Below are 115,343 nucleotides of genomic sequence, written 5' to 3' on the forward strand. Positions count from 1 at the left end.
TCGACCACCGCATATTGCGGCACCCCGTCCGCCAGCAGCACCACCAGGTCCTCATGGCTCGCCGCCAGCCGGACCGCATAGCCGCGCCGCTCGAACGAGCGTTTGAGCGTGCGCGCGAACGTCTCGTCATCCTCGACGATCACCAGATGCTTCACCGGGGGAGGCCGTCGTCGTTCATTCGTCACGCTCCAGTGCGATCGCCGCGAGCGGCAGCGTCAGCGTCACTTCCGCCCCACCCGAATCCCGATTGGCGACCGCGACGCTGCCGCCCAGCTTGCGCATCGCGTTGACCGCGAGGAACAGCCCGAGCCCGTGCCCCGGATCGCGCTTGCTCGACTGATAGGGCTTGCCGAAGCTCGCCAGCTTGTCGCGCGTGAACCCCGGCCCGTGATCGCGCACGATCAGCGCGAGGTGATCGCCCGTCCGCTCGCCCGAAAATCCGACCCAGTGCGGCGACGCCTCCGCCGCATTGTCGAGCACGTTCGCGATCACCTGTTTCAGCGCGGGGTCCGACACGATCAGCGGATCGTCGCCCAGCCGGCTGGTATAGTCGAACTCGACCCCGGCATGCAGCGCGCGCCAGTCCTCGACGATCGCGTCGAGAAACGCGTGCAGCGGCACGACCTCGGGCGCCTCGCCGCGCGCTTCGCCCGCCGCGAGCAGGATGTTGGTGACGATCGTCTTGCACCGCTGCACCTCGGCCTGCATCTCGCCGATCTCCTCGAGCATGCCGGCATCGGTGACGAGCGCGGGCATCCGCTTCCAGTCGTTGAGGATCACCGCGAGCGAGGCGAGCGGCGTGCCGAGCTCGTGCGCGGCGCCCGATGCGAGCAGGCCCATGCGGACGATATGGTCCTCCTCCGCCGCCTGTTGCCGCAGGTCGGCGAGATGCTCGTCGCGTGCGCGCAGGTTCCCCGTGATCCGCGTCATGAACAGCACGAGCAGCGTCGCGATCAGCAGGAAGTTGAGCAGCGACCCGACCGTATAGAGCGCGAAATACTCGCCCGTGTAATCGGTCGGCAGCGCGAGCGGGCGATAGCGGATCGTCAGCAGCGCGAAGCACCCGCCCGTCACCCCGACGATCGCCCAGCTCGACCAGCGATCGAGCAGCACCGCGCCCAGCACGACCTGCAACAGATACAGCGCGATGAACGGGTTGGTCGCGCCGCCGCTCAGGTACAGCTGCACCGTCAGCAACGCGACGTCGAGCAGCATCGCCAGCAGCAGCTGCGCGTTCGCCCCGCGCTGCCACCCGTAGAGCCGCATGCTCGCGAGGTTGAGCGCGACCGACGCCGCCATCGCCATCAGCATGGGGACGAGCGGCAGGTCGATCCCGAACAGGAACCGCACCGTCAGCACCGTGACCAGCTGCCCCGCCACCGCGATCCAGCGCAGCGTCACCAGCTGCCGCATGTTCGCGTTGCCCGCCGCATCGGTATCGGCGCGCGCGCGGCTCAGCCATGTCTGCCACCGCGACGTGTCGAGCGTCATTCGTGTCGTGTCGGGCGGCGTCACGCGGTCGATCCCTCCTGCGACGGCATCAACGCGCGAGCGCGCGTCTCAGCGCCCGTCACGGCGGCGCTCGTTGCGCACGACGATCACGAAGCCGAGCGCCGTCATCGCGGCAAGGCCGAACCAGGTCAGCATATAGACGAGATGGTTGTTCGGAAACGCGATGATCGTCAGCCCGCCGACGGGTGCGCCGGTCCCGACCCTGTCGGCATCGATGAAATAGGGCGCGGTGCGCCCCAGCTCGCGCTTCGCCGCGATCGCCGCGACGTCGCGCGAATACCAGCTGTCGGCAGCGGCATCGTTGCTGCGCAGGAACCCGCCCTTTGGCTCGGTGATGCGCAGATACCCCGTCACCGTGACGGACCCCGCGGGCCGCGCATGCGTGCGACGCTGCTCGGGCGAGACATAGCCGCGATTGACGAGGACGCTGAACCCTCGCGCGGTCCGCAGCGGCGTCATCACCCAATAGCCGCTGCCGAGCGCGGTGGCCGCGCGGACCAAAGTCTCGCGGTCATGGACGAATGTGCCGCTCACGCGGATCCGGCGATAGGCGTCGCTCGCGGAAGTGATCGCCGGCCAGCGGTCGGGCCCCGGCGGTGCGACCGGCGCGGCGGTCGCGCGCGCGTCGACCTGCCGGATCAGGTCGAGCTTCCACGCGCGGCGCTCGACCTGCCACACACCCAGCGCGACGAACCCGGCGAACAGCAGCAACGCGATGAAGCCTGCCACCCATATCGCCGGCCGCGGCCGGGCATGCGCGGTCATCACATGTCTACCGCGGCCTGCATCGGCATCATGTTCGTGTTCATGTGATACATGACCCAGATCGACCCGCTGAGCGTGATCACGACGAGGATGATCGTGAAGATCAGCGCCATCATCGTCCAGCCATTCTCGGACTTGGTGTTCATGTGCAGGAAGTAGATCATGTGGACGATGATCTGGAGCACCGCGAACAGCATGATGACCAGCGCGGCGGTCGACGGGTCCTTGAACGCCCCCGTCATCACCGCCCAGAACGGCACCGCAGTCAGCAGGACCGAGAGGAAGAACCCCTTGAGATAGCTCCCCCGCGTCCCGTGCGACGCGTGGTCGTTCCCGTGATCGTCGTGCCCGTGCGCGTGCCCATGCGCGTGATCATCGTGCGCGTGCTCGGCATGCGCATCGTGCGGCGTGGCGTGGCGGTCGGTCATCGCAGCGAACCCATCAGATAGACGAAGGTGAAGACGCCGATCCAGATGACGTCGAGAAAGTGCCAGAACATGCTGAGGCACATCAGGCGGCGCTTGTTCGCGGCGATCAGGCCATGCTTTTGCACCTGCACCATCAGCGTGACGAGCCAGATGAAGCCCATCGTGACGTGCAGGCCGTGCGTGCCGACCAGCGTGAAGAACGACGACAGGAACGCGCTGCGCGTCGGGCCCGCACCCTCGTGGATGAGGGTCGCGAACTCGTACATCTCGATCGACAGGAAGCACAGGCCGAACAGACCGGTGAACGCGAGCCACATCTGCATGATGCGCTGGCGGCCCTCTTCCATCGACAGCATCGCAAAGCCGTAGGTGATCGACGAGAACAGCAGCATCGCGGTGTTCACCGCGACGAGCGGCAGCTCGAAGATCTCCTTGGGCGTCGGCCCGCCGGCATAGCTGCTGCCGAGCACGCCGTACGCCGCGAACAACACCGCGAAGATGAGGCAATCGCTCATCAGGTACATCCAGAAGCCCAGCATCGTGCTGCTGCCCTCGGGATGGTGATGTTCCTCGAGCTGGTAGAACGAGAGGGGCTCACCCTTCTCGTCCAGACCATCCTTCTTCAATGATACCGAAGACATCGCGTCAGGCTCCCTGGGTCGCGAGCAGGCGGGTGCGCGCGTCCTCGCTGGCGATCACGTCCTCGACCGGGATGTAGAAGTCGCGCTTGTAGTTGAAGGTGTGGAAGATCGTCGTGGCGAAGATCCCGACCAGCGCCAGACCCGCCAGCCACCACATGTACCAGATCATCGCGAAGCCGAACGCCACGCTCAGTCCGGCAAGGACGACACCGGTGCCGGTGCCGCTCGGCATGTGGATCTTGCGGAAGCCGCTGAGCGGCCGCTCGTGCTTGCGGTCCTTCATGTCGTACCAGGCGTCCAGGTCATGGACGACGGGCGTGAACGCGAAGTTGTACTCCGGCGGCGGCGACGAGGTCGCCCACTCCAGCGTACGACCGTTCCACGGATCGCCGGTATGGTCGGCAAGCGCCTCGCGGTTCCGGATGCTGACGAAGATCTGCATCAGGAAGGCACCGATGCCCGCTGCGATCAGCGCTGCGCCGAGCGCGGCGATGACGAACCAGATCTGCAGGTTCGGATCGTCGAAATAGCGCATCCGGCGGGTCACGCCCATCAGGCCGAGCACATAGAGCGGCATGAACGCGAGGTAGAAGCCGACGACCCAGCACCAGAACGAGATCGTGCCCCACTTCGGGTCGAGCCGGAAGCCGAACGCCTTGGGGAACCAGTAGTTGATCCCCGCGAACATCCCGAACAGCGTCCCGCCGATGATCACGTTATGGAAATGCGCGACCAGGAACAGCGAGTTGTGCAGCACGAAGTCGGCTGGCGGCACTGCGAGCAGCACGCCGGTCATCCCGCCGATCGTGAACGTCACCATGAAGGCCACCGTCCACATCATCGGCAGCTCGTACCGGATCCGCCCCTTGTACATCGTGAACAGCCAGTTGAAGATCTTGGCCCCGGTCGGGATCGAGATGATCATCGTGGTGATGCCGAAGAACGAGTTGACGCTCGCGCCCGACCCCATCGTGAAGAAATGGTGCAGCCAGACGAGATACGACAGGATCGTGATGACGAGCGTCGCATAGACCATCGAGCTGTAGCCGAAGAGGCGCTTGCCCGAGAAGGTCGAGGTGACTTCCGAGAAGATGCCGAACGCCGGCAGGACCAGGATGTAGACCTCGGGGTGACCCCAGATCCAGATCAGGTTGACGTACATCATCGGGTTGCCGCCCGCGTCGTTCGTGAAGAACGCCGTGCCGATATAGCGGTCGAGCGACAGCATCGCGAGCACTGCGGTCAGCACCGGGAAGGCGGCGACGATCAGGATGTTGGTGCACAGCGCGGTCCAGGTGAAGATCGGCATCTTCATCAGGCCCATGCCGGGTGCGCGCATCTTGACGATCGTCGCGACCAGGTTGACGCCCGACAGCAACGTGCCGACGCCCGCGATCTGCAGCGCCCATATGTAATAGTCGACACCGACATCGGGCGAATAGGCGATCCCCGACAAGGGCGGCATCGCCAGCCAGCCGGTCCGCGCGAACTCGCCGATGAACAGCGACATCATGACGACGACGGCACCCGCCGCGGTCATCCAGAAGCTGAAATTGTTGAGGAACGGGAACGACACGTCGCGCGCACCGATCTGGAGCGGAACGACATAGTTCATCAGGCCCGTGACCATCGGCATCGCGACGAAGAAGATCATGATCACGCCGTGCGCGGTGAACACCTGGTCATAGTGATGCGCGTTGAGATAGCCTTCGCTACCCCCGAACGCCATCGCCTGCTGCAGGCGCATCATGATCGCGTCGGAAAATCCGCGCAGCAGCATGACGATCGCGAGCACCATGTACATGATGCCGATCTTCTTGTGGTCGACGCTGGTGAACCACTGGTTCCACAGATAGCCCCACACCTTGAAATAGGTGAGGGCCGCGACGAGTGCGGCGCCGCCGATCGCCACCATCCCGAACGTCGCGACGACGATCGGTTCGTGCAGCGGCAGCGACTCCAGCGTGAGCCGCCCGAAGATGGTCTTCAACAGGGTATCAGACATCATGGTTCTCTTGACCTAGCCGAGGGCGAGGCGTTGCGTGCCGGGTGTCGGCACTGGGATCATTTGCGTGTGGTTGCGGTTCTGCGAGGCGCCGGGGGCATTGTTGCCGCCGTCCGATTTCGTCGTCGCGGGTGCCGACCAGTGCGGGGCGTTCCCCTTTTCGTCGGCATCCTTCATCAGCGCGCCTTCGACGCGGGTGGAGCCGTCCTGCGGACCGCTCCCGCCGTTGACGCCGGGCATCGCCATGCCGCCATGCGCGTCCTTCTTCATCAGATCGGACATGCACGCCTTGCCGGGCTTGACGCATTGCTCGACGATCGCCTGGAAAAGCCCGCCGTCGACCGCACCGAAATAGCGGACCGGGACCTTCTCGCTCGGCTTTTCGAGCTGCATGTAGTTGGTGCGGTTCAGCCCGCCGCCGCCGTTCCGGACCTTGGCGACCCAGGCATCGAAGCCTGCGTCGGACACGCCGTGGAAGCGGAAGCGCATCCCCGAGAAGCCCGCGCCGCTGTAATGCGACGAGAAGCCCTCATAGTTGCCGGGCTTGTTGATCACCGCGTGCAGCGTCGTCGCCATCCCGGGCATCGTGTAGATCATGCCCGCGAGCGCCGGGATGTAGAACGCGTTCATCACCGACGACGACGTCATCTTGAAGCGCAGCGGGCGATCGACCGGCGCGGCCAGCTCGTTGACCGTCGCGATGCCGTATTCGGGATAGATGAACAGCCATTTCCAGTCGAGCGCGACCACCTGGACGTCGAGCGGCTTGCCGCCCGTGATCGTCTGCTGGTTGTCCGAAAGCTGGCCGATCGGCGCATTCTCGCCGACATCGCTGGTCTGCGCCGAGATCCGGCCGAGCGGGCGATACGGGTCGAGCAGATGCGTGCTGGTCCATGTCAGCGCGCCGAGCGCGATGATGATCAGCAGCGGCACGCCCCAGATCAGCAGCTCGAGGCCGATCGAGTGATCCCAGTTCGGCTCGTACTTCGCGGCCTTGTTCGCCTGGCGGTAGCGATAGGCGAACAGCAGCGTCAGCACGATCACCGGAATGATGATCAGCAGCATCAGCCCCGTGGAAATGAGCACCAGGTCGCGCTGCTGCACCGCAATATCGCCAGACGGCGACATCACGACCCAGTTGCACCCACTGATCAGCAGCGCGGGCAGCACGGCGGCTGCGCGTAAGAGCCAGGATCTAGGCCTGGAATTCGATAGCTCGGCGGTCATATGCTCGCCCCTACGCCGCAGTTCGGTCATACCATAGTGGACAATTTGTCCAATGGGCGCCGCACTGCAGCAAAGGCATGGCGCTCATGCTGCGACAGACATAGGCGTTACGGAGAGAGTCCGAAAGGCCCTGCCCGCAGGTGAAAAAACGGCGTATGATCAATGCGCCGTCCGAACAGGCCATGGGCGGCGTGCCGCCTCACGGAAGCGAGTTTGAGAATGAGTGCACACGCAGGATCGACGTCTTTCGAGGACGATACCCGCGATCTCCACGATCACGGCAAAAAGATCTCGCCCGGCGAGATCGCGATCGGCGTGGTCATCGGCCGGACGTCGGAATTCTTCGACTTCTTCGTCTATGCGATCGCCTCGGTGATCGTCTTCCCCGCGCTCGTCTTCCCCTATGTCGACCGGCTGCAGGGGACGATCTACTCGTTCGCGGTCTTCGCACTCGCCTTCATCGCGCGGCCGTTCGGGTCGATCATCTTCATCGCGGTCGACCGTCTCTATGGTCGCAGCGCGAAGCTGACGATGGCGCTGTTCCTGCTCGGCACCGCGACCGTCGCGATGGGCTTCCTGCCCGGCTATGAGCAGGTCGGGAACTGGTCGGTCGTGCTGCTGTCGCTGCTGCGAGATCGCGCAGGGCATCGCGCTCGCCGGCGCATGGGACGGTCTCGCCTCGCTGCTGTCGCTCAACGCGCCCGAGGGTCGCCGCGGCTGGTACGCGATGCTGCCCCAGCTCGGCGCGCCGTTCGGCCTGCTCGTCGCCAGCGGTCTGTTCGCCTTCTTCGTCGCGACGCTGCCCGCCGCCGACTTCATCGACTGGGGCTGGCGCTATCCGTTCTTCGTCGCGTTCGCGATCAACGTCGTCGCACTCTTCGCCCGTCTCCGCCTCGTCGTCACGCCCGAGTTCGAGACGCTGTTCGAATCGCGCGCGCTCCAGCCCGCGCCCGTGCTCGACACGATCCGCGCGGAGGGCCGCACGATCGTGCTCGGCGCGTTCGCGCCGCTCGCCAGCTTCGCGCTCTTTCACATGGTCACCGTGTTCCCGCTCTCGTGGATCGTGCTCTTCACCTCGGAGACGCCCGGCCGCTTCCTGACGATCGAGGTCATCGGCGCCGCGATCGGTCTCGGCGCGACGCTCGTCTCGGGGCTGCTCGCCGACCGGATCGGCCGCCGTACGCTGCTCGGCAGCACCGCGGTGCTGATCGCGCTGTTCGCGATCGGCGCACCGATGCTGCTCAGCGGCGGTCCGACCGGCGAATGGGCGTTCATGATCATCGGCTTCCTGCTGTTCGGCCTGTCGTTCGGCCAGTCGTCGGGGTCGCTCGCGACCAGCCTCGGCAAGACGCACCGCTATACCGGCTCCGCGCTCACGACCGATCTCGCCTGGCTGTTCGGCGCGGGCTTCGCCCCGCTCGCGGCGCTCGTCCTGTCGAGCGAACTGGGTCTCGCCGCCAGCGGCGCGTATCTCTTCTCGGGTGCGGTCTGCACGCTCATCGCGCTCGGCGTGAACAAGGAACTGGCGAAGCGCGCGAACGAGCGCTGACCCGCCAACGATGACATCGTGACGGGGCGCCCTGCGCGTCCCGCCGGTGTCCCTGACCCGACCCACCCCACGCGCTCTCGTCCGCCGTCGCAGCCCTGCGGCGGCGGTTGACGTTACGGCAACGGCTCGTCGCAAATCCGCCGGGCCCGTCGCGCGCGCCGATTGACGCGCGAAAGACCGTACTGTACCGGACGGTATCGAAGACGATCGGGCGATACCGCCACGCCGCGTCGGATACGACTCGGTTCGCGAACGCCCTGCGCCTCGCCGATCACCGCCTGCCCATTCCAACCGCGTCGCGCGCTGGTGCGACGTGACCATCTGCCCATCCGAAGAGACCCGATCATGGCCTATCTCGACCTCGACAACCTGTTCGCCGCCCCCGCCGGTTCGGCCAGTGGCAGCCGTGTCATCGCGGCACGCACGGGGTTTTCGGCGCTCGAGTGGAACGTCATCCTGCTCGCGCGCAACGACAGCGTCGCCAGCCTGTCGAGTCGCGGCCGGGTCGCACGCGCGCTCGGCGCGATTTTCGGGATCGCCGCGCAGGCGCCGCTCGCGGATCCGCGGCTCGAGGCGCTGCGCCGCATCGCGGTCCACGCATGGCGAAAGGGACTTGCCCTCCCCGCCGCCGAGATCGAGCGATTCGTCGCCGCCGGGTTCCACCGCGCGCAGATCGACACGCTGATCGCGCGCGTCACCGCCTGACGCGGCGCTTCGAAATGCGGCGAACCGGGGCGCACCCCGATTCGCCGTCCCGCGTCAGATCCGCGTGGTGCCCGAATAGGCGAACAGCACGTCGGCATCGTCGGCCAGCACGACCTGCTCGCTGCCCGTCACCGTGACGCACTCGCCCGCCTTGAAATTGACGCCCGCGACCGAGCCCGACCCGGTGACCGGGATCAGCCAGCCCGTCTTGCCCTCGGGCAGCGTCACCGCATGCTCGCGCCCGCTCCACCGCTCGAGCACGAATTTCGGCCCCTCGACCTGGATCGTCCGCCCGTCGGACACGCGGCCGGGCGACGTGATCGGCTGATAGGGCACGGGATCCGACACCGCGATGCCGTCGTCGAGATGGAGTTCGCGGTCGCTGCCATAATCATAGAGACGGTACGTCGTCTCCGAATTCTGCTGCACCTCGATCACCGTCAGCCCGCCGCCGATCGCATGGATCGTGTCCGACGCGCAGTACATGAAGTCGCCCGCCTTGACCGGCTTCCAGTACAGCTTGTCCTCGATCGTCCCGTCGACCGCGGAGGCGCGCAGTTCCTCGTGCGAGATCGGCGTCTTCGTGCCGACCGCGATCGTCGAATCGGGTTCGGCGGCAAGCACCGTCCAGCATTCGTCCTTGCCGCGCGGCAACCCGCGCGCATGCGCCTGGTCGTCGTCGGGATGCACCTGCACCGACAGTTTCTCGCTCGTGAACAGATATTTGATCAGCAGGTCGGGGGTCGTGTCGCCCGGCTCCTGGAACCACACCTCGCCGATCGGCGGCGAACCCGGCGCCGGATCGTCGAAACCGGGCCAGAGGGTGTGGCGCCCCCATGGCTTCTCGACACGATGCGTGTGGAGCAGGGTGGCGGGCATAGGCTATTCCTTCTGACGTCGGGCGTATCGGCTCGGACATAGCCCTCGCGACGCCCGGTGGCGAGACGCTGTTAACGCGGGGGTTAACGCGGGGGTTAACGCGGGTCGTCCGCGTCCGATCCGACCCCGCCGGTTCGCCCCGCCCCGTCTGCGCCGGGTCAGCGCGATCCCCCGTGCGATCCCCCCGTGCAATCCCCCCGCCGAAGGGGATTGTTCGTGCGGCCCCGGTTACGCTAAGGACGACGTCCATGCGTATCCCCCAGTCTCGCGCGCTCACGATCGCGCTCCTCGCCGCCATAGCGCTCCCGATGGCCGGATGCGCGAGCTCGCGCACCTCGACCGACATTCCCTATGTCGCGCGCGACGTCGGCACGCTCTACTCGCTGGCCAAGCGCCGGCTCGATCAGGGGCGGTACAAGGAGTCGGCGCAGCTCTTCGACGAGGTCGAGCGCCAGCATCCCTATTCGATCTGGGCCCGCCGCGCGCAGGTGATGAGCGCGTTCAGCTATTATCTCGACGCCGATTACACCAAGTCGATCCAGTCGGCGCAGCGCTTCATCTCGGTCCATCCCGGCAACCGCGACGCCCCTTATGCCTATTACCTGATCGCGCTCGGCTATTACGAGCAGATCACCGACGTGACGCGCGACCAGAAGATCACGCGCCAGGCGCTCGACGCGCTCGGCGAACTGATGCGCCGCTATCCCAACACGCGCTACGCGTCGGACGCGCGGCTCAAGATCGATCTCGTCAACGACCATCTCGGCGGCAAGGAGATGGAGATCGGCCGTTTCTACGAGACGCGCGGCCAGTGGCTCGCGGCAAACGGCCGCTTCCGCACCGTCGTCGACCAGTATCAGCAGACCACGCACACCCCCGAGGCGCTGATGCGGCTGACCGAGACCTATCTCGCGCTCGGCGTCCCGATCGAGGCCGAAAAGGCCGCGGCGGTGCTCGGCCGCAACTATCCCGGCACCAGCTGGTACCAGCGCGCGTACAAGCTGATGCAGGAGCACCCGGTCAAGCCGCTCGCGCCGATCGCGACCGGCGCGCAGGTCGTCCCCGCGGGCACCCCCGGCGCGCTCCCCGCCGCCGGCCTCGGCGAGGCCCCGGCGATTCCCGGCTCGGTCGGCAATGGCGGCTCGGGCTCCGCCGCCCCAAGCGGCGCCGGCCCCGTCGGCCCCGCCGGCACCACCCGCACCACCCCCGGCAACTGAGCGGGGGGCACCCGCCCCCCTCGTCCCCCATTCAACGTCATCCTTACGAAAGTCAGGACCCAGAGCCACAAACGCACCCGTCCCCCACCCGCGTCATCCTGACGAAAGTCAGGACCCAGAGCCACAGCCGCGCCCGCCCCCCCCCGCGTCATCCTGACGAAAGTCAGGACCCAGAGCCACAGACCGCAGCGCTCGTAACCCTGGATCCTGACTTTCGTCAGGATGACGTGGACTGGGTAACGACAAGAGCGCCGCAGTAACGCGAACCCCCGCCCCCACCCCCTGCAAACCAGACGGAACATTGGGGGATCATTTTCGCATCCGGATCGTCTAAGGGACGAACCGATGCTGACCGAACTCTCCATCCGCGACGTGGTATTGATCGAGGCGCTCGACCTGGGCTTCGGCCCGGGACTCGGTGTGCTGACCGGCGAGACCGGCGCGGGCAAGTCGATCCTGCTCGACGCGCTCGGGCTGGCGCTCGGCGGCCGCGGCGACAGCGGGCTCGTCCGCCACGGCGCCGCGCAGGCGGTCGTCACCGCGACCTTCGATCCCCCCGCCCCCGGCACGCCGCTCACCGCGCTGCTCGACGAGAACGGGCTGACGATCGAGGCGGGCGAGCCGCTCATCATCCGCCGCATCGTCAAGGCCGATGGCGGCAGCCGCGGCTTCGTCAACGACCAGCCCGCCTCCGCCGGGCTGCTCCGCGAAATGGCGCCGACGCTCGTCGAGATCCACGGCCAGCATGACGAACGCGGCCTGCTCAACCCGCGCGGCCACCGCGCGCTGCTCGACATCTTCGGCCGCACCGAACCCGCCGCGACGACGCGCGCCTGGACCGCGCTGCGCGACGCCGAGGACGCCCTCGCCACCGCGCGCGCGGATATCGAGAGCGCGGCGCGCGACCGCGACTGGCTCGAGCACACCGTTGCCGAACTCACCGCGCTCGGCGCCGAACCCGGCGAGGAGGAAACGCTCGCCGACACCCGCCGCTCGATGCAGCGCGCGGAGAAGATCGCGGACGACCTGTCGGCGATCGACGACTATCTCGAAGGCTCAGACGGCGGGCTCGCCAAGCTGCGCCAGGCCGCACGCGTGCTCGAACGGATCGCGGGCGACCATGTCGCGCTCGCCGACGCGCTCGCCGCGGTCGACCGCGCGGTGATCGAGGGATCGGTCGCCGAGGAGCGGATGCGCGATGCCCGCATCGATCTCGCCTACGACCCGCGCAGCCTCGAGGACGACGAGGCGCGGCTGTTCGAACTCCGCGCGATGGCACGCAAGCACCGCGTCCAGCCCGACGACCTCGCCGCGCTCACTGACGAGATGCGCGCGCGGCTCGAACGACTCGACGCGGGCGAAGGCGGTATCGCCGTGCTCGAGGCGACGCTCGCCAAGGCGCGCGCCGCCTACGACAAGGCCGCGGACGCGCTCTCGGCCCGCCGTGCCAAGGCTGCGCTGCGACTCGACACCGCGGTCGCGGGGGAACTCGCGCCGCTGAAACTCGACGCCGCGCGCTTCCGCACCGTCTGCGCCCCGCTCGGCGAGGAGGGCTGGTCGGGCGCGGGCAAGGACCGTGTCGAGTTCGAGATCTCGACCAACCCCGGCGCGCCGTTCGCCGGCCTCACCAAGATCGCCAGCGGCGGCGAATTGTCGCGCTTCATCCTCGCCTTGAAGGTCGCGCTCGCGGAAGAAGGCGGCGCGACGACGATGGTGTTCGACGAGATCGACCGCGGCGTCGGCGGCGCGGTCGCCAGCGCGATCGGCGAGCGACTCGCCCGCCTCGCGCAGAGCACGCAGCTGCTCGTCGTCACGCACAGCCCGCAGGTTGCAGCACGCGGCGCCAAGCATCTGCTGATCGCAAAGAGTAACGACGGCACCGTCACGCGCACCGGCGTCCGCGCGCTCGACGAGGCCGAGCGCCGCGAGGAGATCGCCCGGATGCTCTCGGGCGCGACGATCACCGACGAGGCGCGTGCGCAGGCCGAACGGCTGCTTGAAACCGCTTAGTAGCGGCAATTTTTGAACGATATCGCTTAGTCGCAAAACTGTTTTGTTCGACGCGCGTTGCACGGATCCAAGCCCACCTTTAACCGAGGGCTTGCTTCGCGCAGCAGTATTCAACCCGACAACAGGTAAGCTGACTTAAAATGGCGGAACGTCAAACACGGCGCAAAAAGATTGAAACGCGTCACCTCCCGCTACCGCCCGCCGAAGCGCAAGCCGCTCATTCCCGGCTCATGCATGAGATCAAAACCCATGACGATCGGTATTACGTTCACGACGATCCGACGATAACCGATGCTGAGTATGACAATCTAAAGCTGCAGTTGCGCGAGATAGAACGAAAAGATCCCGACCTTCGTGATCTTTTTGACCCCACCTCGGTCGTGGCCGGATCTCCCGCAGCGCACCTCGCCAAGGCTCCGCACGCCAAAGCTATGCTGAGCTTGGATAATGCTTTTTCGGATGAGGACGTCGCCGAGTTTTTAATTCGCGTCCGCCGCTTCCTGAAACTCGCCGACGACGCCCCCGTCGCGCTCACCGCCGAGCCCAAGATCGACGGCCTGTCCTGCTCGCTGCGCTACGAGGACGGCCGGCTGGTCCAGGCGCTCACCCGCGGCGACGGCCAGGTCGGCGAGGACGTCACCGCCAATGTCCGCACGATCGCCGACATCCCGCAGACGCTCGGCGGAAAGCCCCCTTCCCCGCGGTCTTCGAGATCCGCGGCGAGGTGTATATGGCGAAGGCCGACTTCGCCGCGCTCAACGCCCGCCTGCTCGCGGACGCCGCACAGACCGGCAAGGAGGCGCGCCAGTTCGCCAACCCGCGCAACGCCGCCGCCGGCTCGCTCCGCCAGAAGGACGCGAGCATCACCGCCGAACGCACGCTGCGCTTCCTCGCGCATGGCTGGGGCGAGGCGAGCGCCGTCCCCGCCGAGACGCAGTCCGCGATCGTCGACCAGTTCCGCGCCTGGGGCTTCGCGGTCGCCGACGCCTTCGCGCGTGTCGAGGACGAACAGGGCGCGCTCGGCATCTACCGCGCGATCGAGGCGGGCCGGGCCGAGCTCCCCTTCGACATCGACGGTGTCGTGTACAAGGTCGACCGGCTCGACTGGCAGACGCGACTCGGCCAGGTCGCGCGCGCGCCGCGCTGGGCGATCGCGCACAAATTCCCCGCCGAGCGCGCGCAGACCACGCTCAACGCGATCGACATCCAGGTCGGGCGCACCGGCGCGCTGACCCCGGTCGCGCGGCTCGACCCCGTCACCGTCGGCGGCGTCGTCGTCACCAACGCGACCTTGCACAATTTCGACGAGATCGAGCGGCTCGGCGTCCGCGTCGGCGACCGCGTCCTCGTCCAGCGCGCGGGCGACGTCATCCCGCAGATCGTCGAGAGCCTGACCGCCGCCGAGGATCGCCCCGCCTATGTCTTCGACCGGCTCTGCCCCGAGTGCGGGTCGGCCGCCGAGCGCGAGGAGGGCGAGGTCGTCTATCGCTGCACCGGCGGGCTGATCTGCCCCGCACAGCGCGTCGAGCGGCTCATCCACTTCACCTCGCGCCACGCCTTCGACATTGGCGGGCTCGGCCAGACCCTGGTCGAGGCGTTCTTCCGCGACGGGCTGATCGAATCGCCCGCCGACATCTTCCGCCTGACCGAGGAACAGCTCGTCGCGCGCAAGAAGGACGGCCGCGTCTGGGCGGCCAAGCTGATCGCCGCGATCGACGCGCGCCGCCAGATCGCGCTCGACCGCTTCCTCTTCTCGCTCGGCATCCGCCATGTCGGCGAGATCACCGCACGCGACCTCGCGCGCCGCTATCGCTCGGCCAAGGCGCTCGGCAGCATGCTGCGCCGCGCGGTATTCCTCTACCACAGCATCACGCCCGTGATCGGCGAGCCCGAGCGCAAATATGTCCTGCGCCGCGACAAGCTGCTCGTCGGCGTGATCGAGACGGCGGGCGTCGGTCCCGAGGTCGCCAACGCGCTGATCGGCTTCTGCGCCGAGCCGCACAACCGCGCGGTCGTGTTCGACCTGCTGCGCGAGGTGACCCCGCTCGACGTCGTCCACGAGGCGCGCGATTCGGACGTCACGGGCCAGACGCTCGTCTTCACCGGCAGCCTCGAGACGCTCAGCCGCGACGAGGCCAAGGCGCAGGCCGAGCTGCTCGGCGCGCGAGTCGCGGCGTCGGTCTCGGCCAAGACCGACCTCGTCATCGCCGGCCCCGGCGCGGGGTCGAAGCTCAAAAAGGCGACCGACCTCGGGATCCGCGTCATCACCGAGGCGGAATGGGCCGCGATCGTCGCCGCCGCCTGAGCGTCGCGCGTCACGCACTTGATCGAGATTGGTTCCATCCGCGCGTGATCGGCGCGCGAGCGTGGCTTTTTTGCAACGCAATATGACGGAGTGCATCGCGTGCAACTCGCGACTCGCCAATGTCATGGAACCGAAATATTTGGGGCGCAGGGGCGCGGCTGACCGAACGACACGTCGCGGATCTCGAGCAAAAGCTCAAAGGGGACATTTCTAATGCGTAACAACCTTTTCCTGGGTGCGGCGGCGATTGCGCTGATCGCACCGATGGCCGCATCGGCACAGGAGACGACCGCCACGATCCGCGGCTCCGTTCAGTCGGCGGGCGCGCCCGTCGGTGCGGCAACCGTCACGATCACCCATGTCCCGTCGGGCTCGCGCTCGACCGCCACGACCGACGCGAACGGCACGTTCACGGCAACCGGTCTCCGGTCGGGCGGCCCCTTCACCGTCGACGTCACGTCGGCGCAGGGTAACAGCAGCGTCACCGACATCTACACCGTCATCGGCCAGCCCTTCGATCTCCCCATCGAACTCGCAGCGGGCGGCAATGCGGAGAGCGAAGAGATCGTCATCACCGCGTCGTCGATCCGTGGCGCCGGCACCTCGTCGGACGGCCCCCAGACGGTGCTCAGCGCGCGCGACATCGCCAAGGTCGCCTCGGTGAACCGCGACATCCGCGACATCCAGCGTCGCGACCCGTTCGCCACGCTCGATCTGTCGAACAACCGCGCCGTCAGCTTTGCTGGCAGCAACCCGCGCTTCAACCGCTTCTCGATCAACGGCGTCTCGGTCAGCGACAATTTCGGTCTGAACCCCGATGCCAGCCCGACCGCGCGCGGCCCGATCCCGTATGATGCGATCGCGCAGGTTTCGGTCTCGATCGCACCGTATGACTTCCGCCAGGGCAATTTCCAGGGCGGCGCGATCGACGCCACGCTCGCGTCCGGCACCAACGAATTCCACGGCACGGGCTTCTATTCGCAGAACACCGACGGGCTGTACGGCGAGCGGATCGGGTCGTTCAAGCGCCCCGCGACCAGCTTCAAGTCCGAGACCTACGGCGCAACGCTGTCGGGCCCGATCATCAAGGACAAGCTGTTCTTCATGGTCTCGGCCGAGCGCAACACCGAAGCGCGCCCGCTGACCGTGTCGTCGCCGTCGCAGGTGCCGTTCGGCACCGGCTTCCTGACCGAGGCGCAGGTGACCAACGTCGCCAACATCGCGCAGTCGGTCTATGGCTATGACGCCGGCCAGATCCTGACGATCGCGCAGCAGAAGGACGAGAAGATCGTCGGCAAGCTCGACTGGAACATCACCGATGGCCAGAAGCTCGCTCTGTCCTACGTCAACGCGTTCGACTCGTTCGTCGTCAGCGGCAGCAACTCCGTCAACAACGCGACCCCCGGCTTCTCGCTGGATTCGAACGGGTACAAGCTCGGCGAATTGCTCCGTGCCGGCATCGCGCAGCTGAACTCGGACTGGAGCGACACCTTCTCGACCGAAATCCGCGGTACCTACAAGCGCTATACGCGTACGCGTGACCCGCTGCGCGGCAACGACTTCGCGCAGTTCCGCGTCTGCCTCGATCCGAACTCGGTCGGCAGCGCCGGCGGGCAGCTGACGTGCAGCACGGGCACCCCAATCATCACCTTCGGTCCCGACAGCGCCAGCCAGTCGAACACCTTCGCGACCGAGACGTTCGGCGGCTCGGCGCTGGCCAACGTCACGGCCGGTGACCACAGCATCCGCCTGCTCGGCGAATTCGCGCATGTCACGATCAACAACCTGTTCCTGCAGAACACAGCCGGTAACTATTATTTCGACTCGCTCGCCGACTTCCAGGCGCGCCGGGCGAACTCGGTCACCTATCAGGATGCGGTCTCGCTCAACACGGCCGACGCCGCCGCGGACTTCGGGTATCAGCAGTACACGTTCGGCGTGCAGGACAGCTGGCGCGTCAGCGATACGCTGAACCTGACCTATGGCGCGCGCTACGACCTGTACGACATGCAGAGCCGCGTTCCCGCCAACGCCAACTTCCAGAGCCGCGTCGGCTTCACGAACACCAAGACCTTCAAGGGTCTCGGCGCGTTCCAGCCGCGCATCAGCTTCGACTTCAAGACCCCCGTTTCGGGCCTGAAGCTGCGCGGCGGTGCAGGCGTGTTCGCGGGCGGCGCCCCTGACGTCTATCTGTCGAACAGCTTCTCGAACACCGGCGTCGTCACCAACCAGGTGAACCTGACGCGCAACGTCAGTGGCCTGTCGGGGTACAACCAGCCGCTCGCGGTTGGCGACGCCGCGCTCAACAACGTCAACGGTGCGGCCATCCCGGCGGCGCTGTCGGGCTTCCTGTCGACCAACACCGGATCGCTGTCGACCGCGCCGGTGAACGCGATCGCGCCCGGCTTCGACCTCCCGTCGACGCTCAAGGCGACGCTGTCCGCGGATTACGACCTGTTCGGCATCCAGTTCGGCGCCGACTACATCTACTCGCAGGTCATCCAGCAGGTTCAGTTCAGCGACGCACGCTCGGTCGTTATCGGGCGCCTGCCCGATGGTCGCCCACGCTATGCCGCTCGGACCAGCGCCGGCGGGATCAGCTTCACCGATACGAACACCGACATCGTGCTCGGCAACACCGACCGCGGTCGTGGCCATGTGTTCGACGTCCGCGCCGCCAAGACGTTCGACTGGGGCCTGTCGCTCGGCGGCAGCTACACCTGGCAGGACGTGAAGGACGCGACGCCCGCCACCTCGTCGACCGCGCTGTCGAACTACGGCAACGGCGCGATGGTCGATCCGAACTTCGCCGCCTATGGCCGCTCGAACGACGAGACGCGTTGGGCGTTCAAGTATAATATCGGCTTCGATCACGCGTTCTTCGGCGACTATCGTACCGCGATCCAGCTGTTCGGCGAGACGCGTGCGGGCCGCAACTACAGCTTCACGATGATCGATCAGGCGTCGAACGGCTCGTCGGCGCGCAGCCCGGTGTTCGGCACGCTGTCGAACAACAACCGCTATCTGCTCTACGTACCGACCGGCGCCAATGATCCGCTCGTGAGCTACGACAACGCGAACACGCAGACGCAGCTCGAGGGCCTCATCAGCAACACCGAGCTGAACAAGTATCGCGGCCGGATCGCGGGTCGCAACATTGCCCGCAGCCGCGCCTTCACGCGCATCGATCTCCACCTCGAGCAGGAGGTTCCGACCTTCATCGGAAAGTCGCGCGTCACGCTGTTCGGCGATATCGAGAACCTGCCGAACCTGCTCAACAGCAAGTGGGGCGGCCTGCGTCAGCTCGCCTTCCCGTCCACCGCATCGGTCGTCACGGTTCAGTGCCTTGCCGTTGCGACCCCGACGGGTGCCACGGCTGTCCCCAACGCGAACGCAGGCCAGACCTGCGCCCAGTATCGCTACTCGTCGTTCCGTGAGCCTGCGACCGCCGTGTCGCCGGTGTTCAACGGATCGCTTTACCTGATCCGTCTCGGCGCGCGCTTCACCTTCTAAGCGTCGCGATGGCCTGACCGGTCATGAGGCCGCCGTTCCCCCGGGAACGGCGGCCTTTTCGTGTCCGCCCTCCACCAGCCCCCCACCGATCCCCCCGGCGCCACACGCCGTCCGCGAAAAACACCAATACCCCCAAGCCCTTTTGCGCGCGCCGCCGCCGCCGTGTAAGACCGCGGCCAATCATGGCCAGTTCTCCCGCCCCGCCCCCCGGCACCGCCGCCGGCAAGACCCCCGCCGCGCCGCCTGCCGCGTATCCCGGCACGACGCCGCGCCTGCCCTTTTCGGCGCGGCCGTTCTTCGAGAACAAGGCGCGCGCGTTCTGGACGCTGCAGGCGGTCGGGTGGAGCGGCTATCTCATGCTGCGCGGCGTCTCGTCGGTGTCGAACGGGCTCACGCTGACCTCGATCATCCCCGTCATCATCGAGGCGATCGTCGGCTATTGCATCACATTGCTGCTCTCGACGATGTACGGCTATTATCGCCGCATCCCGCGCCTGATCGGGCTGTTCCTGACGATCGCGACGCTGGCGGCCGCGACCTTCCTTTACGCGGTGCTCGACGCCTTTTCCTTCTCGTTCATCCAGACCGCAACGCCCGGGATCACGATCACGCGGATGCTCGGCTTCGTGTTCCTCAACTTCGTCACGCTGGCGGGCTGGTCGGCCTTGTATTTCGGGATCAACTTCTACCTGATCGTCGAGCAGCAGATCGACCAGATGGAGCATCTCGAGAACCAGGCGTCGTCGGCGCAGCTCGCGATGCTGCGCTATCAGCTCAATCCGCATTTCCTGTTCAACACGCTCAACTCGATCTCGACGCTGGTGCTGCTCAAACAGACCGAGCGCGCGAACGCGATGCTGTCGCGGCTGTCGTCGTTCCTGCGCTATACGCTGGCGAACGAGCCGACCGCGCACGTCACCGTCGCGCAGGAGGTCGACCAGCTGAAGCTGTATCTGGAGATCGAGAAGATGCGCTTCGAGGACCGGATGCGCCCCAAGTTCGACATCGATCCGCGCGCCGAACGTGCGCGCCTGCCGTCGCTGCTGCTCCAGCCGCTGGTCGAGAACGCGATCAAATATGCGGTCACGCCGCAGGAAGAGGGCGCGGAAATCTGTGTTACCGTGCGGCTGGCCGGGGAACGGGTGCAGATCGCCGTATCCGATACCGGACCGGGCTTGATCGATGGCCGGATCAGTCCAAGCCTTTCCACCGGCGTGGGGCTCGCTAATATTAGAGACAGGTTGGTGCAGGCATATGGGCCCGACCATCGTTTCGAAACCCGCTCCACGCCCGCTGGGGGCTTCTCGGTCGAGATCGAGATTCCCTATCAGCTTGAAGACGTGAACAGAGAGGCCGCATGACCATCCGTACCATTCTCGTCGACGACGAGCCGTTGGCGATCCAGGGGCTCGAACTGCGCCTCCAGGCGCATGAAGACGTCGAGATCATCGAAAAATGCTCGAACGGCCGCGAGGCGATTCGTGCGATCAAGACGCACAAGCCCGATCTCGTCTTCCTCGATATCCAGATGCCGGGCTTTGACGGCTTCTCCGTCGTGCAAGGGCTGATGGAGGTCGAGCCGCCTTTGTTCGTCTTCGTCACCGCCTATTCCGACCACGCGCTGCGCGCGTTCGAGGCGCAGGCGGTCGATTACCTGATGAAGCCCGTCGAGGAATCGCGGCTCGCCGACACGATCGAGCGCGTCCGCCAGCGTCTCTCGGAAAAGCGCGGCGTCGAGGAAGTCGACCGGTTGCGCGAAGTGCTCGCCGACGTCGCCCCCGATGCCGCGGCGGACATGCCCGACGGCGACGCGGTCTCTGCCAACCGCTTTGAAAAGCTCATCAACATCAAGGATCGCGGCCAGATCTTCCGCGTCGACGTCGACACGATCGAGCGGATCGACGCGGCAGGCGACTATATGTGCATCTATACCGGCGACAACACGCTGATCCTGCGCGAGACGATGAAGGACCTCGAAAAGCGCCTCGACCCGCGCCGCTTCCAGCGCGTCCACCGCTCGACGATCGTCAACCTCGACCTCGTCAAGCAGGTCAAGCCGCACACCAACGGCGAATGCTTCCTCGTGCTGAACTCGGGCGCGAGCGTGAAGGTCTCGCGCTCCTACCGCGACGTCGTGGCACGCTTCGTCCACTGATCCATCCCCCGCCGTCATCCTGACGAAAGTCAAGATCCAGACCCGCAAGCGCCCCCGCCCGCGACCCTGGATCCTGACCTCCGTCAGGATGACGGCCAGCGTGGGACAGCCGCGGCGAACCAAGCAACCAAGCCCGCCCGTTGCGAATCCACACCCGCAGCCCGACCATCCAAACCCCCGTCATCCTGACGAAAGTCAGGATCCAGAGCCCCACCCCCACCGCCCGCAACCCTGGATCCTGACCTCCGTCAGGATGACGACAAGCGTGGGACAGCCGCCGCGGGCCAAGCAACCAAGCCGGCTCGCTGCGAATCCAAACTCGGCAACCCGACCAGCAAAACCCCCGTCATCCTGACGAAAGTCAGGACCCAGAGCCACAAGCGCCCCCGCCCGTAACCCTGGATCCTGACCTCCGTCAGGATGACGACAAGCGTGGGGCGGCCGCCGCGAACCAAGCACCCAAGCCGGCCCGTTGCAGAATCCAAACCCCGCGACCCGACCTGCAAAAACCCCCGTCATCCTGACGAAAGTCAGGATCCAGAGCCCCAACCGCCCCCGCCCGTAACTCTGGATCCTGACCTCCGTCAGGATGACGGCAAACGTGGGGCGGCGTCCGTGGGCGAAAGCAACCGGGCTGACCGGGTATGAGCCCGCCCCCCTCACCCCGCCCCCTCGTAAAACCGTGCTGCATCTGCTAACGCCCGCGGCCATGCTGAACCTGAACAATATCACGGTGCGCCTTGGCGGACGCGTTATCCTCGATGGCGCCAGTGCCGCATTGCCGCCGGGCAGCCGAGTCGGGCTGATCGGGCGCAACGGCGCGGGCAAGTCGACGATGGTGCGCGTGATCGCAGGCCAGCTCGAACCCGATGACGGCTCCGCGGACATGCCCAAGGGCGCACGCATCGGCTATCTCGCGCAGGAAGCGCCGCACGGCGTGAAGACCCCGTTCGAGACCGTGCTCGAGGCCGATCTCGAACGCGCCGCGCTGATGCTCGAGAGCGAGACGAGCGAGGATCCCGATCGGCTCGGCGACGTGTACGAGCGGCTGATCGCGATCGACGCCTACACCGCGCCCGCGCGCGCCGCGCAGATCCTGCTCGGCCTCGGCTTCGACGAGGAGATGCAGGCGCGCACGCTCGACAGCTTTTCGGGTGGCTGGAAGATGCGCGTCGCGCTCGCCGCGTTGCTCTTCTCGCAGCCCGACCTGCTGCTGCTCGACGAGCCGTCGAACCATCTCGATCTCGAAGCGGTGATGTGGCTCGAGGACTTCCTCAAGAGCTACAAGGCGACGATCGTCGTCGTCAGCCACGAGCGCGATTTCCTCAACAACGTCGTCGATCACATCCTGCATCTGCAGGGCGGCAAGATCACGCTCTATCCCGGCGGCTACGACGCGTTCGAGCGTCAGCGCGCCGAGCGCCTCGCGCAGATCGAGGCGGCACGCGCCAACCAGGCGGTGCAGCGCGAGAAGCTGCAGGAATATATCGCCAAGAATTCCGCGCGGGCTTCCACCGCGAAGCAGGCGCAGTCGCGCCAGAAGATGCTGTCGAAGATGCAGCCGATCGCCGAGAGCTATAACGATCCGACCTTGTCGTTCGGATTCCCCAACCCGACCGAGCTCCGCCCGCCGCTGATCACGCTCGACATGGCGACGGTCGGCTATGCCGACGTGCCGATCCTCAAGCGGCTCAACATGCGGCTCGATCCCGACGACCGCGTCGCGCTGCTCGGGCGCAACGGCAACGGCAAGACGACGCTCGCGCGGCTGCTCGCGGCACAGCTGACGCCGATGGACGGCGAGATGGCGTCGTCGGGCAAGATGAAGGTCGGCTATTTCACCCAGTATCAGGTCGAGGAGCTCGACCCGACCGACACGCCGATCGAGCATATGTCGCATCTGATGAAGGGCGCGACGCCCGCCGCCGTGCGCGGCCAGCTCGGCCGGTTCGGCTTTTCGGGCGACAAGGCGACGACCAAGGTCGGCAAGCTGTCGGGTGGCGAACGCGCGCGCCTCGCACTCGCGCTCATCACGCGTGACGCGCCGCATCTGCTGATCCTCGACGAGCCGACCAACCATCTCGACGTCGATGCGCGCGAGGCGCTGGTCCAGGCGCTCAACGCCTATACCGGCGCCGTCGTGCTCGTCAGCCATGACCGCCACATGCTCGAGCTGACCGCCGACCGCCTCGTGCTGGTCGACGACGGCACCGCGAAGGAATTCGACGGCAGCCTCGACGATTACATCGCGTTCGTGCTCAAGGGCGACGCGGGCAAGGGCGATGCCGCGTCGAAGGCCGACAAGAAGGCGGGCAAGAAGGCCGCCGCGGACGCCAAGAGCAACGACGCCGCGCTGCGCAAGGCGCTCCGCGAGGTCGAGGAGCAGACCGCCAAGTTCACCAAGGAACGCAACGCGATCGACCGCGCGATGATCGACCCGGCCAATGCCGAGCCGCGCTTCTCGCGCATGTCGATGGGCGACCTCAGCAAGCGCCGCGCCGAAGTGAACGCCAAGCTCGAGGCAAGCGAGGCCAAGTGGCTCGAGGCAAGCGAAGCGCTCGAATCGATCGCCGCCTGACCCCCGGGGGGGTGCGAACCCCGTCCGGTCACGCCCTCCCGCGTCATCCTGACGAAAGTCAGGATCCAGAGCCACGAACGTCCCGCTGAGTTATCCTGGATCCTGACTTTCGTCAGAATGACGGACGTGAACGAAAGCCCCGCCAAAAAAAGGCCGGCCCGCTCACCCGAGCGGACCGGCCTCCCCTTAGCCCTGTCGAACGATCAGAACCGCGTGCGCAGCGTCAGCCCGTACGTCCGCGGCTCGGCGAGGTACGAGGTGAAGATCTGGTTCCCCACGCCGCCGAACGCCTTGACCTGGTCGAGGTTGCCCGCACCCTGGAACGGCGCGTTGAATCCGACCTGCTGGTAGTCGGTGTCGAGCAGGTTCTGCGCCCAGAGCTCGATTGCCCATTTCTGCGCGGGCCCGCGGATGCCGACGCGCGCGTTCATCAGGAAGAAGCCGTCCTGCGTCTTCTCCGTGAACAGGTCCGACCCGGTGTTGTAATCGCTCGTCATGCGGCCATCGAGATAGAACAGCCCGGTGATCCCCGACGAACCCAGATCGGGCGTCCAGGTCGTCGATGCCGTCACCGTGTGCTTCGGCGCGTTCGAGACGTTGTTGCCCGACAGCAGGAACAGCGCGGGGTCGAGCGCCTCGCCCGTCTCCGATCCGACCAGGTTGTTTTTGAACTTCGTGTCGACGAATGTGTAGCCGAGGCTCACTGCGACGTTGCGGACCGGGAACAGCCCCGCCTCGAGTTCGAAGCCCTGCGACTGGACGCCGTATTTCACGTCGCCGGTGCACGCGCCCGTCGCCGCACTCGCATCGCGATCCGCACCATTGAGGCTGGTGTCGCACGAGCTGATGTTCTGGACGATGAAGTTGGTGCCGTTGAACGTGTTCAGCTGGAAGTTCTTGAACTCCTGGCGGAAGCCCGCGACGTTGAACGTGAAGTCGCTCGACGTGAACTTCAGCCCGACTTCGTACGCGTTGACCGTCTCGGGATCGAACCGCAGCCGGCTCGCGCTGGCATTGGTCGGCGCCGCGAAGACGTTCGCGGTCAGATCCGACCGGTCGAGGTTATAGCCACCCGCCTTGTAGCCGCGCGAATAGGACGCATAGAGCAGCGTGTCGGTGCGTGGCTTGTACGACACGATACCCGTGCCGCTGAACTCGCCTTCCTTGAATCCGTCGTTGAGATCGAGCGCGTTCAGCGCCGAGGTCGAGTTGCCCGTGCAGGTCAGCGTGACGATCCCGCCGACGATCTGGTTGAGCTGCGCACGCTGCGCCGCGGTCAGGCCGGGCGCGCCCGCGATCCCGGCGAACACCTGGCTGCCGGTCGCCTGCTGCGCGGGGCAGAGCGTGTTGTTGTTGTTGAAATCGGCGTGGAAATCCTTCTGCTCGTGCGTGTAGCGAAGACCACCCGTGATCGACAGCTTGTCGGTCACCTTGAAGATGTTGTGCGTGAAGAACGCGTAGTTCTTGCTGTCCTGGTAATAGGTCGAACGCTGATCGCCCAGGTTGTTGAGCGCGCTCAGCCGGTCGATCATGCCGAGGATCGGCTGCGCGAGCTGGCCGAAGTTCGCGCCGAACGCCTGCCGCCCGGTGGCCCCGCCGAACGCCGCGACGGGCGTCGTCCCGAGGCAGCCCGGCGCGTTGGGGTTGCGCAGCGCCGCGATCGGGCTGACCGTCGCGACGATCCGGCACGCCGCGAACGCGCCATACTGCGTCCCGAACTTCAGATTGTCCGCGACGACCAGGTCTTCCTTCGAGAAATAGCCGCCGATCAGCCAGTCGAGCTTGTCGTTGAACAGCGACCCGTTCAGCCGGACTTCCTGGCTGAACGTGTGGAACTGGCGATAGCTGTTGCCGTCGTCCGCGCGGTAACCGATGTCGAGATTGCCGTAATCGATGTCCGCCGCGCCGCCCGACTTGTACTCGCGATACGCGGTGATCGAGGTCAGCTGCGCAAAGCCCAGGTTCGCGTCGATCTGGCCCGAGCCGCCATAATCCTTGGTGATGTTCGAATAGGCGCGGCCCAGCGTGTTGGCGATGCGGCGGTTATACGGATCGCCCTGGCTCGGGAACACCGCACCCATGCTCTGCATCACCTGCTGGATGCGGTTGCCCGCGGGGTTGATCGCGAAGTCGCCCGCGACGCCGGGCGTCGGGTCGATCTTCTCGCGCGTGTCGATATAGACCGCACCGCAGCATTTCTCGTCGCGCCGCGTGTAATCGCCGATCAGGCGGACCGACACGTCGCTGCTCGGCTCGAACAGCAACTGGCCGCGCACGAAGTAGCGGTTGCGGTCGTTGTAATCGGTCTTGTTGATGACGTCGTAATAATAGCCGTCGCGCTTGCCGAACACGCCGTCGAGCCGGAACGCCAGCTTGTCCTTGATGATCGGCCCGGTCAGCCCGCCCGCGATGCGGATATTGTTGTAATTGCCGTAGGTCGCGTCGGCATAGCCGCCGAACTGGTAGGACGGCAGCTTGGTCAGGATGTTGATCGTGCCCGCCGACGCGTTGCGACCCGCGAGCGTCCCCTGCGGCCCGCGCAGCACCTCGATCCGATCGACTTCGCCGAGATCGTTCAGCCCCGACCCCGTGCGGCTGCGATAGACGCCGTCGATGAACACCGCGACCGAGCTTTCGAGACCGGGATTGTCACCGACCGTGCCGATGCCGCGGATACGCGCCGAGGCGTTCGCCTCCGAACCGGTCGACGAGATCAGCAGCGATGGCGCGAGCTGCGTCATCTGGCGGATATCGGTCGCGCCCGAATTCTGCAGCGCGGCCTGCCCGACGGCGGACACCGCGATCGGCACGTTCGACAGCCGCTCGGAGCGGCGGGTGGCGGTGATGACGATGTCACCCGCGTTGACCGGCTGCGGCGTGTCGTTGACCGCGACCGGCGGCTGCTGCGCGTCGACCGATCCCGCCGCCGTACCCGAGGCGTTTGAGGGTACGGTCTGCGCCTCGGGCTGCGTCGTCGGGACGTCCTGCGCATAGGCGGGCGCGGCGAGCGCGACGGTAGCAGCGGCAGACAACAGATACGCGGTCATACGCATGGGCATCTCTCCTGGCGGCTTCGAATTAGTTCGAATATCCGGTTTGGTCAGGAGGTAAGGAGAAACCTGCGTCAACGTCCATCAATTTCCGTATGCGGCAAACGCTTTCCGGCAATTGTGTCGCAGATGCGCAACACCGGGCCCCGACGGGACCCGGCGTGACACGCGCTTGACGCTACGGCTGGCTGGCGGAGGCGGGTCTGGCGCAACGCACGGACCCGACGACCCCGAAATTATTTACAGGAAGTTTTTACAAGCCGCCCCCGGCCGGCTTGAGCCTGGCCGGGGGGCTGCGAGCATCGCTTACTTGGGCGCGAGCACCATCAGCATCTGACGGCCTTCCATGCGCGGGTATGCCTCGATCTTGGCAATCTCCGCGACGTCGTCCTGCACGCGCTTCAACAGGTTCATGCCCAGCTGGCCATGGCTCAGCTCGCGGCCACGGAAGCGCAGCGTGATCTTGACCTTGTCGCCCTCGCCGATGAAGTCGTTCACCTTCTTCATCTTCGTGTCGTAATCATGGTCGTCGATGTTCGGACGCATCTTGATCTCCTTGATCTCCTGCGTCTTCTGCGACTTGCGTGCGAGGTTCGCCTTCTTCTGCGCCTCGTACTTGAACTTGCCCACGTCGAGGAACTTGGCGACGGGCGGATCGGCGTTGGGCGAAACCTCAACCAGGTCGAGGCCGAGCTCGGCCGCCTGCTCCATCGCTTCGCGCGTGAACATCACGCCCAGATTCTCGCCCTCGTGATCGATCACGCGGACCTTCTGGCTCTGGATGAATTCGTTGAATCGCGGGCCGTTCATCGCGGGAGTCTGCATGGGCCGGCGCATCGTGGGAGGACGTATGGGGGTTGCTCCTGTTGTTTCTGACGCAGTATTTGGGCCGACTCATAGCGTAAAATCGCTTGCGCGGATAGCCGGCCCGTTACGACATCACATATCGGGTGCGCGCGCCTCGACCGCAAGGCGTGCCACCGCCTCGTCGAGCGACAGCATCTCCTGCCCCTGGCTGCCGAGCCGCCGGATCGCGACCGTCGCCTCGTCCGCCTCGCGCTTGCCGACCACCAACAGCACCGGAACCTTGGCCAGCGAATGCTCGCGCACCTTGTAGTTGATCTTCTCGTTGCGAAGATCGGTCTCGACGCGGATTCCCGCCTTGCGCAGCGCCGCCACGACACTGTGCGCATACTCGTCCGCATCCGACACGATCGTCGCGACCACCACCTGCACCGGCGCCAGCCACAGCGGGAAGCGCCCGGCATGATGCTCGATCAGGATGCCGATGAACCGCTCGAACGTGCCCAGAATCGCGCGGTGGAGCATCACCGGCCGGTGCCGCTCGCCGTCCGCGCCCACGTACGACGCGTCGAGTCGCTCGGGCAGCACGCGGTCCGACTGGATCGTGCCGACCTGCCACGTCCGCCCGATCGCATCGGTCAGGTGGAATTCAAGCTTCGGCGCATAGAACGCCCCCTCGCCCGGCAGTTCCTCGAAATTCGCCTTGATCGTGTCGGACAAGGTCGACTGCATCACCGCCTCGCGCAGTTCGGCTTCCGCCTTGTCCCACATCGCGTCGTCGCCGAACCGCTTCTCGGGGCGCAGCGCGAGCTTCACCGCATACTCCTCGAAGCCCAGATGCTTGTACACGCTGTCGAGCAGCTCGCAGAATTTCCGGACCTCTTCGACCAGCTGATCCTCGCGGACGAAGATATGCGCGTCGTCCTGCGTGAACTGCCGCACGCGCATGATCCCGTGCAGCGCGCCATGCGGCTCGTTGCGGTGGCAGCAGCCGAACTCCGCCATCCGGATCGGCAGGTCGCGGTACGACTTGATCCCCTGCTTGAAGATCAGGACGTGCGCCGGGCAGTTCATCGGCTTCAGCGCCATCAGGTCGCCTTCGCCCGAAAGCACCGCGCCCTCGTCCTCGACGTTCGGAATCTCGTCGGGCACCACGAACATGTTCTCGCGATACTTGCCCCAGTGGCCCGACTGCTCCCACTGCTTGGCGTCCATCAGCTGCGGCGTCTTCACCTCGGCATAATCCGCCGCGTCGAGCCGCCGGCGCATATACGCCTCGAGCTGCCGCCACAGCACGAAGCCGTTGGGATGCCAGAACACCGACCCCTGCGCTTCGCTCTGGAGGTGGAACAGGTCCATCTCCTGCCCGATCTTGCGGTGATCGCGCTTGGCCGCCTCCTCCAGCCGGAACAGGTGCTGGTCGAGCTGCTTCTTGTTGAGCCAGCCGGTGCCGTAGATCCGGCTCAGCATCGCGTTCTTCTGGTCGCCGCGCCAATAGGCGCCCGAGACGCGCGTCAGCTTGAACGCAGCCGGGTCCAGCTTGCCGGTCGAGACCATGTGCGGCCCGCGGCACATGTCGAGCCACTCGCCCTGGCGATAGATCGTCAGTTCCTCGCCCTCGGGCAGTTCGGCGGCCCATTCGGCCTTGAACGTCTCGCCCTGCTCGGTCCACCGGTCGATCAGCTGCTGGCGGCTCCACACCTCGCGCAGGAACGGCTCGTTCCGCGCGATGATCGCCCGCATCTCGGCCTCGATCGCGGGCAGGTCCTCGTCGGTGAACGGCCGGTCCTTGGGCGCGAAGTCGTAATAGAAGCCGTCGTCGGTCGCCGGCCCGAAGGTGATCTGCGTGCCCGGAAACAGATGCTGCACCGCTTCGGCCATCACATGCGCGAGGTCATGCCGCACCAGCTCCAGCGCATCCGCCTCGTCACGCGCGGTGACGAGCGCGAGCTGCGTATCCCCTTCGAACGGCCGCCCCAGATCGCGCACCTGCCCATCGATCCGCGCCGCCAGCGCCGCCTTGGCAAGCCCCGGCCCGATCGCCGCAGCGACATCCGCGGGCGTAGTCCCGGGCGCAACCTCGCGGACGGAGCCGTCGGGAAGCGTAATGCGGAACATGGCAGACATGAGGAACTTTCTCGTGATGGAAGAACGGCGCTTATGCCGTCGCGCAGCCGATATAGGCAACCCGCCACGCACCGACACCCCTTCCGTCATCCTGACGAAAGTCAGGATCCAGTGCCAAGCAGCACCACCCCCGCAACGCTGGATCCTGGGCCAAGCCCAGGATGACGAGAAGGGAGCGCCGCCCCGCCCCCGTCATCCTGACGAAAGTCAGGACCCAGAGCCAAACAGCACCCCGCCCCGTAACCCTGACGCGTGAACAGCCCCCCTCAAGCCACCCCGAACGGCACCACATGGTTCGCCTGCGTGTGCCCCACCTCGGCCCGCCCCAGATACGGCACCCCCATATCCCGCGCCCACCGCACCATCATATAGTCGAGCGTCTCCCCCCAGGCCGGCTCGTTCGCCTGCACCGCGGTCACCGCCCCCAGCCTGAGCCCCGCAATCCCCTTCAGCTGCGTCGCGTTCGCCACCTTGAACAGCATCCGGTCGATCGCATACATCGGCTCCGACACCTCCTCGACGATCAGCACGTGATCGGTCAGGTCCGGGAGCCACGGCGTCCCGATCAGCGACGTCAGGATCGACAGGTTGAACGCCGCCGAAGGCTGCCCCCGCAAGCCCGGCTCGAGCCCCGAGCGATCCCCCCGCGCCATCCACCCGAGCGACCGCGCGACCGTCGCCTCGCCGTCATGCCGGTTGATGTCGCTCACCATCGGGCCGTGCGCCACCCGCCCGATCCGCCGCGCGTACAGCGCGCCCAGCAGAAACCCGACATCCGAATAGCCCAGATACGTCTTGTGCCGCGCCGCGCGCCCCAGCTCGGGCATCACCATCGCGAGGATCCGGTTCGCGCCATAGCCCCCGCGCAAAAACCAGACCGCGTCGAACGCCGGATCGTTCGCATATTCCAGAAACGCCGCCGCGCGCGCGAAATCCGACCCCGCGAAATGGCCGTCGGTCGCGGTGCATTGCGGATGGAACACCAGCTCGACCTCGGGAAACGCGCGCGCCACATAGGCGGTCATCACGGGGATCGCCGAGGGATTGGTCCGGCTCGACGCGGCGAGAACACCGATGCGCATGGTTCGTCCTGTCTTGCCCCGTTACGCAACCGCCGATAGCGCGGTCGCATGGATATCACCAACCCCTCCGACCAGCCCGCCGCCGGCCAGCCCGCCTATTTCTTCGTCGGCATCGGCGGGTCGGGCATGATGCCGCTCGCGATGATCCTCGCGGGCCGCGGCGCGACCGTCGCGGGGTCGGACCGCAATCTCGACCAGGGCCGCGTCCCCGCCAAGTTCGCCGACCTCGCTGCCAAGGGCGTCGCGCTCTTCCCGCAGGACGGCAGCGGCATCGTCTCGCCCGACCAGATCGTGATCGCGTCTGCCGCGATCGAGCCGACCGTCCCCGACATGATCGCCGCCGACGCGCAGGGCTGCACGCGCTCGACCCGCGCGGCGATGCTCGCCTCGCTGTTCAACGACAGCCGCCTCCCGATCGGTGTCGCGGGCACCAGCGGCAAGTCGACCGTGACGGGCATGATCGGCTGGATCCTCCACACCGCCGGCCGCGACCCGACCGTGATGAACGGCGCGGTGATGAAGAACTTCGCAGGGCCCGACGCGCCCTTCGCCAGCGCGCTCGTCGGCGAAGGCGACGCGTTCGTCAGCGAAGTCGACGAAAGCGACGGCTCGATCGCGCACTACGCGCCGAAGATCGCCGTGCTCAACAATGTCAGCCTCGACCACAAGTCGCTCGACGAACTCCGCGCGCTCTTCGGCACCTTCATCGCCAAGGCCGAGACCGCGGTCGTCAACGCCAACGACCCGGACGCCGCCGCGCTCGCGTCGCGCCTCCCCCGCGGCCAGGTCACCACCTTCGCGATCGACGCCTCCGCCGACCTCCGCGCCGAGAACCTCAAGCCCGAACCCTTCGCGATTGGCTTCGACCTCGTCTCGCGCGGCGTCCGCACGCGCGTGAAACTCGCGGTCCCCGGCCGCCACAACGTGTCGAACGCGCTCGCCGCGATCGGCGCGGCGATGGCCGCCGACGTGTCGCTCCCCGACGCGGTCAAGGCGCTCGCGAGCTTCACCGGCCTGCGCCGCCGCTTCGACCTCGTCGGCGAAGCGAACGGCGTCGCGGTGATCGACGATTTCGGCCACAACCCCGACAAGATCGCCGCGACGCTCGACACGCTCCACGCGTTTCCCGGCCGCCTGCTGATCCTCTTCCAGCCGCACGGCTATGGCCCCTTGAAGGTCATGGGCACCGAACTCGTCGCCACCTTCGTCGAGCGTATGGCGCCCGAAGACCTGCTCGTCCTGCCCGACCCGGCCTATTACGGCGGCACCGTCACCCGCGAGGTCACCAGCGCCGACATCGCCGCGCAGATCGCAGCGGGAAGCCGCGACGCGCGCCACATCGCCGACCGCGCCGACGCCGCCGCGCTGCTGGTTGCCGAGGCGCGCCCCGGCGACCGCATCGTCGTGATGGGCGCGCGCGACGACACGCTCGGGCTGCTCGCGGCGACCATGGTCGAATCCCTCGCCGGCTGATAGGATAGCCGCACCAGCCCGTCCGGAGACCCGCCGATGTTCCGCCGCCTCTTCCTCGACCATCCCGCCACCGTCGGCGAAAGCTATGCCGAGCATTTCGGCGTCGCGGGCCGGTTCGGCGTGACGATGATCGCCGGCGGCCTCGGCGCGCTCGTCCACGCGGTCGTCCCCGCACTCTGCAAGACGCGCGGCAGCGACACGGTCCGCGACCTGCACCGCCAGATGGTCGCCAAACGCGGCGCGGTGGCGGCCGACCAGACGCAGATGAAGACGGTCGAGTTCATCATCTGACCCCGTCCCCCCGCGGAAGCGGGGCCCAGGGCGACGGCGGTAAGCGCCGCCCTCCCCCACCCGTCATCCTGACGAAAGTCAGGACCCAGAGCCCAACAGCGCTGCGCCCCGTAACCCTGGATCCTGGGTCAAGCCCAGGATGACGGCGATGACGTGCCGCCCCTCCCCACCCGTCATCTCGACGGCGGGGAAGCACCCCCATCCCCCACCCGTCATCCTGACGAAAGTCAGGATCCAGAGCCAAGCAGCGCCACCCCCGCGACTCTGGATCCTGGGTCAGGCCCAGGATGACGGCGGTAAGACGCCACCCCCTGTAAAGCCCCCTTGACTCCCACACCTCCAAATGACAAGCTCCCTTTACCAAACCGCAAGGGAGCTTTCCATGTCACGCAGTCGCGCCATCCGCCGCTACAACAGCACCGTCATCATCCTCTGCCTGCTCTACGCGGCGTTCCTGATGACCGCGATCTACGCGTTCAACCACCAGCTCGTCAGCGGCCCGCTCGCGGTCGTCGTCGCGATCCTCCCCGCGCTGCCGATCATCGGCGTGTTCGCGGCGATGGGGCGGTATCTGGTCGAGGAGACCGACGAATATATCCGCATGCTCACCGCGCGGCAGAGCTTCTACGCGACCGGCTTCGCGCTCAGCGTGGCCACGATCTGGGGCTTTCTCGAATCGTTCGAGATCGTCGGCCATGTCGAATCCTTCTACATCGCGGTGCTGTGGTTCGGCGGGCTCGGCGTCGGCAGCTGCATCAACACGCTGACGATGCGCCGCGCGGTATGAAGAACCGCCTGAAAGTCCTGCGCGCCGAACGCGACTGGAGCCAAGGCGAACTCGCCGACCGCCTCGACGTCTCGCGCCAGAGCGTCAACGCGATCGAGACCGGCCGCTACGACCCCTCGCTCCCGCTCGCCTTCCGCATCGCCGAGCTGTTCGGCCTCGCGATCGAGGACATCTTCACCAGCCCGTCGGCCCCCGCCCCCTGAACCGACCCGCCTGACCTAGCCCCGTCCGCCCGGTCTGGCTAAAGCCGTGGCATGACCGAAACGCCCGCCCCAACGCCCGCTCCCGCCTCCGTCCCCGTCCCCGCCAAGGAACGCCCCCGCCTCGCCTATCACCACAGCGAGGGCACCGGCCCGACGATCGTCTTCCTCTCGGGCTATGGCTCGGACATGGCGGGCACCAAGGCGGTCACGCTCGAAGCCTGGGCGAAATCGCAGGGCCGCGCGTTCCTCCGCTTCGATTATGGCGGCTGCGGCCAGAGCGAGGGCGCGTTCGAGGATCAGACGCTGGTCGACTGGCGCGACGACGTGATCGCGATGCTCGAGGCGCTCGGCAACGGCCCCGCGGTGCTCGTCGGCTCGTCGCTCGGCGGCTGGCTGATGCTGCTGGTGGCCAAGCTGCGCCCCGATCTGGTCGCAGCACTCGTCGGCATCGCCCCCGCGCCCGACTTCACCGACTGGGGCTTCACGCCCGAGGAAAAGCTGACCTTGCTCAGCGCGGGCCGGCTCGAACGCCCCAACAGCTACGGCCCCCAGCCCACCGTCTATACGCGCGCCTTCTGGTCGTCGGGCGAGGCGAACCGGCTGATGTTCGGCTGGATCGAGGTCACCTGCCCCGTCCGCCTCCTCCAGGGCCAGCGCGACACGGAGGTGCCGTGGCTGCGCACCACCCGCCTCGCCGATCTGCTTCGTTCAGCCGATGTGCAGACGCTGCTCGTCAAGGACGGCGACCACCGCCTGTCACGCGATTCCGACATCGCGCTGATCATCCGCGCGGTCGAGGATGTGATCGCCCCGCTATGATATTGATGCTGCTCGCTCCCGCCCTGCTCGCCCCCGCCCTGCTCGCCCCCGCCCTGCTGCCCGCCGCGGCGCCCGCGCAGGCGACCAGCGCGTCCGCCCGCCCCCCGGCAAAAACCGCGCCGGCCCAGGCAAAGCCGGCCAAACCCTCGGGTCCGGTCGACAATCGCGAGGCGCGGTTTTCGCGCTGCGTCACGATGATCGCGACCGATCCCGCGGCGGCGCGCGCGGAGGCGGGTCGCTGGCGGATCGCGGGCGGCGGGTACGTCGCACGGCAGTGCGCGGGCCTCGCCCTCGCCGCGGAGAAGAACTGGGGCTCGGCCGCGGACGAATTCGAGAGCGCCGCGCGCGAGGCGCAGCTCGCCAGGGACGACCGCGCCGCGAACTACTGGGCGCAGGGCGGCAATGCCTGGCTGGCGGCGGGCGACCCCGCCAAGGGACGGCTCGCGCTCGATTCGGCGCTGACCGCGGGAACGCTCGAGGGCCTGCAGCTCGGCGAGGCGCGGCTCGACCATGCGCGCGCGCTGGTCGCCGCGGGCGATCTCGACGCCGCGCGCACCGACATCGACCTCGCGCTGACGACCGCGGGCGACGATCCGCTCGCGTGGCTGCTGTCGGCGACGCTGTCGCGCCGGATGGGCAATCTGCCGCGCGCGAAGGGCGACATCGCCGAGGCGCTCAAGCGCTCCGCCGACGACGCCTCGGTCCAGCTCGAGGCGGGCAACATCGCCGCGGCGGGCGGCGACGAGGACCGCGCCCGCACCGCCTGGGCCGAAGCCGCACGCCTCGCCCCCGACACCCCCACCGCGCGCAACGCCGTCGCCGCGCTCCGCCAGTTCGACCCGCCCAAACCCTGATCGGCGCGACAGGCGGGCCCGTACCCCCAAGGTCATTCCCGCGAAGGCGGGAACCCAGACTGGCGACCCTCACGATTCTATCGTGGACGATGCGACTCTGGATCCCCGCCGTCGCGAGGATGACGGGCCGGGATGACGTGTCGCCCCCTCTGGAACCTCACCCGGACGCCGCCTATCTAGCGGCGGTCCAACGGAAAAGGCCGTCCATGAAATATCTCCACACGATGATCCGGGTCACCGATCCGGCCAAGACGATCGCGTTCTTCGAGCTGCTCGGGCTGAAAGAAGCGCGGCGCATGGAAAACGAGGAGGGCCGCTTCACGCTCATCTTCCTCTCCGCGCCGGGCGACGAGTCCGCCGAGGTCGAGCTGACGCACAACTGGGATCCGGAAGAGTATGGCGAAGGCCGCAATTTCGGCCATCTCGCCTACCGCGTCGACAATATCTACGACACGTGCCAGCGGCTCATGGACGCGGGCGTGACGATCAACCGCCCGCCGCGCGACGGCCACATGGCGTTCGTCCGCACCCCCGACAACATCTCGATCGAGCTGCTCCAGGACGGTCATCTCGACCCCGCCGAGCCCTGGGCGTCGATGCCCAACACCGGCCACTGGTAAGCGCGGACCGGGAGCCGCCGCGGATCGCGCCGGCGGCTCCCCGCTAGACTTTCGTTGCCATCGCGTCGGTACAGGTCGTGACGTGGAACACCCCGGTCTCGTCCGCCAGCGCGAGCTGGAGCGTCAGGTCGGTACGGCCCATCCGGATGTCCTCCGCGAGGATCTCGCGCACCGAGACCAGCGCCTGGCGGATCGCCGCGGTCCGGTCGGGCAGTTCGAGCCCCTCGGGGTCCTCGATCACCGCGTCTCCGATGGAGAGATGGAAATGAAACCACGGCATTGACGATGTCCTGATCGGCGGGGTCCCGATCGGAAAGGGCGCGAGCGCCTGCGGTCCGATTGATCGCCCTACGTAGTTTCCCTTATATACGACGTCGCGAAATGCGCCTTTCCTGCGTTGTGGACTACGCCTCCTTGGCGCGGTGGTTCCATACGGGGGTTTTCCTAACCTATGTATAAGCCAGCCCGTGCCTCCTGTGATAGAGTTTTAGAAATGGGGTTCGTCTAGACATGGTCGAGGCGACTGAGAGTTTCGATGTGCTCCCGCCTCGATGCGGAGTTCATGTGGAAAGATCCACCGTTGTTACCGATCATCTGATCGCCAAGCTGTCCACGCGCGTCGCGCTGACGGACGGCGACCGTGCGACCATCGCCGACCTGCCGTTCAAGCTGCGGACGATCGCCCAGTCGACCTATATGGTGCGCGAGGGACAGCGGCCGCAGCGCTGCGCGTTCGTCATCGAGGGGTTCGCCTATCGCCAGAAGCTCACCCCCAATGGCGAGCGCGAGATCGTCTCGATCCTGATGCCCGGCGACTTCATCGACCTGCAGAACCTGTTCCTCGAGGAATCGGATCATGACGTCCAGGCGCTGACGCGGATCACCGTCGCCGAGATCGCGATTCCCGCGCTGCGCGAGGCGGTCGCGCAATGTCCGCGGATCGCGAGCGCGCTGTGGACCGAAGTGCTGATCGAGGCGTCGATCCACCGCGAGTGGCTGCTCAACATCGGCCGCCGCAACGCCAAGATGCGGCTCGCGCACCTGCTCTGCGAATATGCCGCACGGCTGCGCGCCTCGTCGATGATGACCGAGGACGACGGCTACGAACTGCCGATGACGCAGGAGCAGATCGGCGATGCGCTCGGGCTCACCCCAGTCCACGTCAACCGCGTGCTCAAGTCGCTCGAGACCGAAGGGCTGATCACCCGGCGGAAGCGCCAGATCGGCGTCGCGGACTGGCACGCGCTGCGCGACGCCGCCGAATTCAACGAACGCTATCTCCACCTCGACCAGTTCCGCCGCTGAAGCGCGGCCGGGCCAAGGGCCCCGCCGCTAGACCGGCCAGCCCCCTGCGCTTGACATTTTGGTCGTTATCGACCATCTGCACCGGATCGAGGCGTAATGCAGCGTGATTGGACCTTTACGGTCTAAGCTCCGCCTCGGTCGTTTCCAACGGGCTTCCCTTTTCACGCGGGGTGTCAAAACACCACCGCCACTCGTGCGTCCCGTTCCGTGGATTCGCGAGCCCGGCATATTTGAGAGACTCTACATGTCATTCGCAAACCTCGGCCTCGCCGAGCCGCTCGTCCGTGCGCTCGAAGCCAAGGGCTATACCGAGCCGACGCCGATCCAGGCGCAGTCGATCCCGATCCTGCTCGAGGGCGGCGATCTGCTCGGCATCGCGCAGACCGGCACCGGCAAGACTGCCGCGTTCGTGCTCCCCTCGATCCAGCGGCTGACCGAAAACCAGAAGCGCGTCCTGCCGACGCATTGCCGCATGCTCGTGCTCGCGCCGACGCGCGAACTCGCCAGCCAGATCGCCGACAGCGCACGCGCCTATGGCCAGTTCAGCAAGATGTCGGTGACCACCGTGTTCGGCGGCACCAGCATCAACAAGAACCGCCAGGACCTCAGCCGCGGCGTCGATATCCTCGTCGCGACGCCGGGCCGCCTGATCGACCTGATCGAGCAGGGCTTCTGCAACCTATCGATGATCGAGATCCTCGTGCTCGACGAAGCCGACCAGATGATGGACCTCGGCTTCATCCACGCGCTGAAGAAGATCGTCCGCATGCTGCCGAAGAAGCGCCAGACGCTCTTCTTCTCAGCGACGATGCCGGCCGCGATCCGCGACCTCGCCTCGCAGTTCCTGCTCGATCCGAAGACCGTGTCGGTCAAGCCCGCCGCGACCACCGCGGAGCGCGTCGACCAGTATGTCACCTTCTGCAACCAGTCGGAAAAGCAGGCGCTGCTGACGATCACACTCGGCGATCCGGCGATCGACCGTGCGCTCGTCTTCACGCGCACCAAGCACGGCGCCGACCGCGTCGTGAAGCTGCTCGCGGGCAACGGCATCGCCTCGAACGCGATCCACGGCAACAAGAGCCAGGGCCAGCGTGAGCGCGCACTCGGCGAGTTCAAGCAGGGCAAGGTCAAGGTCCTGATCGCGACCGACATCGCCGCACGCGGCATCGACGTCTCGGGCGTCAGCCACGTCATCAACTTCGAGCTCCCCAACGTCGCCGAGCAGTACGTCCACCGCATCGGCCGCACCGCGCGTGCGGGCGCCAGCGGCATCGCCGTCGCATTCTGCGCGGATGACGAGAAGGCGTATCTGCGCGACATCGAGCGGATCACGCGCCAGAAGGTGACTGTCCGCGCGCTGCCCGACGATTTCGTCAACCTGTCGAACCAGATCAAGCAGACTCGCGTCAAGACGATGGGCGCCGATCCCGAGGTCCGGATCGACCGTCCGCGCGATCCCGCCCGGCCGCGCGCGACGCATGCACCGCGCGCGACCGGCAGCACCGGCCGCAACTATGCGGGCGCTAGCCGTGGCGGCCAGGGCGGTGGCCAGGGCGGCGGCGGCGGTCGTCCGCAGGGCGGCGGTCGTCCCGGCGGCCAGGGCGGTGGTCGCCCGGCCGGTGGCGGCGGCGGCCGTGGCGGTCGCGGCGCCGGTCCGAGCGCCGCGCGCTAACGGACCATATCCTCCCCTCGCGGGTTTGCTGTATGCAGGGTCGCGAGGAGAAGGATCATGGACGTTTCCACTACCCCCGTCGCCGAGCGCATCGCACGCGTGCTCGCCGGCCAGCGGATCAGCGCGAATGCGGGCGGCGACGCCGAATCCGCATCGCGGCTGATCGACGATGCCTGGGCCGACTATCTGCCCGACGCGCTCGCGGTCCTGCGCACGCTGCGCGAACCCGACAAGGCGATGGCCGCTGCGGGCGACCCCGCGGTCTGGGAAGCGATGATCCTCGCGGGCATCAAGAACGCCAAACCCCAAACCGTCATCCTCTGACGCGATCCCTGATGACGGGGGCGGCCCCATCCCCACCCCCGTCATCCTGACGAAAGTCAGGACCCAGAGCCAAGAACGACCCCGCGCCTAACCCTGGATCCCGGGTCAAGCCCAGGATGACGAAAGAAGGGCCAGCACCACGCATCAGGACGAAGGCGAAACCACCCACCCCACCCCGCGTCATCCTGACGAAAGTCAGGATCCAGAGCCAAGAGCGACACTGCCCGTAACCCTGGATCCTGGGTCAAGCCCAGGATGACGGAAGAAGGGCGAGCGCCGCGCGTCAGGGCGAAGGCGAAGCCACCCACCCGTCATCCTGACGAAAGTCAGGACCCAGAGCCACGAACGACCCCGCCCGCAACCCCGGATCCCGGGTCAAGCCTAGGATAACGAAAGAAGCCCCCCGCCGCCTACAGCACGAACCGGCTAAGATCCGTATTCCGCGCGATCTCCTTCAGCTGGCTGTCGACATACGCCCCGTCGATCACCACGCTAGACCCGCCGCGATCCTCGGCATTGTAGCTGACCTCCTCAAGCAGCTTCTCCATCACCGTCTGCAACCGCCGCGCGCCGATATTCTCGACCTCGGCGTTCACCTCCGCGGCAATCCGCGCGATCGCGGCAATGCCGTCCTCGGTAAAGCTGATCTCGACGCCCTCGGTCGCGATCAACGCCTTGTACTGCAGCGGCAGCGACGCCTTGGTATCTGACAGGATCGCGACGAAATCCCCCTCGGTCAGCCCCTTCAGCTCGACGCGGATCGGCAACCGCCCCTGCAGCTCGGGCAGCAAATCGCTCGGCTTCGCCACATGGAACGCCCCGCTCGCGATGAACAGGATATGGTCCGTCTTCATCGGCCCGTATTTGGTCGCGACCGTCGTCCCCTCGATCAGCGGCAACAGGTCGCGCTGCACGCCCTCACGGCTCACCGAGCCGCCGCGGCCGTCGCTGACCGCGATCTTGTCGATCTCGTCGAGGAACACGATCCCGTTCGCCTCGGCATCCGCCAGCGCGACGCGGCTCACCTCGTCCTGGTCGAGCCGCTTGTCCGCCTCTTCCTCGACCAATTTGTCCCACGCCGCAGTGACCGTCAGCTTGCGGCGCTTCAATTGCTGCCCGCCGCCGAGCGACTTCATCATCTCGCCGATATTGATCATCTGCGGTGCGCCGCCGGGGATCTCGAACGGCGTCGTCGGCGTCTGCTCGACCTCGATCTCGACCTCGGCGGCGTTCAGATGCCCGTCGAGGAACCTTTGCTTGAAGCTCTCGCGCGTCGCGGTGCTCGAGATCCTTGCCGACCAGCGCGTCGAGCAGCCGGCCCATCGCCGCCTCCTCCGCCTTGTCCTTCACCGCGATCCGCCGGCGTTCCTTCTCGAGCCGGATCGCCTCCTCGACCAGGTCGCGCGCGATCTGCTCGACGTCGCGCCCGACATAGCCGACCTCGGTGAACTTGGTCGCCTCGACCTTCACGAACGGCGCATCGGCGAGCTTCGCCAGACGCCGGCTGATCTCGGTCTTGCCGCACCCGGTCGGCCCGATCATCAGGATGTTCTTGGGCGTCACCTCGTCGCGCAGATCCTCGTCGAGCTGCTGGCGCCGCCACCGGTTGCGCATCGCCACCGCGACCGCGCGCTTGGCGGCGGCCTGGCCGATGATATGGGCGTCGAGCGCGGCGACGATCTGCTTCGGCGACAGGGCGGCCTTGGAGGTAAGCTGGTCGTTCATGATCACTCTTCTTCGCCCCTCCCCTTCAGGGGAGGGGTTGAGGGTGGGGACTATCCGCGGGACGGGCGCCTGGTGAAGCCCGACCCGACCCCTCCCCGAACGGGAGGGGCGTCGCCTTCAGCTGGTCGAGTCCATCGACTCCACCGTCAGCCGGTCATTGGTATACACGCAGAGCTCGCCCGCGATTGCCATCGCCTTGCGGCACAGCACTTCGGCATCGCTCTCATACTCGACCAGCGCGCGCGCCGCGGCGAGCGCGTAATTGCCGCCCGACCCGATCGCCGCGACGCCGTTCTCGGGCTCGAGCACGTCGCCATTGCCCGTCAGGATCAGCGTCACGTCCTTGTCCGCGACGATCATCATCGCCTCGAGGTTGCGCAGGAACTTGTCGGTCCTCCAGTCCTTGGCGAGCTCGACCGCGGCGCGGAGCAGCTGCCCCTGATGCTGCTCCAGCTTGCGCTCGAGCCGTTCGAACAGCGTGAAGGCATCCGCGGTCGCGCCGGCGAACCCGCCGATCACCGACCCGTCGCCGAGCCGCCGCACCTTGCGCGCATTGGGTTTCATGACGGTCTGGCCCATCGAGACCTGGCCGTCGCCGATCACGACGACCTTGCCGCCGCGCCGGACCGAAAGGATGGTGGTGCCGTGCCAGACGGGCATGGCGTGGGGATCATGTGCACTCATGCCAGCGATGTAGGGTGCGCTTTCGACCACGCAACGGTTCGCTGCACCGACCCCCCGCACCACCCCCTCACCCTCCCGCTCGACTTCCCTGTCAGCCTCCCGGTTACCTTCCCCCTTTACGTCATCCTGACGAAAGTCAGGATCCAGAGCCCCGAACGCCACGCCCGCCGCTCCGATACCAGCCCCGCTCACCGCCGCTTCCCCCACTCACGCGCCGCGGTATACCCCAGATACCCCGTCCCGAAGAGCGCATAGAGCGGCTCGGGCATCGCGTTCAGATACGCCGACATTCCGCGCGCGATCGCCTGCGCCGCCCCCGGCCGCACCGCCGCGAGCAGCCCCACCGGGATCGCCCCCAGCAGCAACGCGTACATCACATACAGGAACCCCGGCCGCGCCCGCGTCACCCACGGATCGGGGGGCAGCGCCGCCCCCTCCTCAACCCCTCTCGTCATGACACCCCCCTGGAAAAGTGGCGCTTTCCGCCTCACGCCCGGTTCGCGAGCCAGCCATAGAGAAACGCCTCGTTCGCCGGCCGCCGCTCCGCCAGCGCGACATAGCGTTCGCCCTGCAATGCCTCGATCGCTTTCAGCAGCACCGCCTCGCCCCCCGCGCCGCGTCGCCTGAGGAACCCCGCCAGCGCCGCGAGCGTCCCCGGCCCGATCCGGCCATCGACGACGAGATCGGGATAATCGCTCGCCCCGCGATTGAGCGCGTTGAGCGCGCGCTGGAGGAACCCGCTCGCGACCGCCGGCCCCATATTCACCCCGGTATCGAACAATTCGCCCGCAATAGCCGGCGCGAGTCGGCCAACCCCCTCATATCCGGGGTCAATCCAGTAAGCCAGCCGATAGATCGCGACCGCCGCCGCCCGCGGAAACACCCGCATGTCCCCGGCAAAGCCCTGCGCCCGCGCCACCGCCTGCGTGATCCCGAACCGCGTCGCCCCCCGCGATCTGCCGGATGATCGCCATACCCCCCTCGCGATCGATCACGTCGTCGATCCGCTCGCCGATCTCCATCCCAATCCCCCCGATTCGCCCATCCCCTTATAACCATATAGGTTAGCGAAAAGCAAGATCAGAGCCGTCAATGGTAAAAGACAAACACCCCCCACCCCGTCATCCTGACGAAAGTCAGGACCCAGAGCCAAGCGGCGCCACCCCCGCAACGCTGGATCCTGGGTCGAGCCCAAGATGACGGAGCAGGAAACGCGCCCCCCCACCCCGTCATCCTGACGAAAGTCAGGATCCAGAGCCAAGCAGCGCCACCCCCGTAACCCTGGATCCCGGGTCAAGCCCAGGGTGACGGAGCAGGAAACGCCCCCCCACCCCGTCATCCTGACGAAAGTCAGGATCCAGAGCCAAACAGCGTCACCCCCCGTAACCCTGGATCCTGGGTCAAGCCCAGGATGACGCAGCAGGAAACGCGACTCCCCCCACAACCCCGTCATCCTGACGAAAGTCAGGATCCAGAGCCCCGCACACCGCCCCCTCGATCACGCCGCCAACCCGCAACCCGCTGCCGGAACTCAGCCTTCCTCCCCATCCCGCCGCGCCTGATCGAGCACCCGCTCGACCCGCGCCCGATCCGCAGCATCCCGCGCGCGCTCCGCCTTGGTCCGCCCGAACGCCGCGCGATTGACGTCCGCCGCCGCCGCCGCCGCGCGCGCGCCTGCGCCTTGCGCGCCAGTCGAAGATTGACGATCTCGCCCATGACAAATCTCCGTTCGCCGCTTGCCAGCATCCCGATCGCGCTACAGACTGCCCCGCCTATGCGCCAGATATCCCCGCCTTTCCTGCTGTTGCCCATCCTGCTGGCCCCCGTCCTGCTGTGCCCCGCCGCGACGTCGGCGCAGTCGCTTCCCGCGGGCAACTGGGCCATCAAATCGACCGCGGTCGACCTCGAGATTCCGGGCGCGCCCGGCTTCATGCTGCGGATGATGCGCGGCAAGTCGAAGACCGAGCATAAATGCATCGCGCCCGACCAGGCGCGGACCGGCGTCGCGACGCTGTTCGTGCCCCGCCCCGATGCGAAATGCACCGTCGAGCGCGCGCAGTTCGATGGCGGGCAGATCGATCATGTCATGCTGTGCCCGCAGAAAAAGGGCCCGCCGATGCGCGTCGTCCGCGCGGGCAGCTACGGCGCGAGCGGCTTCACCGCGCGGATGACGATGACCGGACAGACCGACAAGGGCGCGATGCGGATCGTCGCGGATCAGGTCGCGACGCGCGCCGGCCCCACCTGCAAGGGCTGACCGCCGTACGCGACGCCCAAGGCGCTGTAACCGCTGCCGATAGTGTAAGGGGAACAGGCCGGGCGGGATCCGAAGCGATCCGCCAGCGGCCTGAAATTCTCTGGTCGGGGCGACAGGATTCGAACCTGCGACCCCCACACCCCCAGTGTGATGCGCTACCAGGCTGCGCTACGCCCCGACCGAGGGGCGCGCCTTATGCCGATGCCGCACGCGATGCAAGCGAATGCCGCAAAAACCGTGTCGCGACCGTGATTTTGCCGAACCGGCCGCGCGCGCTCGTCGCCGCTGCGGCTCGCTTCACCGGCGTCATACGCGGTCGCCTGCCCCGCACATCGGTTGCACGGACCCGCAACCGGTGATAGCGGCATCGCCCATGCGAGCGCGGGCGTATGGCGCCTGCCCACCAGCCAAAACGGGACTCCATGTTCATTTCCCCAGCATACGCGCAGGCCGCCGGCGAGACGGCAGCATCGGGCGGCATCGCCTCTTTCCTGAGCATCGCGCCGCTCTTCCTCGTCTTCATCGTGTTCTATTTCTTGATGATCCGTCCGCAGCAAAAGCGGATGAAGGCGCTCCAGGCGTCGGTCGCCGCGGTCAAGAAGAACGACAGCGTCGTGACCTCGGGCGGGATCATCGGCAAGGTGACCAAGGTCGAGGATAGCATCGTCGAGATCGAGATCGCGCCGAACACGCGCGTCCGCGTCGTCAAGGCGACGCTGACCGACATCACCAGCCCGAACACGAAGCCGGCGAACGACTGATGCTGGACTTTCCCCGCTGGAAGGTCGCCTCGATCATCGGCCTGCTGGCCGTGCTCTGCGCGCTTGCGATCCCGAGCTTTTTCTCCGAATCGACGACCAGCAAGTGGGGGGCGATCCCGCATCAGCGGATCAACCTGGGTCTCGATCTCGCGGGCGGCAGCTATCTGCTGCTCGAGGCGGACACCGCCGATCTCGCGAACACGCGGATCGAGGCGATGCGCGACAGCGTCGCGGGGACGATGCGCAACGGCACGCCGCGGATCGCGATCGGCGATATTTCGGTGCGTGGCGGGCAGCTTAGCTTCCTGCTCCGCGATCCGAGCCAGGTCGATGCGGCGCGTGAGCGGCTGCTCGGGATCACCGGCGGCGGCGCCGGGATGAGCGGCCAGCGCGAGTGGGACATCACGGTCGTCGACACGAGCCGGTTCGTGCTCAAGCCGACCGAAGCCGGGCTCCAGCAGGCGATCGACCGCGCGATGACGGATGCGACCGAAGTCGTTCGCCGCCGCATCGACGAACTCGGCACTAAGGAGCCGTCGATCGTCCGCCAGGGCGCGACGCAGATCGTCGTCCAGGTCCCCGGCCTGCAGGATCCGCAGGCGCTGAAAAGCCTGCTCGGCAAGACCGCCAAGCTCGAATTCAAGCTGGTCGACGAGACCGCGAACCCCGCCGACCTCGTCAAGGGCATCGCGCCCGTCGGCAGCCAGGTCCTGCCCTATCCCGGCAACCCGCAGGGGGTTCCCTTCATCGCGGTCAAGCGGTCGGTGATCATCTCGGGCGACCAGCTCGCCGATGCGCGTCAGGAATTCGAGCCGCAGACCAACGCGCCGCAGGTGGCGATCACCTTCGATGCGGTCGGCGGCCGTCGTTTCGCCAAGGTCACGCAGGAGAACACGAACAAGCCGTTCGCGATCATCCTCGACAATTCAGTCATTTCCGCGCCCAATATCAACGAGCCGATCCTTGGCGGTCGTGCCTCGATCTCGGGCAACTTCACGACCGAATCCGCCAACTCGCTCGCCATCTCGCTGCGTTCGGGCAAGCTGCCGGTGAACCTGAAGATCATCGCCGAGAGCACCGTCAGCCCCGATCTCGGCAAGGATTCGATCCGCGCGGGCGTGCTGGCGAGCATCGTCGCCGCGGTCGCGGTGATCGTGTTCATGTTCGTTACCTATGGCCGGTTCGGGCTCTATGCGAACCTCGCGGTGGTCATCAACATCCTCGTGATCGTCGCGGTCATGTCGATGCTCGGTGCGACGCTGACGCTGCCCGGCATCGCCGGCTTCGTGCTGACGATCGGTACCGCGGTCGACGCCAACGTGCTGATCAACGAGCGGATTCGCGAGGAACGCCGCCGCGGGCGCAACGTCGTCCAGGCGGTCGAGCTCGGCTATAAGGAGGCGTCGCGCACGATCTTCGAGGCCAATGTGACGCACGCGATCACCGGCGTGATCATGCTCCTGCTGGGCTCGGGTCCGGTCAAGGGCTTCGCGGTCGTGCTGCTGATCGGCATCTGCACCAGCGTGTTCACCGCGGTGACCTTCACGCGGATGTTGGTGGCGCTGTGGCTGCGCAAGAACCGTCCCTCCACGATCAATATTTGAGGCGGGAGATCATCATGCGCCTGCTGAAACTCGTACCCGACAACACCAACCTGCAGTTCGTTGCGCTCCGCAAATGGGCGTTCGGGCTGACGCTCGTCCTCTCGCTGCTGGCGATCGGACTGGTCGCGGTCCGCGGCCTCAACATGGGCGTCGACTTTGTCGGCGGCGTGCTGATGGAGGAGAATTTCGCGACCCCGCCGTCGATCGAGGCGGTGCGGACCGAAGTCGACCGGCTCGGCGTCGGCGAAGCCTCGATCCAGTCGTTCAGCAATCCGCGGACGCTGTCGATCCGCCTCCCGCTGCCCGAGAGCAACGACGAGGGCGCGACAAACCGGCTGGTGAAGAAAGTCTCCGACCACCTCGCGGTCAAGTTCCCGGGCGCGACCTTCTCCAAATACGACACGATCACGGGCAAGGTCTCCGACGAGCTGATCACGCGCGGCCTGCTCGCGGTCGGGCTGTCGATCCTCGGCATCGCGCTGTTCGCGGTCGTCCGGTTCGAGTGGCAGTTCGGCGTCTCGACGATCGTCGCGATCGTCCACGACCTGTTGATGACGATCGGCTTTTTCGCGTTGATGCGCGATTATTTCGAGGTCGATCTCAACATCGTCGCGGCCGTGCTGACGATCATCTCCTATTCGATCAACGACAAGATCGTGATCGACGACCGCATTCGCGAGAACATGCGTCGGTACCGGAAGATGGACATGCGCGAGATCATCGACCTGTCGGTGAACGAGACGCTGCCGCGTACCGTCATGACCTCGGTGACGATCCTGCTCGCGCTCTTCGCGATGCTGATCCTCGGCGGGCACGTGCTGCGCGGCTTCACCGCCGCGATGATCCTCGGCATCGTCGTCGGCACCTATTCGTCGATCTACGTATCGTCGTCGCTGCTCATCACGCTCGGGCTTCGCGCCGAGCCAGAGGGCCGCAAGGGCGATCAGGACGGCGCGGAGCGGGTCGGCCCGAAGGCCGGACGCTGATGCGCGGCGGGGCTCGCGCATGAGGATGGACCGCGAGAAGACCGACGGGCCGATGATCGCGGCGATCGGTCGCGCCGGGTTCAAGGTCGACGACGGCTATTACACCGCGCTGCTGATCACCCCCGAACGCGCGGACGGCTGGACCCCGCCGCCGTTCGCGGCGCTCGCGGCATCGGATATCGACGCTATACTCGGCCTGTCCCCTGCACCGGAGTTCCTGTTGCTCGGCACCGGCACGCAGCTGCGGCAGCCGTCCGCGGCGTTCCGTCGCGCGGTCGAGGCGCGCGGCATCGGGATCGAGGCGATGGACAGCCGGGCGGCGGCGCGCGCCTGGGCGGTCCTGCGCGGCGAAGGCCGGTGGATCGCCGGCGTGCTCTATCCGCTTGAAGAATAAGGCCTAGGACCGGGGTCCGACCAGTCCCGCGAGATGCGCATACAGCGCCGCGGTATTCGCCTCCCACGTAAACCGCCCCGCCACCGCGCGCGTCGCGTCGACGGCGGGCGGGTCGGCCAGCACGTCGGCGATCGCCGCGGCAAAGGCGGCGGCGTCGCGCGGCACGATCCGCCCGGCATCGCGCGACGTCACCACCTCACCCGCGCCGCCCGCCTCGGTGATCACGATCGGCGTCCCGCACGCCAGTGCCTCGACCCACGCATTGGCGAGCCCCTCCGACGCCGACGCCAGCGCCATGACGTCCGCCGTCGCGACCAGCCGCGGAATATCCGCATGCGCGACGCTCCCGAGCAGCCGGACCCGGTCCGCAACGCCGTGACGGACAATCGCGGCCTCGAGCCGGGCCCGGTCGCTCCCTCCCCCGCGATCAGCAACGCCACACCGGGCAGCCGCGCGACCGCCTCGATCACCACGTCATGCCCCTTGCGCGGGATCAGCGCCCCGACCGAGAGGACGAGCGGACCATGAACGGCGAGCTTCCGCTTCTCGCGCGTCCGGTCCTCGGCATCGATCGGATGAAACCGGTCGTGATCGACGCCTGTATGGTGCACCCGGATCCTATCGCCCGGCATGCCGAGCGCGACCATGTCCGCCTTCATCGCGCCGCTGACCGCAAGCAGACCGTCCGCCGCCCGCCCCGCGCCAACGACCTGCGCGCGCGTCGCGCCGGCGCGTCCCCAATGATGAATATCCGCGCCGCGCGCCTTGATCGAGACGGGCACCCCGTACCGCCGTCCCAGCGCGACCGCGGCGACACCATCGGGAAAGAAGAACGACGCATCAATGACATCGAACGCGAAGTCGGTGCGAAGCGCATCCAGCAACGGGACCAGCGCGCGGACCAGCGCGGCGGCATGCCACCGCCCCTGCGTCGCCGGAATTGTCGTGAAGCGCGGCCGATCGACGTCGATCCCTCGCCATGTCTCGCGCGTCGGCAACCGCGTCAGCGGCGCGTATCGGGACAGCCGATCAAACGGTACCGGCGGCACGCCGACGGGCGCGACTGCACGCAGTTCGACGTCGTGATGCGCGGCGAGGCCAAGCGTCTGCCGCTCGACAAACACCCCGAAATTCGGCCGCGCCGCATCGGGGAACAGGCTGGACAGGGTCAGGACGCGCAGCATGAGCCTCCGGGTAGAGCCGGTCGGTTAAGATCGCGCGAACCCGCGCGCGCTCAACCGTCACCTGCGGCTCAGTGCAGCTCGACCGGTCCCGTGGCGATCACCCCGGTGTGCAGCGCATCATCGTACAACAGCGCGCTCTCGCGCTTCACCTGATGCGACAACCGGTCCAGCATCGCCTCTGATTCGGCACGGAATTCGGTCCAGTCGGCGGGCTCGATCATCGGCAGCCAGCGTCCGATGTACACGCGCCAGTCGCGCCGCAGCGCAGCCAGTTCGGCCGCCATCCGCTCGACCGTCTCGGGGGCATAGTCGGCCTCGGTCGCCAGCGCGCTGAGATCGACGATATCATCCTCGACGCCGAGATGATCCGCGACCAGCACGGCCAGATCCACCAGCTTGCGCGATGCCGCCGCGCAGTTCCGGTGGCGCCGCTGGAGCAATGCGACCAGGTCCACGCATCGTTCGGCGATCCGGTCGTGATCGTCGATCAGCCGGCTCCAGGACGCGCGATCCTCGCGGTCGGCGGCATATCCTTGTGACGCAACATCCATCTCTTGCTCCTCTCGTCACGTCGTACCGGGCCGCCGACTGCGCGCCGATCAGTCCCGATACGCGCTGGTAATCGCTTCGACTTCGGCCGGATCACCCATGATCAGGCCGATACGCTGGTGCAGGCTGCTGGGCTCGATCGACAGGATACGCTGTTCGCCATCGGTCGCGGCACCGCCGGCCTGCTCCATCAGCATCGCCATCGGGTTGCCCTCGTACATCAGCCGCAGCTTGCCGACCTTGCCCGGCTGGCGAACGTCGCGCGGATACAGGAAGACGCCGCCGCGCTTGAGGATCCGGTGCGCATCGGCGACCATCGATCCGGTCCAGCGCATGTTGTAATCCTTGCCGAGCGGCCCTTCGGCGCCCGCGACGCGATCGTCGATGAACTGCGTGACCTCGGCCGACCATTGCCGCGCGTTCGAGGTGTTGATGGCGAACTCGCGCTTGCCGCCGGGCATGCGGATGTTGGTATCCGTCATGACCCATGACCCGACCTCTCGATCGAGCGTGAACTCGTGGACGCCCGCGCCGACGGTCAGCACCAGGATCGTCTGCGGGCCGTACACCGCATAGCCGGCCGCGACCTGCGTCTGCCCCGCCTGGAGGAAATCATTCTCGGTCACGTCGGCACCCGACGCGGTCTCGGCCGCGCGCAGCACCGAAAAGATCGTGCCGACCGAAAGATCGACGTCGATGTTGCTCGACCCGTCGATCGGATCGAACAGCAGCAGATATTCGCCCTTGGGATAGCGGTTGGGGACGAGGTGGATCGTCTCCATCTCCTCCGACGCCATCGCCGCAAGATGGCCGCCCCACTCGTTCGCCTCGAGCAGCATCTCGTTGGCGATCACGTCGAGCTTCTTCTGCACCTCGCCCTGGACATTCTCGCTGTCCAGGCTGCCCAGCACGTTGCCAAGCGCACCCTTGCCGATCGCATGGCTGATCGCCTTGCACGACCGCGCGACGACCTCGATCAGGAGGCGCAGCTGGGGTTGCAGCGTGCCGGCTTCGCGTTGCTGTTCGATCAGAAACTGGGTCAGCGTCTTGCGCTTCATGGGGCGGGATACCTTCGACCGGAATGGAGAAAACGGGGTTAGCCAAGCCGGTCCCGCTATACCATAGGAGAGAAATACCCCATTCGGCCGAACGATCCCGATCTGACCGACGCGCACGGGTCGGCGCAACCGGGTCGCGCGGCCGGTGCATTGCCGCTAGAGGCTTGCGCGATGTCCGTGTTTGACCCGCATCGCAACGACTTGGCCGCTCTCGACGCGATCGCGCGGCGGCGTGTGCTGATCGAACGACAGGGAAAAGATTTTTCGTCCAACGACTATCTGGCGCTCGGACGGAGCCCCCGGATCGCGGCGGCCGTATCCGACGCGATCGCGCGCGGCGTGCCGATCGGCTCGGGCGGATCGCGGCTGTTGCGCGGCAACGATCCCGAGCACGAGATGCTCGAAGCCGAGGCCGCCGCCTTCTTCGGCGCGGAGACCGCGCTCTATTTTTCAACCGGTTACGCGGCCAACGCCGCGCTGTTCGCGACGCTGCCGCAGCGTGGCGACCTCGTGGTGCACGACGCGCTGATCCATGCGAGCGCGCACGAGGGGATGCGTCTTGGCCGCGGAGACAGCGTCGCGGCCGCGCACAACGACGTCACCGCGTTCGAGGATGCGATCGTCTCGTGGCGGCGCGGCGGCGGACGGGGGCGCCCCTGGATCGCGGTCGAAAGCCTCTACAGCATGGATGGCGATCGTGCGCCGCTCGACGAGCTGGTTGCCGTCGCGCAGCGGCATGACGGCGTCCTGCTGATCGACGAGGCGCATGCGACGGGCGTGTTCGGTGCCGACGGACGCGGGCTGGCGGGCGCATTCGAGGGACGCCCGGACGTCGTCACGCTGCGCACCTGCGGCAAGGCGATGGGGTGCGAGGGCGCGCTGGTATGCGGGCCGGCGGTGGTTCGCGACTTCCTGATCAACCGTGCGCGCGCCTTCATCTTCTCGACCGCACCCTCGCCGCTGATGGCGAGCGCCGCGCGCGAGAGCCTGCGCATCCTCGCCGACGAACCCGACCGTCGCACCGCCCTGCACGCCTTGGTGGCGCATGCGGAACATGTACTCGCCCCGCACGGCGTCGCGCCGACGGGGTCGCAGATCCTGCCGCTCGTCATCGGCGACGATGCGGCGACGATGCGGATCGCGGCCGCGGTGCAGGCCGCGGGGTTCGACATCCGCGGGATCCGCCCGCCGACCGTACCGCAGGGGACGTCACGGCTCCGGATCTCGCTCACGCTCAACGTGACCGAACACGACATCACCGCGCTCGCCGATGCGCTTCAAAAGGCCCGATCATGACCCGTTTCGTCGTCACCGGCACCGATACCGACATCGGCAAGACCGTGTTCGCCGCGGCACTCGCCGGCGCGCTCGGCGCGTCCTACTGGAAGCCCGTCCAGGCCGGCCTCGACGGCGGCAGCGATGCGGCGCGCGTCGCCGCGCTGTCGGGCCTCGCGCGCGGCAAGATCCTCGACGAGGCCTATCGGTTGGAGACGCCGTGCTCGCCCGATCGCGCCGCAACGCTCGACGGCGTGACGATCGACGTCGACCGGCTGGTCCCGCCGGCGGTGCCGGGTCCGCTGGTGATCGAGGGCGCGGGCGGCGTGATGGTGCCGCTGACCGAGACGGTCGTCTTTGCCGACCTGTTCGCGCTCTGGCGCCTTCCCGTCGTACTGGTCGCACGCACGACGCTCGGCACGATCAACCACAGCCTCCTGTCGATCGAGGCGCTGCGGCGCAGGGACGTGCCGATCCTGGGGGTCGCGTTCATCGGCGATCCGGTTCCGCACAGCGAAGAGGCGATCATGCGGCTTGGCGGCGTCAAGCGACTGGGGCGATTGCCCATTCTTCCAACGCTCGACGCGGCATCGCTGCGCGCGGCGTTCGCGGCGGGCTTCGCGATCGAGGATTTCGCATGACGTCGCCGATCTGGCACCCCTTCACGCAGCACGGGCTTGGCGACCCGATTCCGCAGATCGCGCGGACCGAAGGCGCAGCGCTCTACACGAGCGACGGGCGGCGGATCGTCGATGCGATCTCGTCCTGGTGGGTGACCACGCATGGCCATCGCCATCCGCGGATCATCGCTGCGATCGCCGACGAGGCGGGGCGGATGGACCAGATCATCTTCGCGGGCTGGACGCATGAACCCGCCGAGACGCTGGCGCGCGGGCTGATCGACATCATGCCGCCCGCCCTGCAGCATGTCTTCTTCTCCGATTCGGGCTCGACCGCGGTCGAGGTCGCGCTGAAGATGGCGCTCGGCTTCTGGCGCAACCGGGGCGAGCCGCGCGACCGGATCCTGGTGCTCGAGCACAGCTATCACGGCGATACGATCGGCACGATGTCGGTCGGCGAGCGCGGCGTCTACAACCGCGCCTATGCGCCGTTGCTGTTCGACGTCGACACGATCCCCTTTCCGCATCCCGGTTGCGAGCAGGCAAGTCTCGACGCGCTGGAGGCGGCGTGCCGGGCCGCCCCTGCCGCATTCATCGTCGAGCCGCTGGTGCTCGGCGCGGGCGGCATGCTGATCTATCCCCCGCACGTCCTCGCCGGGATACGCGCGATCTGCGCGCGCCACCGCGTGCTGTTCATCGCCGACGAGGTGATGACCGGCTGGGGTCGCACCGGAACCCTGCTGGCGTGCGAGCAGGCGGACATCGTCCCCGACATCCTGTGCCTGTCCAAAGGCTTGACCGGTGGCGCGGTGCCGCTTGCCGTGACGATGGCGACCGCCGAGATCTTCGACGCGCATCTGTCCGACGACCGCGCGCGGATGTTCTTCCATTCGTCGAGCTATACCGCGAACCCGATCGCGTGCGCCGCTGCCAACGCGAACCTGGCGATCTGGCGCGACGAGCCGGTGTATGACCGGATCGCCCTTCTGGGCAGACGCCAGGCGGCCCGTCTCGACCGGCTCTCGGGGGTGCGCGGCGTGACCAATCCGCGTCGCATCGGTACGATCACGGCGGTCGACCTGCAGGTCGGGGATGGTGGGTACCTCTCCGACCTCGGTCCACGACTGTCCCGGTTCTTCGTGAGCCGCGACCTGCTGCTCCGCCCGCTCGGCAACACGGTGTACGTCATGCCACCCTATTGCATCGACGAGGCCGACCTCGACGCGATCTACGGTGCGATCGAAGAGGCATGCGCGACCTTGCTCTAGCGATCGCGCCGGCATAGCGTCGATCCGCGGTCCATTTCACTCGACCGTCATCGACCATGCCGAATTAAGCGCGATTTCAGCCTGCCAAGCGGGTATCGATCGGCGATGCAGCAGCCAATAACCTTCTATGTCGGCCATCAGGGCCGGGGGCATGCCAATCGCGCGATGGCGATCATCGGTGCGTTGCCCGCGGAACGCGCCGTCACGATCCTGACGGCTCGCCCCGCGCTATTCGACGGGTTTGCGCGCGACGTCGCGATCACGGCATTGCCCGACGAGGCTGACGCGGCCTACAGTCCCCCACCCCTGCTCGCCGCCCAGCCGACGCCGGAGATCATGCACCGCGCGCCGCTCGGCGACGCAGCGATCAGGCGATCGATGCGGACGATCCTCAAGCATCTCGACACGGTCGACCCCGCGCTCTTCGTGATCGACGTCTCCGCGGAGATCGCGCTGCTCGCGCGGATCGCGAGCGTGCCTGCGATCGGTATCCGGATGCACGGAAACCGCGGCGATCCGGCACATCTGGCGGGGTATCAGGCGTGCGTCGGGCTGCTCGCTCCGTTCGACGAAGCGCTCGAGCAACGCGATACGCCAGACTGGATCCGCGCCAGGACCTGTTACACGGGTGGACTCTGCACGACGCATGACATCGTGCCGACCAAGGCCGAGGCGCGCATCCGGCTTGGCCTCGACCCCCACCGCGAGATCGTCGTGGTGCTGACCGGCGGCGGCGGCGCGGGCACGCCCTATGCGCCGTTGACGATGGCCGCACGCGCACTCCCCGACACGCAGTGGCTGGTGCTCGGCCCCGTCCAGCGCGAGGGGCACGAAACCGATTTCGGCAATCTCGACATGCGGGGATGGGTTTACGGCATCACCGACTACCTCGCCGCGGCAGACGTCGTCGTCGCCTCCGCAGGCGACACGATCGTCCACGAGATTGCGCGCGTGGGACGCCCCTATGTGTGCGCACCCGAATGGCGCTATTTCGACGAACAGGTTCGCAAGGCCGAACGACTGGCCGAACTCGGCGCGGCTATCGCGCTGTTCAACTGGCCGGGCGCATCGACGCCGTGGCGCGGGCTGCTCGACACGGCCAAGGCGCTTGCCCCCGAAGCGCTGACCATGTTGCAGGCAGACGCGGCTGCCGCCGCCGCCGCGCGCTATCTCGAGGGGATGGCCGTCGCTCTCTGGGCGCGCCCGACAACGGGATGATGCCACGGCCCGACGCGCCGCCGTCGCCGTCACAGGCGAAACGACGCTGCGCGATGGCACCGACGCGAAGCTCGATGGTTCTGTCCCTGAGCCATGTCGGCTGAAGGGTAAGCAGCATGAAACTGACCGGGAAATTCGATACGCGACGCGAAGCCGAGATGACCGTCGAGCGACTGGTCCAGCAGTTCGACATCGATCGCGGCAAGATCGTCGTTGCCGCCGATGGCGACGAGAACACGGCCGGCGTCGAGGAAGCGGGATCCGACAACGAGGCGGGACAGCCCAGCCCCGAGGCGCGTGACGATGCGGAACTGAACGGCAAGGTCGTTGTCACCGTCGAGGTCGCCGACGACGCAGCCGCCAGCGAGGTACGCGAGGCGTTCGCCGAGTTCGATGCATCCGAACGGTCGGGACAGGCATGATGGCCGACACCGCGACGCTGGCGCGTCAACGCGAGATCGCCACCGAGCATCTGCTGTTCAAGATGATGGAATTCGTCGAGGATCGTCATAGAGGACTGCTCGATTTCCTCGAGCAGAGCCTCGACCATCTCGGCGATCCGGCGATTGACGGCACGAAGGACGATGAGGCGGTCCGCACGATCGCGCGCAAGATGATCACCGGTGCGCGCAAGCAGGGCGTCAACTGATAACACGATACGCGCCGGGCCCCTCCGCGGGTGCCCGGCGCGGTCGGTGAGCGCGCCGATACCTACCAGAACCTGCTGCCAGGGACTCCCTTGAACGGGCCTGCCAGATCGCTCGTGATCCACCCGCCGTAAAATTCGCCTGCTTGCGGCACGACGTGTTCGTCGTCGACAAGACACGCATCGAACGGCGCGGCATAAAAGGCGAGATGATCGCGCAACATGGCAAAGGGCGCGGTGGGCGCGGGATAGCTCCAGGCGACATCGTGCAGGACTTCGCCATCGATCGTAACGTCATGATAGACCGCGTGCCCCTTCCACTCGCAGAATGACCCGCGTCGCGACGGTCGCACCGCATCCGCGAGAATGTCGGCTGGCGGGATATAGTAGCTGGGGGGATGGCTCGTCTCGAGCGTGCGGACCGCCGCGCGCGTGTCGACCAGGACGATCCCGAGATGGACGATCCTGATCCGACGCGGCGTGGGACATGCGATCGCGGGGCGCGGATAAGCCCAGACACTCTCCTGTCCCGGCAACGGGGCATCGGGGGTCGGACGGATCATCGCCATCGGGCCACCATCATGTCGTCCTTCGCCGTCACACCCATCGCCTGTCCTGTCTTATCGCTCCGCATCGCCCGTCTCGCGCAAGTCGGGAAAGCCATAGGCCGACGGTATGTCGTCGAAGGTTCCCCGCGCGAAGATCGCGGTATCGCCTTCCACGACCTCCATCCTCGCCCAGCTATCCCACCCGATATGCACGAAATCGGGCGGTCCGAACACGCGGACCGCCCGAAGATATTCGTCGCCGCGAAACCCGACATAATGCAGCATCGGCCGGCGGGTTCGCGCGACGGCCCGCATCATAGCATCGGCATGCCACCCGTGACCGGGATCAACGCCCCCGACATGTAGCTCCCCTCGTCGGAGGCGAGGAGGACATAGGCGGGCGCGAGTTCGCCGGGCTGGCCCGCGCGACCCAGCGGGGTGTTCTGGCCAAGCGTCTCGAGTTCGTCCGCGCCCTTGGCGATCGGCTGGATCGGCGTCCATACGGGCCCCGGCGCGACGCAGTTGACGCGGATGCCCTTGGGCGCGAGCAGGTTGGACAGGCCGATCGTCAGGCTGGCGATCGCGCCTTTCGTGGTCGCATAGACGATCATGTTCTCGGTCGCGACCTTGGCCTGCACGCTCGTGGAGTTCACGATCGCACTCCCCGGCTTCATGTGCGGTACCGCGGCCTTGCTCAACCGGATCATCGCATAGACGTTCGCGGCGAAGGCGGCCTGCATCTCGTCGTCGTCGATATCGTCGAGCCCCGTGTTCACCGTCTGTGCGGCGGCGTTGTTGACGAGGATGTCGATGCCGCCAAGTTCGGCGACGGTCCGCTCGACCAGTACCGCGCAATGCGCGCGATCACGGATGTCCCCGGGCAGTTGAAGGCACCGGCGCCCCGCCTTCTCGACCCAGGCGCGCGTTTCGTCCGCATCCGCCTGTTCCTCGGCAAGATACGAGATCGCGACGTCCGCCCCTTCGCGCGCATAGGCGATCGCGACCGCACGACCGATCCCCGAATCCCCGCCCGTGATCAGCGCGACGCGGCCCTTCAGCGCCCCCTTGCCGACATAGCTTTCCTCCCCATGATCGGGCTTCGTCCGCATCGCGGTCTCGAGCCCCGGGCTTGGCTGTTGCGGTTCGTCGGGAAACCGCGTGGGCTGGCTGGTGCGGGGATCTTCGGTCATGGCAATGTCCTGTGTTGGCTTGCGACACGAACGGTCGGACGCCTATCGAGTGCCCGGATAACAAGCGGATGCAGCAGATTTCTGCAGGCCGTTGCGGTACAGGGATAATCGGATGCGCATCGGGATCATTGGCGCCGGCATGGCCGGACTCTCCTGCGCGACGGCGCTGACGGCGTGCGGTCATGAGGTCGTGCTGTTCGACAAGGGGCGCGGCCCCGGCGGCCGTATGTCGACCCGCCGCCTCGCGACGCCGCTGGGCGAAACCGCGTTCGATCACGGCGCACAGTATTTCACGGCGCGCGATGCGCGGTTCGTCAAGGCCGTCGACGACTGGTCGAATGCGGGTCACGTGGCGCGCTGGCCTGTGGCGGGCGACGATGCGTGGGTCGGCACGCCCGCGATGAACGCGCCCGTCCGCGCCATGGCCGCGGTGCTCGATGTCCGCTGGGCCACGCGGATCGACCGGATCGCATACGCTGGCGAGGCCTGGCATTTTCACGGCGACGGCGTAACGGACACGCCGTTCGACGCGGCGGTCATCGCGATACCCGCCGAGCAGGTGCCGGCGCTGACCGAAGCCGAGGCGCCGTCGATCGCCGCGCTGGCGCGCGCGACGCCGTCCGATCCGTGCTGGACGGTGATGGTCGCCTATGACGCGCGCGTGCCGATCGGATCCGATCGCATTGTCGATCGCGGACCGCTGGCATCGGCGCTGCGCAACGGCGCGAAACCCGGACGAACCGGACCCGAAGCGTGGGTCCTGCAGGCCAGTGCGGACTGGTCGCGGTCCCATCTGGAGGACGAGCCGGCCATGGTCGAGGCAGCGATGCTCGCGGCGTTCGCCGACACCGTAGGAGCGGACATGCCCGCGGTCGTCACGACCAGCGCCCACCGCTGGCGCTACGCCAAGTCCGGCGCACAGCAGCGCGGGGCCGTGTGGCTCGCGGATCGCCGGCTGGGCGCATGCGGCGACTGGTTGCTGGCCTCGCGCGTCGAGGCGGCGTGGCTTTCGGGCCGCATGCTGGCCGACCTCATCGCCTAGGCTGGCGGGGCGAGCGTCCGGCGGATTGCATCGCGCCAGCCCGCGACGAGCGGCGCACGGGTTTCGTCGTCCATAACGGGCTCGAAACAGCGTTCGCGCGACCACAGCCCCTTCAGCATATCGAGTCCCGACCAGACATTGGTCGCGAGCCCCGCATGGAACGCCGCGCCGCGCGCGGTCGTCTCGAGATCGCCCGGGCGCTCCACCGGCGTCGCGATCATGTTGGCGAGGAACGCGCACAGCCAGTCGTTCGCGGCCATTCCGCCATCGACGCGCAGGATCGCCGGGCGCCCCCCGCCATCCGCCGACATCGCCTCGACCAGGTCCATCGTCTGATAGGCAACCGATTCGAGCGCGGCGCGGGCGAGATGCGCGCCGGTCGCCCCCAGCGTCAGCCCGAAGATCGCACCGCGCGCATCGGGCTCCCAATAGGGCGCGCCAAGGCCGACGAACGCCGGCACCATGTACACGCCGTGGCTGTCTGGCACCTGCGTCGCGAGGTCGTCGGTCTGGCTGGCATGCGTGATCACGCCGAGCCCGTCGCGCAGCCATTTCACCGCCGCGCCCGCAACGAAGATCGAACCCTCCAGCGCATAGGTGGTCCGGCCATCGAGACGATAGGCGGGCGTGGTCAGCAGGCGGTGGCGCGAGGTGATCGCCTCGCTTCCGGTATTGAGTAGCAGGAAACAGCCCGTGCCATAGGTCGACTTGGCCATGCCCGGGTCGAAACACGCCTGGCCGAACAACGCCGCCTGCTGGTCGCCCGCCATGCCCGCTATCGGGATCGGCGCGCCGAACAGCGCGGTATCGGTCGTCCCGAAGAGATGCGCATTGTCGTGGACGACGGGCAGGATCGCCATCGGCACGCGCAGCAGTTCGCACAGGTCCGCGTCCCAGCGGTGGCGGTGAATATCGAACAGCATCGTCCTGCTCGCATTGGTGACGTCGGTGGCATGCACCGCGCCACCGGTGAGCCGCCACAGCAGGAAGCTGTCGATTGTCCCGAATGCGAGTTCGCCGCGCTCGGCGCGCGCGCGTGCGCCCGGGACGGTATCGAGCAGCCAGGCGACCTTGGTCGCGGAGAAATACGGATCAAGCAGCAATCCGGTACGGTCGCGGATCAACTCCTCCACCCCGTCCGCCTTGAGCCGGCGGCACGCCTCGACACCGCGCCGGTCCTGCCAGACGATCGCGTTGTGAATCGGCGCGCCCGTCGCGCGGTCCCAGATCACCGCGGTCTCGCGCTGGTTCGTGATCCCGATCGCCGCGATCCCGCTTGCGCCGACACCGCTCGAGTCGATCGCGCTGCGCGCGGTTGCAAGGACGTCGCGCCAGATGTCCTCGGGATCATGCTCGACCCATCCGGGAGCAGGATAATGCTGCGCGAATTCGGCCTGCGCGATCGCAACGCGCCGCGCCTGATCGTCGAAGACGATGCTGCGTGTCGACGTGGTCCCCTGATCGACGACCAGAATATGCGACTTGGCCACGCGCCTCTCCTTGTTTCGTTTATACCCGTCCGTCGTTTTCGTTCGAACGTCAATGCTTTCGGTTTTATCGATACACAGCTATAGACGGTGCTACGCTGGAGATTGGGAACGCGGCAAGATGGTGGCGGACGCAGAGACGACGGTCGACCTGCTCATCGTGGGCGGCGGCATCAACGGTGCGGGGATCGCGCGGGACGCCGCGGGGCGCGGCCTGTCGGTGATGCTCGTCGAACAGGATGATCTGGCCAGCCATACCTCGTCCGCGTCGACCAAACTGATCCATGGCGGGCTGCGCTATCTCGAATATGGCGAGTTCCGGCTGGTGCGCGAGGCGTTGATCGAACGCGAGCGGCTTCTCGCCATGGCGCCGCACATCATCTGGCCGCTGGCCTTCGTGCTCCCGCAGACCCAGTCGCCGCGACCCGCCTGGATGGTCCGCCTCGGCCTTTTCCTCTACGACCATCTCGGGGGGCGCGACCGGTTGCCGGGCACGCGCACCGTCGCGCTGGACCGGTCCCCGTTCGGCGACGGGCTTGCGCAGCGCGGCGGCAAGGCGTTCGTCTATGCCGACTGCTGGGTCGAGGACAGCCGGCTTGTCGTGCTGAACGCGATCGATGCGGCAGAGCATGGCGCGATCATCGCGACCCGGACGCGGCTGGTGGACGCGCGGCGGGCGGACGGTGGCTGGATCGCGACGATCGAGCCCCGTGACGGTGCGCCCCGCACGGTCCGGGCCCGTGCGCTGGTCAATGCCGCAGGGCCCTGGGTCGCCGACGTGATCGGTCGCGTCGCAGGGGCGCGGGCGGATCGCGGCGTCCGGCTCGTGAAGGGCAGCCATATCGTCGTCCCCAAGCTGTATGAGGGCGATCACGCGTTCATGCTGCAGAATGCCGATCGGCGGATCGTCTTCGCCATCCCCTATGAAGGCCGGTTCACTTTGGTCGGAACGACCGACGAGCCATGGACCGACGCCCCCGCCAAGGCTGCGATCGGGGCGGAGGAGACACGGTATCTGCTCGACACGATCGATCGCTATTTCGCGCGCCGCACCACCGAGGCGGACATCGCATGGAGCTATGCCGGGATCCGGCCGCTCTACGACGACAAGGCCGCCAACGCCTCCGCGGTGACTCGCGATTATGTCCTCGACCTCGACACGGGCGCCGAGGGCGAGGAGCTCGCGCCGCTGCTGAGCATTTTCGGCGGCAAGATCACGACCTATCGCAAGCTCGCCGAGCACGCGATGCGCGACCTCGCTCCGCTGCTCGGTGTCGCGGAAAAGCCGTGGACGGCGGGCGCCGTGCTGCCGGGCGGCGACATCGCCGATGCCGATTTCGAGCGCTTCCTCGAGACGGTTCAGCATGCCTATCCGGCCCTACCCCAGACGATGCTGCGACGGCTGGCGCGCGCCTATGGAACGCGGGTCCGGATCCTGCTCGGCAAGGCCGCGCAGGTCGACGATCTCGGCACCGCCTTCGGTGGCGACCTGTATCAGGCTGAAATCGACTATCTCGTCGCGCACGAATGGGCGCGAACCGCGGAAGACATACTCTACCGGCGCAGCAAGCTTGGCCTGCACGTTCCCGCCGGAACCGCCGACCGGGTCGCCGCCTATCTGAAACCCGGGACGCCCGCATGATCGCTGTCGGATCCGCCGACGTGGTGGCGGAGCGGCATGCGGCAATTCTGGCGATCGCACGCCACACCGGCAGCGTCACCGTCGACAGCCTGGCCGAGACGCTGTCGGTCACGCCGCAGACGATCCGCAAGGACCTGAACCTGCTCGCGCGGCGCTCGATGCTGGCGCGCGTCCATGGGGGCGCGGTGGTGACGTCGGGCATCGACAACCTCGCCTATGACGAACGACGGACGGTGGCCGCCGCAGCGAAGGCGAGCATTGGCGCCGCCGCCGCCGCGCTCGTCCCCAACGGCGCCAGTCTGTTCATCAACATCGGTTCGACGACCGAAGCGATCGCGCGGCATCTGATCGATCACCGCGACCTGATGGTGATCACCAACAACCTCAACGTCGTCGACATCCTGCGCGGTCATCCGACGATCGAGGTCATCGTCGCGGGCGGGCGCGTCCGGGCCGGCGACCGGGCGATCGTCGGCGCGCTCGCGATGGACTGCATCCGCGCGTTCAAGGTCGACTTCGCCCTGATCGGCGCGTCGGCGATCGAGCCCGATGGCAGCTTCCTCGACTTCGACCTCGACGAGGTGCGCGTGTCGCAGACGATCATCCGGCAGGCGCGCCAGGTCTTGCTGGCGCTCGACTGCTCAAAGCTCGACCGCCCTGCCCCGGTCCGGATCGGCGGGATGGCGGACATCGACTTCCTCGTCACCGACCGCGCCGACCCCAGGCTCGCCGGCGCGTGCCGCGATGCGGGGGTGGCGCTGGTCGAGACGCTGCATGGCGGGCTGCGCTGACAATCGCTATTCCCCGATCCGCCGGCGCTGCGTAGGCAAGCGCGATGGCCGACAAGTCCTCCGCGCCGAAGCCGCAGCGCCCGACCATCCGCGACGTGTCGCGGCTGGCAGGCGTATCGTTCAAGACCGTCTCGCGCGTCATCAACAACCAGCCTTATGTCAGCGCCGACAAACGGGACCGTGTCCGCACGGTGATGGCCGAGATCGGGTTCCAGCCAAGCCAGGCGGCGCGCGCGCTGGCCGGGCACCGCTCGCACCAGATCGCGCTGATCTGCGACAATCCGAACCCATGGTACGTGTTCGAAGTCCAGGCGGGCGTCCGCGAGCGCTGCGAGCGCGAAGGCGTACGCATGATCGCCCAGCCCTATGACCGGGCGTCGCCGACGCTGTTCGACGACATCGTCGCGCTGATCGACCAGGCGCACCCCGACGGGCTGGTACTCACGCCGCCAGCCTGCGACGACCGGCAGGTCATGGACGAGCTGGCACGGCGCCGGATCCCGTTCGTCCGGTTGCAGCCCGGCGCGGCCATCGCCGGCGTGCCCGGCAGCGCGATCGACAACGAGGCGGCGGCCTATGACATGACCGCGTACCTCATCGGGCTAAGTCATGTCCGGATCGGGTTCGTCGTCGGCGAGCGCAGCTATGCGACCTCGGGCCAGCGGCTTGCCGGCTATCGGCGGGCACTGGCCGAGGCAGCTATTCCGGACGATCCCGCCTGCGTGCGGCAGGGCGCGTTCGATTTCGGCTCGGGCAAGGCGGCAGCGGACGCGTTGCTCGATCTGCCCGACCCTCCGACCGCCATTTTCGCGGCGAGTGACGACATGGCGGCAGGGGTGCTGGTCGCGGCGCATCGTCGCGGGATCGCGGTGCCGGCCAAGCTGTCGGTCGCCGGATTCGACGATGCGCCGCTCGCGCAGCTGGTCTGGCCGCCGCTGACGACGATCCACCAGCCCGTTAGGCGCCTCGCGGTGGAGGCGACGGATCTCCTGTTCGGCGAGGCCAAGGGAGTGCGCTGTCTCGCACATGCCCTCGTCGTCCGCGAGTCGACCAGTCCGCCCCCCGGCTTGACGGATTCGACCGCAACGTGACACCGCTGCCTCAAGAAAATCGGAGAGGCCAGATGCAGGACCGCGTCGACGCACGGCGATGGGCGATTGTCGTTCTCGCCTTTACGGCGATCATGCTGAACTATGTCGATCGTCAGGTGATCGCACTCCTCAAGCCGATGCTGCAAAGCGAGTTCGGCTGGAACGACCGCGACTACAGCCACATGGCATCCGCGTTCCAGTTCTGCGCGGCGGTGTCGTTCCTCGGCACCGGCTGGTTCATCGACCGGATCGGCCTGCGTCGTGGATTTGCGATCGGCGTCGCGGCGTGGAGCATCGCCGGGATGGCGCATGCGTTCGTCACCAGCGTCGCGGGCTTCGTCGGCGTGCGCGCGCTGCTGGGTGCCGCGGAATCGATCGGTACGCCCGCACAGGTCAAGACCGCCGCGACCTATTTCCCGCCCGAACAGCGATCGGTGATGCTCGGCATCGGCAACATGGCGTCCAATTTCGGCGCGGTTCTGGCCCCGCTGACGGTGCCCGCGCTGGCATTGTGGCTCGGGTGGCAGGCCGCATTCCTCATTACCGGCGGGCTTGGCCTCGTCTGGGTCGTCGTCTGGCTCGTCGTCACGCCGCGCACCGGCAGCGCGGCCGCCCCCGCCACCGACACGCCTGCGTCGCGGGTCCCCTGGGGCGAACTGTTGCGCGATCGCCGGCAATGGGCGGTAATCGCCGCCAAGGCGCTGAGCGATCAGTGCTGGTGGTTCCTGCTGTTCTTCATGCCCGACCTGTTCCACCGGATGTTCGCGCTGTCGCAGGGCGAACTGGGGCTGCCGATTGCCTTCATCTACCTGCTCGCCGCGCTGGGCTCGCTCAGCGGCGGGCTGTTGCCGACATGGCTGATGGCGCGCGGCGTCGGCATGGACCGCGCGCGCAAGGGGTCGATGCTGCTCTACGCTCTCCTGATCCTGCCCGTGCCGCTGGTCCTGTTCACCGGCGACGCCTGGGTCGCGGCGTCGCTGCTCGGCCTCGGACTGTTCGCGCATCAGGGATTCTCGACCAACGTGTTCGCGATGACAGCGGACATCTTTCCATCGCGGATGATCGGCACCGCGATCGGGATCGGCGCCTTTGCCGGCAATCTGAGCGGGATGGCGATGATCGAAGGCGCGGGCTTCTCGCTCGACGCCGGCTATGGGTATGCGCCGATGCTGGTCGGCTGCGGCGGCTCGTATCTGATCGGTCTGGCGCTGGTGCACCTGCTGGTGCCTCGGCTGGTGCTCGCCGAGCCCGGCGCAGCGCGGACAACCGCGCCGGCGCATTGACGAAACCGGCCCCGGATCATGCCGGGGCCGCTCGGATCCAGGTCCCCGTCGTCAGAAATTGATGCGCCCGGTGATCCCGTAATAGCGATCCGCATCGCGCGGGATCTGATAGCGGTACGAACCCGCTGGCCCGCCATTCTGGATCGCCGCGGCAAAGCTCTGGTCGAACAGGTTGCGGACCTGGAACGTCAGCCGGTAGCGATCGTCCGCGTCGCCTACCCCGGCCGAGAGGTTGACCAGGCCATAGCTGTCAATCGTCCCCAGGCGCCGCTGGACCGCGTCGGGCGAGAACAAGGCAAGTTGCTTCGACTGATAATTCCCCTGCGCGCCGAGGAACAGGTCGACCGCGCCGCCGGTACGCCAGCGATAATCGGCGCCGAGCGACCCCTTCCACTTGGGTGCGAACGGCAGTGCGGTGCCAGCCGGGATCACGGCCGTGACCGCTGCGCCGGGTGCCTGCAGGAACTGGTCGACGCGCGCATCGGTATACGCAATCCCGCCCGAGACCGAGAGATCGTCGACCGGGCGGAGCACGATGTCCGCCTCCGCACCGCGCGTCGAGACCTTCCCCGCATTTGTGAAGCGCGTCACGACCACGCCCGCGACCAGGTCGGGGTTGTTCGCCTGGAAATTGTCGTACTTGGCGTAGAACGCGTCGAGATTGAGGACGAGCTTGCCGCCGAACAGCGTGTTCTTGAGCCCGACCTCGTAGCTGTCCGACGTTTCGGGCGCGATCACGTTCGTGCCGGTCGCGGTCAGGTTGAAGAAGACGTTGAAAGCCGGCCCCTTATAGCCGCGCGTATACCCGCCATAGGCGGTCACGTTGCGTGTCACGTCGTACTGCAGCGACGCCTTGCCCGACAAATTGGTGTTCGTCGTCTTGCCGGTGAACGCGGTTGCAGGGTTGCCCGTCCCGGTCGGCGTGGTCGGAAAACTCGGTTGGATGCCCGGCCCCGCCAGCGTCGTCGCACGGCTGTGGAAGACATCGAGCTGGTCGGCGGTCCAGCGCAGACCGCCGATGACGCGGAACCGGTCGGTGACGTTCGCGGTCGCCTGACCGAAGGCGGAGATGTTCTTGAACACCGACCCGAAATCCGCACGCCCGAACGGCGTCGTGGAGGCCGGCGCGCCGGCGGTGTCGCACGACACCGGTTGTACCAACGTCGTCGCGCCGTTGCAGACGATATCCGATCGCGAATAGATTCGTTCGGATTCGGCGCGCGAATAATAGAGGCCGACGACATAGGCGAGGAACTGGCGCGCGGGCGAGGTCAGGCGCAGTTCCTGGCTGAACGTGTTGCCCGTCTGCGGACCGGTATCGTGCAACTGGTTGAAGCCGACATACGCGCGCGGCAGGAAATCGCCGTCGCGGATCTCGGTGTTGCGATAGTCGCGGTACGCGGTGATGCTCGTCACCGTCTGCGTTCCGAGCTCGGTATCGACCTGGACCGAGACGCCATAGCCCTCCTCCCTCGTGCGCGTGACGAGGTTCTGGTTGACGGCGCGCGTCCGGTCGCCGAGCGGCGTCGGCAGGACCGCGAAGACCGGGCTGGTGATCGGCGCGCCTGCAGCGTTGAGCGCGCCCGTGCCGATGACTTCGGCGCAGCAATTGTCGTCATTGCGGTGATAATCGCCGATCAGCGCGATCGTCGTGGCGCTGCTCGGGGTCCATTTGACCTGCGCGCGCGCGCCGTAATGCTCATAGCCGTTCACCCGGCCCCCACCCGTCGCCACGTTGCGGATGTTGCCGTCATAGCGGCCGTAAAAGCCGGTGAAGCGCGTCAGCAGATCCTCGCTGACCGGGATGTTCAGCGCGCCGCGGACGCGCCGCTCGTTGCCGTTGGTGAAATAGCCACCTTCGACATAGCCGCCCAGCTCGCGCGTCGGCTGGACCGACACGATGTTGACGACGCCCGCGGAGGCGTTCTTGCCGAACAGCGTCCCCTGCGGCCCGCGCAGCACCTCCAGCCGGTCGATGTCGACGAGATCGCCGAACGCCTCGCCCGACCGTGCGAACACGACACCGTCGACCACGGTCGATACCGAGGGCTCGCCCGCGATCGAGAAGGTGGTCGTACCCACGCCGCGCAGGAACAGCGACTGGTTGAGCGTCGTGCCCGATTTCTGGAAATTGAGCGCGGGCACCAGCGTGACCGCCCCTTCGAGGCCCGGACGGCTGAGCGCCGCCAGCGCCTGGCCGCTGATCACCGAGACCGCGATCGGAACGTCCTGCAACCGCTCGCTGCGCTTCTGCGCCGTGACGACGATCTCGCCGTTTTGTGAAGCGGGCAAATCCGCGGGGGGCGAAAGGGCGGCCGGCTGCTCGGCAGCGACGCCCGGCGCCGGTGGGGCCGCGGGTCCGGCCTGTGGCGCTGGGCTCGATGCCGGGGCCGATGGCGCGGCATCCTGCGCGTTGGCAGAAGCCGCGGTCAGCACGGGGAGCGCCGCCCCCATCAGCATCTGGACCCGCGTCGTCGTCTTCATCGTCATTCTCCCCTGAGCCGCCAGCCGAGCCGCGACCTCCGAAACGGTCTCATACGCAGCACAGGCGAAGCCCGCGCCAAAGTATGTCTTTGGCGATCGCAACGTCGCCATTTCGGCTTTTCTTTACGCCCGTTTTTTCGCATAAGACAACGGTGTCTTATATCGCTCCCCCGCTCGCACCGTCGCCCTTGGCGACACCGGATTGACCGTCAGCACGATCGCCTGGGGCATGTGGCGCTTTGGTGGAACCGATGTCGCGGCGGCGCGCGCACAGGTCGAGGCGGCGCTGGATGCCGGCGTCACGCTGCTCGATACGGCCGACATCTATGGCCCCGACAATGGCGAGTCGTTCGGTGCGGCCGAAGCCCTGCTCGGTCGCGTGATGGCGGAATCGCCCGGCTTGCGGGACCGGATGGTGCTCGCGAGCAAGGGTGGCATCAGCATGGGCGTGCCGTATGATTCGAGCGGCGAATATCTCGCGAGCGCGATCGATGCGTCGCTGACGCGGCTCGGCTGCGAGCGGATCGACCTCTATCAGATCCACCGCCCCGACCTGCTTGCACACCCGCAGGAAGTCGCGCGTGCGCTCGACGACGCGCGGTCCGCGGGCAAGATCGTCGCAATCGGCGTGTCCAACCATACGGTGACGCAAACCGAGGCACTCGCATCGTTTCTGACCGTGCCGATCGCCAGTCACCAGCCCGAATTCTCCGCGCTCGAAACCGGCCCGTTGTTCAGCGGGCTGTTCGACCAGGCGATGACGCGGGGGATGGCGGTCCTCGCCTGGTCGCCGCTTGGCGGGGGTCGGCTTGCCGCGCCGGAGGACGCGCGGGCCCGGGCCGTCGTCGCGCTGCTCGATCGCAAGGCGGAGCAAGCCGGAGTCGATCGTGCGGCGGTCGCCTATAGCTGGATCATGGCGCATCCCGCCCGGCCGATCCCGATCGTCGGGACGCAGAACCCCGCACGGATAGCCGCGATCGGCGATGCCTATACGCCGACCTGGACCCGCGCCGAATGGTATGCGGTCCTCGAAGCCAGCCTCGGAGAAAAACTGCCATGACGCAGCGCTGCGAGGTCAGCTGGTTCTCCGCGCTGTGCGATGACGATTACGAGTTTCTCGGCGTTCCCGATCCGAAGCTGATGTCGAGCTGGGAGCATTGCCGCGACATCGTGCTGCAGGCGGAAAGCGGCGGTTTCGACAATATCCTGCTGCCATCGGGCTATGCGCTCGGGATCGACACCACCGCCTTCGCCGCGGCGATCGCGACGATGGTCCGCCGCATCCGGCTGTTAATGGCGGTCCGGATCGGCGAGAGCTGGCCACCGCAATTGGCGCGCCAGATCGCGACGATCGACCGGATCCTTGGCGGGCGGCTGACGGTCAACATCATCTCCTCCGACCTGCCCGGCGAGACGCTGGCGTCGGCGCCACGCTATGCGCGCACGCTCGAGGCGATGCAGATCCTGCGGACGATGCTCGATGGCGAACCGCTCGATCACCAGGGCGAGTTCTGGAATCTGAAGCTCGATCCGCCGGCGGTCACCACGGTGTCGGGGAAATGCCCGCCACTGTATTTCGGTGGCCTGTCGCCCGATGCGCGCGAAGCGGCGGCGCAGGGCTGCGACGTCTATCTGATGTGGCCCGACAAGAAGGAGGTCGTCCGCGAGATCATGGACGACATGACCGCACGCGCCGCACGGCACGGCCGAACGCTCAAATTCGGGTATCGCGCGCACGTCGTCGTCCGCGATACCGAGGCCGAGGCACGCGCCGCCGCCGACAGGCTGCTGTCGAAACTCGACGCCGCGCAGGGCGAGGCCATTCGCAACAAGTCGCTCGATACCAACTCGGCGGGTGTGGCCGCCCAGGTCGCGCTGCGCGAAAACGCCACCGACGGCGGGTATGCCGAGGAGCATCTGTGGACCGGCGTCGGTCGGGCACGGTCCGGCTGTGGTGCCGCGATCGTCGGCGATCCCGACCAGGTGCTCGCCAAGCTGCGCATGTATCAGGACATGGGGATCGAGGCCTTCATCCTGTCCGGCTATCCGCACGCCGCCGAAGCGGACCTGTTCGCGCGGCACGTGCTGCCAAACATGCAACATGGGCCGCTGACGCTCGACTGACAGCGCCGCACGCCGCACCGGAGAGACGATGATGGACGCCACGCCCCCCGCCTCGACGATGTTGGTGCTCCGATCACGCTGCGCCGCGCGGCAGCGGGCAATGGCTTCGACCTGTCGATCGGCGACACGCTGGTGATGCGCCATCGCACCGACGCGCCGGCGCTGTTCGTCGGGAGCGGACGCGCGGACGTCGACATGTACCGCGGGAATTATTTTCTCTCGGACCGGCTCGATGCGCGCATTCCGCTGACGCATGCGACGATCGACGGCGACACCGTGACGCTGTCCGCTGCAGCCGATAGCGCGCCACGTCTGCGGATCACGATCGATGCCGCCGGTATTCGGTTCGCTGCGCTCGACCCTGCACTCAATCGCCTGTGGTTCCGCATCGTCGCCGAGCCCGGCGAGCGGCTGTGGGGCGGCGGCGAGCAGCTGTCCTATTTCGACATGGCGGGCCGGCGTTTTCCGATGTGGACGTCGGAACCCGGCGTCGGCCGGGACAAGTCGACGCTGATGACGTTCCAGTGCGACCGGGACGGCCGATCGGGGGTGATTACTGGAACACCAACTATCCGCAGCCGAGCTATGTCTCGTCGCGTCATTACGCGCTGCATTGCGATACGACCGCGTATAGCTGTTTCGATTTTCGCGATGCCGGTTTCCACGAGATCGAGGTCTGGGAGGTCCCTGAACGGATCGACCTGTTCGCCGCCGACCGGTTTGCAGGGCTGGTGTCGCAACTGTCGACGCGCTTCGGCCGCCAGCCTGTCCTGCCGGCCTGGGCATATGCAGGCGCAATCCTCGGCCTCAAGCAGGGCGAGCAGAGCTTTGCGCGGATGGAGGCGATGATCGAGGCCGGCGCCGTCGTCAGCGGATTGTGGTGCGAGGACTGGGTCGGCTTGCGCGTCACCAGCTTCGGCAAGCGGCTGTTCTGGGACTGGAAGGCCAACGAGACGCGCTATCCCGGGCTTCGCGACCGGATCGCCGCGCTTCGCGATCGCGGCATTCGGTTCCTCGGTTACGTCAATCCGTATCTCGCCATCGACGGCGCACTGTACCAGGACGCGCTGGCGGCGGGATATCTGGTCCGCCGGCTCGACATCGATGCGCCCTACAGCGTCGATTTCGGGGAATTCGATTGCGGGATCGTCGATTTTACCAACCCTGCCGCCGCGCAATGGTTCGCCGACGACGTCATCGGTCACGAGATGATCGATTACGGATTGTCGGGCTGGATGGCGGATTTCGGCGAGTATCTGCCGACCGACGTCCGGCTGCACGACGGCACCGAGGGGATGCTCGCACACAATGCCTGGCCGACGATCTGGGCCGAGGTGAACGCCCGCGCTATCGAATCGCGCGGCAAGACCGGCGACGCGCTGTTCTTCATGCGCGCGGGCTTTACCGGCGTGGGTCGCTACTGCCCCTTGCTGTGGGCGGGCGACCAGTGCGTCGACTTTTCGCGCCATGACGGGATCGGCACGGTGGTGCGCGCAGCCCTGTCGTCGGGCATGCTCGGCAACGCCTATCATCACAGCGATCTGGGGGGATATACGAGCCTGTACGGAAACGTCCGGACGCCCGAACTGCTGATGCGGTGGACCGAACTCTGCGCATTTTCGCCGGTCATGCGCAGCCATGAGGGCAATCGTCCCGACGACAATCTTCAGCTCGACGGCGACCCGGCGGTGCTTGCGCACTTCGTTGCGATGACGCGCGTGCACGCGGCACTTGCGCCCTATGTCGCGACGCTGTGCGATACCGCCGCACAGACCGGACTCCCGCTGCAGCGCCCCTTGCTGCTCGACTGGGAGGACGACCGCGACTGCTGGGGGATCGAGACGCAATATGGCTATGGCCCCGACCTGATCGTCGCGCCGGTGATCGAACCCGGCGTCGACCGCTGGACAGCCTATCTTCCGGCTGGCGCGACCTGGGTGCATCTCTGGTCGAACGCACGTTTCACCGGCGGCAGCGCGATCGAGGTCGCGGCCCCGATCGGTCAGCCCCCCGTCTTCTGGCGCGAAGGCAGCGACCATGCCGCGCTGTTTGCGGGCCTGGTCGACGCCGCGTCCCGATGAGCGAAAGGTTCGCGCAGTTCGAGGCCGCGGATCTCTACAACGATCTCGATGACGAACCCCGCAGGCATTGGCGCGACCTGTGGCCGGGACTGAGCGTGGCGGTGCTGGCGACCATGGCCGCCGGGTTCGTCGCGGATCGCTATCACGCACCGCTCACGCTGATGGCGCTGCTGATCGGGCTGGCGCTGAACTTCCTCCGCGGCGACGCGCGGATGGCGCCGGGGCTGGGGTTCGCGTCGAGGACGCTGCTGCGTTGGGGAATCGTGTTGGTCGGCGCGCGCGTCACGATCGGGCAGATCGTCGGGCTCGGGCCGATGACGCTTCTCGCCGTCGTCCTCATCCTGCTCGCGACGCTCGGCGCGGGGATCGTCGTGGCGCGGGCGCTCGGGCTCACCGGTGCCTTTGGTATGCTGGCCGGCGGATCGGTCGCGATCTGTGGTGCATCCGCCGCGCTCGCGCTGGCGACGACGCTCGGCGAGCGGCGCGTCAATCAGGGGCAGCTGGCGTTCGTGCTGGTCGGCATTTCCGCGGCGAGCGCGGCGGCGATGTTCTTCTACCCGTTGATCGCCCATCAGCTCGGGCTGTCGGAACGGCAGGCCGGGTTCATGCTCGGCGCGTCGATCCACGATGTCGCGCAGGCGATCGGCGCCGGCTATTCCTTTTCGGACGATGCGGGCCAGATCGCGACCATCGTCAAGCTCACCCGCGTCGCGTTGCTTGCACCCGTGCTCGCGCTGATCGCCACGTTCCTCCCCGCAGAGGGTGGCAAGCGGGCGCGGTTGTCGGTCCCCTGGTTCGTCACTGGGTTCTTTGTCGTCGCGGCGATCAACTCGGTCGTCCCGGTACCCGCCATCGTCGGCCGGTCCGCGCAAGGCGTCGCAGCCGCATTCCTGGCCTGTGCCGTCGCGGCGACCGGGATCCGCGCGCCGATGCAGGCGCTGCTTGGTACCGGGGCCCGACCGCTGCTCGTGATCGCGGCCGCGTCGCTGGTCGCGCTGCTGCTGTCATTGGCGGCGGCGGTGTTGCTGGTCTGAAGCGCGGGAAGAATTCTTCAAGACTTTTAGCGTATATCGCGAGGACGCGAGACGCGGGCGTCGGCGCACTACGGGTTTTTCCTTAGGGATCCGACAATAGAGCCGAAACCATTCGACCGGCAAAAGCGGGGCTCACCGCCAGTCCGGGACGTCAAGCTATGTGGTCAAAGCGCATCAACGGCAGCATCGAGACCGAGACCTTCCCGGCCGCGCCCGATCTGGTGATGGTCTTCGGCCCGACCGAACGCCTTGCCGATCAAGCCTTCATCGATCGGCTTGCGCAGCGTTACGATGGCGCGATCCTGACCGGTTGCAGTTCGGGCACCATGGTCTCCGGCGACCAGATCGACGACGACGCGGTCGTCGTTCTCGGCATGGGATTTGATCATACCAGGCTTGCGCTGGCTGTGCAGCCGCTGCCCGACTCGGACCTGTCGTTCGCCGCAGGTGCCGGTCTCGCGCGGGATCTCGCCGACGATTCGCTGGCGGGGATTTTCATCCTGTCGAACGGCCTCAACGTCAACGGCAGCGCGCTGGTCGCGGGCATCCGCAGCGCGGTCGGCGATACCGTCGTCCTGAGCGGCGGGCTTGCCGGCGATGGCGCGCGCTTCAGCGACACCCGCGTGCTCGCACGGGGCGGGAACCCCTCGGACGTCGTCGCCGCGATCGGCTTCTACGGCGACCATGTCCGCATCGCGCACGGCAGCGCTGGCGGATGGCAGCCCTTCGGACCATTGCGCACGATCAGCGATGCGGCGGGGTCTGAGTTGCGCGGCCTCGACGACGAGCCGGCACTCGCGCTTTACGAACGCTATCTGGGCGAGGAGGCGGCGGATCTGCCGGCATCGGGCCTTCTGTATCCGCTCGAGATCTGGGATCCGCAGAAACCCGACGACCGTGTCGTCCGCACGCTGCTCGCGATCGACCGCGACAAGGGCACGCTGACCTTTGCTGGCGACATGCCGCAGGGATGGAAGGCGCGACTGATGCGCGGGATGTTCGACGACCTGATCAACGGCGCATCGAGCGCCGCGCGACACGCCGCCGACCAGGCGGCAACATGGGGCGTCGCGCCATCCGCATGCCTTGCGATCAGCTGTGTCGGCCGCCGGCTGCTGATGGGGCAGCGCACCGAGGAGGAACTCGCGGCCGTCTCGACCGTGCTCGGCGCCGACATCGCGCTCGCAGGTTTCTATTCCTACGGGGAAATCGCGCCGCAGAATCTGACCGCGGTACCGTGCCTGCATAATCAGACGATGACGATCACCCTGATCGGCGAACGCACATGACCCTTTCGGCACTCCCGATACCGGTCGAACCGCCGGCGCCGCCGCGGCCGGCACTGCATCAGATCGCAGCGCGGCAGGCGGAGCGGGCGCGATTGCCCGATGGCGGCATCGATATCGATCGCCTGCTCGCGCTCGTCTCCGCGACCTATACCGAAACCGACGTCGATCGGCGCCGGTCGGATCGCGCGAACCGGTTGATGGCGGAGGAACTGGAGGTGGCGCTGGCGAAAAGCGCGCTCCAGAGACCTGCGTTTCAAGGCCGCGCTCGACAACATGAACCAGGGGCTCGCGCTGTTCGACGCCGCCGGTCATCTCGTTCTGACCAACCAGCGGTTCCTCGACATATACGGCCTCAACCAGGCCACACCCGGGTCGACGCTCGACGAGGTTCTCCGCAGCAGCCCGTATCTGTCGGTCAGCACCGCCAGCGAACATCGTCGGCTGGTCAAGGAATATGACGGCGCCGCGTCGGCCTATGGAGCGAAGCTCGAGCAGCGCTGGCCCGATGGGCGAACCATCACGATCGAACGCACGCGGCTGGTCGATGGCGGCTTCCTCGACACGGTTGCCGACGTCACCGAGGCGCGCAACGCCTCCGCGCAGATCGCGCATCTGGCGCGCCACGACGCGCTGACGGACCTGCCCAACCGGACGCTGCTGCGCGAGCGGCTCGACGAGATGATGCGCAATGCCCGCCGCGGCGATCGGTGTGCGATGCTGTGCCTCGACCTCGACCGGTTCAAGCTGGTCAACGACACGCTCGGCCACCCGATCGGCGATGCACTGCTGGTTGCGGTGGCGGAACGCCTCGTCTCATTGGTGCGCCACCACGACGTCGTCGCGCGTCTCGGTGGCGACGAATTCTCGATCCTCGTCCAGCATGTGACGTCGGATCACGCCATCGAACAACTCTGCCGCCGCATCATCGACGAGCTGACGCAGCCGTTCGAGATTGCCGGCCACCATATCCAGATCGGCGCAAGCATCGGCGTCGAGACGGTCGAGGTCGACTCGCTCGACCCCGACACGATGCTGCGCGATGCCGACTTGGCGCTCTACCGTGCCAAGAGCGGCGGGCGTGGCAATTACTGCTTCTATACGCCCGACATGCACGTGTTTGCGACCCGCCGCCGTGAGCTGGAAATCGAACTCCGGCGTGCGCTCAAGTCCGAAGAGTTCGAAGTACATTATCAGCCGCAGATCGAGATCGGGTCTCACGCCGTCGTCGGCTTCGAGGCGCTGGCGCGCTGGTATCACCCCGAGCGCGGGATCGTCCCCCCGAACGACTTCATCACGGTGTGCGAGGAGATCGGTCTGATCGGCGCCGTCGGCGAGTTCGTCCTGATGCGGTCGTGTCGTGATGCCGCGTGCTGGCCCGAAAACGTCAAGATTGCGGTCAACCTGTCCGCGCTGCAGTTCAAGTCGGGCACGCTGCCCGCGATGGTCGCCCGCGCGCTGCGCGTCAGCGGGCTCGATCCGCGCCGTCTCGAGCTCGAGATCACCGAAAGCGCGATGCTCGAGGATACCGCCGGCGTGATCAAGCAGCTCCGCGAATTGAAGCGGCTCGGCGTGCTGATCTCGCTCGACGATTTCGGCACCGGCTATTCGTCGCTCAGCCATATCCGCAATTTTCCGTTCGACCGCGTCAAGATCGACCAGTCCTTCGTCCGCGACCTTGGTACCAACAGCGACAGCCTGGCGATCGTCCGCGCGGTGACCGGCCTCTGCGGCAGCCTCGGGATCATGTCCACCGCGGAGGGCGTCGAGACGCTCGATCAGCTGAACATCCTCGTCGCGGAGAAATGCGACAGCGCGCAGGGCTATTATTTCAGCCGCCCCGTCCCACTCGCCGACACGCTGCCGTTCGTCTCCCGCATGCTCGCGCTGCAATCCAGGGCAGCGTAAACCCATGACGGCGATCGGCCCGTATCGAACGTCGCCGTCCGGGAATTGCCCGGATAGTCCTCGCCCCCCGGATCGTGCAGACGGGGGCTGATGACGACGCTTGCCCGGCCCTTTGCACTGCCCCGCCCCTCTTCACGTCTTGCCGTGATCGTGCCGACGGCGGCGGACCTGCCCTGGCTCGCCGGATATGCGGTGGCGTTCTGGGTCGCGCATTACGTCGCCGCGGAATGGGGCGGCCGTGGCTTTTATTCGCTGCTCTACCCTGCGGCGGGGTTGCGCATGGCGTTGCTCTGGCGGCGCGGGCCGCGACTGGTCTTGGGCGTTGCCGCCACCGAAGTCGCCGTCCAGTTCGTCACCGGGATCATCGATCCGCTGTCGGCGGGCTTCGCCACGCAGCTCGGCGGCGTCGTGCGGCCCGCGTTTGCCTATGCGCTGGTCGTCCTGCTCGTGCGCCGAATGACCGATCATGCAACGACCAGCCTGAGCGTCGCGCCGATGCCGCTCGGGCTCGCGTCGGTCGGTGCACCGGTTGCGGCGGCGATGGCCGCGCTGCCCTGGTCGCTGTGGCGCCCCGATCTCACCGGTGTATCCGGGATGCGCGAAGTCATCGCGTCGCTGACCGGGTTCATCGTCGGCGATCTGCTTGGCGTGCTGCTGCTGACGCCGCCGCTGCTGTGGCTCGCCGAGCTCGCGAGCGGCAGCGCGTCGCGCCCCGCCCGGCCGAACATCGCGGGCGTGGTCGAGGCGGTGCTCGTGCTGCTGTTCTCCTTTGCGAGCGAGGTCCTGCTCGCGTCGATCGGGCTGGGTACGCCACATACCCCGCTGCTCCTCGCGGTGGCGTGGATCGGGCTGCGGTTCGGACGTACCGCGAGCTGGCTCGCGATCGTCGCGGTCGCGGCGATGACGCTGCCGCAGACCGCGATGCCGATGCGCGTCGATGCGCGACTTGCACTGCACATGAGCCTCGCATCGATCATGGTCGTCGGGTACCTCGCCGGCAGCTTCTCAGATGCACAGGCGCGGACCCGCAGCGATCTGCAGCGCCGCGACCGGCTGTTGTTCCAGGCCGAGCGGCTGAAGACACTGCGCGCGATGTCGGTCGCGGTCATCCACGAGATCAGCCAGCCGCTGTCGACCCTCGCGATCGAAGCCAAGCACCTGCACGAGATCACCGTATCCGCCGATGTCGAGATCGCCAGCACCGCCGCGCTGATCGATCGCAAGGCGGCGGCGCTCTCCACGCTCGTGCGCCGGCTTCGGCGCTTCGGCGGGCGCACGGTCGACAAGCCGACGCCGCTTCCGCTTGCGACGTTGATCGCCACGGCCGCCGCGCTCGCGGAACCCGAGGCACGGTCGCACGACGTCACGCTGACGATCGAACCCGTCGCCCCGGACCTCGTCGTGCTCGCGCAGGAAGTCGAGCTGGCACAGGCGATCGTCAATCTGGTGCGCAACGCGGTACAGGCCAGCGGCGACGGTCGTGTATCGCTCGCAGCGACGCAGGTCGGCGACCAGGCACGCATCGTCGTGACCAACCGATGCCGGCGCAATCGCCCCGATCAAGCCGGCATGGGGGTCGGCGTGCTGGTCGCGCGCGCGATCGTCGAGGCGCATGGCGGCAGCCTCGCGCGCGTCGGGGACGATATCGGCGAAGCGCGTGCGACGATTCTGCTGCCGCTGATCGGAGAGCCGCAATGACCGTGAGCGACGCACTGTCTGGCACCGTCTATGTCGTCGACGACGACGATGATCTGGGCGCCACGGTCGCGCGGTTGCTGTGCCGGCACGGACATGTCGCCGAATCGTTTCTCGACCCGGTCGCGCTGCTTGACCTTTATCCCCAGGCGCCCGCGCACTGCGTGGTGACCGACGTGATGATGGGCGACATCGACGGGTTCGATTTCGCCGATCGCGTCCGGGCACTCGATGCTGCGGTCGCGATCGTGTTCATGACCGCATGGCCGACCACCGCAAACGCGGTGGATTCGGTACGGCGCTACGGGGGCCTCGACTATCTGGAGAAGCCGCTCGATGAGGCACGGCTTCTTGCCGCGGTCGCCGAGGGCGTCGCGTGGTCGCGTGCGCAACGCACCGCGATCGCGCGCACCGCAACGCTCACCCCGCGGCAGCGCCAGGTGTTCGATCTGCTCGTGAAGGGGCACAACAACCAGGCTATCGCCGCTGCGCTCGACATCAGTCCGAAGACCGTGGAGGACCACCGCGCCGCCATCGTCGCGAAGACGGGTGCGAACGGCATCGCCCAATTGATCGCGCTCGCCCGATGACCGTCGATCGCCACAGCCCGGCCGCAGGTCCGGACAGGCGGCGCGTGGGCATCGACGCCCGGTCGATCACGCCTGCAGAAACCGGATTGGATGTGTCGTGGCGGCGCTGAAGGAACTGTCGATACCGTGCCGGATCAACGTCGGCGGCAAATGGTCGAGCGGGTGCATTCACGACGTGTCCGACCATGGCCTGTTGCTGTCGAGCATCGCCCCGCCGCCGATCGGCACCTATGTCGACATCCGGCGCGGGACGCTGATCATCATCGGCCGCGTGATCTGGGTTGGCGGCAACCGCTTCGGCGTTCGCATGCAGGATCCCGTCGGTCTTGCCACGCTGCTGAGCGAACCCGTCCTCAACCGCCGCCCCGCAGCAGCCGAACGGCGCAGCGAGACGCGCGACGCCACCGTGCGTCGCACGGCCGAACAGGCGGATCGCAACCGTCGATTGTCCTCGACGTTTCAGTTCGCATGCCTTGTGATCATCGGACTCGGGGCCGCATGCTTTGCCGCGATGCAGTGCTACACGCTGCTCTCCAAGCCGCTGGTCGCGGTCACCGGCCTGCTCGCGCGGTCGGCGGCGTGATGCCGCAAGCATTGAACGTAACGGGAACGAACGACCTTGCGACGGCACCGCTTGCGGACTAGGACCCGCCCAGAAAGCGGGCAATCGCTTCGGCGGACATCAAACGGAACGCAAGGTGCAGAGGTAAGTCGTGGTGACGGACGAGGATCGAAATTACTATGAACGGCGCGCCGAGCGGGAAATCGCCATGGCCGCCGCGACCGACGATCCGAATGCGTGCGCGAGCCACTACGCGCTGGCCAACATGTACCTCGCGCTGGCGTTCGACGAGGAGCCCTGCGTAACGGGGTGACGTCGCGATCGATCAGGCCCTCAGCCGCGCAACGCACCCGGTCGGAACGATCGGGGGTCGCCGGGGCCTCCGCTTCCTCGCCACGATCGAACAGATGCTCGAGCATCGCGGCCATTGCGGTCAGACCGGTGTCGGTCAGCGTGACGTGAACGCGGCGATGATCCTTCGGATCAGCATGCCGCGCAAGCAGCGCCGCCTGCTGAAGCCGGTCGATACGCCGCATCGCGCTTGCCGGACTTTCCCCCGAAAGAAGGATTAGGTCCTTGACGCAAAGCCGCTCGCCGGTGCCGGCGGCGATGAACAGGTCGATCATCATGTCCCACGCCGGATCGACCAGCAGGTCCTGCGGCAGGAACGCGCTCATCGTCGCACGCAGCCGGCGTGCCTGGCGTGCCCGTGCAAGCAGGACCGGCAGGATCTGCGCGCGGTTCGTCCCTGGACCAGGATTGTGAAGGCGGCGTGCGCTGTCGGTCATCGTTCGCGCAACGCCTCCTGTGCCCGGTTCAGTGGTTTGAGCAGATATTGGAGCACGGTCTTGCTGCCCGTGTGGATGTCGACGGTTGCAACCATGCCCGGCGTGATCGCGAACTGCCGGCCCGACTTGCTGGTCAGCGAATCCGCCTTGGTTCGCACGAAGACCCGGTAATACAGGATATCGGGCTTCACCTCGTCGCGGATCGTGTCGGGCGAGATGCTCGCGACGGTGCCGGCAAGACCGCCATAGATCGAATAATCATACGCGGTGACCTTCACGCTTGCCGGTTGGCCGGGACGGATGAACGCGATGTCGCGCGGCTGGATGCGCGCCTCGATCAGCAGGCGCTCGTCAAGCGGGACGATCTCCATCAACTTGCCGTTGGGCGGAACGACGCCGCCGACGGTCGACACCTCGATGTTCTTGACGACGCCGCGCACCGGCGATCGGAAGGTCAGCCGTGACAGCGTGTCCGATCGGCCGCGGACGACGGGGGCGAGCGAGATCGACCTGTTCCGTCACCTTGGCAAAGTCCTGCCGCGCCTCGACCATGTATTGCGATCGCAGGTCGGCCTTTTTGAGTTCGAGCTCGGCGCGCTGGCGTTGCAGCCGGAGCACCTCGACGTTGCTCGCCGCACCGACCGCGATCAGCGACTGGCCGATGGCCACCTCGCGCCCGATCAGCGACAGGCTCTGGTCGATCAGCTGCAGCGAGGATTGAAGGCTGCGGCGACGGGTCTCGTACAGCCGGGTCTCCGCCGCCTTGAGATCGGGAAAGCGATCGAGTTCGGCGGAGAAGGTCAGCGAGGTTCCGTTCGCCTCCGCCTGGAGCCGCGCCGCGCTGGCGAGTGCCGCGCGATATTTCGCCGCACTCTCCTCGACGGTCGATCCCGCCTGGGTCGGATCGAGCTGCGCCAGCAACTGCCCGGGCTTGACGATATCGTCCTGCCGCACCGACAGCTTGGTCAGGATGCCCCCCTCGAGCGACTGGATGACCTGTTCGCGGCTGGTCGGCACGACGCGCGCCTCGCCGGTCGCGACCTCGTCGAGCGCCGCGAACCAAGCCCAGGCGAGCGCCGCGACGAACAGAGCGGCCAGGATCCACACGAGCCGCGTCGCGGTCGTAAGCCGTGTCTCGCCCTCTCCCCCGAACAGATGGTCGTCATCGATCGCGATCCCGGTCATGCCGCCGCACTCCGCGTTCCGCGCATCTTCGCGAGGATCTGGTCCCTGGGTCCGTCGAGAATGACCGCGCCATTGTCGATGACGATGATCCGGTCGACGATGTCGAGCATCCGCATCCGGTGAGTCGCCACGACGAGCGTCCGCGTGCAGCTCCAGGCACCGAGCTGCTCGATGAAATGTCGCTCCGTCCCCTCGTCCATCGACGCGGTCGGTTCGTCGAGCAGCGCGATCGTCGGCTGGCGGAGCAGCATCCGCGCGAGCAGCAGCGCCTGGATCTGGCCGCCCGACAGCCCCCGCCCGCCCTCCTGCACGACATGGCCGAGCCCGTCGCGCAGACGCCTGACCATCGCGCTCGCACCGACCATCGCGAGGCACTGGACGATCTCGGTGTCGGACGCGGCGGGCGCCCCGAGCGTGAGGTTCTCGCGCAGCGTCCCGTGGAACAGGCGGCTGTGCTGCGTGAGCAGGCCGATGTCGCGGCGAACGTCCGCGGGGTCGACCTGGTGCAGCGCGAGCCCGTCGATCAGGACTTCACCCGAGACGGGCTGGAGCATGCCCGACAACCCCTGAAGCAGCGTCGACTTGCCCGCGCCGTTGCGACCGAGCAGCGCGATCCGCTCGCCGGCGGTGATGTCCAGACTGGCGACGGTCAGCGCTGGCGGCGCATTGGGATCGGCATAGGTGAACACCGCCGACCGCAGCGTGAAGTCGCCCGTCGCCGCAGGCAGCGGGATACGGTGATCGGCGTCCGCGCTGTCGACCGGAAGCGCCATGATCTGGTTGAGGCTGCCCATCGCGACCTTCGCGTGCTGGAACCGGCTGAGCAACTGCGTCACCTGCGCCATCGGCGCCATCATCCGCGACCCCAGGATCGAGGTCGCGACGAGCACGCCGGTCGTGATGTCGCCCGCGATGACCAGCGGCGCGCCGACGAAGATGATCGCGGCATAGACGCCGTTCTGCACGCTCTGCGTCCAGACCGAGAGGCCATTGGTGAGCCCCCGCAGACGCAGTTGGGCCTCTCCGGCGACCGCGTTGTAATGGTTCCACTGATGATGGAAGCGGTCTTCGGCCTGCAGCGCCTTGACGTCCTCGATCCCCTGCACCGCCTCGACGAGCATCGCGTTGCGCAGCGAGGATTCGCGCATCGATTCGGTCGCGAGCAGGCGCAACCGGCGTTGCGCAAGCAGGCCGGGAAGCAGGAGCAGTATCAGCGCGGCAAGCGGCACGAGCGCGAGCGCGCCGCCGACATACCAGAGCACGCCGAGGAACAGCAGGAAGAACGGCAGATCCGCCACGGTAGCGACCGTCGTCGACGTCAGCATGTCGCGGACCTGGTCGAGGTCGCGAAGCTGCGCGATGAAGGTCCCGGTCGAGGCAGGACGGGCGCGGTTGCGAACGCGCAGCGCATGGCCGAACACGCGGTCCGAGATCCGCAGGTCCGCGCGCTTGCCAAGCACGTCGACGATATCGGTGCGCAGACGCCGCAACACGAAATCGAACCCGATCGCGATCAGGACGCCGACGAACAGGATGGTGAGCGTCGGGATCGACCCCGCCGGTACGACCCGGTCATAGACCTGCATCGAGAACAGCACGCCCGCCAGCCCGAGGCAGTTCGTCACCACCGACGCCACCATGACATGCGCATAGGAGCCGGCATCGGCCATCAGGATGTCGCGGAGCCAGTGATCCTCGAACGGGCGGATATAGGCGTCGACGCGCGCATCCGGCGCCGAGCGCGACGGACGCGGGACGACGAAGCTGGTCGCCCCGTCGAGCACCGCGTCGAGCGACAGGCGCGCCTGCCCGCCGCGATCACCGGGCATCGCGAGCCGCGCGCACCCATCCGCGTCGATCCCCTCGATCAGCGCGATCTCGCCGTCGTTCAGGCGCACGATGGCTGGCAGGCGCCAGCTGGTCAGCCGCATCGCGTTCGACGGGACGAACTGGACGCCGAGCCCCGTCGCGCGGGCAAGCGTCCGGATCCGCGCCTCGTCATCGCCGCCGAGCTCCCATTGCGCCGCCAGCCGCGCGCGCTGCTCGGAAACCGGCAGGCGGTAATGGCGCGCGACCCGGCCCAGCAGATCGAGCCAGCCCTCGAGCGCGGGCACGCTTGCCAGTTGCGTGCTCACAGCATCACCCCGCGCACCGACGTGCCGGAAAGATGGAAGGCGTCGCGCATCCGTCCGGACAGGAAAAGGCAATCCACCTGGAGCCGGCGCAGATTCTGCCGGATATTCACCGCCTCGAAGCGGACCTGCTGCAACTCCTGTTCGGCGTTGAGGAGATCGACGAGCGTGCGGGTGCCCATTTCGAGATACTGGATGCGATAGAGACGCCCCGTCTCGCGCATGTTGCCCTCGCGCGATTCGAGCGTCGCGACGACCTGCGACAGGCTGTCGATCTGCTGGCGGGCTTCGGCGAAGCGCTGGCTGTTCTCGTTGCGTATCCGCCTGGTCGCGGCCTGCGCGGCTTCGAGCTCGTACGACGCGCCGCGGACGCGTGCGCGCGTGATGCCGCCGCCGAAGATGTTGCTGGAAACGCGCAGTCCGAAATTGAAGATTCCGCGGTCGCCGAACGGTGCGGTGATGTCGGTCGACGCGTCCCCACCCAGCGATACGGTCGGGTAGCGATCTGCACGGCTGCGGCGCAGCGCCGCGACCGCGCGCTCGGCCTGCGCGTCCGCGGCCATCACCGACGGTACCGCATCCCATACCGGCGCAGGGCCCGCGCAGCTGCGCATCAGCCAGTCGGGCACGTCGCCCGATACCGACGGCGGCGGCGTGGTGCGCCCGAGCAGGAAGGCCAGGTTGCTCGCCCAGCGCCGCTCGGCGGCTTCCGCCGTCGCGACGTTGGCGACTGCCGCCTCGACCCGCGCCTGTGCCTGCAGCGCGTCGGAGCGCGTCGCCGCACCGAGCGCGGCGCGCTTGCCGACCAAATCGCCGATCTCCTCGACCCGCTGCGCCTGTTCGCGCGCGATGTCGCGCTGTGCCGCTGCACGCTGATACTCGATGATCGCATAGCCCGTGTCGCGGATGAGCGCGTCGACCGCGAGCAGCATCTCGGCACGACCGATCCGCGTACCCGCATTCGCCCCCGCGATCTCGCTCGACACCTTGCCGAAGTCGAACAGCATCTGCGACGCGCCGACCTGCGGCCGTGGACGCAGGGTTCCCGACACCCGGCTGTCATAGCCGCTGCCGACGCCCGCGCTGATCGTGGGGAGATACCCTGCCCGCGCCGCCTTCACGTCCTCGCCCCGCGCCGCCAGCATCCCCGCCGCCTCGATCAGCGACGGATGCCACTCGACCGCCTCGCGTGCAGCGCCTTCCAGCGTCACCGGCGATGCATCCGCCGCACGCCCTGCCGCACACGGGGTGGCAACCAGCAGGATACTGAGAACAAACGGCATTGCGCCGGCAAGATTCGGGTTGATCACGATATCCCTGTCCCTTTCATGCCGACTAGAAAGGGACAGAGATCATTAACAAATCTTATAAAGTCTATCGACGATAAGATCCTGAATTGGGTCTATATTCTCCCGAGTTTGGACTTTTATACGACATGATTGGTGACAGTTCCGTTCTGGTCCTGATCGGGCAGCGTCGCGAGGAAGCTGAACGGGTCCTCGACCACCGGGAGCATCGTGTTTTCAACCGCAGCCGGATGAACGAATTCGGCTGTATCGCTTGCCGGATCAGCCTGTGGTTCTGTCAGATAGTGTGACAGTACGTCCTCCAATTCGCCTTTCCCCTCAAACAGATCATAGGCGGCCAGGCCGATTGCGGCGCCGTCGGGCGTCACGATCACTGATTCGCCGCTGTCGAGCGTCAGCGCGTCCAGCGGGATCGCGCCGTCCTCGCCCGCGGCGAATGCGGCGAACAGCGTTGCCGGCACGGGGGCAACCGCAGGACCGTCCGCCGGCACGTCGATCGTCACCGTCAATACCGCGCTGGAAGCGGCCCCGTTGGGCTGGACGAGCTGGTAGGTGAAGCTGTCCGTGAGATCGACCGCCGAATAGCCGAGCGACGCGCTTGGCTGATAGACATAGCCCCCCGTCTCGTTGACGGTCAGCGTCCCATATGTGCCGGTCAGCGTGACGGGTGTTGCGCCGATCTCCGCAAAGCCCCCACCCGCATCGACGCGGATCGCGGCGAACGCCGTGTTCGCGCTGTCATTGGCGAGCAGATTGCCCGTCGCCGTTTCGGCACTCGCCAGCGTGAACTGGTCGAGGAAGGTCGTGCTCGAACCGAGCGACACGTTCGTCGTGAAACTTCCCAGCGACAGCGTGCTCTGGCTCGCGACGGTATAGCTGTACGTACCGCTCGGAAGATCGTCGAAGGTGAAGGTCGATGTGCCGAGAAGACCGTTCGCCACCGCGGTCGCCGATGCCGTTCGCACGGTCGCGCCGCTCGAATTGCGGATCGTGACCGTGTATTGCGGCAGCACGCTGAGCCCGAGACCCGCCTGACGATCCGCAACGATCGTGATGTCGCTCGACGTGTTCGGGGCGACGGCGAAGCTGCCGCTGCGCGAACCGGTAAGCCCGGCAGAGAACGAGAACGCCTGCGCCGGCGGCAATGTCGTCACCACATTCTGGAACGTGACGTCGGCGAACGCCTGGTCCGCGACCGCGACCGGCGCGCCGCCGATGTCCGGGCTGCCGATCGTGATCGACAGATTGGCACTCGCACGCTCCCCGTCGGTCGGATCGATGAGCGTATAGGTGAAGACATCGGTCTTCCCGATCGTCGCCACATCCGCTGTCGGCGCATAGCTGTAGCTGCCATCGCGGTTCATCGTCAGCGTTCCCCAGGCACCAGTGACCGTGCTGCCGCCGGGCGCGAGTTCGGTCGTGACGCCGTTGACGGTCACGCTGACCACGCGGGTACCCGGACCGACGATGTCGAGCTCACCGCCCGGTCCCGCCTCGGTGATGACGTTGCCGGTCGCGGAGATCGGGGCAGCGCCGGCGACCGCGGTGAAATTCAGATCGACACCCGTCACGTTCAGCGTGCTCAGCAACGCGACACCCGCGGCCCCGCCCTGCACCGTCGCGAAGGCGCGATACTCGCCCGGCCCCAGCGTATTGGTCGCGACGAGATCGCCGTTGATCACGTTGATCTCGAGCAGCGATGCCGCACCGGTCCCGTTGACCGAGACCCAGCGACCGTTTTCAAGCCGCTGGACCGCGACCACATAGGACCCCGCGACTTCGATGTCGGCCACGGTGCCGAAGGTGAATACGGCATCGAGGCTGTGCCCCTGCTGGACGCTGAACCGGACGTTGCCCGTCGTCAGCACTTCGGCCTGCAGGTTGACGACGTTCAGCGAGACCAACGCCAGATAGTCCGCCTGACCGAGGTTCACCGCGGTCGTGGCTGGCAACAGGTCGACCGCCGCGGTATCGACATTGTCGAATGCCGAGATATCGAACGGTGCGACGATCGTCGACGGCAACGACACGTTCCCGGCGAGATCGGCCTGCGTCACGCTCAGCGTCGCGCCCGCAGTCTGTGCCGGGACGAGACCGACGGCGAAGCTGCCATCCGCGTTGACGGTCGTGGTGCCGAGCAGCGTGGCATCAGGCGCGCGGACCTCGACGCGCGCACCGGCTTCACCACGGCCCGTCAGCGCCGTGCCATCGTCCGCAATGACCGTCACGGTCGGCGGCGGCGGTGCGGTGAGATCGGGGGCGACCGCGGTCGTGCTGCCCGAGATGTTCCCGGCCCCGTCGCTCTGCGTCGCGACGACGGTCTCGCCGTTACGCTGGGCGGTTGCGAGCGTCACGACATAGGCACCCGCGGTGCTGACCACCGCCGTACCGAGAACGGCGCCGCCAGACGAGGTGATCGTGACGGTTGCGCCCGGCTCGCCGCTGCCGACGACGACAGTCCCCTCGCTGCCGACGACGGCGGCCGGCGCAGCGGGCGCGGTCGTGTCGGGGGCGACGGCGGGAATGCTCGGCGAAAAATTGCCGGCGATGTCCGCCTGGACGACGCCGAGCAGTTCGCCGTTGCGCTGCGGCGGATCGAGCGGCGCCGTGTAGCTGCCATCGGCAGCGACGATCGCGGTGCCCAGCACAAGGCCAGCGGCGTTGGTGACGGTGATCGTCGAACCGACGATCCCGACCCCGACCGCCGCGGTGCCGTCTGCGGTGATGCTCGCTGTCGGCGCCAGCGGCGCGGTGCCGTCCGGGGCAATCGGCGTGGCGGGCAACGAGACGTTGCGCGCGCTATCGGTCAACGTCACGCTCAGCGTCTGGCCATCGATCTGCGGAGATGACAGCGCGACCGCATATGTCCCCCCGGCCCCCACGGTCGCCGTGCCGAGCGTTCCGCCGCCAGCGCCGGTGACCGTCACCGTCGTCCCGGGCTCGCCACGGCCTGTCACGAATGTCCCGTCCGCGGACACGATGGCGACGGGGACGTCGGGGGCCGTCGTATCCGGCGCGAACACCGACGTTGTCGGCGACGCATTCCCGTTCAGGTCACGCTGGCTGGCGCTGAGCAATTCACCATCGGTCTGCGGGGGCGACAGCGTCACCGTATAGCTGCCATCGATCGCGACGACCTGGCTTCCCAGCGGCACGCCGTCGGCATCGCGGATCGTCACCGTCGCACCCGCTTCGCCGACACCCGTCACGCTTGCCCCGTCGATCGCGACAATTGCCGTCGGCGCCGCCGGGGGCGTGACATCGGGTGCCGTGACCGGCGTGTCGGGCGACACATTGCCCGTCGGATCGCGCTGGCTGACGAGCAACGCCTGACCATCGGATTGCACCGAACCGAGCGCGATGGAATAGCTGCTGTCCGCGGCGACGACGCCACTGCCCAGCGGCACGCCGCCGACCCCGCTGACCGTTACCGTGGCCCCAGGCTCGCCGACGCCCTGGACCGTCGCTCCATCCGTCGTGATAAACGCGGTTGGTGCGGCCGGCGCGGTCGTGTCGGGCGCGGCATCGAACGCGGCCACCGACACGTTGCCGGTCGCATCGGCCTGCGTCGCCGACAGGATTTGGCCATCGAGGCGGGGCGGCGAAAGCGCGAAGGTAAAGCTGCCGTCGCCGGCCGCCACGACGCTGCCGATCACGCTGCCATCCGGGTTGCGCAACGTCACCGTCGCGCCTGCCTCGCCGACACCGCTGGCCGAGGCGCCGTCGTTCGCGACGATAAGCGTCGGGACCGAAGGCGCGGTGAGATCGGGCGCGACCGCGACCGCGGGCGGCGAGATATTGCCACCGCCATCGGTCTGCGTCGCCGTCAGGCGTTCGCCGTCCAGCAATGGCGGATCGAGCCTTGCGCTATAGCTGCCATCGTCCGCAACCACCGCGACGCCGACGACGCCGCCTGCCGCGTTGGTGACGACGATCCGCGCGCCGACTTCACCAGCACCGACGACGCTGGCGCCGTCCTGCGCAACCGTCGCCGTGGGTGCAGCGGGGACCGTGAGATCGGGTGCGACGATGATGGCGGCTGCCGACACATTGCCCGCCGGATCCGCCTGGGTGACGGTGATCGTCTCGCCATTGAGCTGCGCCGGGCTCAGCGTGGCGGCGAAACTCCCATCGCCAGCAACTTGCGTCACGACGGTGACAGCCCCCACGACGATGGTCACGCTCGCCCCGGCCTCGCCGGTTCCGGTTACCGTAATGCCGTCATTCGCGATCTGCACCACCGGTACCGCGGGCGCAGTGATGTCGGGCGCCGCGAGCGGAACCGCTGCGGAGGCATTACCGGCGGCATCCGCCTGAACGACGCTGATCGTGCCGCCATTCGCCTGCACCGGGGTCAGCGTCGCGGTGAAGCTGCCATCAGCCGCCACCGGCGCCGTGCCGATCACCACGTTCGCCGCATCGCGCACCGTCACCGTCGCGCCAGCCTCGCCCGTACCCGTCACGACGCTGCCGTCATTGGCGATCTGCGCCACCGGTACGGCGGGCGGCGTGATGTCGGGCGCGGCAAGCGGAACCGCTGCGGAGACGTTGCCGGCGGCATCCGCCTGGACGACGCTGATCGTGCCGCCATTCGCCTGCGCAGGCGTCAGCGTCGCGGTAAAGCTGCCATCGATCGCGACAATTGCCGTCCCGACCACCACGTTCGCCGCATCGCGCACCGTCACCGTAGCGCCAGCTTCGCCCGTCCCCGTCACGACGCTGCCGTCATTGGCGATCTGCACCACCGGTACGGCGGGAGGCGTGATGTCGGGGGCCACGAGCGGAGTCGCTGCTGAGACGTTGCCGGCGGCATCCGCCTGAACGACGCTGATCGTACCGCCATTCGCCTTCGCCGGGGTCAGCGTCGCGGTAAAGCTGCCATCGGTCGCGACCGTCGCCGTGCCGATCACCACGTTCGCCGCATCGCGCACCGTCACCGTCGCGCCAGCCTCGCCCGTGCCCGTGACGACGCTGCCGTCGTTGGCGATCTGCGCCACGGGTATAGCGGGCGGCGTGATGTCGGGGGCCGCGAGCGGAACCGTTGCGGAGACGTTGCCGGCGGCATCCGCCTGGACGACGCTGATCGTGCCGCCATTCGCCTGCGCCGGAGTCAGCGTCGCGGTGAAGCTGCCATCGGCCGCCACCGTCGCCGTGCCGATCACCACGTTCGCCGCATCGCGCACCGTCACCGTCGCGCCAGCCTCGCCCGTACCCGTCACGACGCTGCCGTCGCCACCGATCTGCACGACGGGTGCCGCGGGCACGGTGAAGTCGGGTGCGCGCAAGGCGATCGGTTGCGATGCGTTGCCCGCCACGTCGATCTGCGCGACCGACAGCGCCTCGCCATCGATCTGGATCGTGGTCAGCGTCGCTGCATAGGCACCGTTGGCGCCGACCGTCGCGGTGCCGACCAGCGTGGTATCGGCCGCCCGGATGGTGATCGTCGCGCCGGGCTCGCCGGTGCCGGTGACGACCGCACCCGTATTGTCGATCGCCGCCGTCGGTGCGGCTGGCGCGGTCAGGTCGGGGGCGGTCGCGGTCGCAGGCGGCGACACGTCGCCATCGGCGTCAGTCTGCGTCACGCGCACGATCTCGCCGTCGATCCGCGCGGGGTTCAGCGCTACGGCATAGCTCCCGTCCGGGTTCGCGACACCCGTTCCGATCTGGGTACCCGTCGCATCATAGACCGTGATCACGGCGCCGGCGATCGCTGCGCCGCCGACCGATGCGCCATCGCTACCCACCGTTGCGGTCGGCGCGTCAGGGGCCGTGTCCGCCACCAGATCGGGGGCGACCGCCGACGCAATCGGCGAGACATTGCCGGCAGCGTCGGTCTGGCGAACGACGAGCACCTCCCCGTCGATCTGCGCGGGTGTCACCGCGACCGAATAGCTGCCGTCGGCGTTGACGATCGCGGTGCCGACGACGCCCCCGAGAGGCGCGCGGACAACGACGGTCGCGCCCGGTTCGCCGGTCCCCGTCACTGTGCCGCCATCGGCACCGACCTGCGCAACCGGTGCGCCCGGTGCGGTGATGTCCGGTGCGGTGAGGCCGGTGGCGGGCGACAGGTTCCCCGCGGCATCGCGCTGCGTCACGCTCAGCGCCTGGCTGTCGATCTGCGGCGTGGACAGCGTGATGCTGTAATTGCCCTGCGCGGTGACGAGCGCCGAGCCGAGCAGCGTTCCCGCGCCATCGACGACGGTGACGCGCGCGCCGATCTCGCCCGTTCCCGTGACCACCGCACCGCTGGGGTCGAGTATCGCACCGGGGGCCGGCGGCGCGGTGATGTCGGGCGCGGTCAGCGGCAACGGCGCCGACGCATTGCCCGCGGCATCGGTCTGGACGACGCGCAGCGCCTCTCCATTGGCCTGCGCGGGATCGAGCGGGGCCGTGTAGCTGCCGTCGCCGGCGACGACCGCCGTGCCGAGCGTCACGCCGGTCGCACCGGTGATCAGGATCGCGGCACCGGGCTCGCCGGTTCCGCTGACGCTGGCGCCATCCCCGGCGATCGTCGCGCTGGGCTGTGCGGGGGCGGTAAAGTCGGGCGCGACCACCGAAGCCGATGCCGAGACGTTGCCCGCGGCATCGACCTGCGACACGCGGACCGTTTCGGCGTTGGTCTGCGCCGGGGTCAACGTGACCGAATAGCTGCCATCGGCCGCGACGATCGCGGTGCCGATGACGGTGTCGGTGGCGTCGCGGACCGTGATCGTCGCCCCGGGCTCGCCCGTACCCGCCACCGTTCCGCCATCGCCGTCGATCTGCGCCACGGGGAGTGCCGGGGCGGTGATATCGGGCGCCGTGACGACCGTCGCGGGCGAGACGTTGCCGCCTGCGTCGCTGACGGTGACGCTCAGCGTCTCGCCATTGGCCTGTGCCGGCGCGATGCGGACCGTGAACGCGCCATCGGCGCCAGCCGTCCCGCTGCCCAGCACGACACCCGAAGAATCGCGGACGACGACGGTTGCACCGGCTTCGCCACCACCCGTCACGGCACTACCATCGGCCGAGACGATGGCCGTCGGTGCGAGCGGTACGGCGAAATCCGGGGTCGCGATCGTCGACGGTGCGGACACGTTGCCAGCGCCGTCCGCCTGGGTCACCGCGACGCTGGTGCCATCGGTCTGCGCAGGCGTCAGCGTCACCGCAAACGCACCGTTAGCGCCGGCAGTCGCGGTACCGATCACGGTCCCGTCGGCGGCACGCACGGTGACGGTGGCGCCCGGCTGTCCCGTCCCGGTGACGACGGAGCCCGTCGCGTCGATGACGGCGGCGGGCGCATCGGGCGCGGTCAGGTCGGGCGCGATCGCCGTGACGGGCGGCGAAACCGCGCCATTGGCGTCGGTCTGCGTGACGCGGATCGTCTCGCCATCGGTGCGCGGTGGCGCGAGCGCGATGCCGTATCCCCCATCGGCACCCGCGACGCCCGTTCCGATCACGACCCCGGCCGCATCGAACACCGTGACCGTCGCACCCGCCGCGGCGGTCCCCGCCACGCTGGAACCATCGGCACCGACGGCGGCGGTCGGCGCATCGGGACCGGCCGTCACGACGAGATCGGGCGCAGCGGCGTCCGCGGGTGGCGACACATTCCCTGCGGCGTCGGCCTGGCGGACGCTCAGCACCTCGCCATCGATCTGCGCAGGCGACAGCACCGCGACATAGCTGCCATCGGCACCCACGACGGCGCCCCCGACGACCGCGCCAAGGGGCTGCGGATCGTGATCGTCGCGCCCGCTTCGCCGGTGCCCGCGATGCTCGCACCATCGGCCGCCACGACCCCGGTGGGCGCGGCGGGCGCGGTGAGATCCGGCGCGGTCAGCGACGTACCGGGCGACACATTGCCCGCGGCATCGGTCTGGGTCACGACCACCGCCTGACCGTCACCCTGCGGCGTCGACAGGATGATGCTATAGCTCCCGCGGGCATCGACCGTCGCGGTGCCGATCTCGCCGCCGCCCGTGGTGCTGACGGAAATGCGCGCACCGGGCTCGCCCGTCCCGCTCACGACCGACCCGGTCGCATCCAGCGTCGCCACGGGCGCACCGGGCGCGGTCAGATCGGGCGTCGCGACGGTCACGCCAGCCGACGCGTTACCTGCCGCGTCCGTCTGGTTGACGGTCACCGGCGCGCCCGAATCCTGCACCGGCGACAGCGAGGCGCTGTAGGATCCGTCCGCTGCAACGGTCGCGGTCGCGATGACGGTGCCAGCGGCGTCGCTCACGGTCACGCTGGCCCCTGCCTCCCCGGTGCCGGTGATGCTCGCCCCGTCCGCGCCGATCGCAGCGGTGGGTGCGCCTGGTGCGGTGATGTCGGGCGCCGAGACGGTCGTGGGCGTGGAGACATTGCCCGCCGCATCGCTCTGCGTGACCGAAACCGTGCCGCCATTCGCCTGGGCGGGCGTCAGTGTCGCGGTGTAGGTGCCGTCGGTGCCGACGATCGCGGTGGCCACCACCGCACCCGAGGCATCGCGAATGGTGACGGTCGCACCGGACTCGCCACGTCCCGTGATCGCCGCGCCATCCGCGCCGATTTCTGCCATGGGTGCCGCCGGGGCCGTCAGGTCGGGCGCCTGCGTCGATGTCGCCGCGGACACGTTGCCCGCAGCGTCGGTCTGCGTGACGACGAGCGGCTCGCCGCCCGTGCGGGGCGGCGACAGCGTGACGGTGAAGGCGCCATCCGCGCCGACGACGCCGGTGCCGACGACGACGCCGTCGGGACCGCGCACCTGAACCGTGGCACCGGCCTCGCCGCGCCCGGTGATCTGCGCGCCGTCACCGCGCACGGTCACGCTCGGCGCGGCGGGAGGATCCCGATCGGGTGTCGTGCCGCCGGTTCCCGGCGCAGGCTGGCCCGGCGTGGTCCCACCGGTATTGCCCCCGGTATTGCCGCCGGCATCATCGTTGCCGCCGCCACCCGCCGCCGCCGCAGCTGCACCCGCCGCAGCCGCACCCCCGAGCAACGCCGCCGGGAGTGCAAGCGACGATCCGCCACCCCCCACCGCCTGCGCCGCGAGGAGATCGTCGAGGTCCTGCAGCGCGGCATAGCGCGGGACGCCGGTGACCGTGCGCGCATGCCAGAGCGTCCCGTCGTTTTCGCGCAGCACGAGGTCGTGGGGGACCGCGGCATCGCCCTCGGGATAGAAGTCGGCGACGCGCATCTGTTCGCCATTGGCCAGCCGCATGACGAGGTCGCTGCCCTGACGCTCCATCGTGGCGACATCGGCGCGGGCCAGATCGAGGCGGACGATGCTCGGCGCAGTCAGGTCGACGACGTCACCCGAAACTTCGGTTACGGCACCAGTCGACTTCAGGATCACTTCGGCGTTCATCGGACTCTCCCCTTTTGGTGCACGATCGTCGGACTGCGCCGCGGCCGCTCCGCGCGTCGGCGACGCGCGATCATTTCATTGTCTCGGAACCAGAAACGGGGTCGCGGACGCCCGGCCGCGTCGATTCCGTTTTCGGAATCAATTCGGTCGGCGCCCGCGTGTCGGGACGGCGGCGGCAGCGGATGTTAGGCAGCGCAGCGGCTGAGCGCGCCGGGCGATGGCCCGCGCGACGTCGTGCCCGGTTGGCACATGTGACCTAAATTGCAAAAAAATGGAGAGTTCCGGAGCGGGCGCCGCTCTTGCTACGCGCAGATCGATACTGCTCGGTGGATTGCGACGACGACCGCTTTGCAAAAGCTGGGGCAACGGGGACGAATGATGGCGAACGCAACACCGATCACGCTCGACGGGAATCTGAACGACTGGGCGCCGGGCGACCGGATCGATCGCGGGCTCGGGACGGGATACGCGATCTATGCGCGGAGCGACGGTGCCGATTTCGCCTTTGCGATGACGGCGCCGACCGCGATCGGCGCGAACACGACCGCCTGGCTCAATACCGATCGCAACGCCGCGACGGGGCATCAGGTGTTCGGCTTTGCAGGCGGTGCCGAATACAACGTCAACTTTGCCGCCGACGGGACCGTCTCGCTATACAGTGGCGGCGCGGGCGAAACGCTGGTGGCGAGCGGCCTGAAGGCGGCATGGTCGGCGGACCGCATGACGGTCGAGTTCCGCGTACCCAAGGTCGCGATCGGCACCCCGCAGGCGATCGATACGATCTACGACGTCAACGACACCGCGTTCCTGCCGGGCAATTATTCGAGCACGCCGTTCACGGTGTTCAACGACACGGGTCTCGTCGCCGACCCTGCGCACCGCGTTGCGATCGTCTGGTCCGAAACCACCGCCAACGCCTATTTCAGCAAGACCGCCTATTCGCAGCTGTTCATGGCGGCACAGAGCCAGGCGATGCAGGCGGGCGTGCCGTTCGACGTGCTGAACGAAAGCGACCTGACCAGTCTGGCGACGCTCGCCAAATACGACACGATCATTTTCCCGTCGTTCCGCAACGTCGATGCCGGCAAGGCCGACCTGATCGCGCAGACGCTCGAACAGGCGACCAGGCAGTTCGGGATCGGGCTGGTCGCGGCGGGCGAGTTCATGACCAACGGCGCGGATAACGCCGCACTCGCCGGCGACTCCTATTCACGCATGAAGCTGTTGTTCGACGCGACGCGCGTGACCGGCGGTTTCCCGGCCGACGTGACGCTCAAGGCGAGCGACGCGGCGCATCTCGTGCTCGACGGCTATGACGATGGTCAGGTGATCCGCCAATATACCGGGATCGGCTGGAACGCGTTCACCAGCGTCAGCGGCACGGGGACGACGATCGCGACCGAGACCGTCAACGGCCAGACCTATGCGGCCGCGCTCGCGACGCAGACGGGGGGCCGCAACGTCCTGTTCTCGAGCGAAGCGGTCATGGCCGACGACAACCTGCTGCAAAAGGCGATCGATTATTCGGTCCACGGCAATGGCCTGTCGGTCGGATTGCAGATGACCCGCCAGTCCGGGCTGTTCGCGTCGCGCGTCGACATGGATCAGAGCCAGGAGGCCGCGGAGGTCAATCCGGCGAACAACGCGCCCGGCATCTACGACAAGCTGATGCCGATCCTGACCGAATGGAAGACGGCGTATAATTTCGTCGGCAGCTATTACGTCAATATCGGCAACGACCCCGCAAACGGCCAGTCGACCGACTGGGCGGTGTCGCTGCCCTATTACAAGGCGTTGCTCGACATGGGCAACGAGCTTGGCTCGCACAGCTATACGCATCCGGAGAACACCAACCTGCTGACCGACGCACAGGTCGCGTCCGAGTTCGGCCAGTCGCGCGCCGAGCTCGAGAAACAGCTGAGCGCGTATCTCGGCAAGGCCGTGACGGTCGGCGGCGCAGCGGTGCCCGGCGCGCCCGAGCAGATCGCCACCAGCCAGGAAATCCTGAAATATGTGACGTATCTCAGCGGTGGCTATTCGGGCGTCGGCGCAGGCTATCCCAACGCGATCGGCTATATGACGCCGCAGAACGCCGCGGACGACAAGGTCTATATCGCGCCGAACACGTCGTTCGATTTCTCGCTGATCGAGTTCCAGAAAAAGACGGTGGCCGAGGCGAGCGCGGCCTGGGCGAAGGAATTCAGCGCGCTGACGAGCGGTGCGGACGCGCCCGTGGTGGTATGGCCATGGCATGATTACGGCCCGACGATGTGGACCAGCGACGGCACCGTCAGCCCCTATGCCAAACAGATGTTCACCGACTTCATCGCCCGTGCGGCCGGTGCCGGGCTGGAGTTCGTGACGCTCGCGGATCTCGCGACCCGGGTCAGCGCGTTCCAGGACGCGACGATCGCCTCGACCGTTGTCGGTAACACGATAACGGCGACGGTCGGCGCGACCACCGGCACCTTCTCGCTCGACATCGACGGACAGGCGAGCGGACAGGTGATCCGGAACGTCGCGGGCTGGTACGCCTATGACGCCGACACGGTGTTCCTCCCCAGGACCGGCGGAACCTATGCGATCACGATGGGCGCGGTCGCCGACGACGTGACCCACATCACCGCGCTGCCGATGCGCGCGACGCTGGAAACGCTCAGCGGCGACGGACGCGATCTGGCGTTCACCGTCGAGGGCGAAGGCAAGGTGACGGTCGATCTCAAGGCGCCGGGCAGCGACTGGACGACCGTCACCGGCGCGACCATCGCCAGCCAGATCGGCGAGATCCTGACGATCGACCTCGGTGCGATCGGCGTCCACGCCGTCAGGATCGGGCATCAGGCCAATGTCGGCCCGGCGATCACGTCGTTCGGCGGCGGCACGACGGGGATGCTGTCGATCGCCGAGAACGGCACCGCGCTGACGACGATCGCCGCGACCGACGCCAATATCGCGCTGGGCGATTCGATCCGATACTCGATCGCCACGGGCGGCGACGGCGCCAATTTCTCGATCGATGCGACCACTGGCGTGCTGAAGTTCGTGACCGCGCCCGATTTCGAGACGCCGACCGACGCGAACCGTGACAATGTCTATGCGGTGACGGTGGTCGCTACCGATACCCGGGGCGCGGTCGACACGCAGATGCTGTCGATCGGCGTGACCGACATCGTCGGCATCACCCGGACGGGGACGATCTTTGCCGAGACGATGAACGGCACGGGCGAACAGGATGTGCTCGACGGCAGCTGGGGCAACGACGTGCTGAACGGTCTCGGCGGCAATGATCGCCTGATCGGTGGTCTTGGCAACGACACGCTGAATGGCGGGGCGGGCAACGACACGCTGATCGGCGGCACTGGCCGCGACACCCTCGCCGGGGGTGACGGCAACGACATCCTGACCGGCGGCGACGATCAGGACGTGATGACCGGCGGCGCGGGCGCGGACATCTTCCGGTTCGAGGCGAAGGGTGACAGCCCGGCATCCTCGCTGCGCGACGTGATCAACGATTTCACGGTCGGACAGGACAAGATCGACCTGTCGATGATCGACGCGAACAGCTCGATTTTCGCGCGCGGCGACCAGTCGTTCAACCTGATCGGAACGGGCGCGCGCTTCACCGCGCCGGAACAGATCCGCTACAGCTATCAGATGATTGGCGGCCGCGAATACACCGTCGTCGAGGGCAATACCGATACCGGATCCGCAGCCGACTTCTCGATCGCGCTGCTCGGCCACCACTTCCTGAGCGCGAACGATTTCTTCATGTAGCGCAAGGCATAGCCGGCGATGGTATGGCAGGCATAGGCTTCCAGTTGGCGAGGACCGCGCGTGAAGGCGGGGTTGGCGGGATCGTCGGTGCGGCCGCGTTCGGCGCGGTCATCAGCGCCGGCCCCTGGCTGATCACGGCGATCGCGATGGCGATGCTCAACCGCTGGTCGGCGGCGCATCTCGGCAGCGACGCGGCACGGACGGTTCAGACGATCCTGGTCTACAGCTTCAGCCTGTCGGCGCTTGCCGCGGCGCCGGTGGGTATCCTGGCGACGCGGCTGGTGGCGGATCGCATCTTCGCGCGCGACGCAGGCGGCGTATCGGGGATCATGCTCGTGGCGCTGGCGGCGGGCGGCGGCTTCGCGCTCGCGATCGGCACGGTCACGTTCGGCCTGCTGGGCCGATTGCCGCTCGCGCAGGCCGTGCTCGCCACGCTGATCCTCGCCTGGCTTACGCAGATCTGGATTGCCGCGCCGCTGCTGACCGCGCTGCGCCGCTATCGCGCGATCCCCCTCGCCTATCTCGCGGGCATCGCGCTCGCCGCGCTCCTCCTCGCTGTGCTGCCGGGGCCCGGCGTGATCATGGTGCTCGCGGTCATCGCCGCCGGCATCGCCACGACGCTCGCCGCGGTCATGTACGTCGTCCGCCGCCATTTTTCCGCAGCGCCGATCCTGCCCGACCGGACCGCGATGGCACCGCGGCTCGCGCAGATCGTCGCGGCGGCCGGGGTCCTCGGCGTGGTCGCGATCTGGATCGACAAATGGCAATTGTGGTTCGGCCCCGCGAGCATCCCGACGATCGGCCTGCTCCGTCTCAACCCCATCAATGATCAGGGGAGTTTCCTCGGTCTGCTGACGATGGTGCCCGGGCTGACCTTGCTGCTGATCGTCACCGAGACCCGGTTCGACCGGGCGTTTGAGGGCATGATCGTCCGGTGCACCGGGACGTCCACGCTGCAGCGGATCGAGGAGGCGCGTGGCGACGTCGCGCGCGCCATGCTCGACGGGCTGCGCATCCTGGTGCTGGCGCAGGCGCTGGTCGCGGCATTCGCCTGGGTCTTCGCGGTGCCGTTGTTCGAGGCGATCGGCGCGGATGCGCGCGCGATCTTCGCGTTCCGCCAGACGTCGCTCGGCACCGTGTTCCACCTCGTCGTCATCGCGACGACGGTCGTGCTCGCCTATTATGATCTGTTCGGCCGCATCGTGCTGACCTGGTTGGCGTTCGCGATCGGCAGCGCGATCGCGACGATCCTGCAATGGGACACCGGCTTCGCGGCGTTCGGATGGGGCTATATGGCGGGCGCGGTGGTGGGGGCGTCGGTCGGTCTCGCGCTCGTTGCCGAGGCCACGGTCAACCTTACCTATCTGCTGTTCGTCGGCAACAACCCCTCGGTCGTCGGGCATGGCGGGCGCTTCCTGTGACGCGCCTCACCGATCTGGCGCGGCGACGGATGCTGGCGCTCGGCGCGTTGGGCCTGACGTTCGGACTGCGCGCACCGCTCGATGCCGCCGCCGGACCGGCACGGCGCTCGGACGACGACGATGCGCGGTGGGCGATAGACTATGGCGCGGCGACGGACCCGGCACTCGCGCGCGCGTGCCGGTTGCTCGTGCTCGAGCCGCATCACCCGCGTCCGATCGCACCGCTCCGCGGGCCCGGCAGCAGCCTGCTCGGCTATGTCAGCTTCGGCGAGATCGAACGGTCGCGACCCTATTTTCCCGGTCTTGAAAAGGCCGGTGCGCTGGGTCGCGCGAACCCGAACTGGCCCGATGCGCGACTGGTCGACCTGCGACATCCCGCATGGCGGGCGGCAGTCATCGACCAGCTCGTGCCGGCGATCCTCGCGCTCGGCTATGACGGAATCTTCATCGATACGATGGATAACGCCGAAGCGATGGAACGGCAGGATCCGGTCGCGAACAAGGGCATGATCGCCGCGGGGGCCGCATTGATCGGCGCGGTACGCACGCGGTTTCCCAAGATCCGGATCATGCTCAACCGCGGCTATGCGGTGCTGCCCGACGTCGCGTCCAAGCTCGACTATGTCCTGGGCGAAGCGATGGCGTCGCGCTGGAACTTCGCTGCCAAACGCTATGAAATGCTCAGCGATGACGACTGGGAATGGCAGGCCGCGCGTTTGCGCGCCGCCAGGGCGCGCAATCCCGCGCTCGGCGTCATGACGCTCGACTATTGGGACCAAGCCGACGTCGATCATGTCAGATCGCTTTATGCACGCGAACGCAGGGCCGGCTTTCGCCCCTATGTCGCGACGCTCGCGCTCGACCGTCTGTGGCCGGAGCCGACCCGATGAGGGTCGACCGCCAGAACGGCAAGCTCGCGCTGATCCTGCCCGCGGTGGCCGGCCTCGGTCTTCTCGCGGTGGGGCTCATGCTGCTCCCCAGCCAGCGCGAGATCCTGCCCGCCGAACGCCGCGCGCAGCCGCTGTCCGGTGTCAGCAGCACCCTGCCGTCCGCAACACCCGCGCCGGCGCCGGCATCGGTACCGCCGCACCCGGTCATCGCCGCGGAGATCAGGACCGCGACCGCCGCCCGGCTCGCCGCGCTGACGGCGCAGCTGATTGCCGACGGCGTTCCGGTCACCACGGCGCAGATCGCCTATGATCTGGTCGCGGCGGGGCGGCCCGCGGTTGCGCTCGCCTATCTCGCCGCGCGCCCCGATGGCAGCGCCGTCGCAACGTGGCGATTGCGCGTGGACCTGCTGAACCGGACGGGTCGGAAACCCGCCGCAGCCGCGCTGGTCGCAGCGGCAGCGCGGACGCGCGGCGCGGTGCCGCCCGCCGATCTGGTCGCCGCGGCCTATGCCATCGATCGGCCCGATCTCGTCGTCCTGGCCAGCGCGAATGGCGTCATTCCGCCCCCCGATACGCGTCTCGCGCTCGATCTCGCGCGCCGCGCCGACGCCGCCGGTCGCGGCGATCTGATCGCATTGCTCGACCGGGCCACGCGGGCAGACTGGCGCGCGGCGGACCCCTGGCTCGCGATCCGCCTCGCCGCGCGTGACCGGGACGTCGCCGCCGGCCTGCGTGCGGCAAACGGTCTCCCGGTCGACCAGCGCGCCGCGGCGCGCGAGGCGATCCTGACCGAGTCGGGCGATCGCGAGGGGCTGCGCGCCGAACTCGTCGCGCACGCCGCGATCCCGGGCGCCCGCCCCGATACGAGCGCGGAACGGCTGCTCGCGGCGGGCTATCGCGACGACGCGATCGCACTCTTGCGCCGTGCCGCGTCCGGACAATCGTCGACCGCCGCCGTGTCACGCCGGTTGCTCTATCTGATGGGACCGCGGCCCGGTGCGGACGATGTCGCATGGCTGCGGCAGCAGGCGATGCAGGGCGACACACAACAGCAGCGCGGCTGGCTGTCATCCTATGTCGAGCGCGACCGGCCAGGCGACGCGCTTGCCTTCGTGTCGCGACATCCGCTCGCGGCACAGACCGATGTCATGCTGATGCGGTTGTCGCTCGCCCGCGCCGCGCACGACGACAACGAGGGACGCGCCGCGCTGGCGGCGTTGCTCGACGGACGCCCGCTCGACCCGGGACAATTGGCGACGCTGTCGGCCACAGCGCCCGCGCGGATCGGTCCGGCGCAGGCGGCGGAGATCGCGCGGCGACGAATCGCGGCGGGTGTCGCCGGGCCACGCGACCAGCTCGACCTGGCTTGGACGGCGTGGAACGCCGGCGATGCAAAGGCTGCCGCGAAATGGCTCGATGGCCAGCTGGCGAGCACCCCGACGGACCTGCCGACGCTGCGACTGATGGCCGATGTCCAGTCGCGGATCGGCGGCGACCGCGCGGCGCGTCCATGGCTCGAGCGCGCGCTGGCGCAGACACCCGACGAGAGCCGCGCGCGCGCCGAACTGCTCAATACGCTGGGTCGCCGTGCCGAGGCGGTGGCGCTCGTCGAAACGCTGCGCGCCGATACGCCCGACGACCCGGCGCTCGCTGCGCTGCACGCACGGCTGCTGATCGCCCGGGGTCAGCCGGGCCGCGCACGCGCGCTCCTCGCGCAATGATCGCGCTGTTGCTGGGCATGGCGGATGCGCCTGCGCTGACCGTCCCGCGCACGGTGTTCGCCGACGCACGCGTGCTGGCGCCCGATGCCAGGCTCGGCTGGCCCGGCGATGCGACGCTCGATATCCAGGACGCCGGCGACGAAGTCGTGATCCGCTTCGACCGACCGATCGCGCCCGAGCCGATCGCGGCATTCCGCGATGCCGCTGGCGAGGCGGTCGGCGACCTGCGGTGGAACGACACGAGCCTGGTGCTCCGGCCTGCACCGGGCTGGATCATGTCATGGCGACGGACGGGATCCGAACTCGCCTTTGCCTTCGTCCCCACAACACCCGACGAGACCGGCGCGGACCAGGGCGCCGGCGACGCACCCGAGACGGACATCGCGGCGGTCGAAGCGGCGATAGCCGCGGGCTATCCGGGCAGGGCGCTGCGGGCGGCGAACCGGCTCGCGGAACGCTATCCGCGCGATCGCCGCGTGGCACGGCTGCTCGCCGACATTCGCCTCGCGGATGGCGATGTGCGAACCGCCGGTCGCGGGTATCGCGCGCTGGCCGCCGACGATCCCGCCGCGCGGCGTGCGATCGCCGCCGCGCCGGGTACGGCGAGTATCGGCGTCAGCGCGCGCGACGGCAGCGACCTGTCGCAGGCCGAATATGCCGCGCGGATCGACGCTGCGATCGACGACCGCTTTGCCGTCGGCGGCGGCGTCCGGCACATCGAGAGCCGCGTCGCGACGATCGGACGCGACGTGCGCAGTGGCGCCACGGTCGTCGACGCCGCGCTGGCCGCAGCGTTCGACGGAGCGGTCCGCGTGCAGCTGATCGCGTCCGCGGCGCTCGACGATGCGGTCACCGGCGGCGGTGCGAAATTCGTCGCAGGGTCGGCCGACGCGCAGGTCCGGGGCAGCGTGACGCGGCACATGCCCGATTATTCGACGCCCGCGCAGGTGCTTGGCGGCGGCTATCTGTCACGCGCGTTACTGGGCGTCACCTATCGGCTGACCCCGGGCCTCGTCGCGCAGGTGGACATCGGCGCCAACCGCTACGGGATCGCGGGCGGCGATGGCGCGAGCGATACGCTGGTGGCCAATGCGGGCGCGGACTACCTGATCCGCCGCCAGTTTCCCGCGCTCGGCCTGACCTACCGGTTCGAGGCGGAATATGTCCGGCGCATGATGCTCGGCGCGAACGGCACCGCGATCATCCCGCTCGCCAGCCGCGAGAACCATACGCTGCAGGGCCTGGTCAGCGGCGCGCTGGGAGCGGTGCAGCTCACCGCGCTCGCGGGCTGGACGGTCGACCGGTTCGGCGGCGACGGCCCGACCGCGAGCATCGGGCTGGCCGCGCCGATCGCGATCGCCTGGCGCGTCGAGGGGGGCGCCGGGATCACCTCGATCACGCGACCCGGTTTTTCGGGCCGTCAGCTTTTCGCGCGCGCGCAGGTGACGCGCAGCCTGGGGGATACGCAGTGACGCAGCAGCCGCGACAACGATCCTGGCGAAGCGGCTGGCGGCGCACGGCGCGGATCGCGCTGGAACTGCTGCTCGCGGTCGCGATGCTCGTGGCGATCGACCGGTGGCTGACCGGGGGCACCGGGTTCGCGCAGGTCCAGCCCAATCCATACTGGCTTCCCGTGCTCGCGATGGCGCTGGCGTACGGCACGGGGCCCGGCGTCCTCGCCGCGGCGATCGCCTCCGGGTTGTGGCTGCTCTACGCACACGAGAATGCGGGCGAGCGCGACTATCTCGACCATCTCTTCCATCTGTCGCTGCAACCGCTGATGTGGTTCTCCGCCGCAGTCGCGATCGGCGAGGTCACGATCGTGCGGACCACGCGCCATGCACGTCTGCAAAAGCGCGGTCAGGTCGCCGCGCGCAACCTCGCCCGGCTGACCGAGGCCTTTGCGGCGCTGTCCCACACCAACCGCCGGCTTCAGGTGCAGATCGCCACCGAAGCGCATACGATCGGGCATGCGATCGATACCGCGACGCGCGTGTCGTCGATCGATCCCGCCGCGCGGCGCGGCGCGATCGGCGAACTGATCACGCTCGCCGCGCGGACCGCCGATTTCACCTGTTACCGCGTCGCCGGCGGCGAGGCCCGCGCGTGGCTGCACGGCGCGATGACCGTACGCCACCGCGACGTCCTTCCCGCCGGGCTCGTCGCCTGCATCGGACGGCCGCGAGCGATCCTGCACGTCGCCGACACGCAGGACCGGGCGATGCTGGAGGACGTCGGCGTCGCCGCGGTCGCGCTGCTCGACCGCGCGGGCGGCGATCTCGTCGGATGCCTGGTGCTGCACAGCCTGCCCTTCGACGCGCTCAACGCCAGCCGCACCGCCGAACTCTGCGAGATCGCGTCGTGGCTCACGCCGTTGCTCGCGGACAGCGCGCGCGCGACGCACCCGACGGTACGGCCCGCCGGACTGGTCGCGTGATCGCCGTCCTGCTGCCGCTCGCGGTGGGTGACGTACTGTTGCTGCCGGCGCATCTCGTCTTGAGCATGGGGGTCGGCTGGGTGATGGCGGTCCACAGCGCGCTGTCGATGCTCGCGCTCGCCGTCTGGCTGCGTCGCGGTGCGGCCGGCGGGTTCGCGTCGGCGATGCTCGGCGTGCTTGGGCCGATCGGACTCCTCGCCGCGCTGCCGCTCGGGCGGCTTTCGCGTGCCGGTGTTCCCCGCGCGAGCGACGACCTCTTCGGGCGCGTCTCGCCGCGGATGGCGCGGCGCGGCGCACGGCTCGCGGTCGCGCGCCTGCTCGACGGCCGGATCCGGCATGCGACACCCGAGACGCTCGGCTCGCTCGTCACGATCATGCGGCACGGCAATGTCGCGGCGCGCCGCCGTGCGCTCGAAACCGTGGTGCGGTCGTTCGAACCCGCGCTGTCGCCGCTGATCGCGCTCGCCCTGACCGATCGCGACCAGACGATCCGCGCGCTCGCCGCCGCCGCATCGGCGCGCGTCGTCGAGAACCTGGCATCCGCGCGCGAAAGGCTGTCCGCGCGTATCGCGCTGGCGGCGGAAGGGCCCGACGGGACCGACCCCGACGCCGCGCAGACGCTGGCCAGGCTGCTCGCGGATCACGCCCGCGCAGACGTCTTGTTGTCCGATCTGCAGCGCATCCACCTGCGCGAGGATGCGGTCGCGACGATCGCTGCCGGCACGGCGGATGGCGGCGGGACCGCGGACGCGCGCGACCGGCAGACGATGCTGCTCGAAACATTCTGGGCGAACGGCGACTATGCGGCGATCGACACGATGGTCGCCGCGATCGAGACGCAGCCGGCGGACGCAACGACCCGCGACATGGCCAGGCTCGCGCAGTGGTGGCGCGCGGGGGCAACCGCGTGATTCCCCTGACGGCGTTCGCCGAGCCGACCGGCGCCGCGCCGGCAGACGCCGCGGAGGCGGACGTCTGCCTGATCGTCGAGGGCGCCTATCCCTATGTGATCGGCGGCGTGTCCGGCTGGTTGCAGGACCTGATCACGCACACCCCCGATGTGCGGTTCGTGATCGCGGCGATCAAACCCGACGGCGCACCGTTGCCGTTCCGGTTGACGCCGCCGCCCAACGTCGTCGGTGTCGTCGAGATCGGTCTGGCGCCCGCCGCCGCGATCCCGCGGACGATCCCGGACCGGATCGCGGTCCCGATCGCGGACGCGCTCATCGCGTTCGTCGCGGCGGGCGGTGCGCCGCGCCTGACGATCCTGATCGACCTCCTCGGCGCCACGCCGCGGACGCTCGCACCGGGCGACATCCTGTCGCATCCCGCAGTGTTCGCGCGGTTGCGGCGCCATTATCAGGCGACGCTGCCCAAGGCGTCCTTCCATCATTATTTCTGGGCGATGCGCGTGCTGCTCGGCGGGCTGCTGTCCGTGCTCACCGCACCGCTGCCGTCCGCGCGCGCCTATCACACGATATCGACCGGGTTCGCGGGCCTGCTCGCCGCGCGCGCCGCGCGTCAGACCGGACGCCCCGCCTTCATCACCGAGCACGGCATCTATCTTCTCGAACGCCAGATCGAGGTGATGATGGCCGACTGGATCGGCGATCAGGTCGACACGGGGCTCGAACTCGACCGCAGCGTCCGCGATCTGCGCGACCTGTGGGTGCGCGCGTTCACCAGCTATGCGAGCGCCTGCTATGACAGCTGCGATCCGATCGTCGCACTCTACGGCGAGAACACCGCGGTCCAGCGTCGCCTGGGTGCTGCCGCCGACCGCGTCCGCGTGATTCCGAACGGGATCGATTCGGGGCGGTTCGCGGCGCTACCCGACCAGCGCGATCCCGCGCATCCGCTCGTTGCCCTGCTCGGCCGCGTCGTGCCGATCAAGGACGTGAAGACGTTCATCCGCGCCGCCGCGATCGCGCATGCCGAACGCCCCGAGCTGCGCTTCGTCGTGCTCGGTCCCGAGGACGAGGATCCCGAATATGCCGCCGAGTGCGCGCGACTGGTGCGCGATCTCGATCTCACGCCGGTGTTCAGCTTTGCCGGACGCGTGCGGATCGAGGACTGGATGGCGAAGATCGACCTGCTCGTGCTCACCAGCCTGTCGGAAGCACAGCCGCTCGTGATCCTCGAAGGGGGGCATGTGGCATCCCCGTCGTCGCGCCCGACGTGGGCAGCTGCCGCGAGATGATCGAGGGTCGCGGCGGCGTCGACAGCGGGCATGGCGGGATCGTCACGCCGCTGGTCAATCCCGCGGCGACGGCGGCCGGAATCGTCGCGATCGCGGGAAGCCCCGAGCTGCGTCGCACGATGGGCGAGACGATGCGCGAGCGCGTCCGCCGCGATTATGATCACGCAACGATCATCGGCGCCTATGCCGACCTCTACCGGACGCTGATCGCCCGATAGGGGTGTCACGAAGGCTTACAGCTCGCCGCCATCCCGTCCCGCGGCGGCCGCGTCCCCGTCTGCCCGGCGCGTCCCCGACACCCACGCGAAGACCCGCGGCACGGGTCCGTTGCGCGTCATCCAGGCGCTGTACGCCTGATAGTCGGGATCGAGCCCCAGATGACGCTCCTCGGTCCGCGCGCGCCAGTAATAGACGCCGCTGACTGCCGCCAGGATCAGCGTTGCGCGCATCGCGTCGACGGGCGTTCCCATCGTCAGCACGGGCATTGTCGACAGCCACCAGAACAGGTTCTTCGACAGATACGCCGGATGCCGCGACCAGGCATAGGGTCCGTGCGTCAGGATCCCGCGGTTGGTAAGGTTGGAAAAGCGCAGTCCGAACGCCATCGTCGCCCAGGCATAGATCGCGGTCAGCGCCACCAGCGCGGCACCGACCAGCGCGAGCAGCACCGGGTGGTACTGAAACCAGACATCCCATTCGCGCGTGCCCGGATGATAGTCCAGCGGCCCGCCGTCGCTCATCAGGATGATCGGCGGATAGCACATCAGCGCCGCCATCCACGCGGCCGCGAACGGATTGGCGCTGCGGATGTGCGAATCGAGCGGACGCAGCGTCAGGACATAGCCGACCGTCGCGAACGCGACGTCGATCAGGAACATGAAGGTGATCAGCCATTTGGCGAGCGCGACCGGATCGCGCATCAGCACCGGCACGTCGCCGCGGATGAACTCGCCGAACCCCCGGGCACGATCGCGAGCATGAACGCGAGGAAGAACGCCTTCACGCCCCAGCTGCGCAGATGATTGTGGATCGCTCCATGGTCGACGCCCGCCTGCCCCGTCAGCCACGCGCCAAGCGACCAGGCGCCGTCCCTCGGCTCGACGAGATACCGGTCGAGCCAGATCACATAGGGGACAGAGGCGACGAGGAGGATCGGCACGACATTGGTGAAGCACCACATCGCGAACGCAAAATTGCCTTCCCAGTAGAACCGGCCGGTCCCGTAGATCACCGCGATCGCGCCCCAGGTCGCCCAGAATGCGGCGAGCTTGGTCAGGCTGAGGTCGATCGTCTCGCGCCACGGCCGCGCCAGCGACCAGTCGATCCCCGTACTGGGACGCCGGTGCACCTTGTCGACGATCAGCGACCACAGCACCATCGGCACGCCGCACGCCACAAGGTCGACCAGCGCCGCATAGGGCCCGTCCATTCCCCACGTCCGCGCGCATCCGACCCAGACGAGGACCCCGACGAGCCCGGCCAGCCCCGCGCCATGGCTTACCGCAGACGCCGGACGCGGATCCGCCCCACGGTGCCGCGACGCCGGCATGGGGGCTTGGACGGGCAGGGAAACGTCGGACATGCCGCCGGGTTACCCGATTTTGGTAAGCAAGCCATGAAACATCCCGCCCGGCCCGACTTGCACCGCAGCGATGCTTTGCATAAGAGCCGATTGCCCATCGCGGTTGGCCATCGGAATTCCACCGGTGCACCGATCGGACCGCACATGGGCCTCGACTGAAGAACGCCGGTTTTTCAACGTCGTGCGGGTATAGTACAATGGTAGTACAGCAGCCTTCCAAGCTGAATACACGGGTTCGATTCCCGTTACCCGCTCCAACGCCATCCCTCCTATAAAAGCAAGTCATCGGACTGATGTCCGCTTTTGGTGGAAAGCTGCCGTCCACACCCTCTGCCGCTTAGACGCCACCACCCCAAAACATTAAAACAGGAAAAATCGGGAACGCAACTAAACCCATTGTAAATGGATAGAGATCATAAAACCAGCGTGCCTTACGGGAAAGGACGGCTGCTCCCATTAACAAAAGGAGCGCCAGCACCGGCACGCCAGCATATAAGACTATTTGACCGGAAGTTGGATAGCCGGGAACATGCTGCGCTTTAATATCGCACAAACCGCCGATACCCGCGTACAATAGGTAGCCCCATAACGAAATTACTAGGGCAGTAGGGAGGTCGGTCCATCGCATGCACCACTGTCTCGTAACGATTGAATGACTGCAAGTGGGCGTAAGCGGTCATTCGACGCGATCGGCTCCGGAGCGTCCGCAATTGGCGGCAAACGGACATTCGTGCTCTACGATGAGCGTATGTCGCTCCCGCCTCGAATAATCCTCCATTCACCTATAGCAGACCACGCAGCCTTGGCGGAATTCGTCGAGCGCTGTCTCCGGGACGGTGTTCGTCTCATATCCATCGCGGGTGACGATGCGGAGAAAGTGGAAATTGAGATTGATTGGCTGGTGATCGGCGACGGAAGCAACGAGGGGCGGTTTTTGGTCACAGCGGCCCACCCCGGCGAACCGCTCGACGAAGTGCTGGAATTCGCCTCATCTTGGGTTTGCGACCGCGAGGGTCTGCTTGAAGTTCGGCTCTGATGTCGACGCCCGCTATTGGGCATTCTCGACCGTCCGTTAACGAACAATTCCCGTTACCCGCTCCAGCGCTTTACCTTTGATCACGACGATCGCGATACCGCATATCCGCCGGCGGCATGGCGCTCGCCGCGATGTGCGTGGCGCCGACCATGGTCGCTCCGCACATCAGCGGCTTCCACCCGCATGTCCCAGCACGCCCCCTTTTGGAGGGCGTGCCGGCCGGTCAGAGCGCGAGGTCGGGGCTGCGGTCGACCTTGACGCGTGCCGCGGCGGGGCGGGGCGTCGTCGCAATGTGGACCGCGGGTGATTTGACCGCGAGCTGCAACGTCGCCGCGGTGCGGTCCCAATGGTCCGCGAGCAGTTCGGGATGCTCGTTCAGCTTGATGCCGTAGCTTGGCACGATCTCCCGGATCTTGGCCTGCCAGCCCGCGCTCGACAGCCGGTTCGGGAACACCTTCTTCAACAGGTCGAGCATGATCGACGGCGCGGTCGATGCCCCCGGCGATGCCCCCAGCAACGCCGCGATCGAGCCGTCCTTCGACGCGACGATCTCGGTGCCGAGCTTGAGGACGCCGCCCTTTTCGGGGTCGCGCTTGATGATCTGCACGCGCTGGCCCGCCTGCCACAGCCGCCAGTCGCCATCCTTGGCACCGGGGAAATATTCGCGCAGCGCGTCCATCCGGTCCGAATCCGACATGATCAGCTGCCCCGCCAGATATTCGACGAGCGCGAAATCGTCCCAGCCGACCGCGACCATCGGGCGGAAATTGTCGATCGTCACCGATGCGGGAAGGTCGAAATAGGATCCCTGCTTGAGGAACTTGGTCGAGAAGGTCGCGAACGGCCCGAACAGCAGCGCCTGCTTGCCATCGAGATAGCGCGTGTCGAGGTGCGGCACCGACATCGGCGGCGACCCGACCGCGGCCTTGCCGTACACCTTGGCGAGATGCCGATGCGCGATCGCGGGATTGTCCGCGACGAGGAACGATCCGCCGACCGGGAAGCCCGCATAATCGTCCGCTTCGGGGATCCCCGACTTCTGCAGGATTGGCAGCGCACCACCGCCCGCGCCGCCGAAGACGAAGCGCGCGTTGATGATCTGCTTGTCGTCGCTCTTCATGCTGCGCGCGGTGACCTGCCAGCCGCCCTTGGGATTGCGCTCGAGCGAGCGGACCTCATGCCCCGTCGTCAGCGTGAATTTATCCTGCTTGTCGAGCGCGGCGATATATTGGCGGGTGACCGCGCCCCAGTCGCAATCGGTCCCCAGCGGCGATCGCGTCGCCGCGAGCTTCACCGACGGGTCGCGCCCCTGCATCATCAGCGGCACCCAGCGCGCGATCTCGGCACGATCGGTCGAGAATTCCATCCCCGAGAACAGCGGGCTGGCGCCGAGCGCTTCCCAGCGCTTGCGCAGGAACGCGACGTTCGCATCGCCCCACACCAGGTTCATGTGCGGCGTCGAGTTGATGAACGACCGCGGGTTGCCAAGCATCCCGGCCTCGACCTGGTGGCTCAGGAACTGGCGCGTGACCTGGAACTGTTCGTTGATCTCGACCGCCTTGGCGATCTCGACCTTGCCGTCGGCGGCGTTGACCGGCGTGTAGTTGAGCTCGCACAGCGCGGAATGCCCGGTGCCCGCGTTGTTCCAGCCGCCCGAGCTCTCCTCTGCCACCTTGTCGAGCCGTTCGACGAGTTCGATCGTCCAGCTCGGCTCGAGTTCGCGCAGCAGCACCGCGAGCGTGGCGCTCATGATCCCGCCCCCGATCAGCAGCACGTCGACGTTGCGCGTCGCGGTGGCGGCCTCGGCCTGCACCGCGGGCAGCACCGACGCCGTACCCGCGACGATCGCCGAGCCGAGCAAATTGCGGCGCGTCACGCCCCCGGCGGGATTGGCCGCGTCGCTGGAAGTATCGTTACCCGGCTGCGGGGAATTGCCGTCGTCGTTCGATCCAAGTCGCACAGAAAAACCTCTTCGTTGCCGCCCGGCCACGCCGGTTTCGCCGATGGGCAAAAACCTGGCAGGAAACCCGGAAACCGGCCTGTCGTTTGGGTGTGCAACGGATGCCGGAAGACGCACATGGCGATCACCCGAGCGCTCGCGCTGCTCGAAGTCCTCACCAGAGTCTGCTTCGTTTATTGGGCTATCATGCGCGGTTCAGCGCGCACCGTTTCCAGCCCCTACATGGCACCCCGGGCGTCCGCCGACAAGATGGCGGCCCCGGAAAGGCATGAAAAGCCCTGCTAATCCTGACCGCATCGGCGCGATCTTGGCCGCGCGCGCGACCCGCTGTCGTGCGCCGCGATCGTCAGCGCGACGGCAGGTCCATCAGCAATTCGGTCATGCGCTGACGCCCCGTCGCGGACAGGTGGATATGCGAGCGTCGCCCATCGCTTTCGTCGCGCGTGCGGATCACCAGACCCGCCTCCTGCAGGATCGCGAGATAGCGGAGCGCCGTCGCGGGTGGCGCGCAGGCACCGATGCACACCGCGGATACGCTCAGCTGCCGCCCCGCATGATGCGAGATGAACAGGTCGAGCAGGATATCCCAGGCGGGCTCGGAAAACAGCGACACGCCCAGCGTCTGATCGCGCTGCCGCCGCAGCGCGTACAGCCGCGTGGCCACCGCGACGACGCCTTCGGGTGTGTCGGACGGTCTGGCCACGGGAACCGGGCGAAGGCCGTTCACCGGCCGGACGAAGGGAATTGCATAGGACATCGTATGTCTCGACTGCCTTGTCAGCGCATCGTCGGGTCCTGGCGACTCCAGTCCAGATCCCGGCCTTGCGACCGGATCCGCCTGGAATGACGAAGCGTGCCGACGATGAGCAAAATCAAAATGGGATAGCTCCAGACGACCGACATCACGGCATAGGCCAGCCGGATCACGTCTGGATTGATGGCCTTGGCGAGATGGGCTCCCGTCCCCAACGCGTGGAGCGCGGTGACCCAGGCCGGCCAGAACCGATCGGCGGTGAGCGTGATCGCGATCATCACGCCCAGCAGCACGAGGTCGACGGTCATGATGCCGATCTCGACATCGACGAACATCGTCGCACCCATGAGGTGAAACATGCGCGTCGCCATCGCCGCCACGAGCAGCGCGACGCCGACCAGCCGTTCCGGCGCGCCACCGCGCCAGACCGCATAGACCGTGACCGCCACCTGGAGGGCGTTGAAGATCCAGACGCGTTCCACCTATCGGTTCAACCGACCACCGCCGCTTGCGGGATCACCGCGAGCATCAGGCCGCGGCGACGATGCGTACGGGCGGGAACGCCTCGACACCGGAGCGGAGTGCCCCGTCGTTCGGCGGACATTCTCCCTCGTCACCATAGCCGTAATAGGCGGCCAATCCGATCTCGGTGCGAACCCCGACCAGCGCCCGATGCGCGTCGACGAAGCGCTGGCGGGCCTTGATGATATCCGACGCCGCGTCGGACACGAGCTGCAGCGCGGCGCTCCCCGTCGCGACCGGAAGATTGGCGGCGACGCGTTGCTGCAGCAGCGTCGCCACGCACGTGCTGGCCAGCAGCGCGGCCTCGTCGACGGCCGCCTCTGCGCGCAAGAAGTCCCGTGTGACGGTATCGGTCGCCTGCCGGCGTTGCTTCAACATTCCTGCTTCCCCACCCCAAAAGGCCGATCGCTCGACCAGTTTGCGAGACCCGGCATCACCGCGGAACTGACGGAACAGGCTGGTCACCGTCGTCGTCATGGTGAGCAGCGCCACCGTGGTGACCGCCAGCAACGCCATGATCCCGATCAGGCGGATCAGCCTGTCCCCCTTGGACAGACGGTTACGCGCCGTTCCTCCCGGACCGCTCATGGGCATCGTTCCCATGAAGCGGCGAACGAGCCCCCATGGCTCGATCTGATCCATTCCTGATCGATTTGCGTCGGTTCGGGGAAGGTCGAATGGCTCGGATGGCAGCCGTTCGTACGTCGGACGCGGCTGGATCGGCACGTCTTGTACCGAAAGCTCGATGCCAGGTGTGGGAGCAGTCGATCCGGTCGCCTCGCGCGACGCCGCGGGCTCATCGCCGTCGCGCGGATCCCCGTCCAAAGCGGATGCAATCGGCGGGGGTGCAGCCGCGATGCCCGCGCTCTCCTCGTGCCGCTGCAAGGCGCGCGCGGCCTCGAATCGCGATCCGACGCGCAGGATCTGGATCGCCCGCTCGATCCGCTTGTCGATCGCCGACGGCGAGACCCCGAGGATCACCGCAATCTCTTTGGAGCTATGATGCTTGAGAACGAGTCGGAGGCAGGTTTTCTGCGCTTCGGTGAGGTGATCGATGCGACGCGTCGGCATGCCGCCATGTTAGGCATAAACCGCGACCTGCACACCTGTTTGATGGCGCGCGCGATGCTGCGCGCGGCGGCCGCACCGCTGAAACGCGCGATCGTTCACCGCGCGCGCTGCCGGAAATCCCAGCCAGACGGCGCATTACCGCGCTCGCGGCGCGCGTGGCGGCGACGCCAATGCCCCTGTTTCGCTGGCTCGAATGTACAAAAAACACGAACTTACCCGGCACTACGGCTTGCCTATTCTCACGTTCCGCCGTCTACATCGACATCTGTTCAGGATAGGTCTGGAATTAAGTCACGCTCATTCCTCTGTGGGAAATACTAGGCGCATGGAACTGACCTTCATCGGCATGTTCATCATTCTGGTGAGCATTCCGATCATCCTTGGCGGCGGCCTCGAAGCAATGTTCATCCTCATGCTGCTGTGCGGCCCGATGAACGGCTCGGCGGCCATGTATCTCTCGTCGTCGTCGATCACGCCGGTTCACTTCGTCCTGGCACTCACCACGATACGGCTGCTGATGTCACCGCCGGCATTTCAGCGCGATAACATACCGGCATTGCTGCATAACTGGCCGCTGGTCGCGTTCACGTTCTACGGCGTGGTCATGGCCGCGCTGGCGCCGCGGATCTTCTATCATGCAGCCGACCTTCCGAGCCTGCGCGGGATCAAGCTGCGCGGGCTCTACGACACGGTACAGCTCGCCCCCTCGATGCAGAACATAACCACGTCGATCTATCTGATCGGCACGATGGTCGCCGCGATGGTCGCGCATGTGCTGTTCTCCCGCCCGGGAAACGCACGGCTCCTTGTCAAAGGGGCGATCGTCATCGGCTGGATCAATCTCGGCATCGGCATATTGAGCGTGCTGGCGGGGCCGAGCGACGCACCGACGTTCCTGCGCCCGGTGTTCGAACTGTTTCGCAACGGCGCCTATGCGCAGCTCAACCATGAATTCAAAGGCTATGTCCGGGTCACCGGGCTGTTTCCCGAAGCATCGGCCTATGCCGCCTACACCTTCACATGGTTCTGCTTCATCTTCGAATGCTGGCTGCGCGACGTCCAGCCCCGCCGGACGGGCCCGCTCGCGCTGACGATGTTCGTGGTGTTGCTGATCAGCACCTCGTCGTCGGCCTATATCGGCCTGACGGCCTTCTCGGTCGTCCTCGTCATACGGCTGATCCTGTCGCCGGCGCTGATCTCGTCGTCGAAGATGGGCGTGCTCGCCGCCGCCGGGCTGGCGGGGCTGATCGGCTCGATCGGCGCGATGGTCGCGGTGCCGCATTTCGCCGAAGGGTTCGGCGACATGCTCGAACATATGACGGTCGGCAAATCGACGTCGACATCGGGGCTGCAACGCGCCTTCTGGGCGCGCAAGAGCGTCGAGGCGTTCCAGGTATCGGGAGGGCTGGGCGTCGGGCCGGGCAGCCTGCGCTCGTCGGGGCTGTTCACCGCGATCCTCGGATCGTCGGGCGTGATCGGGCTGAGCCTGTTCCTGACGCATCTCTACCGCGTGCTCCGCCCGCTCGCCTCGTCGACCTACACGCCCGTTGCCGACGAGGATTCGTCGGTCGGCGTCGCCGCCGCCTGGGCCGCCATCCTATGCGTCATCCCGCTCGGCATCGCCGCCTCGTCGCCCGACCCGGGGCTCGATTTCGGGCTGCTCACCGGCGCGGCGCTGGCACTGCGCAACCGCGCGGGATCGGCGCTTCGCACCCTCCCCGCACGCCTCCCCTATCGACCGCTGCCGGGACTGACCCCGCCTGCCCAGGCTGGCCCTCCCCGGCAGGCATAGCGCGCGTGCGCGAGCCCGACGATGCGGTAGCGCCGGCGCCGTTCAATTTCGAGCTGGGCAATTGCGGCTTGCGGCGTCTGGCCGCAAAGCCTTGGTGGACAGGGCTGGATTCGAACCAGCGTACGGGAAACCCGGGCAGATTTACAGTCTGCTGCCTTTAACCACTCGGCCACCTGTCCAGATAGGCCGCTCTTGTTTCAAGCGAGGCGGCTCAATGGCGAAGCTTGTCGGCGCTGTCAACGCGGGTTGCGCCAACTTCCGCGCCCGCATAGCCTTTCCACGACAAAAAAACGCATCAGGGGGACATTCATGCGTCGATCGCACCTATTCCGGCTTGCCGCTGCCACCGTCACGGCCACGTCTCTGTCGATCGTGCTGCCCGGCCTCGCCGCGGCGAAGGACGCGGCGCCGGGCAAGGACATGGTGCCGGTCAACCGGATCATCGACGAGGGCACGAATCACAGCCAGGTCATGGTGACCGTCCAGCATCTGACCGACGTGATCGGCCCGCGGCTGACCAATTCGCCCGCGATGCGCACCGCGGAGGCATGGACGCAGCGTCAGTTCACCGACTGGGGCCTCAAGAACGTCCACAAGGAAGGGTTTGCGTTCGGCCGCGGCTGGTCGATCGAGCGGTCGAGCGTCCGCATGATCACGCCGCGCGTCGTCCAGCTGACGGCGATCCCGGTCGCGTGGACGCCCGGGACGACGGGCGCCGCGCTGACCGCGCCGGTCATCGTCGCGCCGATGACGCGCGAACGCGATTTCGCCAAATGGCGCGGCAAGCTCGGCGGCAAGATCGTCCTGCTCACGCTGCCCGGCACCGGCGACGAGCCGGGCGAGCCCGCCTTCAAGCGGCTGAGCGGCGAAGACCTCGGCAAGCTCGACCGCTTCCAGCAGCCCCGCTACGATCCGGAGGCCGCCGACCGCCGGCTGAAACGTCTCGATTTCGCGAAGAAGCTCGATGCGTTCCTGAAGAGCGAAGGCGCGGTGGCGACCGCGACGATGGCCTATCGCGACGGCAAGCTGGTCAGCGGCGAGGGCTATCTGTTCGGTGTCGGCGACACGCCCGCGCTGCCGGGCGTGCAGATCGCCGCGGAAGATTACCGTCGGCTTGCGCGTCTCGCCAAGTCGGGCCCTGCCCCGACGCTCGAGATCGTCAGCGACGTCCGCTTCGACGACAGCGACCCGCAGGCCTATAACGTCATCGCCGAGATCCCCGGGACCGACCCGAAGGCGGGTTATGTGATGGCGGGCGCGCATCTCGACAGCTGGGTCGCCGCCGATGGCGCCGCCGACAACGCGGCGGGCTCGGCGATGATCATGGAAGCCGCGCGGATCCTGGCGGCGACGGGCGTCCGGCCGAAGCGCACGATCCGGTTCGCGCTCTGGGCGGGCGAGGAACAGGGCATTCTCGGCTCCATGGCCTATGTGACGCAGCATCTCGCGACGCGGGGCGGCCCGAACGATCCG

The 115,343-nt window shown here is 67.6% G+C and carries 88 protein-coding genes, 3 tRNA genes and 8 pseudogenes (2 of these 99 only partly in view); 59 read left to right on the forward strand and 40 right to left on the reverse strand.

Translation table 11 applies throughout. From position 1 onward, the window contains the following. The 7 genes in view from QP165_RS08015 to QP165_RS08045 are tightly spaced (at most 45 nt apart) and all read right to left on the reverse strand, a layout consistent with a single transcriptional unit that may run on beyond the window. Positions 1–155: the start of a response regulator transcription factor gene (locus QP165_RS08015; protein ID WP_333995010.1), read on the reverse strand. Its footprint begins 370 nt before the window's first position; the window shows 155 of its 525 coding nt (coding positions 1–155); it begins with the start codon at positions 153–155; its stop codon lies beyond the left edge, outside the window. Between the two features lie 19 nt (positions 156–174). After that, positions 175–1,515: an ATP-binding protein gene (locus QP165_RS08020; protein ID WP_443019273.1), complete on the reverse strand. Its 1,341-nt coding sequence runs from the start codon at positions 1,513–1,515 to the stop codon at positions 175–177. Between the two features lie 45 nt (positions 1,516–1,560). Beyond that, entirely contained in the window at positions 1,561–2,277 is a 717-nt protein-coding gene (locus QP165_RS08025; protein WP_333995012.1) for an SURF1 family protein, read from the reverse strand. Next, positions 2,277–2,705, reverse strand: coding sequence for a cytochrome o ubiquinol oxidase subunit IV (cyoD, locus tag QP165_RS08030; RefSeq protein ID WP_333995014.1), 429 nt, complete (start codon positions 2,703–2,705; stop codon positions 2,277–2,279). The genes QP165_RS08025 and cyoD overlap by 1 nt, the downstream gene beginning before the upstream one ends. After that, a complete protein-coding gene (cyoC, locus tag QP165_RS08035; RefSeq protein ID WP_056017017.1) occupies positions 2,702–3,346 on the reverse strand; it encodes a cytochrome o ubiquinol oxidase subunit III in 645 nt (214 codons plus the stop codon). Before cyoC ends, cyoD begins: the two co-directional genes overlap by 4 nt. 4 nt (positions 3,347–3,350) lie before the next feature. Continuing rightward, positions 3,351–5,354: a cytochrome o ubiquinol oxidase subunit I gene (gene cyoB / locus QP165_RS08040; protein WP_333995018.1), complete on the reverse strand. Its 2,004-nt coding sequence runs from the start codon at positions 5,352–5,354 to the stop codon at positions 3,351–3,353. A 12-nt stretch (positions 5,355–5,366) separates the two neighbouring features. Continuing rightward, positions 5,367–6,578, reverse strand: coding sequence for a ubiquinol oxidase subunit II (locus tag QP165_RS08045; protein WP_056017024.1), 1,212 nt, complete (start codon positions 6,576–6,578; stop codon positions 5,367–5,369). A gap of 219 nt (positions 6,579–6,797) precedes the next feature. Between QP165_RS08045 and QP165_RS08050 the strand changes: the two are divergent. Together QP165_RS08050 and QP165_RS08055 are read left to right on the forward strand one after the other, a co-directional pair. Continuing rightward, positions 6,798–8,127: pseudogene (locus QP165_RS08050) on the forward strand (MFS transporter). A gap of 345 nt (positions 8,128–8,472) precedes the next feature. Further along, positions 8,473–8,832 carry a hypothetical protein gene (locus tag QP165_RS08055; RefSeq protein WP_056017030.1) on the forward strand — a complete coding sequence of 120 codons (360 nt, stop codon included), beginning with the start codon at positions 8,473–8,475 and terminating at the stop codon, positions 8,830–8,832. A 54-nt stretch (positions 8,833–8,886) separates the two neighbouring features. Here QP165_RS08055 and QP165_RS08060 read toward each other — a convergent pair whose 3' ends face one another. Continuing rightward, positions 8,887–9,711 carry a class I mannose-6-phosphate isomerase gene (locus QP165_RS08060; protein WP_333995022.1) on the reverse strand — a complete coding sequence of 275 codons (825 nt, stop codon included), beginning with the start codon at positions 9,709–9,711 and terminating at the stop codon, positions 8,887–8,889. A gap of 248 nt (positions 9,712–9,959) precedes the next feature. On the opposite strand from QP165_RS08060, the gene QP165_RS08065 reads away from it, so the two are divergent. The 7 genes and pseudogenes from QP165_RS08065 (at position 9,960) to QP165_RS08095 (ending at position 23,489) form a co-directional block, all read left to right on the forward strand. After that, entirely contained in the window at positions 9,960–10,928 is a 969-nt protein-coding gene (locus QP165_RS08065; protein ID WP_333995024.1) for an outer membrane protein assembly factor BamD, read from the forward strand. A 345-nt stretch (positions 10,929–11,273) separates the two neighbouring features. Then, positions 11,274–12,938 carry a DNA repair protein RecN gene (recN, locus tag QP165_RS08070; RefSeq protein WP_333995026.1) on the forward strand — a complete coding sequence of 555 codons (1,665 nt, stop codon included), beginning with the start codon at positions 11,274–11,276 and terminating at the stop codon, positions 12,936–12,938. A gap of 230 nt (positions 12,939–13,168) precedes the next feature. Further along, a pseudogene (ligA, locus tag QP165_RS08075) lies at positions 13,169–15,243 on the forward strand (NAD-dependent DNA ligase LigA). A gap of 213 nt (positions 15,244–15,456) precedes the next feature. Further along, entirely contained in the window at positions 15,457–18,756 is a 3,300-nt protein-coding gene (locus QP165_RS08080) for a TonB-dependent receptor (RefSeq protein WP_333995029.1), read from the forward strand. Between the two features lie 182 nt (positions 18,757–18,938). Further along, complete coding sequence (locus tag QP165_RS08085; protein WP_082445778.1) at positions 18,939–20,117, forward strand: sensor histidine kinase; 1,179 nt, start codon at positions 18,939–18,941, stop codon at positions 20,115–20,117. Next, positions 20,114–20,911: a LytR/AlgR family response regulator transcription factor gene (locus QP165_RS08090; RefSeq protein WP_031393111.1), complete on the forward strand. Its 798-nt coding sequence runs from the start codon at positions 20,114–20,116 to the stop codon at positions 20,909–20,911. The genes QP165_RS08085 and QP165_RS08090 overlap by 4 nt, the downstream gene beginning before the upstream one ends. 709 nt (positions 20,912–21,620) lie before the next feature. Then, positions 21,621–23,489, forward strand: coding sequence for an ABC-F family ATP-binding cassette domain-containing protein (locus QP165_RS08095; RefSeq protein ID WP_056017052.1), 1,869 nt, complete (start codon positions 21,621–21,623; stop codon positions 23,487–23,489). Between the two features lie 203 nt (positions 23,490–23,692). Here the strand turns inward: QP165_RS08095 and QP165_RS08100 are convergent, their stop codons facing one another. From QP165_RS08100 to QP165_RS08115, 4 genes are all read right to left on the reverse strand, one after another. Then, complete coding sequence (locus QP165_RS08100; protein WP_333995034.1) at positions 23,693–26,542, reverse strand: TonB-dependent receptor; 2,850 nt, start codon at positions 26,540–26,542, stop codon at positions 23,693–23,695. Between the two features lie 303 nt (positions 26,543–26,845). Then, positions 26,846–27,376: a translation initiation factor IF-3 gene (gene infC / locus QP165_RS08105; protein WP_056017057.1), complete on the reverse strand. Its 531-nt coding sequence runs from the start codon at positions 27,374–27,376 to the stop codon at positions 26,846–26,848. A gap of 102 nt (positions 27,377–27,478) precedes the next feature. Next, positions 27,479–29,470 carry a threonine--tRNA ligase gene (thrS, locus tag QP165_RS08110; protein ID WP_333995037.1) on the reverse strand — a complete coding sequence of 664 codons (1,992 nt, stop codon included), beginning with the start codon at positions 29,468–29,470 and terminating at the stop codon, positions 27,479–27,481. Positions 29,471–29,736: 266 nt separating this feature from the next. Further along, positions 29,737–30,552 (reverse strand): LD-carboxypeptidase, encoded by an 816-nt coding sequence (locus tag QP165_RS08115; protein WP_333995040.1) that lies wholly within the window; start codon positions 30,550–30,552, stop codon positions 29,737–29,739. 48 nt (positions 30,553–30,600) lie between these two features. On the opposite strand from QP165_RS08115, the gene QP165_RS08120 reads away from it, so the two are divergent. The 7 genes from QP165_RS08120 to QP165_RS08150 all read left to right on the forward strand — a co-directional run bounded on the left by QP165_RS08120 (position 30,601) and on the right by QP165_RS08150 (position 35,599). Beyond that, a complete protein-coding gene (locus QP165_RS08120; protein ID WP_333995042.1) occupies positions 30,601–32,025 on the forward strand; it encodes a UDP-N-acetylmuramate--L-alanine ligase in 1,425 nt (474 codons plus the stop codon). Positions 32,026–32,061: 36 nt separating this feature from the next. Next, entirely contained in the window at positions 32,062–32,316 is a 255-nt protein-coding gene (locus QP165_RS08125) for a DUF6356 family protein (protein WP_333995045.1), read from the forward strand. A gap of 382 nt (positions 32,317–32,698) precedes the next feature. Next, a complete protein-coding gene (locus QP165_RS08130) occupies positions 32,699–33,103 on the forward strand; it encodes a hypothetical protein (RefSeq protein ID WP_056017072.1) in 405 nt (134 codons plus the stop codon). Further along, positions 33,100–33,306 carry a helix-turn-helix transcriptional regulator gene (locus tag QP165_RS08135; protein WP_333995047.1) on the forward strand — a complete coding sequence of 69 codons (207 nt, stop codon included), beginning with the start codon at positions 33,100–33,102 and terminating at the stop codon, positions 33,304–33,306. The genes QP165_RS08130 and QP165_RS08135 overlap by 4 nt, the downstream gene beginning before the upstream one ends. Positions 33,307–33,357: 51 nt before the next feature. Beyond that, on the forward strand, positions 33,358–34,125 hold the full coding sequence (locus tag QP165_RS08140) for an alpha/beta fold hydrolase (protein ID WP_333995049.1): 768 nt from the start codon (positions 33,358–33,360) through the stop codon (positions 34,123–34,125). A 5-nt stretch (positions 34,126–34,130) separates the two neighbouring features. After that, positions 34,131–34,979, forward strand: coding sequence for a hypothetical protein (locus tag QP165_RS08145; RefSeq protein ID WP_333995050.1), 849 nt, complete (start codon positions 34,131–34,133; stop codon positions 34,977–34,979). A 206-nt stretch (positions 34,980–35,185) separates the two neighbouring features. Further along, positions 35,186–35,599, forward strand: a complete 414-nt coding sequence (locus tag QP165_RS08150; protein ID WP_333995051.1) for a VOC family protein — start codon at positions 35,186–35,188, stop codon at positions 35,597–35,599. Between the two features lie 43 nt (positions 35,600–35,642). Here QP165_RS08150 and QP165_RS08155 read toward each other — a convergent pair whose 3' ends face one another. Further along, positions 35,643–35,879, reverse strand: coding sequence for a DUF6894 family protein (locus tag QP165_RS08155; protein WP_056017084.1), 237 nt, complete (start codon positions 35,877–35,879; stop codon positions 35,643–35,645). Between the two features lie 284 nt (positions 35,880–36,163). Here QP165_RS08155 and QP165_RS08160 point away from each other — a divergent pair, with 284 nt between their 5' ends. The 3 genes from QP165_RS08160 (at position 36,164) to QP165_RS08170 (ending at position 38,900) form a co-directional block, all read left to right on the forward strand. Next, a complete protein-coding gene (locus QP165_RS08160) occupies positions 36,164–36,904 on the forward strand; it encodes a Crp/Fnr family transcriptional regulator (protein ID WP_056017087.1) in 741 nt (246 codons plus the stop codon). Positions 36,905–37,148: 244 nt separating this feature from the next. Further along, positions 37,149–38,576: a DEAD/DEAH box helicase gene (locus QP165_RS08165; protein ID WP_333995054.1), complete on the forward strand. Its 1,428-nt coding sequence runs from the start codon at positions 37,149–37,151 to the stop codon at positions 38,574–38,576. 57 nt (positions 38,577–38,633) lie between these two features. After that, complete coding sequence (locus QP165_RS08170) at positions 38,634–38,900, forward strand: hypothetical protein (protein WP_056017092.1); 267 nt, start codon at positions 38,634–38,636, stop codon at positions 38,898–38,900. Positions 38,901–39,310: 410 nt separating this feature from the next. On the opposite strand, the pseudogene hslU reads toward QP165_RS08170, so the two are convergent. The 5 genes and pseudogenes from hslU to QP165_RS19985 all read right to left on the reverse strand — a co-directional run bounded on the left by hslU (position 39,311) and on the right by QP165_RS19985 (position 43,032). Further along, positions 39,311–40,625 (reverse strand): annotated as a pseudogene (hslU, locus tag QP165_RS08175) (ATP-dependent protease ATPase subunit HslU). A 117-nt stretch (positions 40,626–40,742) separates the two neighbouring features. Then, on the reverse strand, positions 40,743–41,285 hold the full coding sequence (gene hslV / locus QP165_RS08180) for an ATP-dependent protease subunit HslV (RefSeq protein ID WP_333995057.1): 543 nt from the start codon (positions 41,283–41,285) through the stop codon (positions 40,743–40,745). Between the two features lie 212 nt (positions 41,286–41,497). Beyond that, positions 41,498–41,725: pseudogene (locus QP165_RS08185) on the reverse strand (3TM-type holin); the annotation flags it as partial. A gap of 71 nt (positions 41,726–41,796) precedes the next feature. Continuing rightward, positions 41,797–42,331: pseudogene (locus QP165_RS08190) on the reverse strand (glycoside hydrolase family 108 protein). 509 nt (positions 42,332–42,840) lie between these two features. Next, positions 42,841–43,032 carry a DUF4169 family protein gene (locus tag QP165_RS19985; protein WP_443019360.1) on the reverse strand — a complete coding sequence of 64 codons (192 nt, stop codon included), beginning with the start codon at positions 43,030–43,032 and terminating at the stop codon, positions 42,841–42,843. On the opposite strand from QP165_RS19985, the gene QP165_RS08195 reads away from it, so the two are divergent. Further along, the gene (locus QP165_RS08195) at positions 43,024–43,566 is read left to right on the forward strand and encodes a DUF3617 domain-containing protein (RefSeq protein WP_333995060.1); all 543 of its coding nucleotides are present in this window, start codon (positions 43,024–43,026) and stop codon (positions 43,564–43,566) included. The two genes, QP165_RS19985 and QP165_RS08195, sit on opposite strands and share 9 nt — an antisense overlap. Positions 43,567–43,667: 101 nt before the next feature. Here QP165_RS08195 and QP165_RS08200 read toward each other — a convergent pair. Next, positions 43,668–43,744, reverse strand: a tRNA-Pro gene (locus tag QP165_RS08200). Positions 43,745–43,988: 244 nt separating this feature from the next. On the opposite strand from QP165_RS08200, the gene yajC reads away from it, so the two are divergent. From yajC to QP165_RS08220, 4 genes are read left to right on the forward strand one after another with little or no spacing between them, the layout of a single operon-like run. Beyond that, entirely contained in the window at positions 43,989–44,327 is a 339-nt protein-coding gene (yajC, locus tag QP165_RS08205) for a preprotein translocase subunit YajC (RefSeq protein ID WP_333995062.1), read from the forward strand. Next, on the forward strand, positions 44,327–45,931 hold the full coding sequence (gene secD / locus QP165_RS08210) for a protein translocase subunit SecD (RefSeq protein WP_333995065.1): 1,605 nt from the start codon (positions 44,327–44,329) through the stop codon (positions 45,929–45,931). The genes yajC and secD overlap by 1 nt, the downstream gene beginning before the upstream one ends. Positions 45,932–45,945: 14 nt before the next feature. Then, a complete protein-coding gene (secF, locus tag QP165_RS08215) occupies positions 45,946–46,917 on the forward strand; it encodes a protein translocase subunit SecF (RefSeq protein ID WP_056017118.1) in 972 nt (323 codons plus the stop codon). A gap of 19 nt (positions 46,918–46,936) precedes the next feature. Further along, positions 46,937–47,311 carry an MTH938/NDUFAF3 family protein gene (locus tag QP165_RS08220; RefSeq protein WP_333995067.1) on the forward strand — a complete coding sequence of 125 codons (375 nt, stop codon included), beginning with the start codon at positions 46,937–46,939 and terminating at the stop codon, positions 47,309–47,311. A 3-nt stretch (positions 47,312–47,314) separates the two neighbouring features. Here QP165_RS08220 and QP165_RS08225 read toward each other — a convergent pair. The 3 genes and pseudogenes from QP165_RS08225 to QP165_RS08235 form a co-directional block, all read right to left on the reverse strand. Next, positions 47,315–48,495 (reverse strand): annotated as a pseudogene (locus tag QP165_RS08225) (glycosyltransferase). 68 nt (positions 48,496–48,563) lie between these two features. Next, positions 48,564–49,046 carry a hemerythrin domain-containing protein gene (locus tag QP165_RS08230; protein WP_333995069.1) on the reverse strand — a complete coding sequence of 161 codons (483 nt, stop codon included), beginning with the start codon at positions 49,044–49,046 and terminating at the stop codon, positions 48,564–48,566. A gap of 48 nt (positions 49,047–49,094) precedes the next feature. Beyond that, positions 49,095–50,102: a class 1 fructose-bisphosphatase gene (locus QP165_RS08235; protein ID WP_056017129.1), complete on the reverse strand. Its 1,008-nt coding sequence runs from the start codon at positions 50,100–50,102 to the stop codon at positions 49,095–49,097. 171 nt (positions 50,103–50,273) lie between these two features. Between QP165_RS08235 and QP165_RS08240 the strand changes: the two genes are divergently transcribed. The 6 genes from QP165_RS08240 to QP165_RS08265 all read left to right on the forward strand — a co-directional run bounded on the left by QP165_RS08240 (position 50,274) and on the right by QP165_RS08265 (position 55,132). Then, the gene (locus tag QP165_RS08240; protein ID WP_333995075.1) at positions 50,274–51,398 is read left to right on the forward strand and encodes an 8-amino-7-oxononanoate synthase; all 1,125 of its coding nucleotides are present in this window, start codon (positions 50,274–50,276) and stop codon (positions 51,396–51,398) included. Beyond that, positions 51,395–52,018: a dethiobiotin synthase gene (bioD, locus tag QP165_RS08245; RefSeq protein ID WP_333995078.1), complete on the forward strand. Its 624-nt coding sequence runs from the start codon at positions 51,395–51,397 to the stop codon at positions 52,016–52,018. Before QP165_RS08240 ends, bioD begins: the two co-directional genes overlap by 4 nt. Beyond that, positions 52,015–53,265, forward strand: a complete 1,251-nt coding sequence (locus QP165_RS08250) for an adenosylmethionine--8-amino-7-oxononanoate transaminase (RefSeq protein ID WP_333995080.1) — start codon at positions 52,015–52,017, stop codon at positions 53,263–53,265. Before bioD ends, QP165_RS08250 begins: the two co-directional genes overlap by 4 nt. Positions 53,266–53,370: 105 nt before the next feature. Beyond that, entirely contained in the window at positions 53,371–54,483 is a 1,113-nt protein-coding gene (locus QP165_RS08255; protein ID WP_333995082.1) for a glycosyl transferase, read from the forward strand. Between the two features lie 116 nt (positions 54,484–54,599). Further along, the gene (locus tag QP165_RS08260; RefSeq protein WP_056017143.1) at positions 54,600–54,905 is read left to right on the forward strand and encodes a hypothetical protein; all 306 of its coding nucleotides are present in this window, start codon (positions 54,600–54,602) and stop codon (positions 54,903–54,905) included. Next, on the forward strand, positions 54,905–55,132 hold the full coding sequence (locus QP165_RS08265; RefSeq protein WP_333995084.1) for a hypothetical protein: 228 nt from the start codon (positions 54,905–54,907) through the stop codon (positions 55,130–55,132). The genes QP165_RS08260 and QP165_RS08265 overlap by 1 nt, the downstream gene beginning before the upstream one ends. 62 nt (positions 55,133–55,194) lie before the next feature. Here the strand turns inward: QP165_RS08265 and QP165_RS08270 are convergent, their stop codons facing one another. The 3 genes from QP165_RS08270 to QP165_RS08280 are packed head-to-tail and all read right to left on the reverse strand — an operon-like array spanning position 55,195 to position 56,867. Further along, positions 55,195–55,692 carry a DUF427 domain-containing protein gene (locus QP165_RS08270; protein ID WP_333996983.1) on the reverse strand — a complete coding sequence of 166 codons (498 nt, stop codon included), beginning with the start codon at positions 55,690–55,692 and terminating at the stop codon, positions 55,195–55,197. A gap of 57 nt (positions 55,693–55,749) precedes the next feature. Next, the gene (locus tag QP165_RS08275) at positions 55,750–55,992 is read right to left on the reverse strand and encodes a hypothetical protein (protein WP_333995087.1); all 243 of its coding nucleotides are present in this window, start codon (positions 55,990–55,992) and stop codon (positions 55,750–55,752) included. Next, entirely contained in the window at positions 55,992–56,867 is an 876-nt protein-coding gene (locus QP165_RS08280; RefSeq protein WP_333995089.1) for an SDR family oxidoreductase, read from the reverse strand. Before QP165_RS08280 ends, QP165_RS08275 begins: the two co-directional genes overlap by 1 nt. Positions 56,868–56,979: 112 nt before the next feature. Between QP165_RS08280 and QP165_RS08285 the strand changes: the two genes are divergently transcribed. Next, positions 56,980–57,909: an NAD(P)/FAD-dependent oxidoreductase gene (locus QP165_RS08285; RefSeq protein ID WP_333995091.1), complete on the forward strand. Its 930-nt coding sequence runs from the start codon at positions 56,980–56,982 to the stop codon at positions 57,907–57,909. Here QP165_RS08285 and glpK read toward each other — a convergent pair. Next, positions 57,906–59,399: a glycerol kinase GlpK gene (gene glpK / locus QP165_RS08290; RefSeq protein ID WP_333995092.1), complete on the reverse strand. Its 1,494-nt coding sequence runs from the start codon at positions 59,397–59,399 to the stop codon at positions 57,906–57,908. The genes QP165_RS08285 and glpK overlap by 4 nt on opposite strands. 118 nt (positions 59,400–59,517) lie before the next feature. Between glpK and QP165_RS08295 the strand changes: the two genes are divergently transcribed. Genes QP165_RS08295 through QP165_RS08310 form a run of 4 tightly spaced genes read left to right on the forward strand, consistent with a single transcriptional unit; the run spans position 59,518 to position 64,203 of the window. After that, a complete protein-coding gene (locus tag QP165_RS08295) occupies positions 59,518–61,038 on the forward strand; it encodes a glycerol-3-phosphate dehydrogenase (protein WP_333995094.1) in 1,521 nt (506 codons plus the stop codon). Beyond that, complete coding sequence (locus tag QP165_RS08300) at positions 61,035–61,829, forward strand: DeoR/GlpR family DNA-binding transcription regulator (RefSeq protein WP_056017164.1); 795 nt, start codon at positions 61,035–61,037, stop codon at positions 61,827–61,829. The genes QP165_RS08295 and QP165_RS08300 overlap by 4 nt, the downstream gene beginning before the upstream one ends. Before the next feature lie 44 nt (positions 61,830–61,873). Beyond that, positions 61,874–62,920 carry a LacI family DNA-binding transcriptional regulator gene (locus QP165_RS08305; protein WP_333995098.1) on the forward strand — a complete coding sequence of 349 codons (1,047 nt, stop codon included), beginning with the start codon at positions 61,874–61,876 and terminating at the stop codon, positions 62,918–62,920. A 32-nt stretch (positions 62,921–62,952) separates the two neighbouring features. Then, positions 62,953–64,203 carry an MFS transporter gene (locus QP165_RS08310; RefSeq protein WP_333995101.1) on the forward strand — a complete coding sequence of 417 codons (1,251 nt, stop codon included), beginning with the start codon at positions 62,953–62,955 and terminating at the stop codon, positions 64,201–64,203. A 51-nt stretch (positions 64,204–64,254) separates the two neighbouring features. On the opposite strand, the gene QP165_RS08315 is transcribed toward QP165_RS08310, so the two are convergent. After that, positions 64,255–66,687 carry a TonB-dependent receptor gene (locus QP165_RS08315; RefSeq protein WP_333995103.1) on the reverse strand — a complete coding sequence of 811 codons (2,433 nt, stop codon included), beginning with the start codon at positions 66,685–66,687 and terminating at the stop codon, positions 64,255–64,257. A gap of 229 nt (positions 66,688–66,916) precedes the next feature. On the opposite strand from QP165_RS08315, the gene QP165_RS08320 reads away from it, so the two are divergent. The 11 genes from QP165_RS08320 (at position 66,917) to QP165_RS08370 (ending at position 78,539) form a co-directional block, all read left to right on the forward strand. Continuing rightward, positions 66,917–67,747: an aldo/keto reductase gene (locus QP165_RS08320; protein WP_333996984.1), complete on the forward strand. Its 831-nt coding sequence runs from the start codon at positions 66,917–66,919 to the stop codon at positions 67,745–67,747. Continuing rightward, positions 67,744–68,811: an LLM class flavin-dependent oxidoreductase gene (locus tag QP165_RS08325; RefSeq protein WP_333995105.1), complete on the forward strand. Its 1,068-nt coding sequence runs from the start codon at positions 67,744–67,746 to the stop codon at positions 68,809–68,811. The genes QP165_RS08320 and QP165_RS08325 overlap by 4 nt, the downstream gene beginning before the upstream one ends. Before the next feature lie 524 nt (positions 68,812–69,335). After that, entirely contained in the window at positions 69,336–70,892 is a 1,557-nt protein-coding gene (locus QP165_RS08330) for an alpha-glucosidase (protein ID WP_333995108.1), read from the forward strand. Next, complete coding sequence (locus QP165_RS08335; protein WP_333995109.1) at positions 70,889–71,926, forward strand: YeiH family protein; 1,038 nt, start codon at positions 70,889–70,891, stop codon at positions 71,924–71,926. Before QP165_RS08330 ends, QP165_RS08335 begins: the two co-directional genes overlap by 4 nt. Before the next feature lie 158 nt (positions 71,927–72,084). Continuing rightward, the gene (locus QP165_RS08340; protein ID WP_333995111.1) at positions 72,085–73,215 is read left to right on the forward strand and encodes an FIST signal transduction protein; all 1,131 of its coding nucleotides are present in this window, start codon (positions 72,085–72,087) and stop codon (positions 73,213–73,215) included. A 246-nt stretch (positions 73,216–73,461) separates the two neighbouring features. Continuing rightward, on the forward strand, positions 73,462–75,120 hold the full coding sequence (locus QP165_RS08345) for an EAL domain-containing protein (RefSeq protein ID WP_333996985.1): 1,659 nt from the start codon (positions 73,462–73,464) through the stop codon (positions 75,118–75,120). Between the two features lie 90 nt (positions 75,121–75,210). Beyond that, positions 75,211–76,818, forward strand: coding sequence for a sensor histidine kinase (locus QP165_RS08350; protein ID WP_333995113.1), 1,608 nt, complete (start codon positions 75,211–75,213; stop codon positions 76,816–76,818). Beyond that, entirely contained in the window at positions 76,815–77,405 is a 591-nt protein-coding gene (locus tag QP165_RS08355) for a response regulator transcription factor (protein WP_056017188.1), read from the forward strand. Before QP165_RS08350 ends, QP165_RS08355 begins: the two co-directional genes overlap by 4 nt. A 97-nt stretch (positions 77,406–77,502) precedes the next feature. After that, a complete protein-coding gene (locus tag QP165_RS08360; RefSeq protein ID WP_333995114.1) occupies positions 77,503–77,988 on the forward strand; it encodes a PilZ domain-containing protein in 486 nt (161 codons plus the stop codon). A gap of 130 nt (positions 77,989–78,118) precedes the next feature. After that, positions 78,119–78,280, forward strand: a complete 162-nt coding sequence (locus QP165_RS08365) for a hypothetical protein (RefSeq protein WP_200916158.1) — start codon at positions 78,119–78,121, stop codon at positions 78,278–78,280. Between the two features lie 94 nt (positions 78,281–78,374). Then, positions 78,375–78,539, forward strand: coding sequence for a hypothetical protein (locus QP165_RS08370; RefSeq protein WP_333995115.1), 165 nt, complete (start codon positions 78,375–78,377; stop codon positions 78,537–78,539). Positions 78,540–78,751: 212 nt separating this feature from the next. On the opposite strand, the gene QP165_RS08375 is transcribed toward QP165_RS08370, so the two are convergent. The 6 genes from QP165_RS08375 to QP165_RS08400 all read right to left on the reverse strand — a co-directional run bounded on the left by QP165_RS08375 (position 78,752) and on the right by QP165_RS08400 (position 92,710). Beyond that, positions 78,752–79,168 carry an HlyD family efflux transporter periplasmic adaptor subunit gene (locus QP165_RS08375; RefSeq protein WP_333995116.1) on the reverse strand — a complete coding sequence of 139 codons (417 nt, stop codon included), beginning with the start codon at positions 79,166–79,168 and terminating at the stop codon, positions 78,752–78,754. Continuing rightward, entirely contained in the window at positions 79,107–79,940 is an 834-nt protein-coding gene (locus tag QP165_RS08380; protein WP_333995117.1) for a biotin/lipoyl-binding protein, read from the reverse strand. The genes QP165_RS08375 and QP165_RS08380 overlap by 62 nt, the downstream gene beginning before the upstream one ends. Then, positions 79,937–82,075 (reverse strand): type I secretion system permease/ATPase, encoded by a 2,139-nt coding sequence (locus QP165_RS08385; RefSeq protein WP_333995118.1) that lies wholly within the window; start codon positions 82,073–82,075, stop codon positions 79,937–79,939. Before QP165_RS08385 ends, QP165_RS08380 begins: the two co-directional genes overlap by 4 nt. Further along, positions 82,072–83,382 carry a TolC family protein gene (locus QP165_RS08390; RefSeq protein WP_333995119.1) on the reverse strand — a complete coding sequence of 437 codons (1,311 nt, stop codon included), beginning with the start codon at positions 83,380–83,382 and terminating at the stop codon, positions 82,072–82,074. Before QP165_RS08390 ends, QP165_RS08385 begins: the two co-directional genes overlap by 4 nt. A gap of 116 nt (positions 83,383–83,498) precedes the next feature. After that, positions 83,499–91,061 (reverse strand): BapA/Bap/LapF family large adhesin, encoded by a 7,563-nt coding sequence (locus tag QP165_RS08395; RefSeq protein ID WP_333995121.1) that lies wholly within the window; start codon positions 91,059–91,061, stop codon positions 83,499–83,501. Next, complete coding sequence (locus QP165_RS08400) at positions 90,998–92,710, reverse strand: Ig-like domain-containing protein (RefSeq protein ID WP_333995122.1); 1,713 nt, start codon at positions 92,708–92,710, stop codon at positions 90,998–91,000. Before QP165_RS08400 ends, QP165_RS08395 begins: the two co-directional genes overlap by 64 nt. 378 nt (positions 92,711–93,088) lie before the next feature. Between QP165_RS08400 and QP165_RS08405 the strand changes: the two genes are divergently transcribed. The 9 genes from QP165_RS08405 to QP165_RS08445 are packed head-to-tail and all read left to right on the forward strand — an operon-like array spanning position 93,089 to position 105,371. Next, positions 93,089–96,484: a M10 family metallopeptidase C-terminal domain-containing protein gene (locus QP165_RS08405; protein ID WP_333995124.1), complete on the forward strand. Its 3,396-nt coding sequence runs from the start codon at positions 93,089–93,091 to the stop codon at positions 96,482–96,484. A 23-nt stretch (positions 96,485–96,507) separates the two neighbouring features. Then, positions 96,508–97,905, forward strand: a complete 1,398-nt coding sequence (pelG, locus tag QP165_RS08410; RefSeq protein ID WP_333995126.1) for an exopolysaccharide Pel transporter PelG — start codon at positions 96,508–96,510, stop codon at positions 97,903–97,905. Then, complete coding sequence (locus QP165_RS08415; protein ID WP_333995127.1) at positions 97,902–98,795, forward strand: endo alpha-1,4 polygalactosaminidase; 894 nt, start codon at positions 97,902–97,904, stop codon at positions 98,793–98,795. The genes pelG and QP165_RS08415 overlap by 4 nt, the downstream gene beginning before the upstream one ends. Further along, the gene (locus QP165_RS08420; protein ID WP_333995130.1) at positions 98,792–100,516 is read left to right on the forward strand and encodes a tetratricopeptide repeat protein; all 1,725 of its coding nucleotides are present in this window, start codon (positions 98,792–98,794) and stop codon (positions 100,514–100,516) included. The genes QP165_RS08415 and QP165_RS08420 overlap by 4 nt, the downstream gene beginning before the upstream one ends. Next, the gene (locus QP165_RS08425) at positions 100,513–101,988 is read left to right on the forward strand and encodes a hypothetical protein (RefSeq protein WP_333995133.1); all 1,476 of its coding nucleotides are present in this window, start codon (positions 100,513–100,515) and stop codon (positions 101,986–101,988) included. Before QP165_RS08420 ends, QP165_RS08425 begins: the two co-directional genes overlap by 4 nt. After that, positions 101,985–102,953, forward strand: a complete 969-nt coding sequence (locus QP165_RS08430; protein WP_333995135.1) for a hypothetical protein — start codon at positions 101,985–101,987, stop codon at positions 102,951–102,953. Before QP165_RS08425 ends, QP165_RS08430 begins: the two co-directional genes overlap by 4 nt. Next, complete coding sequence (locus QP165_RS08435) at positions 102,950–103,864, forward strand: hypothetical protein (RefSeq protein ID WP_333995137.1); 915 nt, start codon at positions 102,950–102,952, stop codon at positions 103,862–103,864. The genes QP165_RS08430 and QP165_RS08435 overlap by 4 nt, the downstream gene beginning before the upstream one ends. Beyond that, a complete protein-coding gene (gene pelF, locus QP165_RS08440) occupies positions 103,861–105,153 on the forward strand; it encodes a GT4 family glycosyltransferase PelF (RefSeq protein WP_333995139.1) in 1,293 nt (430 codons plus the stop codon). Before QP165_RS08435 ends, pelF begins: the two co-directional genes overlap by 4 nt. Beyond that, positions 105,150–105,371, forward strand: a complete 222-nt coding sequence (locus QP165_RS08445; protein WP_333995140.1) for a hypothetical protein — start codon at positions 105,150–105,152, stop codon at positions 105,369–105,371. The genes pelF and QP165_RS08445 overlap by 4 nt, the downstream gene beginning before the upstream one ends. 15 nt (positions 105,372–105,386) lie before the next feature. Here QP165_RS08445 and QP165_RS08450 read toward each other — a convergent pair. After that, positions 105,387–106,702: pseudogene (locus tag QP165_RS08450) on the reverse strand (methyltransferase family protein). A 216-nt stretch (positions 106,703–106,918) separates the two neighbouring features. Here QP165_RS08450 and QP165_RS08455 point away from each other — a divergent pair. Beyond that, positions 106,919–106,992: transfer RNA gene (locus tag QP165_RS08455), tRNA-Gly, on the forward strand. Between the two features lie 80 nt (positions 106,993–107,072). Here QP165_RS08455 and QP165_RS08460 read toward each other — a convergent pair. Continuing rightward, positions 107,073–107,309: a hypothetical protein gene (locus tag QP165_RS08460; protein WP_333995142.1), complete on the reverse strand. Its 237-nt coding sequence runs from the start codon at positions 107,307–107,309 to the stop codon at positions 107,073–107,075. Between the two features lie 228 nt (positions 107,310–107,537). Between QP165_RS08460 and QP165_RS08465 the strand changes: the two genes are divergently transcribed. Continuing rightward, positions 107,538–107,771: a hypothetical protein gene (locus tag QP165_RS08465; protein WP_333995144.1), complete on the forward strand. Its 234-nt coding sequence runs from the start codon at positions 107,538–107,540 to the stop codon at positions 107,769–107,771. Positions 107,772–107,994: 223 nt separating this feature from the next. Here QP165_RS08465 and mqo read toward each other — a convergent pair whose 3' ends face one another. From mqo to QP165_RS19990, 4 genes and pseudogenes are all read right to left on the reverse strand, one after another. Beyond that, positions 107,995–109,731, reverse strand: a complete 1,737-nt coding sequence (mqo, locus tag QP165_RS08470; protein WP_333995145.1) for a malate dehydrogenase (quinone) — start codon at positions 109,729–109,731, stop codon at positions 107,995–107,997. Positions 109,732–110,077: 346 nt separating this feature from the next. After that, positions 110,078–110,488 (reverse strand): MarR family transcriptional regulator, encoded by a 411-nt coding sequence (locus tag QP165_RS08475; RefSeq protein WP_333995147.1) that lies wholly within the window; start codon positions 110,486–110,488, stop codon positions 110,078–110,080. Positions 110,489–110,508: 20 nt separating this feature from the next. Continuing rightward, entirely contained in the window at positions 110,509–110,967 is a 459-nt protein-coding gene (locus tag QP165_RS08480) for a hypothetical protein (protein ID WP_333995148.1), read from the reverse strand. A 940-nt stretch (positions 110,968–111,907) separates the two neighbouring features. Beyond that, positions 111,908–112,078, reverse strand: a pseudogene (locus tag QP165_RS19990) (sigma factor-like helix-turn-helix DNA-binding protein); the annotation flags it as partial. Between the two features lie 325 nt (positions 112,079–112,403). Between QP165_RS19990 and QP165_RS08490 the strand changes: the two are divergent. Further along, entirely contained in the window at positions 112,404–113,870 is a 1,467-nt protein-coding gene (locus QP165_RS08490; protein ID WP_333995154.1) for a hypothetical protein, read from the forward strand. A 92-nt stretch (positions 113,871–113,962) separates the two neighbouring features. Here the strand turns inward: QP165_RS08490 and QP165_RS08495 are convergent. Continuing rightward, positions 113,963–114,049: transfer RNA gene (locus QP165_RS08495), tRNA-Tyr, on the reverse strand. A gap of 130 nt (positions 114,050–114,179) precedes the next feature. Here QP165_RS08495 and QP165_RS08500 point away from each other — a divergent pair. Then, positions 114,180–115,343: the 5' portion of a M20/M25/M40 family metallo-hydrolase gene (locus tag QP165_RS08500; RefSeq protein ID WP_333995157.1), read on the forward strand. Its footprint extends 489 nt past the window's final position; the window shows 1,164 of its 1,653 coding nt (coding positions 1–1,164); the start codon lies at positions 114,180–114,182; its stop codon lies beyond the right edge, outside the window.

Origin of the sequence: Sphingomonas sp. 22R3R2A-7, from assembly GCF_036856055.1 — a bacterium.
Taxonomy (GTDB): Bacteria; Pseudomonadota; Alphaproteobacteria; order Sphingomonadales; family Sphingomonadaceae; genus Sphingomonas.

Bases quoted from the DNA above. Each gene is read 5' to 3' on its own strand.
- QP165_RS08025 (WP_333995012.1), bottom strand. From the start codon at position 2,277: ATGACCGCGCATGCCCGGCCGCGGCCGGCGATATGGGTGGCAGGCTTC.
- cyoD (WP_333995014.1), bottom strand. From the start codon at position 2,705: ATGACCGACCGCCACGCCACGCCGCACGATGCGCATGCCGAGCACGCG.
- cyoC (WP_056017017.1), bottom strand. From the start codon at position 3,346: ATGTCTTCGGTATCATTGAAGAAGGATGGTCTGGACGAGAAGGGTGAG.
- cyoB (WP_333995018.1), bottom strand. From the start codon at position 5,354: ATGATGTCTGATACCCTGTTGAAGACCATCTTCGGGCGGCTCACGCTG.
- QP165_RS08045 (WP_056017024.1), bottom strand. From the start codon at position 6,578: ATGACCGCCGAGCTATCGAATTCCAGGCCTAGATCCTGGCTCTTACGC.
- QP165_RS08055 (WP_056017030.1), top strand. From the start codon at position 8,473: ATGGCCTATCTCGACCTCGACAACCTGTTCGCCGCCCCCGCCGGTTCG.
- QP165_RS08060 (WP_333995022.1), bottom strand. From the start codon at position 9,711: ATGCCCGCCACCCTGCTCCACACGCATCGTGTCGAGAAGCCATGGGGG.
- QP165_RS08065 (WP_333995024.1), top strand. From the start codon at position 9,960: ATGCGTATCCCCCAGTCTCGCGCGCTCACGATCGCGCTCCTCGCCGCC.
- recN (WP_333995026.1), top strand. From the start codon at position 11,274: ATGCTGACCGAACTCTCCATCCGCGACGTGGTATTGATCGAGGCGCTC.
- QP165_RS08080 (WP_333995029.1), top strand. From the start codon at position 15,457: ATGCGTAACAACCTTTTCCTGGGTGCGGCGGCGATTGCGCTGATCGCA.
- QP165_RS08085 (WP_082445778.1), top strand. From the start codon at position 18,939: ATGGCCAGTTCTCCCGCCCCGCCCCCCGGCACCGCCGCCGGCAAGACC.
- QP165_RS08090 (WP_031393111.1), top strand. From the start codon at position 20,114: ATGACCATCCGTACCATTCTCGTCGACGACGAGCCGTTGGCGATCCAG.
- QP165_RS08095 (WP_056017052.1), top strand. From the start codon at position 21,621: ATGCTGAACCTGAACAATATCACGGTGCGCCTTGGCGGACGCGTTATC.
- QP165_RS08100 (WP_333995034.1), bottom strand. From the start codon at position 26,542: ATGCGTATGACCGCGTATCTGTTGTCTGCCGCTGCTACCGTCGCGCTC.
- infC (WP_056017057.1), bottom strand. From the start codon at position 27,376: ATGCGCCGGCCCATGCAGACTCCCGCGATGAACGGCCCGCGATTCAAC.
- thrS (WP_333995037.1), bottom strand. From the start codon at position 29,470: ATGTCTGCCATGTTCCGCATTACGCTTCCCGACGGCTCCGTCCGCGAG.
- QP165_RS08115 (WP_333995040.1), bottom strand. From the start codon at position 30,552: ATGCGCATCGGTGTTCTCGCCGCGTCGAGCCGGACCAATCCCTCGGCG.
- QP165_RS08120 (WP_333995042.1), top strand. From the start codon at position 30,601: ATGGATATCACCAACCCCTCCGACCAGCCCGCCGCCGGCCAGCCCGCC.
- QP165_RS08125 (WP_333995045.1), top strand. From the start codon at position 32,062: ATGTTCCGCCGCCTCTTCCTCGACCATCCCGCCACCGTCGGCGAAAGC.
- QP165_RS08130 (WP_056017072.1), top strand. From the start codon at position 32,699: ATGTCACGCAGTCGCGCCATCCGCCGCTACAACAGCACCGTCATCATC.
- QP165_RS08135 (WP_333995047.1), top strand. From the start codon at position 33,100: ATGAAGAACCGCCTGAAAGTCCTGCGCGCCGAACGCGACTGGAGCCAA.
- QP165_RS08140 (WP_333995049.1), top strand. From the start codon at position 33,358: ATGACCGAAACGCCCGCCCCAACGCCCGCTCCCGCCTCCGTCCCCGTC.
- QP165_RS08145 (WP_333995050.1), top strand. From the start codon at position 34,131: ATGCTGCTCGCTCCCGCCCTGCTCGCCCCCGCCCTGCTCGCCCCCGCC.
- QP165_RS08150 (WP_333995051.1), top strand. From the start codon at position 35,186: ATGAAATATCTCCACACGATGATCCGGGTCACCGATCCGGCCAAGACG.
- QP165_RS08155 (WP_056017084.1), bottom strand. From the start codon at position 35,879: ATGCCGTGGTTTCATTTCCATCTCTCCATCGGAGACGCGGTGATCGAG.
- QP165_RS08165 (WP_333995054.1), top strand. From the start codon at position 37,149: ATGTCATTCGCAAACCTCGGCCTCGCCGAGCCGCTCGTCCGTGCGCTC.
- QP165_RS08170 (WP_056017092.1), top strand. From the start codon at position 38,634: ATGGACGTTTCCACTACCCCCGTCGCCGAGCGCATCGCACGCGTGCTC.
- hslV (WP_333995057.1), bottom strand. From the start codon at position 41,285: ATGCCCGTCTGGCACGGCACCACCATCCTTTCGGTCCGGCGCGGCGGC.
- QP165_RS08195 (WP_333995060.1), top strand. From the start codon at position 43,024: ATGACAAATCTCCGTTCGCCGCTTGCCAGCATCCCGATCGCGCTACAG.
- yajC (WP_333995062.1), top strand. From the start codon at position 43,989: ATGTTCATTTCCCCAGCATACGCGCAGGCCGCCGGCGAGACGGCAGCA.
- secD (WP_333995065.1), top strand. From the start codon at position 44,327: ATGCTGGACTTTCCCCGCTGGAAGGTCGCCTCGATCATCGGCCTGCTG.
- secF (WP_056017118.1), top strand. From the start codon at position 45,946: ATGCGCCTGCTGAAACTCGTACCCGACAACACCAACCTGCAGTTCGTT.
- QP165_RS08220 (WP_333995067.1), top strand. From the start codon at position 46,937: ATGAGGATGGACCGCGAGAAGACCGACGGGCCGATGATCGCGGCGATC.
- QP165_RS08230 (WP_333995069.1), bottom strand. From the start codon at position 49,046: ATGGATGTTGCGTCACAAGGATATGCCGCCGACCGCGAGGATCGCGCG.
- QP165_RS08235 (WP_056017129.1), bottom strand. From the start codon at position 50,102: ATGAAGCGCAAGACGCTGACCCAGTTTCTGATCGAACAGCAACGCGAA.
- QP165_RS08240 (WP_333995075.1), top strand. From the start codon at position 50,274: ATGTCCGTGTTTGACCCGCATCGCAACGACTTGGCCGCTCTCGACGCG.
- bioD (WP_333995078.1), top strand. From the start codon at position 51,395: ATGACCCGTTTCGTCGTCACCGGCACCGATACCGACATCGGCAAGACC.
- QP165_RS08250 (WP_333995080.1), top strand. From the start codon at position 52,015: ATGACGTCGCCGATCTGGCACCCCTTCACGCAGCACGGGCTTGGCGAC.
- QP165_RS08255 (WP_333995082.1), top strand. From the start codon at position 53,371: ATGCAGCAGCCAATAACCTTCTATGTCGGCCATCAGGGCCGGGGGCAT.
- QP165_RS08260 (WP_056017143.1), top strand. From the start codon at position 54,600: ATGAAACTGACCGGGAAATTCGATACGCGACGCGAAGCCGAGATGACC.
- QP165_RS08265 (WP_333995084.1), top strand. From the start codon at position 54,905: ATGGCCGACACCGCGACGCTGGCGCGTCAACGCGAGATCGCCACCGAG.
- QP165_RS08270 (WP_333996983.1), bottom strand. From the start codon at position 55,692: ATGATCCGTCCGACCCCCGATGCCCCGTTGCCGGGACAGGAGAGTGTC.
- QP165_RS08275 (WP_333995087.1), bottom strand. From the start codon at position 55,992: ATGCGGGCCGTCGCGCGAACCCGCCGGCCGATGCTGCATTATGTCGGG.
- QP165_RS08280 (WP_333995089.1), bottom strand. From the start codon at position 56,867: ATGACCGAAGATCCCCGCACCAGCCAGCCCACGCGGTTTCCCGACGAA.
- QP165_RS08285 (WP_333995091.1), top strand. From the start codon at position 56,980: ATGCGCATCGGGATCATTGGCGCCGGCATGGCCGGACTCTCCTGCGCG.
- QP165_RS08295 (WP_333995094.1), top strand. From the start codon at position 59,518: ATGGTGGCGGACGCAGAGACGACGGTCGACCTGCTCATCGTGGGCGGC.
- QP165_RS08300 (WP_056017164.1), top strand. From the start codon at position 61,035: ATGATCGCTGTCGGATCCGCCGACGTGGTGGCGGAGCGGCATGCGGCA.
- QP165_RS08305 (WP_333995098.1), top strand. From the start codon at position 61,874: ATGGCCGACAAGTCCTCCGCGCCGAAGCCGCAGCGCCCGACCATCCGC.
- QP165_RS08310 (WP_333995101.1), top strand. From the start codon at position 62,953: ATGCAGGACCGCGTCGACGCACGGCGATGGGCGATTGTCGTTCTCGCC.
- QP165_RS08315 (WP_333995103.1), bottom strand. From the start codon at position 66,687: ATGAAGACGACGACGCGGGTCCAGATGCTGATGGGGGCGGCGCTCCCC.
- QP165_RS08320 (WP_333996984.1), top strand. From the start codon at position 66,917: ATGTGGCGCTTTGGTGGAACCGATGTCGCGGCGGCGCGCGCACAGGTC.
- QP165_RS08325 (WP_333995105.1), top strand. From the start codon at position 67,744: ATGACGCAGCGCTGCGAGGTCAGCTGGTTCTCCGCGCTGTGCGATGAC.
- QP165_RS08335 (WP_333995109.1), top strand. From the start codon at position 70,889: ATGAGCGAAAGGTTCGCGCAGTTCGAGGCCGCGGATCTCTACAACGAT.
- QP165_RS08340 (WP_333995111.1), top strand. From the start codon at position 72,085: ATGTGGTCAAAGCGCATCAACGGCAGCATCGAGACCGAGACCTTCCCG.
- QP165_RS08350 (WP_333995113.1), top strand. From the start codon at position 75,211: ATGACGACGCTTGCCCGGCCCTTTGCACTGCCCCGCCCCTCTTCACGT.
- QP165_RS08355 (WP_056017188.1), top strand. From the start codon at position 76,815: ATGACCGTGAGCGACGCACTGTCTGGCACCGTCTATGTCGTCGACGAC.
- QP165_RS08370 (WP_333995115.1), top strand. From the start codon at position 78,375: ATGCTCGAGCATCGCGGCCATTGCGGTCAGACCGGTGTCGGTCAGCGT.
- QP165_RS08380 (WP_333995117.1), bottom strand. From the start codon at position 79,940: ATGACCGGGATCGCGATCGATGACGACCATCTGTTCGGGGGAGAGGGC.
- QP165_RS08400 (WP_333995122.1), bottom strand. From the start codon at position 92,710: ATGAACGCCGAAGTGATCCTGAAGTCGACTGGTGCCGTAACCGAAGTT.
- QP165_RS08405 (WP_333995124.1), top strand. From the start codon at position 93,089: ATGGCGAACGCAACACCGATCACGCTCGACGGGAATCTGAACGACTGG.
- pelG (WP_333995126.1), top strand. From the start codon at position 96,508: ATGGCAGGCATAGGCTTCCAGTTGGCGAGGACCGCGCGTGAAGGCGGG.
- QP165_RS08420 (WP_333995130.1), top strand. From the start codon at position 98,792: ATGAGGGTCGACCGCCAGAACGGCAAGCTCGCGCTGATCCTGCCCGCG.
- QP165_RS08425 (WP_333995133.1), top strand. From the start codon at position 100,513: ATGATCGCGCTGTTGCTGGGCATGGCGGATGCGCCTGCGCTGACCGTC.
- QP165_RS08445 (WP_333995140.1), top strand. From the start codon at position 105,150: ATGATCGAGGGTCGCGGCGGCGTCGACAGCGGGCATGGCGGGATCGTC.
- QP165_RS08475 (WP_333995147.1), bottom strand. From the start codon at position 110,488: ATGTCCTATGCAATTCCCTTCGTCCGGCCGGTGAACGGCCTTCGCCCG.
- QP165_RS08490 (WP_333995154.1), top strand. From the start codon at position 112,404: ATGGAACTGACCTTCATCGGCATGTTCATCATTCTGGTGAGCATTCCG.